At 63.9% G+C, this 113,149-nt stretch carries 103 protein-coding genes, 2 other RNA genes and 1 pseudogene (2 of these 106 cut by a window edge); 30 read left to right on the top strand and 76 right to left on the bottom strand.

What is annotated here, in order from left to right; all coding sequences use genetic code 11:
* Nucleotides 1–100, top strand: partial view of an STAS/SEC14 domain-containing protein gene (locus tag CK218_RS23200; protein WP_348628732.1) — the 3' end only. Its footprint begins 413 nt before the window's first position; the window shows 100 of its 513 coding nt (coding positions 414–513); its start codon lies off the left edge, out of view; it ends in the stop codon at nucleotides 98–100.
* A 104-nt stretch (nucleotides 101–204) separates the two neighbouring features.
* On the opposite strand, the gene CK218_RS23195 is transcribed toward CK218_RS23200, so the two are convergent.
* From CK218_RS23195 to CK218_RS23145, 11 genes are all read right to left on the bottom strand, one after another.
* Entirely contained in the window at nucleotides 205–1,332 is a 1,128-nt protein-coding gene (locus CK218_RS23195) for an ATP-dependent RecD-like DNA helicase (protein ID WP_095829021.1), read from the bottom strand.
* A 142-nt stretch (nucleotides 1,333–1,474) separates the two neighbouring features.
* Nucleotides 1,475–1,825, bottom strand: a complete 351-nt coding sequence (locus CK218_RS23190) for a nitrile hydratase accessory protein (protein ID WP_095829006.1) — start codon at nucleotides 1,823–1,825, stop codon at nucleotides 1,475–1,477.
* Nucleotides 1,812–2,471 carry a nitrile hydratase subunit beta gene (nthB, locus tag CK218_RS23185; RefSeq protein ID WP_095829005.1) on the bottom strand — a complete coding sequence of 220 codons (660 nt, stop codon included), beginning with the start codon at nucleotides 2,469–2,471 and terminating at the stop codon, nucleotides 1,812–1,814. The genes CK218_RS23190 and nthB overlap by 14 nt, the downstream gene beginning before the upstream one ends.
* Entirely contained in the window at nucleotides 2,468–3,073 is a 606-nt protein-coding gene (nthA, locus tag CK218_RS23180) for a nitrile hydratase subunit alpha (RefSeq protein WP_095829004.1), read from the bottom strand. The genes nthB and nthA overlap by 4 nt, the downstream gene beginning before the upstream one ends.
* Nucleotides 3,074–3,138: 65 nt before the next feature.
* Nucleotides 3,139–6,297, bottom strand: a complete 3,159-nt coding sequence (locus CK218_RS23175; RefSeq protein ID WP_095829003.1) for an efflux RND transporter permease subunit — start codon at nucleotides 6,295–6,297, stop codon at nucleotides 3,139–3,141.
* Nucleotides 6,294–7,565 (bottom strand): efflux RND transporter periplasmic adaptor subunit, encoded by a 1,272-nt coding sequence (locus tag CK218_RS23170; protein WP_095829002.1) that lies wholly within the window; start codon nucleotides 7,563–7,565, stop codon nucleotides 6,294–6,296. Before CK218_RS23170 ends, CK218_RS23175 begins: the two co-directional genes overlap by 4 nt.
* Before the next feature lie 192 nt (nucleotides 7,566–7,757).
* Complete coding sequence (locus CK218_RS23165; protein WP_095829020.1) at nucleotides 7,758–8,354, bottom strand: LysE family translocator; 597 nt, start codon at nucleotides 8,352–8,354, stop codon at nucleotides 7,758–7,760.
* A gap of 122 nt (nucleotides 8,355–8,476) precedes the next feature.
* A complete protein-coding gene (ilvN, locus tag CK218_RS23160) occupies nucleotides 8,477–9,049 on the bottom strand; it encodes an acetolactate synthase small subunit (RefSeq protein ID WP_059185300.1) in 573 nt (190 codons plus the stop codon).
* Between the two features lie 77 nt (nucleotides 9,050–9,126).
* A complete protein-coding gene (locus tag CK218_RS23155) occupies nucleotides 9,127–10,908 on the bottom strand; it encodes an acetolactate synthase 3 large subunit (protein ID WP_095829001.1) in 1,782 nt (593 codons plus the stop codon).
* Nucleotides 10,909–11,308: 400 nt separating this feature from the next.
* Nucleotides 11,309–11,899: an HD domain-containing protein gene (locus tag CK218_RS23150; protein ID WP_095783770.1), complete on the bottom strand. Its 591-nt coding sequence runs from the start codon at nucleotides 11,897–11,899 to the stop codon at nucleotides 11,309–11,311.
* Nucleotides 11,896–13,047, bottom strand: coding sequence for a gamma-butyrobetaine dioxygenase (locus CK218_RS23145; protein WP_095829000.1), 1,152 nt, complete (start codon nucleotides 13,045–13,047; stop codon nucleotides 11,896–11,898). Before CK218_RS23145 ends, CK218_RS23150 begins: the two co-directional genes overlap by 4 nt.
* Before the next feature lie 109 nt (nucleotides 13,048–13,156).
* Here CK218_RS23145 and CK218_RS23140 point away from each other — a divergent pair, with 109 nt between their 5' ends.
* Nucleotides 13,157–14,041: a LysR family transcriptional regulator gene (locus CK218_RS23140; RefSeq protein ID WP_245435155.1), complete on the top strand. Its 885-nt coding sequence runs from the start codon at nucleotides 13,157–13,159 to the stop codon at nucleotides 14,039–14,041.
* Here CK218_RS23140 and CK218_RS23135 read toward each other — a convergent pair.
* The 3 genes from CK218_RS23135 to CK218_RS23125 are packed head-to-tail and all read right to left on the bottom strand — an operon-like array spanning nucleotide 14,033 to nucleotide 15,489.
* Nucleotides 14,033–14,572, bottom strand: coding sequence for a GNAT family N-acetyltransferase (locus tag CK218_RS23135; RefSeq protein ID WP_066990933.1), 540 nt, complete (start codon nucleotides 14,570–14,572; stop codon nucleotides 14,033–14,035). The two genes, CK218_RS23140 and CK218_RS23135, sit on opposite strands and share 9 nt — an antisense overlap.
* Nucleotides 14,573–14,609: 37 nt before the next feature.
* Nucleotides 14,610–14,918 (bottom strand): hypothetical protein, encoded by a 309-nt coding sequence (locus CK218_RS23130; protein WP_066990929.1) that lies wholly within the window; start codon nucleotides 14,916–14,918, stop codon nucleotides 14,610–14,612.
* Between the two features lie 4 nt (nucleotides 14,919–14,922).
* On the bottom strand, nucleotides 14,923–15,489 hold the full coding sequence (locus tag CK218_RS23125) for an XRE family transcriptional regulator (RefSeq protein WP_095779001.1): 567 nt from the start codon (nucleotides 15,487–15,489) through the stop codon (nucleotides 14,923–14,925).
* A gap of 152 nt (nucleotides 15,490–15,641) precedes the next feature.
* Between CK218_RS23125 and CK218_RS23120 the strand changes: the two genes are divergently transcribed.
* Complete coding sequence (locus CK218_RS23120; protein WP_095828999.1) at nucleotides 15,642–17,471, top strand: ATP-binding protein; 1,830 nt, start codon at nucleotides 15,642–15,644, stop codon at nucleotides 17,469–17,471.
* A gap of 212 nt (nucleotides 17,472–17,683) precedes the next feature.
* On the opposite strand, the gene CK218_RS23115 is transcribed toward CK218_RS23120, so the two are convergent.
* Both CK218_RS23115 and miaA read right to left on the bottom strand, forming a co-directional pair.
* Nucleotides 17,684–18,475: a GGDEF domain-containing protein gene (locus tag CK218_RS23115; protein ID WP_066990920.1), complete on the bottom strand. Its 792-nt coding sequence runs from the start codon at nucleotides 18,473–18,475 to the stop codon at nucleotides 17,684–17,686.
* A gap of 123 nt (nucleotides 18,476–18,598) precedes the next feature.
* A complete protein-coding gene (gene miaA, locus CK218_RS23110; protein WP_095829018.1) occupies nucleotides 18,599–19,543 on the bottom strand; it encodes a tRNA (adenosine(37)-N6)-dimethylallyltransferase MiaA in 945 nt (314 codons plus the stop codon).
* On the opposite strand from miaA, the gene serB reads away from it, so the two are divergent.
* Together serB and CK218_RS23100 are read left to right on the top strand one after the other, a co-directional pair.
* Nucleotides 19,533–20,420 (top strand): phosphoserine phosphatase SerB, encoded by an 888-nt coding sequence (gene serB / locus CK218_RS23105; protein ID WP_095829017.1) that lies wholly within the window; start codon nucleotides 19,533–19,535, stop codon nucleotides 20,418–20,420. The genes miaA and serB overlap by 11 nt on opposite strands.
* On the top strand, nucleotides 20,417–20,989 hold the full coding sequence (locus CK218_RS23100; protein ID WP_095828998.1) for a GNAT family N-acetyltransferase: 573 nt from the start codon (nucleotides 20,417–20,419) through the stop codon (nucleotides 20,987–20,989). Before serB ends, CK218_RS23100 begins: the two co-directional genes overlap by 4 nt.
* 41 nt (nucleotides 20,990–21,030) lie before the next feature.
* Here CK218_RS23100 and CK218_RS23095 read toward each other — a convergent pair whose 3' ends face one another.
* From CK218_RS23095 to CK218_RS23070, 6 genes are all read right to left on the bottom strand, one after another.
* Entirely contained in the window at nucleotides 21,031–22,542 is a 1,512-nt protein-coding gene (locus CK218_RS23095) for a DegQ family serine endoprotease (protein ID WP_095783778.1), read from the bottom strand.
* A 145-nt stretch (nucleotides 22,543–22,687) separates the two neighbouring features.
* Nucleotides 22,688–22,873 carry a DUF2065 family protein gene (locus CK218_RS23090; RefSeq protein ID WP_095783779.1) on the bottom strand — a complete coding sequence of 62 codons (186 nt, stop codon included), beginning with the start codon at nucleotides 22,871–22,873 and terminating at the stop codon, nucleotides 22,688–22,690.
* 6 nt (nucleotides 22,874–22,879) lie between these two features.
* Nucleotides 22,880–23,842, bottom strand: coding sequence for a protease modulator HflC (locus CK218_RS23085; protein WP_095779003.1), 963 nt, complete (start codon nucleotides 23,840–23,842; stop codon nucleotides 22,880–22,882).
* On the bottom strand, nucleotides 23,842–24,939 hold the full coding sequence (hflK, locus tag CK218_RS23080) for an FtsH protease activity modulator HflK (RefSeq protein ID WP_066990906.1): 1,098 nt from the start codon (nucleotides 24,937–24,939) through the stop codon (nucleotides 23,842–23,844). Before hflK ends, CK218_RS23085 begins: the two co-directional genes overlap by 1 nt.
* Before the next feature lie 201 nt (nucleotides 24,940–25,140).
* Entirely contained in the window at nucleotides 25,141–25,704 is a 564-nt protein-coding gene (locus CK218_RS23075) for a dihydrofolate reductase (RefSeq protein ID WP_095828997.1), read from the bottom strand.
* Nucleotides 25,704–26,717 (bottom strand): DUF4424 domain-containing protein, encoded by a 1,014-nt coding sequence (locus CK218_RS23070; RefSeq protein ID WP_095829016.1) that lies wholly within the window; start codon nucleotides 26,715–26,717, stop codon nucleotides 25,704–25,706. Before CK218_RS23070 ends, CK218_RS23075 begins: the two co-directional genes overlap by 1 nt.
* 174 nt (nucleotides 26,718–26,891) lie before the next feature.
* Here CK218_RS23070 and cobF point away from each other — a divergent pair, with 174 nt between their 5' ends.
* Complete coding sequence (cobF, locus tag CK218_RS23065) at nucleotides 26,892–27,665, top strand: precorrin-6A synthase (deacetylating) (protein ID WP_095828996.1); 774 nt, start codon at nucleotides 26,892–26,894, stop codon at nucleotides 27,663–27,665.
* 17 nt (nucleotides 27,666–27,682) lie between these two features.
* Here the strand turns inward: cobF and CK218_RS23060 are convergent, their stop codons facing one another.
* The 4 genes from CK218_RS23060 to modA all read right to left on the bottom strand — a co-directional run bounded on the left by CK218_RS23060 (nucleotide 27,683) and on the right by modA (nucleotide 30,737).
* The gene (locus tag CK218_RS23060) at nucleotides 27,683–28,024 is read right to left on the bottom strand and encodes a winged helix-turn-helix domain-containing protein (RefSeq protein ID WP_066990897.1); all 342 of its coding nucleotides are present in this window, start codon (nucleotides 28,022–28,024) and stop codon (nucleotides 27,683–27,685) included.
* An 85-nt stretch (nucleotides 28,025–28,109) separates the two neighbouring features.
* Nucleotides 28,110–29,222: a molybdenum ABC transporter ATP-binding protein gene (gene modC / locus CK218_RS23055; RefSeq protein WP_066990894.1), complete on the bottom strand. Its 1,113-nt coding sequence runs from the start codon at nucleotides 29,220–29,222 to the stop codon at nucleotides 28,110–28,112.
* Nucleotides 29,219–29,923 carry a molybdate ABC transporter permease subunit gene (modB, locus tag CK218_RS23050; RefSeq protein WP_095828995.1) on the bottom strand — a complete coding sequence of 235 codons (705 nt, stop codon included), beginning with the start codon at nucleotides 29,921–29,923 and terminating at the stop codon, nucleotides 29,219–29,221. The genes modC and modB overlap by 4 nt, the downstream gene beginning before the upstream one ends.
* Nucleotides 29,924–29,942: 19 nt before the next feature.
* The gene (modA, locus tag CK218_RS23045; RefSeq protein ID WP_095828994.1) at nucleotides 29,943–30,737 is read right to left on the bottom strand and encodes a molybdate ABC transporter substrate-binding protein; all 795 of its coding nucleotides are present in this window, start codon (nucleotides 30,735–30,737) and stop codon (nucleotides 29,943–29,945) included.
* A gap of 155 nt (nucleotides 30,738–30,892) precedes the next feature.
* Here modA and CK218_RS23040 point away from each other — a divergent pair.
* Nucleotides 30,893–31,095, top strand: a pseudogene (locus CK218_RS23040) (TOBE domain-containing protein).
* A 29-nt stretch (nucleotides 31,096–31,124) separates the two neighbouring features.
* Here the strand turns inward: CK218_RS23040 and CK218_RS23035 are convergent.
* Nucleotides 31,125–31,919, bottom strand: coding sequence for a thymidylate synthase (locus tag CK218_RS23035; protein ID WP_095828993.1), 795 nt, complete (start codon nucleotides 31,917–31,919; stop codon nucleotides 31,125–31,127).
* Between the two features lie 140 nt (nucleotides 31,920–32,059).
* Nucleotides 32,060–32,371 (bottom strand): DUF2853 family protein, encoded by a 312-nt coding sequence (locus CK218_RS23030; protein WP_095828992.1) that lies wholly within the window; start codon nucleotides 32,369–32,371, stop codon nucleotides 32,060–32,062.
* Between the two features lie 169 nt (nucleotides 32,372–32,540).
* On the opposite strand from CK218_RS23030, the gene ssrA reads away from it, so the two are divergent.
* Nucleotides 32,541–32,901, top strand: a transfer-messenger RNA (tmRNA) gene (gene ssrA / locus CK218_RS23025).
* 138 nt (nucleotides 32,902–33,039) lie between these two features.
* On the opposite strand, the gene CK218_RS23020 is transcribed toward ssrA, so the two are convergent.
* Nucleotides 33,040–34,245, bottom strand: coding sequence for a multidrug effflux MFS transporter (locus CK218_RS23020; protein ID WP_095828991.1), 1,206 nt, complete (start codon nucleotides 34,243–34,245; stop codon nucleotides 33,040–33,042).
* Between the two features lie 208 nt (nucleotides 34,246–34,453).
* On the opposite strand from CK218_RS23020, the gene CK218_RS23015 reads away from it, so the two are divergent.
* From CK218_RS23015 to CK218_RS23000, 4 genes are all read left to right on the top strand, one after another.
* Entirely contained in the window at nucleotides 34,454–35,137 is a 684-nt protein-coding gene (locus CK218_RS23015; protein WP_095783789.1) for a TetR/AcrR family transcriptional regulator, read from the top strand.
* 116 nt (nucleotides 35,138–35,253) lie between these two features.
* Complete coding sequence (locus CK218_RS23010) at nucleotides 35,254–35,790, top strand: SspB family protein (RefSeq protein WP_066990875.1); 537 nt, start codon at nucleotides 35,254–35,256, stop codon at nucleotides 35,788–35,790.
* Between the two features lie 9 nt (nucleotides 35,791–35,799).
* Nucleotides 35,800–35,997 carry a DUF4169 family protein gene (locus CK218_RS23005; protein ID WP_095828990.1) on the top strand — a complete coding sequence of 66 codons (198 nt, stop codon included), beginning with the start codon at nucleotides 35,800–35,802 and terminating at the stop codon, nucleotides 35,995–35,997.
* An 8-nt stretch (nucleotides 35,998–36,005) separates the two neighbouring features.
* A complete protein-coding gene (locus CK218_RS23000; protein ID WP_095828989.1) occupies nucleotides 36,006–36,233 on the top strand; it encodes a ribbon-helix-helix domain-containing protein in 228 nt (75 codons plus the stop codon).
* A gap of 6 nt (nucleotides 36,234–36,239) precedes the next feature.
* Here the strand turns inward: CK218_RS23000 and CK218_RS22995 are convergent, their stop codons facing one another.
* The gene (locus CK218_RS22995; RefSeq protein WP_095828988.1) at nucleotides 36,240–38,042 is read right to left on the bottom strand and encodes a chloride channel protein; all 1,803 of its coding nucleotides are present in this window, start codon (nucleotides 38,040–38,042) and stop codon (nucleotides 36,240–36,242) included.
* Between the two features lie 177 nt (nucleotides 38,043–38,219).
* On the opposite strand from CK218_RS22995, the gene CK218_RS22990 reads away from it, so the two are divergent.
* Nucleotides 38,220–38,651 (top strand): helix-turn-helix domain-containing protein, encoded by a 432-nt coding sequence (locus CK218_RS22990; RefSeq protein WP_095828987.1) that lies wholly within the window; start codon nucleotides 38,220–38,222, stop codon nucleotides 38,649–38,651.
* A 98-nt stretch (nucleotides 38,652–38,749) separates the two neighbouring features.
* On the opposite strand, the gene CK218_RS22985 is transcribed toward CK218_RS22990, so the two are convergent.
* Entirely contained in the window at nucleotides 38,750–42,643 is a 3,894-nt protein-coding gene (locus CK218_RS22985) for an AsmA-like C-terminal region-containing protein (RefSeq protein ID WP_095828986.1), read from the bottom strand.
* Between the two features lie 88 nt (nucleotides 42,644–42,731).
* Entirely contained in the window at nucleotides 42,732–44,144 is a 1,413-nt protein-coding gene (locus CK218_RS22980) for an FAD-linked oxidase C-terminal domain-containing protein (RefSeq protein ID WP_095829015.1), read from the bottom strand.
* 154 nt (nucleotides 44,145–44,298) lie between these two features.
* On the opposite strand from CK218_RS22980, the gene CK218_RS22975 reads away from it, so the two are divergent.
* Together CK218_RS22975 and CK218_RS22970 are read left to right on the top strand one after the other, a co-directional pair.
* Nucleotides 44,299–44,784: a thioesterase family protein gene (locus CK218_RS22975; protein ID WP_095779017.1), complete on the top strand. Its 486-nt coding sequence runs from the start codon at nucleotides 44,299–44,301 to the stop codon at nucleotides 44,782–44,784.
* A gap of 145 nt (nucleotides 44,785–44,929) precedes the next feature.
* Nucleotides 44,930–45,145 (top strand): hypothetical protein, encoded by a 216-nt coding sequence (locus CK218_RS22970; RefSeq protein WP_095828985.1) that lies wholly within the window; start codon nucleotides 44,930–44,932, stop codon nucleotides 45,143–45,145.
* Here CK218_RS22970 and CK218_RS22965 read toward each other — a convergent pair.
* On the bottom strand, nucleotides 45,131–45,607 hold the full coding sequence (locus tag CK218_RS22965; RefSeq protein WP_095828984.1) for an Lrp/AsnC family transcriptional regulator: 477 nt from the start codon (nucleotides 45,605–45,607) through the stop codon (nucleotides 45,131–45,133). The two genes, CK218_RS22970 and CK218_RS22965, sit on opposite strands and share 15 nt — an antisense overlap.
* An 88-nt stretch (nucleotides 45,608–45,695) precedes the next feature.
* Here CK218_RS22965 and CK218_RS22960 point away from each other — a divergent pair, with 88 nt between their 5' ends.
* A complete protein-coding gene (locus CK218_RS22960) occupies nucleotides 45,696–46,610 on the top strand; it encodes a DMT family transporter (RefSeq protein ID WP_095828983.1) in 915 nt (304 codons plus the stop codon).
* 155 nt (nucleotides 46,611–46,765) lie between these two features.
* On the opposite strand, the gene CK218_RS22955 is transcribed toward CK218_RS22960, so the two are convergent.
* Together CK218_RS22955 and CK218_RS22950 are read right to left on the bottom strand one after the other, a co-directional pair.
* A complete protein-coding gene (locus CK218_RS22955) occupies nucleotides 46,766–47,668 on the bottom strand; it encodes a dienelactone hydrolase family protein (RefSeq protein ID WP_095828982.1) in 903 nt (300 codons plus the stop codon).
* A gap of 346 nt (nucleotides 47,669–48,014) precedes the next feature.
* The gene (locus CK218_RS22950) at nucleotides 48,015–50,327 is read right to left on the bottom strand and encodes a glucose/quinate/shikimate family membrane-bound PQQ-dependent dehydrogenase (protein WP_095828981.1); all 2,313 of its coding nucleotides are present in this window, start codon (nucleotides 50,325–50,327) and stop codon (nucleotides 48,015–48,017) included.
* A gap of 182 nt (nucleotides 50,328–50,509) precedes the next feature.
* Here CK218_RS22950 and CK218_RS22945 point away from each other — a divergent pair, with 182 nt between their 5' ends.
* Entirely contained in the window at nucleotides 50,510–53,206 is a 2,697-nt protein-coding gene (locus tag CK218_RS22945) for a UvrD-helicase domain-containing protein (RefSeq protein WP_095828980.1), read from the top strand.
* A 256-nt stretch (nucleotides 53,207–53,462) separates the two neighbouring features.
* On the opposite strand, the gene CK218_RS30310 is transcribed toward CK218_RS22945, so the two are convergent.
* From CK218_RS30310 to CK218_RS22915, 7 genes are all read right to left on the bottom strand, one after another.
* Complete coding sequence (locus tag CK218_RS30310; RefSeq protein ID WP_143749687.1) at nucleotides 53,463–53,870, bottom strand: hypothetical protein; 408 nt, start codon at nucleotides 53,868–53,870, stop codon at nucleotides 53,463–53,465.
* Nucleotides 53,863–54,453 carry an HNH endonuclease gene (locus CK218_RS22940; protein WP_179294575.1) on the bottom strand — a complete coding sequence of 197 codons (591 nt, stop codon included), beginning with the start codon at nucleotides 54,451–54,453 and terminating at the stop codon, nucleotides 53,863–53,865. The genes CK218_RS30310 and CK218_RS22940 overlap by 8 nt, the downstream gene beginning before the upstream one ends.
* A gap of 179 nt (nucleotides 54,454–54,632) precedes the next feature.
* Complete coding sequence (locus tag CK218_RS22935; protein WP_095828978.1) at nucleotides 54,633–55,685, bottom strand: ABC transporter permease; 1,053 nt, start codon at nucleotides 55,683–55,685, stop codon at nucleotides 54,633–54,635.
* A complete protein-coding gene (locus tag CK218_RS22930) occupies nucleotides 55,685–56,479 on the bottom strand; it encodes an ATP-binding cassette domain-containing protein (RefSeq protein WP_095828977.1) in 795 nt (264 codons plus the stop codon). Before CK218_RS22930 ends, CK218_RS22935 begins: the two co-directional genes overlap by 1 nt.
* A gap of 84 nt (nucleotides 56,480–56,563) precedes the next feature.
* Nucleotides 56,564–57,577, bottom strand: coding sequence for a substrate-binding domain-containing protein (locus CK218_RS22925; protein ID WP_095828976.1), 1,014 nt, complete (start codon nucleotides 57,575–57,577; stop codon nucleotides 56,564–56,566).
* Nucleotides 57,578–57,670: 93 nt separating this feature from the next.
* The gene (locus tag CK218_RS22920) at nucleotides 57,671–58,576 is read right to left on the bottom strand and encodes a sugar phosphate isomerase/epimerase (RefSeq protein WP_210201077.1); all 906 of its coding nucleotides are present in this window, start codon (nucleotides 58,574–58,576) and stop codon (nucleotides 57,671–57,673) included.
* On the bottom strand, nucleotides 58,576–59,607 hold the full coding sequence (locus CK218_RS22915) for a Gfo/Idh/MocA family oxidoreductase (protein ID WP_095828974.1): 1,032 nt from the start codon (nucleotides 59,605–59,607) through the stop codon (nucleotides 58,576–58,578). The genes CK218_RS22920 and CK218_RS22915 overlap by 1 nt, the downstream gene beginning before the upstream one ends.
* A 190-nt stretch (nucleotides 59,608–59,797) precedes the next feature.
* Between CK218_RS22915 and CK218_RS22910 the strand changes: the two genes are divergently transcribed.
* On the top strand, nucleotides 59,798–60,823 hold the full coding sequence (locus tag CK218_RS22910) for a LacI family DNA-binding transcriptional regulator (protein WP_095828973.1): 1,026 nt from the start codon (nucleotides 59,798–59,800) through the stop codon (nucleotides 60,821–60,823).
* Nucleotides 60,824–61,068: 245 nt separating this feature from the next.
* The gene (locus CK218_RS22905) at nucleotides 61,069–62,550 is read left to right on the top strand and encodes an esterase-like activity of phytase family protein (protein WP_095829014.1); all 1,482 of its coding nucleotides are present in this window, start codon (nucleotides 61,069–61,071) and stop codon (nucleotides 62,548–62,550) included.
* A gap of 238 nt (nucleotides 62,551–62,788) precedes the next feature.
* Here CK218_RS22905 and CK218_RS22900 read toward each other — a convergent pair whose 3' ends face one another.
* Nucleotides 62,789–63,997 (bottom strand): MFS transporter, encoded by a 1,209-nt coding sequence (locus tag CK218_RS22900; RefSeq protein WP_095828972.1) that lies wholly within the window; start codon nucleotides 63,995–63,997, stop codon nucleotides 62,789–62,791.
* A gap of 140 nt (nucleotides 63,998–64,137) precedes the next feature.
* Here CK218_RS22900 and CK218_RS22895 point away from each other — a divergent pair, with 140 nt between their 5' ends.
* A complete protein-coding gene (locus CK218_RS22895) occupies nucleotides 64,138–64,713 on the top strand; it encodes a TMEM175 family protein (protein ID WP_095828971.1) in 576 nt (191 codons plus the stop codon).
* 7 nt (nucleotides 64,714–64,720) lie between these two features.
* Here the strand turns inward: CK218_RS22895 and CK218_RS22890 are convergent, their stop codons facing one another.
* Nucleotides 64,721–65,002: a hypothetical protein gene (locus tag CK218_RS22890; RefSeq protein WP_095828970.1), complete on the bottom strand. Its 282-nt coding sequence runs from the start codon at nucleotides 65,000–65,002 to the stop codon at nucleotides 64,721–64,723.
* A gap of 149 nt (nucleotides 65,003–65,151) precedes the next feature.
* Here CK218_RS22890 and CK218_RS22885 point away from each other — a divergent pair, with 149 nt between their 5' ends.
* A complete protein-coding gene (locus tag CK218_RS22885) occupies nucleotides 65,152–66,018 on the top strand; it encodes an SDR family NAD(P)-dependent oxidoreductase (RefSeq protein WP_095779029.1) in 867 nt (288 codons plus the stop codon).
* Here CK218_RS22885 and CK218_RS22880 read toward each other — a convergent pair.
* The 3 genes from CK218_RS22880 to CK218_RS22870 form a co-directional block, all read right to left on the bottom strand.
* Nucleotides 66,005–66,520, bottom strand: a complete 516-nt coding sequence (locus CK218_RS22880) for a low affinity iron permease family protein (RefSeq protein WP_066990799.1) — start codon at nucleotides 66,518–66,520, stop codon at nucleotides 66,005–66,007. The two genes, CK218_RS22885 and CK218_RS22880, sit on opposite strands and share 14 nt — an antisense overlap.
* 250 nt (nucleotides 66,521–66,770) lie before the next feature.
* A complete protein-coding gene (locus CK218_RS22875) occupies nucleotides 66,771–67,412 on the bottom strand; it encodes a DapH/DapD/GlmU-related protein (RefSeq protein WP_095779030.1) in 642 nt (213 codons plus the stop codon).
* A 65-nt stretch (nucleotides 67,413–67,477) separates the two neighbouring features.
* Nucleotides 67,478–67,906 carry a CreA family protein gene (locus CK218_RS22870; RefSeq protein WP_095779095.1) on the bottom strand — a complete coding sequence of 143 codons (429 nt, stop codon included), beginning with the start codon at nucleotides 67,904–67,906 and terminating at the stop codon, nucleotides 67,478–67,480.
* A 351-nt stretch (nucleotides 67,907–68,257) separates the two neighbouring features.
* Between CK218_RS22870 and CK218_RS22865 the strand changes: the two genes are divergently transcribed.
* From CK218_RS22865 to CK218_RS22855, 3 genes are all read left to right on the top strand, one after another.
* On the top strand, nucleotides 68,258–68,842 hold the full coding sequence (locus tag CK218_RS22865) for an SCO family protein (protein ID WP_095829013.1): 585 nt from the start codon (nucleotides 68,258–68,260) through the stop codon (nucleotides 68,840–68,842).
* 77 nt (nucleotides 68,843–68,919) lie between these two features.
* Complete coding sequence (locus tag CK218_RS22860; protein WP_095828969.1) at nucleotides 68,920–69,792, top strand: 50S ribosomal protein L11 methyltransferase; 873 nt, start codon at nucleotides 68,920–68,922, stop codon at nucleotides 69,790–69,792.
* 96 nt (nucleotides 69,793–69,888) lie between these two features.
* Nucleotides 69,889–71,733: an aminopeptidase P family protein gene (locus CK218_RS22855; protein WP_095828968.1), complete on the top strand. Its 1,845-nt coding sequence runs from the start codon at nucleotides 69,889–69,891 to the stop codon at nucleotides 71,731–71,733.
* Between the two features lie 3 nt (nucleotides 71,734–71,736).
* Here the strand turns inward: CK218_RS22855 and CK218_RS22850 are convergent, their stop codons facing one another.
* From CK218_RS22850 to mraZ, 23 genes are all read right to left on the bottom strand, one after another.
* Entirely contained in the window at nucleotides 71,737–72,033 is a 297-nt protein-coding gene (locus CK218_RS22850; RefSeq protein WP_066990781.1) for an AzlD family protein, read from the bottom strand.
* A complete protein-coding gene (locus tag CK218_RS22845) occupies nucleotides 72,030–72,758 on the bottom strand; it encodes an AzlC family ABC transporter permease (protein WP_066990778.1) in 729 nt (242 codons plus the stop codon). The genes CK218_RS22850 and CK218_RS22845 overlap by 4 nt, the downstream gene beginning before the upstream one ends.
* A 104-nt stretch (nucleotides 72,759–72,862) precedes the next feature.
* Nucleotides 72,863–73,549, bottom strand: coding sequence for a TIGR02453 family protein (locus tag CK218_RS22840; RefSeq protein ID WP_095828967.1), 687 nt, complete (start codon nucleotides 73,547–73,549; stop codon nucleotides 72,863–72,865).
* Nucleotides 73,549–75,756 (bottom strand): NAD-dependent DNA ligase LigA, encoded by a 2,208-nt coding sequence (gene ligA, locus CK218_RS22835; RefSeq protein ID WP_095828966.1) that lies wholly within the window; start codon nucleotides 75,754–75,756, stop codon nucleotides 73,549–73,551. Before ligA ends, CK218_RS22840 begins: the two co-directional genes overlap by 1 nt.
* Nucleotides 75,757–75,895: 139 nt before the next feature.
* Entirely contained in the window at nucleotides 75,896–77,569 is a 1,674-nt protein-coding gene (gene recN / locus CK218_RS22830) for a DNA repair protein RecN (RefSeq protein ID WP_095828965.1), read from the bottom strand.
* Between the two features lie 8 nt (nucleotides 77,570–77,577).
* A complete protein-coding gene (locus tag CK218_RS22825) occupies nucleotides 77,578–78,447 on the bottom strand; it encodes an outer membrane protein assembly factor BamD (protein WP_066990991.1) in 870 nt (289 codons plus the stop codon).
* A gap of 201 nt (nucleotides 78,448–78,648) precedes the next feature.
* Nucleotides 78,649–79,596 carry a UDP-3-O-acyl-N-acetylglucosamine deacetylase gene (gene lpxC / locus CK218_RS22820; RefSeq protein ID WP_066990765.1) on the bottom strand — a complete coding sequence of 316 codons (948 nt, stop codon included), beginning with the start codon at nucleotides 79,594–79,596 and terminating at the stop codon, nucleotides 78,649–78,651.
* A gap of 423 nt (nucleotides 79,597–80,019) precedes the next feature.
* A complete protein-coding gene (gene ftsZ, locus CK218_RS22815) occupies nucleotides 80,020–81,675 on the bottom strand; it encodes a cell division protein FtsZ (RefSeq protein ID WP_095828964.1) in 1,656 nt (551 codons plus the stop codon).
* A gap of 67 nt (nucleotides 81,676–81,742) precedes the next feature.
* Nucleotides 81,743–83,050, bottom strand: coding sequence for a cell division protein FtsA (gene ftsA, locus CK218_RS22810; protein WP_066990759.1), 1,308 nt, complete (start codon nucleotides 83,048–83,050; stop codon nucleotides 81,743–81,745).
* Nucleotides 83,047–83,988, bottom strand: coding sequence for a cell division protein FtsQ/DivIB (locus tag CK218_RS22805; protein WP_095828963.1), 942 nt, complete (start codon nucleotides 83,986–83,988; stop codon nucleotides 83,047–83,049). The genes ftsA and CK218_RS22805 overlap by 4 nt, the downstream gene beginning before the upstream one ends.
* Complete coding sequence (locus tag CK218_RS22800) at nucleotides 83,976–84,902, bottom strand: D-alanine--D-alanine ligase (RefSeq protein ID WP_095828962.1); 927 nt, start codon at nucleotides 84,900–84,902, stop codon at nucleotides 83,976–83,978. The genes CK218_RS22805 and CK218_RS22800 overlap by 13 nt, the downstream gene beginning before the upstream one ends.
* A 311-nt stretch (nucleotides 84,903–85,213) precedes the next feature.
* Complete coding sequence (gene murB / locus CK218_RS22795; protein WP_095828961.1) at nucleotides 85,214–86,179, bottom strand: UDP-N-acetylmuramate dehydrogenase; 966 nt, start codon at nucleotides 86,177–86,179, stop codon at nucleotides 85,214–85,216.
* Nucleotides 86,176–87,582, bottom strand: a complete 1,407-nt coding sequence (gene murC, locus CK218_RS22790; RefSeq protein WP_095828960.1) for a UDP-N-acetylmuramate--L-alanine ligase — start codon at nucleotides 87,580–87,582, stop codon at nucleotides 86,176–86,178. The genes murB and murC overlap by 4 nt, the downstream gene beginning before the upstream one ends.
* The gene (gene murG, locus CK218_RS22785) at nucleotides 87,579–88,703 is read right to left on the bottom strand and encodes an undecaprenyldiphospho-muramoylpentapeptide beta-N-acetylglucosaminyltransferase (RefSeq protein ID WP_095828959.1); all 1,125 of its coding nucleotides are present in this window, start codon (nucleotides 88,701–88,703) and stop codon (nucleotides 87,579–87,581) included. The genes murC and murG overlap by 4 nt, the downstream gene beginning before the upstream one ends.
* A 6-nt stretch (nucleotides 88,704–88,709) precedes the next feature.
* A complete protein-coding gene (gene ftsW / locus CK218_RS22780) occupies nucleotides 88,710–89,861 on the bottom strand; it encodes a putative lipid II flippase FtsW (RefSeq protein WP_067329044.1) in 1,152 nt (383 codons plus the stop codon).
* Nucleotides 89,861–91,261 carry a UDP-N-acetylmuramoyl-L-alanine--D-glutamate ligase gene (gene murD, locus CK218_RS22775; protein ID WP_095783819.1) on the bottom strand — a complete coding sequence of 467 codons (1,401 nt, stop codon included), beginning with the start codon at nucleotides 91,259–91,261 and terminating at the stop codon, nucleotides 89,861–89,863. Before murD ends, ftsW begins: the two co-directional genes overlap by 1 nt.
* Nucleotides 91,262–91,270: 9 nt before the next feature.
* A complete protein-coding gene (gene mraY / locus CK218_RS22770; protein WP_066990736.1) occupies nucleotides 91,271–92,353 on the bottom strand; it encodes a phospho-N-acetylmuramoyl-pentapeptide-transferase in 1,083 nt (360 codons plus the stop codon).
* 20 nt (nucleotides 92,354–92,373) lie between these two features.
* The gene (locus tag CK218_RS22765) at nucleotides 92,374–93,807 is read right to left on the bottom strand and encodes a UDP-N-acetylmuramoylalanyl-D-glutamyl-2,6-diaminopimelate--D-alanyl-D-alanine ligase (RefSeq protein ID WP_095828958.1); all 1,434 of its coding nucleotides are present in this window, start codon (nucleotides 93,805–93,807) and stop codon (nucleotides 92,374–92,376) included.
* Nucleotides 93,804–95,258 carry a UDP-N-acetylmuramoyl-L-alanyl-D-glutamate--2,6-diaminopimelate ligase gene (locus tag CK218_RS22760; protein ID WP_095828957.1) on the bottom strand — a complete coding sequence of 485 codons (1,455 nt, stop codon included), beginning with the start codon at nucleotides 95,256–95,258 and terminating at the stop codon, nucleotides 93,804–93,806. The genes CK218_RS22765 and CK218_RS22760 overlap by 4 nt, the downstream gene beginning before the upstream one ends.
* A 54-nt stretch (nucleotides 95,259–95,312) precedes the next feature.
* Nucleotides 95,313–97,037, bottom strand: coding sequence for a penicillin-binding protein 2 (locus CK218_RS22755; RefSeq protein ID WP_066990727.1), 1,725 nt, complete (start codon nucleotides 97,035–97,037; stop codon nucleotides 95,313–95,315).
* Nucleotides 97,034–97,429, bottom strand: coding sequence for a hypothetical protein (locus CK218_RS22750; protein WP_066990723.1), 396 nt, complete (start codon nucleotides 97,427–97,429; stop codon nucleotides 97,034–97,036). Before CK218_RS22750 ends, CK218_RS22755 begins: the two co-directional genes overlap by 4 nt.
* A 4-nt stretch (nucleotides 97,430–97,433) precedes the next feature.
* Nucleotides 97,434–98,450 carry a 16S rRNA (cytosine(1402)-N(4))-methyltransferase RsmH gene (rsmH, locus tag CK218_RS22745; RefSeq protein ID WP_095779050.1) on the bottom strand — a complete coding sequence of 339 codons (1,017 nt, stop codon included), beginning with the start codon at nucleotides 98,448–98,450 and terminating at the stop codon, nucleotides 97,434–97,436.
* Nucleotides 98,447–98,905, bottom strand: a complete 459-nt coding sequence (mraZ, locus tag CK218_RS22740) for a division/cell wall cluster transcriptional repressor MraZ (protein ID WP_095783823.1) — start codon at nucleotides 98,903–98,905, stop codon at nucleotides 98,447–98,449. Before mraZ ends, rsmH begins: the two co-directional genes overlap by 4 nt.
* 397 nt (nucleotides 98,906–99,302) lie before the next feature.
* Here mraZ and CK218_RS22735 point away from each other — a divergent pair, with 397 nt between their 5' ends.
* Entirely contained in the window at nucleotides 99,303–100,418 is a 1,116-nt protein-coding gene (locus CK218_RS22735) for a cystathionine gamma-lyase (RefSeq protein ID WP_095828956.1), read from the top strand.
* A gap of 24 nt (nucleotides 100,419–100,442) precedes the next feature.
* Here CK218_RS22735 and rnpB read toward each other — a convergent pair.
* The 5 genes from rnpB to CK218_RS22710 all read right to left on the bottom strand — a co-directional run bounded on the left by rnpB (nucleotide 100,443) and on the right by CK218_RS22710 (nucleotide 103,614).
* Nucleotides 100,443–100,843: RNase P RNA component class A (gene rnpB, locus CK218_RS22730), an RNA gene on the bottom strand.
* A 58-nt stretch (nucleotides 100,844–100,901) separates the two neighbouring features.
* Nucleotides 100,902–101,612, bottom strand: a complete 711-nt coding sequence (locus CK218_RS22725) for a transglycosylase SLT domain-containing protein (RefSeq protein ID WP_095828955.1) — start codon at nucleotides 101,610–101,612, stop codon at nucleotides 100,902–100,904.
* 185 nt (nucleotides 101,613–101,797) lie between these two features.
* Nucleotides 101,798–102,565 (bottom strand): N-acetylmuramoyl-L-alanine amidase, encoded by a 768-nt coding sequence (locus CK218_RS22720; protein ID WP_095828954.1) that lies wholly within the window; start codon nucleotides 102,563–102,565, stop codon nucleotides 101,798–101,800.
* Entirely contained in the window at nucleotides 102,562–103,281 is a 720-nt protein-coding gene (locus CK218_RS22715) for a DnaJ family molecular chaperone (protein ID WP_067329023.1), read from the bottom strand. Before CK218_RS22715 ends, CK218_RS22720 begins: the two co-directional genes overlap by 4 nt.
* A 132-nt stretch (nucleotides 103,282–103,413) precedes the next feature.
* Nucleotides 103,414–103,614: a hypothetical protein gene (locus CK218_RS22710; protein WP_082954075.1), complete on the bottom strand. Its 201-nt coding sequence runs from the start codon at nucleotides 103,612–103,614 to the stop codon at nucleotides 103,414–103,416.
* A 173-nt stretch (nucleotides 103,615–103,787) separates the two neighbouring features.
* Between CK218_RS22710 and CK218_RS22705 the strand changes: the two genes are divergently transcribed.
* The 3 genes from CK218_RS22705 to CK218_RS22695 all read left to right on the top strand — a co-directional run bounded on the left by CK218_RS22705 (nucleotide 103,788) and on the right by CK218_RS22695 (nucleotide 109,403).
* Nucleotides 103,788–107,411: a hydantoinase B/oxoprolinase family protein gene (locus CK218_RS22705; protein ID WP_095828953.1), complete on the top strand. Its 3,624-nt coding sequence runs from the start codon at nucleotides 103,788–103,790 to the stop codon at nucleotides 107,409–107,411.
* 82 nt (nucleotides 107,412–107,493) lie between these two features.
* Nucleotides 107,494–108,741: a DUF3419 family protein gene (locus CK218_RS22700; RefSeq protein ID WP_095828952.1), complete on the top strand. Its 1,248-nt coding sequence runs from the start codon at nucleotides 107,494–107,496 to the stop codon at nucleotides 108,739–108,741.
* A complete protein-coding gene (locus CK218_RS22695; protein WP_095828951.1) occupies nucleotides 108,738–109,403 on the top strand; it encodes a class I SAM-dependent methyltransferase in 666 nt (221 codons plus the stop codon). Before CK218_RS22700 ends, CK218_RS22695 begins: the two co-directional genes overlap by 4 nt.
* Nucleotides 109,404–109,409: 6 nt before the next feature.
* Here the strand turns inward: CK218_RS22695 and CK218_RS22690 are convergent, their stop codons facing one another.
* Entirely contained in the window at nucleotides 109,410–110,795 is a 1,386-nt protein-coding gene (locus CK218_RS22690; RefSeq protein ID WP_095829012.1) for a serine hydrolase, read from the bottom strand.
* 229 nt (nucleotides 110,796–111,024) lie between these two features.
* On the opposite strand from CK218_RS22690, the gene CK218_RS22685 reads away from it, so the two are divergent.
* Both CK218_RS22685 and CK218_RS22680 read left to right on the top strand, forming a co-directional pair.
* Nucleotides 111,025–111,816, top strand: coding sequence for a GH25 family lysozyme (locus tag CK218_RS22685; protein ID WP_095828950.1), 792 nt, complete (start codon nucleotides 111,025–111,027; stop codon nucleotides 111,814–111,816).
* A gap of 170 nt (nucleotides 111,817–111,986) precedes the next feature.
* Nucleotides 111,987–113,149: the 5' portion of a lytic murein transglycosylase gene (locus CK218_RS22680; RefSeq protein WP_066990689.1), read on the top strand. Its footprint extends 16 nt past the window's final position; 1,163 of the gene's 1,179 nt are visible here — the first part of the coding sequence; the start codon lies at nucleotides 111,987–111,989; the stop codon falls past the right edge of the window.

The following is a 113,149-nucleotide window of genomic DNA, read 5'->3' as shown; positions in this document are numbered from 1 at the left end:
CGACTTCTTTCCGAAGGTTCTGCCGTTCGAATTCCGGCATTTCACCAGTCAGGACGAAGCCGCGGCCTGGCAATGGCTAGATGCGAGGCCGGCAGAATAAGCGGACTGGAGCAATTCCATGAAAGGTGTGACGGCTTTCCGTTCGGAATTGCGCCAAAAGAACGAGCTAGAGGGGTTTACCGTTTCCTGACCCGGTGAACCGCTCTATCGCACGATCGTCAGCCGCTCGGCCGCACGCGTGATGGCCGTGTAGAGCCAGCGCTGCCGGGTCTCCTTGAAGGCCCAGCTCTCGTCGAACAGCACGACGTCATTCCACTGCGAGCCCTGCGCCTTGTGCGCGGTCAGCGCATAGCCGTAGTCGAAATCGTCGAATCGCTTCTTCTGCTGCCATGGAATCTCGGCATCCGGATCCTCGAACGCCGCCTTCAGCAGCTTGATCTTGGCAACGCCGCGGTCGGGATCGTCCTCCTCCGGCGAGACCAGCAGGTTGATGCCAGGCTTCACCGTCTCGCGCGACGAGGTCATCACTTTCCACAGCGATCCGTTGAGCAGCCCCTTGGCCGGATCGTTGCGCAGGCAGACCAGCTTGTCGCCGGCCTGCGGATAATCGGCGGAAAAGCCCTTCAGCTCGCGCAGGCGCTGGTTGTAGCGCCGCCGCGTGCGGTTGGTGCCGACCAGTACCTGATCGGCTTTCATCACCAGATCCTGCGTGACCCCTTCCCTGCCGATCACCTGCGCCGTGCCGTAGTCGCCATGCATGAACTCGCGGCCTTCGCGCACGTCGAGCGCCAGCCGGATGATCGGGTTGTCGCGCGCCTGGCGATGGATCTCGGTGAGCAGCACATCCGGCTCATGCTCGGTGAAGAAGCCGCCGCCGGAGATCGGCGGCAGCTGGGCCGGATCGCCGAGCACCAGGATCGGCGTGCCGAAGCTCATCAGATCGCGGCCGAGTTGCTCGTCGACCATGGAGCACTCGTCGATGACGACCAGCTTGGCGCGCACGATCGGACTTTGCCGGTTGAGTGAAAAGGTCGGCGACATCGAGGTCTTGCCGGTCACCTGGTCCTCGACCGATTCCTCGCCCTGCGGACGATAGATCAGCGAATGGATGGTGCGGGCGTTGGTCGCTCCTTTGGAGCGCAGCACCTGGGCAGCCTTGCCGGTGAAGGCCGCGAATTGCACCTGCCCGTCGACATGCTCGGCGAAATAGCGCGCAAGCGTCGTCTTGCCGGTGCCGGCATAGCCGAACAGGCGGAAGATCTGCGGCCGCCCGTCCTTCAGCCAGCGGCCGACCGCCTTCAAAGCCTCGTCCTGTTGAGGAGAGAATTCCATCAGTTCGACAGACCGGATTCGCGAGCGAAACACAAGGTTGCGTGCCATCACCGGCGTCGTCGGCGACGGTCTCATTCATTATCAGCTCGGCACGCTATCAGGCGCAAACGAGAACGTAAAGGGAACGCAGCTTGAGTCCGGGCTACCGGCGGGCTCCGGGATCATTCTCCAGCAGGATCGGCTTGCCGTGCGGCGTGGCGTGGGCGGCACGCTCCCAGGCGGCCGCGAGCGTATCGATCTCGTGCTTGCCGGCGACGCCCTTGGTCGCCAGCAATTTTTCCAGCGCCGACAGCCAGTGCTCGTAATAGTCGTGGCCGTCCCTCGCGGCGTCCGGCTTCTTCACTTCGGCGGACAGGGCGTCCGCCCACTCGCCCCACGAAAACAGGCCCTTGTCGTGCAGCGCCACCGTGATGGCGAAAGCCTCCGCCGGCCACGGTTCGGCGAACACCGGATCGTCGAAGCCGCCTGGCAGTTCGGTCTCATGCCGGCTCAAGGTAACTCTCCCAGGCGTCGATGGAGACGGTCAATGTCGGATCGGCGCCCTCGCCCCAGATCTCGGCGCCGTCGAAAACCACGGTATAGACCCATTGCGGGTTCTCGCCCTTGCCATGCGCGTTGCTGTCCGGGAACACGAAGCCGTCGCGAACGGCCTCGATCCTTCCGTTCTTGCCGCGCGCGTACCGCGGCAGGCGCGTATGGCCGGTGGGGCTGAAATTCTTCGTCCGCACGCGGTCGCCCGCCTGGAAGCGCGCCGGCGCAGCCACGGGACGGTCGCATGGCCCACCTTTGGCGAGCACGGCAGGCACATCGGCAGCCGTCAGCACGCGTTTGGGTGTCGCCGCCGGATCGACAGCCCTGCCGGCGAAAAGGTCGCGTTCCGTCACGAAGCCATGGCGCTTCAGGAGTACCTCAAGCGCCTGGATCCAGATCTGGTAATAGCTCGACGAATAATAGTCGGCGGGATGCAGCGATTCTCGCGCATGCCGGCTCTCGTCGATGTTCCAGGCACCCATGGCGCCGGCAGTGAGCGTGACGCCAAGCGCCCGCCGCTCCCAGGCAGCATGGAAGTAAGGCTCGTCCGTCTCGGGCGCGACCGGCCCGAACCCCATCTGCCCGCCGAGATCTTGCGGCCCGTTCATGCCGGCTCCTTCGCCAGCGCCGTGCCGATCATCGCATCGCGGCTGACCAGGCCGGCGAGTTGCTCCTCGCTCCAGCCCTCGGTGCCTTTCGGCCGCATCGGCACCACCAGATAGCGAAGCTCGGCCGTCGAATCCCAGACGCGGATTTTCCTGCCCGCAGGCAAGGTTAGCCCGAATTCTTCCAGCACGCCGCGCGGATCGATAACAGCCCGCGAACGATAGGGCGGCGCCTTGTACCAGACCGGCGGCAGGCCGAGCACGGACCACGGATAGCAGGAGCAGAGCGTGCAGACGACGAGGTTGTGCGTCTCCTGCGTGTTGAACACCGCCTGCATGTGCTCGCCCTGGCGCCCGGTATAGCCGAGCGAGGCAATTGCTGCCGTCGCGTCGCGCTTCAGCCATTCGGCATAGGCCGGATCGTTCCAGGCCTTCGCCACCACCCTGGCGCCGTTGCGTGGGCCGATTTTCGTCTCGTATGTATCGACGATGACGTCGATGGCCGCCGGATCGATCAGGCCCTTCTCGGTAAGGATCGTTTCCAATGCGCGCACGCGCGCCGCAAACGGATCGAGCTCGTTGTCGTGGTCGTGATCATGGGACATGGCGCAAGGTTACGATCGTGCGCACGCCCCCGCAAGCTCGGCACCTTGGGCCAGAGCCGGGCCGCCTATTCGGCGGCCAATTTTTTCGGCTCGGCATTTTCTCCGGGGTCGAAGAGCGAGGGCTGCTCGACCGGCTCGACCGCATGCAACTCCGGCCGGCTCTTCTTCGAGGAGAAGCTGAGCAGCCAACCGGAGAAATGCTCGAAATAGACATAGATGACCGGCGTGACGAACAGGGTCAGCGCCTGGGATGCGAGCAGGCCGCCGACCACCGCAACGCCGAGCGGCTGGCGCAGCTCGGCGCTGGCGCCGGTGCCGAGCGCGATCGGGAACGTGCCCATCAAGGCCGCCAGCGTCGTCATCATGATCGGCCGGAAACGCATCAGGCAGGCCTTGTGGATAGAGTCCAGCGCCGACATGCCCTCGCGCCTCAACTCCAGCGCCACGTCGATCATCATGATGCCGTTTTTCTTGACGATGCCGATCAGCATCAGGATGCCGATCACGGCTATGACCGACAGGTCCATGCCGAAGAGCCGCAATGCAACCACCGCGCCCAGTACCGCCGATGGCAGGCCCGTCAGAATGGTCAGCGGATGGATGAAGCTCTCGTAGAGCATGCCGAGCACAATGTAGATCGTGAGAATCGCGCCCCCGATCAGCAGCCCTTGGTTGGCAAGCGAATCCTGGAACGTCTTGGCGGTGCCGGCGAAGGTGGTGCCGATCGCCTGCGGCATGCCGATCTGGTCCTTGAGCTGGTTGATGCGGGTCACCGTGTCGCCGAGCGAGACACCCTGCGGCAGGTTGTACGAGATCGTCACCGCCGGCAACTGGCCAAGCTGGTTGACCGTCAAGGCGCCGGCTGTGCGATCGACCCGGGCGAAGGCACCGAGAGGAACGAGGCTGCCGCTCGCGGTTCTCACCTGAATGGCCAGCATGCGCTCCGGCGACCACTCGATCTTCGGATCGAGCTCGGTGATGACCTCGTAACTGTCGGCCGAGCCGAAAATGGTTGAGACCTGATCGGTCCCGAAGCCACCATAGAGGGCGGAGCGCAGCGTGTCCGTGTCGATACCGAGCTGAGCGGCCTTGTCGCGATCGACGACCAGCGACGCCTGCAGCGCGTTGTTCTGCAGATCACTTGTGACGTCGGTGAAGAATTTATGATCGGCGGCCATGGCGTCGTTCAATTTCTGCGCCCAAGCGTCCGTCGCGCCGTTATCGAGGCCTTGGACGACCAACTGATAGGCGCTGGCCGAGGAGCGCGAACCGAGCCTGAGGTTCTGCACCGGTTGCATATAGGTTTCGATGCCGGCGACGCCGGACAGCTGCCGCCTCAAATCGGAAAGCACCTTCTCTATGTCGGGACGCTTGTCCTTGTCCTTCAGTTGCACGAACAACTGTCCCTGATTGAGCGCATTATTGCCGCTGCCCACCGACCAGGCGACGTGATCGACGTAAGGCGAATGCGAGAAGACGTCGGCGACCTGGCTCTGCAGCTTCGTCATCGCGTCGAAGGAGATGTCCTGGCGGGCGATGGTGGTTACCGAGATCTGGCCTATGTCTTCTTGCGGGAAGAAGCCCTTCGGCGAAACCTGGATCAGCCAGACGGAGGCCGCCGCGGTGCCGACGAAGACCAGGAACACCAGGAAGGTGTGGCGCAGGCAGAAGCTCAGGATCCAGTCATAGCCACGCGTGATGAGATCATATCTGTGACCGTCGGCATGCGCCTCGCGATCGGCCTTGGTCACCGACAAAAGCCGCGAGCACAGCATCGGGGTCAGGGTCAGCGACACGAACATCGACGCCAGGATGGCGACCGTCACCACGACGGCGAATTCGTTGAAGATGCGCCCGATGACGCCGCCCATTAGAAGCACGGGGATGAACACCGCCACCAGCGAAATCGAAATCGAAATGATGGTGAAGCCGATCTCGCGCGCGCCCTTGAGCGCGGCGTCGAAAGCCGACAGCCCATCCTCTTCCATGTGGCGGAAGATGTTCTCGAGCATGACGATCGCGTCGTCGACGACGAGGCCGACGGCCAGCGTCAGACCCATCAGTGAGATGTTGTCGATCGAGAAGCCGAACAGGAACATCGCGCCGAGCGTCGCGATCAGCGAAATCGGCACGGCCACCGCCGGGATGATCGTTGCCGTGACGCGGCGCAGGAACACGAAGATCACCATCACCACCAACGCGATGGTCAGGAGCAGCGTGAACTGCACGTCGTCGACGGCCTGGCGGATCGAGGTAGAACGGTCGTTGAGCAGCTTGATGCTCGCGGCAGCCGGCATCTGGTCCTGGAAGGACGGCAGCATCGCCTTGACCTTGTCGACGACGTCGACCGTATTGGCGTCGGGCTGACGCTGCACGGCCATGATAATGGCGCGCGTGCCGTCATACCAACTCGCCGTCGTCGTGGTTTCGACCGAGTCGATGACGCGCGTGACCTCGCCCAGCCGCACCGGATGGCCGTTCTTGGTGGCGATGATAATGTTTGAAAAATCGGCGGCGTTCATCAACTGAGTGTTGGCCGTGATCGTCAGCTGCTGCTTGTCGTTCTGCAGCACGCCGAGCGGGGTGTTGCTGTTGGCCGAGGCCACGGCCGTCTGCAACTGGTCGATCGAGATGCCGCGCGCGGCGAGCGCGGTCGGATCGATTTGGATGCGCACCGCATATTTTTGCTGTCCGTAGATCGAAACCTGCGCAACGCCATCGATGGTCGATAGCGAGGGCGAGATGACGTTTTCGGCGAAGGCGTCGAGGTCGGTGAGTGGAACGGTGTCGCTGACCAGCGACATCAGAAGAATCGGCGCATCGGCCGGATTGACCTTGCGATAGCTTGGCGGCGCCGTCATTTGCGGCGGCAGCGATTTTTGCGTGCGCGCAATGGCTGCCTGAACGTCCGCGGCAGCCGCGTCGATGTCGCGGTTGAGCACGAACTGGATGGCGATCGAGGTCTGGCCCAGCGAGTTGGTGGTCGAAATCGAATCGATGCCGGCAATGGTTGCGAACTGCTTGATCAGCGGCGTCGCGACCGAGGTCGCCATGGTCTCCGGCGAAGCGCCGGCCAGTTGGGCCGAGACATTCACCACCGGGAACTCCGCGCTGGGCAGCGCGGCAACCGGCAGGAACTTGTAAGCGAACAGTCCGCCCAGCACGAGGGCGAACGACATCAGCAGCGTGGCGACGGGCTTTCGTATGCAGAATTCGGAAATCATGGGCGGGCCTCGCCGGCCTTGTCGGCTTGTGCGACCTTAGGCGAATTTTGATCGCCACTGTTGCTCGCTGTCTTGCCTTCGTGCACCGTCGCGCCGTCCTTTAGCCTTGTCTGGCCTTCGACCACCACTTTCTCGCCGCCCTTGAGGCCTTGGCTGATGGCGCTGTTATCGCCCTCCGTCAGCGCCACCTGCACCGGCCGCATCTCGACCGTGTTGTCCGGCTTGACCACATAGACGAAGGGACCTTTCTGGCTCGGCTGCACCGCGACCGTCGGCACCGAGGTCATCTGCGGCATCGTGCCGGCATCAAGGATGACGTTCACATACTGCCCCGGCCAAAGCGAAAGATCGGAGTTCGGTATGCTCGCCCGCGTGGCGATGGTGCCGGAGGCGGTGTCGACGCTGGAATCGACGAAATCGAGCGTGCCCTTGCCGATCGGCGTCGGATCGCCGTCCTTGGTCAGCGTCACGTCGCCTTGCTGTGGGCTCGCCAACGCCTTGTGCAATAAAGCAAGGTTGCTTTCCGGCAGAGTGAAATTCACCTGCAGCGGGTCCATCTGTGTGATGGTCACAAGCGGCGTCGTGGTGCTTGAGCCGTTGCTGGTGGTGACGAGATCCCCGACCGAGACGTTGACCGCCCCCAGCCTGCCTGAGATGGGCGCGCTGATGGTCGCGTAGCTTAACTGGACCGTATCGGCGTCGATCGTCGCCTTGTCGGCATCGATGGTGGCGGCCGCGGCCTTCTGCGCCGCCAGTGCCTGGTCGTAAGTCTGCTGCGTGCCAGCCTGCTTGGCGACAAGGTCCTTGGCGCGCTGAAGATCCGCCGTAGCGCTCACCAGCAGGGCCTGGTCCTTGACCAGCGTCGCCTGGTCCTTGGCAAGCTGCGCCTTCAGCGCGCGGTCATCGAGCGAGAAGAGAAGGTCGCCGGCCTTGACCATTTGCCCGTCCTTCACCGCGATCGACACGATCTGGCTGGAGACACGGGCATTCACGCTGACCACCGACGGTGAGGAGACGAAGCCGATGGCGTAGCGACGGATCGGAAAATCGGCGGTCGTCGCAGCTGCCGAAACGATCGAGGCCGAACGCGCGCCGCCAGCGCCGCCCTTCTGGCTGCCCGATGCCTTGGTCGTGTCGGCGCCGGCTGCGTCGGCCTGCTGGCCGGAGATCAGCTGCTGCACCCTGCCCATCGTGGCGGGTGACAGATAAAGGCAGACACCTGCAAGGCAGGCCAGAGCAACGACTGTAAAGGCGATTTTTCCGCGCATCGACAACTGGCCCTCTATCCGACACGCCGAAACCGGTGGTCTATTCTCAGCTCATTTCACGGCCGTTGCCGCGAATTTCGCCGAATAGATAGGACAAGGCTTTGGCGGAAAAGGGCCAAAACGCGGGATTACGAAGATTTAATATGCACTGCACAATTGTTGTGCAGCCGGCTAACGTGCCGTGGCGATCCCTTAACGCAGCATCGGCCAGAGCGTCGCTGCGAGCAGCAGACCCATTCCTATGTTGAACCATTTCAGCCGCACGGGATCCGAAAGGAAGCCGCGCAGCGCGGTGCCGAACCCGGCCCACACCGAAACGCTGGGCAGGTTGACGATGGTGAAGGCGATCGAAATCAGCGCCACCGAGACGAACGGATGATCCGGATTGGTGTAGACGGCCATGGCAGTGATCGCCATCACCCACGCCTTCGGATTGACCCATTGGAACGCGGCGGCATCGATGAAGCGCATCGGCCGCGCCTCCGCCCCGCCCTTGCCATCCATCGAGCGCGACATGCCGATCCTCCAGGCAAGGTAGAGCAAATAGGCGGCGCCGGCGATTTTCAGCGCCGTATGCAGCACCGGAAACGCTGTCAGCACCGCGCCGAGTCCGAAGCCGACGGCGAGCAGCAGAACCAGAAAACCGATGCTGATGCCGAGCATATGCGGAACCGTTCTGAGGATGCCGAAATTGACGCCAGAGGCCAGCAGCATGAGATTGTTCGGCCCTGGCGTGATCGACGTCACGAAGGCATAGACCAGGAGTGCAAGGAACGCGTTGACGGACATCATATCCTCTCCGGATAGGTCAGCTATATTGTCCTTTTTCGGCAGGTGCGCAAAAGCCACGGACGGGTCGACCGCCGGGCCAGCGAGGAGAAGTTGAAGCAGTCGGAGCGGTGGTGGCGCGCCTACATCCCCTGCGGGCCGCGGTTCATGGCTGCGACACCGGTGCGGCAGATCTCGACCAGGCCGAGCGGCTTCATGATGGCAATGAACTGGTCGAGCTTGGAACCCTTGCCGGTGATTTCGAAGATGAAATGCTCGGTGTTGGCGTCGATGACCGACGCGCGGAAGGCATCGGCCAGCCGCAGCGCCTCGACGCGGGCGTCGCCGGTGCCGGCGACCTTGACGAGCGCAAGCTCGCGCTCCAGCGGCCGCTCCTGGCCGAGCTCGTGCGAGCGCACGGTGAGATCGACCACGCGGTGCACTGGCACGATCCGCTCGAGCTGGTGCTTGATCTGCTCCAGCACATGCGGCGTGCCGCGCGTCACGATGGTGATGCGCGACAAATGCTTCTCGTGCTCGGTCTCGGACACCGTAAGGCTTTCGATGTTGTAGCCGCGCCCCGAGAACAAGCCGATGACGCGGGCAAGCACGCCCGGCTCGTTGTCGACCAGCACGGAAAGCGTGTGCGTTTCCGGCTTTTCGGTTTCCTTGGCGATGAAGTAGGCGGAGCCGGTCGGCTGGAGCTGTGCGTTCATGACGTGAATCTCGATTTCAAACTTTGGCGCTAATTATCTGTTTCCACACGGCTTCCCGCCGCAGACGCTGCCTGCCGCTACACCAGTTCCCTGCCCTTGGCGTCGATGGCGTTGGCCACCGCCTCGTCGGTCGCCTCGTCAGGCAGGAGCATTTCGTTATGCGCCTTGCCGGACGGAATCATCGGGAAGCAGTTGGCGAGAGTCGCCACGCGGCAGTCGAATAGCACCGGCTTCTTCACCGAAATCATCTCGCGGATCGCGTCATCCAACTCGTCCGGCTTGTCGCAGCGTATGCCATGGCCGCCATAGGCGTCCGCCAGCTTGACGAAATCCGGCATCGCCTCGGTGTAGGAATGCGACAGCCGGTTGCCGTGCAGCAGTTGCTGCCACTGGCGCACCATGCCCATATACTGGTTGTTGAGGATGAAGATCTTGATCGGCGCGTCGTACTGCACGGCCGAGCTCATCTCCTGCATCGTCATCTGCACCGAAGCGTCGCCGGCGATGTCGATGACCAGCGCATTCGGATGTGCGATCTGCACGCCGAGCGCCGCCGGCAGGCCATATCCCATCGTGCCCAGGCCGCCCGAGGTCATCCAGCGGTTAGGCTTGTCGAAGTGATAGTGCTGCGCCGCCCACATCTGGTGCTGGCCGACTTCGGTGGTGATGTAGGTGTCCATATCCTTGGTCAGCGCATAGAGCCGCTGGATCGCATATTGCGGCATGATCACGTCGTTGTTCATCCTATAGGCGAGCGAATCCCGCGCGCGCCATTTCGCGATCTGCTCCCACCATGGATAGAGCGCCTTCTTGTCGGCCTTGGCAGTCGCCCGCCACAGCCGCACCAGATCCTCCAGCACGCGGCCGACATCGCCCAGGATCGGCACGTCGGCATGGACATTCTTGTTGATCGAGGACGGATCGATGTCGATATGGATCTTCTTCGAGTTCGGCGAGAACGCGGTCAGCCGGCCGGTGATGCGGTCGTCGAAGCGCGCGCCGATGCAGATCATCACGTCGCAATCATGCATGGCCATGTTGGCTTCGTAGGTGCCATGCATGCCGAGCATGCCGATCCAGTTCTTGCCCGAAGCCGGATAGGCACCGAGGCCCATCAGCGTCGAAGTGATCGGGAAGCCGGTGAGGTCGACCAGCTCGCGCAGCAGATGGCTGGCTTCCGGACCTGAATTGATGACGCCGCCGCCGCTGTAGATGATCGGCCTCTTCGCGCCGGCCATCAATTCGACGGCGGCCTTCACCTTCTCCAGATCGCCCTGGACCTTCGGCTGATAGCTGGTGCGCGGCGCCGTCTGCGGCGGCACGTAGATGCCCTTGGCGAACTGCACGTCCTTCGGAATGTCGACCACGACCGGGCCCGGGCGGCCGGTGGTCGCGACATGGAAGGCTTCATGGATGGTGGCAGCCAACTCGTTGACGTCCTTCACCAGCCAATTGTGCTTGGTGCAGGGGCGCGTGATGCCGACGGTGTCGCATTCCTGGAAGGCGTCGGAGCCGATCAGCGAGGTCGGCACCTGACCGGTGAGACAGACCAGCGGAATGGAATCCATCAGCGCGTCCTGCAGCGGCGTCACCGCATTGGTGGCCCCGGGGCCGGACGTGACCAGCAGCACGCCGGCCTTGCCGGTCGAACGCGCATAACCTTCGGCGGCATGGCCGGCACCCTGCTCGTGCCTGACCAGAATGTGCTCGACCTCATCCTGCTGGAAGATCTCGTCATAGATCGGAAGGACCGCGCCGCCCGGATAGCCGAAGACATGCTTGACGCCGTTGTCCTTCAGCGCCTGCACCACCATTTCGGCGCCCGTCATTTCGCGCCGCTCGTTATGTCCGTTGCTCATCGGTCTGGTCCCGTACTGTTCGCCATCTGGCGATTTGCTGGTCGTTTAGTTGGGCTTTGGGCAATAAAAAAGGCCCCCGAGGGAGCCTGTGGGATGCGCATGGGAGGTTTTCGCCCGGCGGTTACACCGCCTTGCCCACGCGCCAGCCTACGAGAATGAGTGCTGTTTTCATAGGCGCGGACAATAAGGTCGGTTCCGCGCCGCTGTCAACGGGCAATCTGTCGGTCCCATTGTTCAGCGGCGCGGATTGTTCAGGCCGCCAGCACCACACCCCTTGCCTGGTTGCCGCCAACGCATTTTGCCGGGTATGTCGAGACTCATGATGTTGCCGAGAAAACATCTCTAGTCTTCGGCGGCGCACTATTGTCGGCAAGTGTGCCGGGTGGGGCGGCGCCGGTGATCACGTCGCGCTTTGGGTCGCGAACTTTTTCACCACCCGCTCCAGCAGCGGCACGTAGTCGCGAAAGGCGCGCGTCTTCATGTTGGCGACCTTGCCACCCTCGTCCCAGATGCGCACACGCACGGCTTCCTGATGGAATGGATTGCTGCGGAACTCCGCCACCTCCTCCGCGCTCATCGGCCCGCCCTGCAGCGACAGCGTATGGACCGAGGCCGGCGACAGCTTGCCGAAATAGGAGGGATCGGTGGCGCAGAGATAACGCTTGGCCGCAACATGCAGCCTGACGCATTCGACGATGACCGGCGGAAAGAACGGCGCCAGCACCTCGCCACCCGCCTCGTCGTGGTGCTTGTCCTCGACGTCGTCGGGCGAATAGGTGCCGAACTCGCTGGTGTAGTGGCCGATGTCGTGCAGCAGCGCCGCAGCCACAAGCTCCTCCGGCGCGCCATCCTGCTCGGCTAGCCACGCGCCCTGCAGCATATGCTCGGACATGGTGACCGGCTCGCCGAGATAGGATTCCGCGCCGCGACGCTCGAAAATGTCGGCGATGAACTCGACGATGTTGCCGGTGTTCAGTTCATTCGATTTCATTCGGCCGCCTCTCTGACATCGTGTTCGATTGCCGCCAGCGTGGACAGCAGGCCGTCCTTGTCGGCGTAGCAGCCCTGCAGCCAGCGCGTGCCGCTGCCGGAAAAGGCCTTGCGCGCATGCATGACGCGCGTGTTGTCGACGATGAACGACTGGCCCGCCTCGAGCTTGAAGGTCACCTCGAAGGCCGGATCCTCGATCAGTTCGGCGAACCGGCGATAGGCAGCGTAATATGCGTCCATTTCGGCGAACGGCACGTCGATGGTCGGCGCCAGCGAACGGTTGTTGAAGCGCACGCAGATGAGCTCGCCATCCGGTCCGAGCTCGATCATCGGGCGCTTGGACTGCAGCCGCACGCCCGATGAGCCGGCATATTCGAAGCGTGCCGGATAGGAGGAAAGCAACCGGAAGCCGTCCGAATTCTCGGCCTGCAGCGCGGCCGCCACCGCGAATCCGTCGACGACGCTGGATTCGCCGCCTTCCACCGTATTCTCGATACAGGCCAGGATCTGCAGCGTCGGCACCGGGTCGCGGTAGGGATTGTCGGTATGCGCCTGCAGGCCGAGATTGGTGTAGGCGAGATTGCTCGGATTGACCTCGGCGCGCACCTCGAACCAGCGCCCGTAATTGGTCTCCCTGATATATCCGAAGAGATCGGCCACGTTGCATAATGCCCCGGATTCGGCCGGCAGACCGTCCATGACGGCAAAGCCAAAGCTCCGCATCGCCGTCAGCCATTGCCGCAGAACATTCCTGTCCTCCCTGGCCTCAAGATAGGCCGCGCGCGGCACCGAACTCTGCATCGTGGCCTTGGTCCACCGCCGAATGTCGCTGCCGGTCCAGCCGGGCTGCCGATTTTCTTCACGGTCGTAAGTATGGCCACGAAGCCAGCTCGCGGGAAAGCTGACGGTCTTGTCTTCAGGCACGAACGTGACCACCAGCGCCTCGCCCTTGATCGAGGCCTCTCCGATCCGTGTCTCGGCCGGAATGTCCAGGATGGTGATCAGCCGCTGGCCGTTGCCGGCGCTGCGCGTCCTGTCGTCCAATGCGTTGTCGCGCAGCCACATGGCATTGAATCGGCTGCGTGTTCCGTCGTCCCAGCCAAGCGCGATCGTTTGCCCTTCGTCGCCAAGGATTGCTCTCGTCAGCATGTTTCTGAAACTCCCCTCTTGGGCCGTCGCCGCGGTATCGATTGCATGCTGTCTTTGCCAAAGGCATAATTCAAATTATTGTTTTTCACCCAATGCCGCCAAAAATCTAATGACTGGAAAGGCTGCCGATCTCATGCCTCCGCTCGACTGGCTACGCAGTTTCGAAGCGGCTGCGCGCCTGTCGAATTTCACCGCCGCGGCCGCCGAGCTCGGGCTCACGCAAGCCGCCGTCAGCCAGCACATCCGCTTTCTGGAAGAGCGTCTCAAGACGCGACTGTTCGCGCGGCTGGCACGCGGCGTGGCGTTGTCGCCGGAGGGCGCCGCCTATCTTCCCCACATCCAGTCGGCATTCGCGATCATCGGCAGCAGCACGAGCGAGTTGTTCGAGCCACGCGTCTTGCAAACCGTCACCATTCGCGTTCCGATTTCTTTCGCGCTGCTCGTGCTGGTCCCGGCTCTTCCCGATCTCGCAAAGGCGCTGCCGTGGATCAGGCTCGATCTGGTGACCATCCATCGGCCGACGGACTACGACGAGGCGGGCTCGACGCTCGACATCCGCTTCGGCAACGGTTCGTTTTCCGGGCGCGACGCCGACCGGTTGACGGTCGAGCGGCTCGTTCCGGTCGCGGCGCCGACCTTGGCCGGAAATGCCGAATGGACATCGCTGCCGCTGCTTTTGGTGGCGGGCGCGCGCGAGATGTGGGCGGAATGGTTCGCAGCCTCCGGCCTGGCCGGACAGTCCCAACGCTCGCATCGCTTCGACAGTTTTGTCGCCGCGATGGAAGCGGCGAAGTCCGGCACCGGAGCGCTGCTCGGCTCGCGGCCGCTCATCGAGGCCGCGCTTAAGGCCAATCTCCTTGTCAGGCTTTCCGAGTTCGAGCTTTCGAGCCCATCGGGTCACTTCCTGACGCGGCCATCGTCATCGCGGCTGTCCGGCGCCGAACAGGATTTTCGCCGCTGGCTTTTGTCGCGTCTCGCCAGCATTTCAGGATAGCGCCCGGGCCGGCTCCCCTATCCGCTTCCAATAGATGAGCGTGCCGGTGAGGCCACCATGCGGTTTCAGCGCATAGTCCGGAATCTCGCCGGTCAGCGAAAAGCCGAGTCTTTCGTAAAGGCCGCCGGCCCCCTCTTCGCTTGCTGTGTCCAACACCAGCAGGGTGCGCCCTTTCTTGACCGCCAGTTCCTCGGCGGCCCGCATCAGGCCGGTGGCAATACCTTTGCCGCGATAGTCGAGGCGGGTCATCAGCTTGGCGATCTCGGCGCGGTGCGGTTGGTTGGGCGGGCAGTCGAGAAGCAGTGTGACAGTGCCGACAAGCATCTCGCCATCCCATGCGCCCAGCAGCGCCCGTTCCCCGCGCGCCGCGGCAGCGAGCGATTTGCGCCAGAACTCATGGGCCGCATCGGGAGACAAGGGATGCATGAAGCTCACCGATCCGCCGGCGGCGACTGTCTCGATCAGCAGGTCGGCGAGCATTCCGCTGGTCTTTGCGTCGTCGTTCAACGCCCTGATTTCAAGGGGGGCCATGTCGGTGGTCTCCAGGTGATGAGGTGTCGGGCCACGCTCATCCGAAATGACTGCTCCGTCTTCGGCGGCGCGCCCTTCGGATTTCCGCGATACGCTCGGCATCGTCCTCGCTGAGGTGCCGCCCGCGCTCCAGGATCTCGAGCGTGTATTCCTCATAAGTGAGCCCAAGCCGCTCGGCCTTTTCCAGCCGCATCAGCATGACGGCGTGGCTCGGCGCCTTCCAGGCTTTGTCGTGGGCGGTGCGCCAGGCAAGAAAGATGTAGGGGTCGCCCTTGCCCCAGGGCGGACCTTCGTAGTCGTCGAGAGGCGGCCCGCCATTGTGGGACCGTTCAGGCCGGCGTGCCATGCGATCAGCCCCGGACCAGCGCCACCAGATACTCGGCGGCTTCCGGTCCCGGAGCGTGGAAGGTGCAGTCCGACGGGGCTCCGAGCGCCAGGCAGTCACCCGGCTCCAGCCTGTGCTCGACATTGCCTTCGGTGAAGTCCAGGCGGCCGCCGATCAGCCAGATCTGCTGCTTGATGAAGGCATAGGACGCTGCCGGGAATTCGACCTTGGCGCCTGCCGGCAGGCTGACCCGGATCAGTTCGAGCGGCATTTGCGTTGCCGGCGACAGATGGCGTCGCACATAGCCGGTCGCCGGATCCTGCCAGACCGGCTGCTCGTCCTTGCGGGACACACTGCCGCCCTGCATTTCGGCGCGGGCAATCAGCGTCGAGAGCGTCATGCCGAAAGCCGACGCAATGCGCACGAGGAGCGCCGCGGTCGGACTTGTCATGCCGCGCTCCATGGCGCTCAGCATCGCCTTGGAAACGTCGGAACGCTCGGCCAACTCGGCCAGCGACCATCCCCGCAAATCACGCTCGGAGCGTATCCGCCTGCCGATCGTGGACGTGATGTCGTTCGATATATCAGTCATTCATCCAATATATCGAAATTTCGGGATGAAGGAAGAGGCTGGTCGATCGCATTTTCGCGAGTGGTTTAACGGGCCCTACACCATCCGACCTCACGCGGCTTTAACCCCGATTGGGATAGCTTTGACCCCGAGGGGAATGGGACAGGTAACCGATGTTTGTTGAACGCGAAGCCTCCGTTGGGGAGCCGACCTCGCAGGAGCGCCGCGACGCCCAGCAGAGCGACAAGCGCATCCTGGGCAACGTCGTGCAATGCGACGGTGCGCGCGCTACCATCAGCGCCTATGCCGAAGATGCCGAAGGCACGGTGACCGGCCTGTGGACCGTCGGCAAGATGATTTCCATCAACCTTGGCGCGACGCGAACCGTTGGCCTTGTCTATGCGATCGGCAAGTCTGACCGCGCCTGGAGCAATGAGGGCCAGAACGCAATCGAGGTCAGCATCGAACTGATCGGCGAGGTGCGCGACGGCGCCGAGCCCAGCACCAAACCGGTCTTCGACCGCGGCATCACCACCTATCCGCATATCGGCGCGGTTGCCCACCGTATCCGCAGCCGCGACCTGCAGGCCGTCTACGATCTCGCCGGCCGCCATTCGATCACCATCGGCACGCTGTCCCAGGACGAGGCGATCGACGCCAACATCGCTGTCGACGACACGTTGGCGCGCCATTTCGCCATTGTCGGCACGACCGGCGTCGGCAAATCCACGGCTGTCTCGCTGCTGTTGCGCAAATCGATCGAGGCGCGGCCCGATCTGCGCGTGCTGATCCTCGACCCGCACAACGAGTTTGCTGCCTCGCTTCCGGAATACTGCGTGAAGGTCGATTCCAAGACGCTCGACCTGCCGTTCTGGATGTTCAGGCTGGAAGAATTCGCCGAGGTTCTGTTTCGCGGTCGAGAGACCGTTCCGGAGGAAGTCGACGTCCTGCGCGACCTCATCCCGGCCGCCAAGAACCTCTATCGCAACCCGAGCTCCGGCTCGTATATCAGGCGCGGCAGCGATGCGCTGACGGCGGACACGCCGGTGCCTTACCGCATCGCCGATCTGCTCAAGCAGATCGACGAGCGCATGGGTCTGCTCGAAAGCAAGAACGATCGGCCGACACTGAAGTCGCTGAGGACGCGCATCGAATCGGCCGCTTCCGACCCGCGCTACCGTTTCATGTTCAATTCGCGGCTGATCGAGGACACCATCCACGAGACGATCGGCAACATATTCCGCGTGCCGAACCATGGACGTCCGGTGACCTGCTTCGAGATGGCGGGCATGCCGTCCGAAGTCGTCAATTCGGTCTGTTCGGTGCTGGCGCGCCTCGCCTTCGACCTTGCGCTCTGGAGCGAGGGCCGGCTGCGGCTGCTCCTGCTTTGCGAGGAAGCGCACCGCTACATGCCTGCCGATCCGCGCCTCGGCTTCGCGCCGACCAGGCACGCTTTGTCGCGCATCGCCAAGGAAGGCCGCAAATATGGCTGCTATCTCGGCGTTGTGACCCAGCGTCCAGGCGAGCTCGATCCGACCATCCTGTCGCAATGCTCGACCTTCTTCGCCATGCGGCTCGCCAACGAGCAGGACCAGGCGATCATCCGCTCGGCGATCGCCGATTCCTCGGCCTCGACGCTGGCGTTCCTGTCCTCCATGGGCCAGCGCGAAGCCATTGCCTTCGGCGAAGGCGTGGCGACGACCATGCGGCTCAAATTCGAGAAACTGTCCCAGGAATTCATTCCCGGCACTGCGAAGCGGGAGCAGGCCTTGCCCGCGGAAGCCGGCGACGATGTCGATCTCGCCGGAATTGTCGAGCGTCTGCGCAACGTGCCGAAACCGCAGCAGTCGATCGCGTTCGCCGAGGCCGTCGATACCGGGCGCCAGGCTGGCGACCCCGATTACCGCAAGCCATCGGCGCCGCGCGTGCAGCCGGACGACGATTTCGACATGCGTTACGGCCTGAGGCCCTCGACCTTCGGCATGCGCCAGCAGAACGATTGATCGTTCTGCATCTTCGCGCCGACTGAGTCCCGGGCTGAGTCGACTGGAGTCGCTATCGAGGACCCGAGCGGAGCGGACATATAGTCCGTGAGCACGCGCATGACCCCGAAAATCGAGAACGCTTTTCGGAAAGGATCATAAGACATGCGGGCACGGTAGAAGCGCAGAACACGGCTCTAGGCGGCCAGCGTCAAGAATTTGATCATGGAATTTCAGGCGCAGACGCGGTTGCGGCCCTGCTTCTTCGCCTCGTAGAGCTGTCGGTCGGCGCGACGATAGAAGTCCTCGGCACTTTCCTTGCGGTCCCAGACGGCGAGGCCGACGCTGGTGGTGACCTTCAGCCGCACATTGCCCGACATGATCGACAGGTTGGCGATCGCCTTGCGGATGCGCTCGGCGAACCGCGCGAGCAGTTCCGCATCCATGTTGGGCGTGACCACGGCGAACTCCTCGCCGCCCAGCCTCGCCACCACATCGTGATAGCGGGTCATGCCCCGTACGCACTGCGCGACGGACCGCAGAACCTCGTCGCCGACATCGTGGCCATGCGTGTCGTTGACCTGCTTGAAATGATCGAGATCGAGGATCATCAGGCCCACCGGCTTGTCGATGCGGCCGAACTCGTCGAGATATTCCCGCAACGCGTCATCGAAGTAGCGGCGGTTCTGCATTCCGGTCAGGCCGTCGGTGAGCGCTGCGTGCTCAAGCGTTTGCGAACGGGCGCTCAGCGACACCGTCATGGCGCGCAACTTGCCCTCTTCCCTCACCTGGCCGCGGATCAGCGGGTAGATGAAGAAGGTTCCGAAGAACAGGGCAGCAGCCAGTAGCGCACCGGTCACGAACAGCAATTTGTTGAGATAGGCGATTCTGTCGAGGCGCGATGCGGTGTCGAGAGCGGTCGCGATATCCTGCAATTGGCCATAGGCGTGAAAGGTCACCAGGCCGGCGGCCAGGATCACGAAGATAAAGACGAAAAACGCGGATTCCGCCTTGTGAAAACGCATAACGCCCCGCGGTACTGCGACCGTCGCCGTTATGGCATGCCCGGCCTTACGGACGGTTAACCCGGACAACCGTGACGGGAAGCTGCACTCACAATTCCAAGCCCCTGATCAAATCGCATTCTATCAGTCCAGGATTGACCATTTCTCGCCCGGGCGTAACCTTTGCCACTCCGGTCCCAGTTGGTGTTTGAACCAGGTCGTCTGCCGCTTGGCATATTGGCGCGTGGCGATCTTGGCTCGCTCAATCGCTTCGGGAAAGCCCATGTGTCCGGCCATCGCGGCCTGCAGCTCGCGCACGCCGATCGCCTTCATCGCCGGCAGGTTCGGATCGAGGTCGAGCGCCATCAGCTGCCTGACCTCGTCGAGCGCGCCCTTGTCGAGCATTTGATCGAAACGCGCCCCGATACGCGCCACCAGTTCGCCGCGATCCGGCTCGATCACGAGGAAGCCTGCGCTGTCGCGGTCGATGAGCGGCTGGCCGCGTGCCGCCTGCCATTCAAGGATCGACCGTCCCGACGCGTCGAGCACCTCCAGCGCCCGCACAATGCGCTGGCCGTCGGTCGGCCGGATCTGCATGGCGACAGCGGAGTCCTGATGCATCAATATGAGGTGCAGCCGTTCTGCCCCTTGTTCCTTGAGTTCGTAGCGCCAGCGCTCACGCACCGAAGGTGGAATGTCGGGCATGTCCGAGATGCCTTCGGCTAAAGCGCGGAAATAGAGCCCGGTGCCGCCGACGAAGACAGCCGGCCGGCCGGACAAAATACCTTCCGCGATCAGCCCGGTGACGTCGCGCAGCCAGGCGCCGGTCGAGTAGGCTGTCGAAGGATGCACGTGGCCGTAGAGATAATGCGGCACGCGCGCCGTTTCGGCCGCGCTCGGACGCGCCGTCAGGACGTCAAGAACCGAATAGCCCTGCATGGAATCGGTGTTGACGATGACGCCGCCCTTGCGCTCGGCGATGTCCAGCGCCAGCGCCGACTTGCCGCTGGCGGTCGGCCCCGCTATCAGGATGGCGTTTTTCACGCGGCCTTCGCTCGCCTGCCTGCCGGAATTTTCGATGCCTCTGATCGCCACGCTTGTGTCCAATCCCAAAGACCGTCGAGTGTCGGTCCCGCTTGCGAATATCGCTTCGCGAGCGGCAGGCGCAAGCGCCGTTCATTGGCTGGCCGAGCATGTCGCCTGCGATCTGGTTTTGCCGGAGACGCCCGACATCGGCGAATTGACGGCCAATCTGCGCGCGGCATTGGCCTCCGAGCCGGTCGACATCATCGTCCAGCCGGCTGAAGGCAGGAGGAAGAAGATCCTGCTTGCCGATATGGATTCGACCATGATCGATCAGGAATGCATCGACGAGCTCGCCGACGAGATCGGCGTCAAGGACCGTGTCGCCGCGATCACCGCGCGGTCGATGAATGGCGAGATCGCATTCGAGCCGGCCTTGCGCGAGCGCGTTGCCTTGCTGAAAGGCCTCGACACGGCGGTGGTCGACCGCATCATCGCCAACCGGCTGACGCTGGCCGCCGGCGGCCGCGCGCTGGTGCAGACCATGCGTGCCAACGGCGCCTGGACGGCGCTGGTCTCAGGCGGCTTCGACGTCTTCACCAGCCGTATCGCCGCAATGCTGGGCTTCCAGGAGAACCGTGCCAACCGGCTGATCGAGGACGGCGGCAGATTCACCGGCACGGTGGCCGCGCCTATCCTCGGCCGCGCCGCCAAGGCCGAGGCGCTGCTCGACATCGCGGCAAGGCTGGGCGTGACGACGCAGGATGCCGTTGCAGTGGGCGACGGCGCCAATGACCTCGATATGATCCGCCTTGCCGGCACCGGCGTCGCGCTGCACGCCAAGCCGGCGGTGGCTGAGCAGGCAAGGATCCGCATCGATCACGGCGATCTGACCGCGCTGCTTTACCTCCAGGGCTATCGCCAGGGCGAGTTCGTGCAATGAAGCCGATCCGCACCGAGCGCCTCATCCTGCGCAATTGGGAACAGCGCGACCGCGCGCTCTTCCATCGCATCAACTCGGACGAGCGCGTGATGGAATTTTTTCCGTTCCGACGCGACCGGGCCGCGGCGGACGCAAAGATGGACGAGCTCCGCGCCTGGATCGATGAGCATGGCTACGGTTTCGCCGCCGCCGAGATTGCCGCCACCGGCGAGTGCATCGGCTTCGTCGGCCTCCTCCAAACCGATCATGTGCCCTCGCTGCCGGCCGGCACGATCGAGATCGGCTGGCGGCTGGCACCGGAATACTGGCGCAAGGGCTATGTCACCGAGGCATCCGAAGCCTGGCTCGCCTTCGGTTTCGAAACGCTGGAGCTGGACGAAATCGTCTCCTTTGCCGTCGCGGAAAACCATCGCTCGATCGCCGTCATGAAGCGGCTCGGCATGCGCGCCGACCCGGGCGCCGACTTTGACCATCCCGCCGTGCCGGACAGCCACCCTCATCTTAAGCGGCATGCGCTGTACCGGCTGTCGCGCGACGACTGGCAGGCGCGAAAAGGGGCGGCCCGCTAGCCGCCCATTCTTGCAAATCAACCCGTTCGGGCTCTCCGGAATCAGTCCATCCGAATCGTCACGAAGCGCAACTCGCCGGATTTCGAGGCGAGCATCAGCAGCGCGTTCTTGCGGCCCTGCTCCTTCAGCGCGCCGATCCGGTCCATGACATCCTTTGGCGTGCCGACCGATTCCTGCGCGATCTCGGTGATCACCTCGCCGGGCTGGATGCCGCGTTCGGCGGCGGCCGAATCCTTGGCGACGTCGGTGATGACCACACCCGACACATCGGCCGCGATGCCGAATTTCTGTCTGGTCTGCTCGTTGAGTTCGCCAACGGTCATGCCGAGCACCGAAGCCGTCGACACAGGAGCCGCCTTGTCGCCCTTGTCCTCGCCGGTACTGCCGTTCTCGCCGCTGGCCAGCTTCTCGCCGTCCTCGAGCCGGCCGAGCGTCACCTTCACTGTCTGCTCGACGCCCTTGCGCACGATGACGACGTCAACCGCCTTGCCGACCGGGCTTTCGGCGACGACGCGCGGCAGGTCGCGCATTTCGTGGATGTCCTTGCCGTCGAATTTGATAATGACGTCGCCGGCTTGAACCGTGCCGTTGTCGACCGGTCCGCCCTTAATGACGCCGGCCACCAGCGCGCCCTTGGCCGTCGCCATGCCGAGGCTTTCGGCGATGTCGTCCGTTACCGGCTGGATGCGCACGCCAAGCCAGCCGCGCCGCGTTTCGCCGAACTGGCGAAGCTGATCGACGACGCCCGCGGCGAGCTGCGAGGGAATGGAAAAGCCGATGCCGATCGAGCCGCCCGAGGGCGAGATGATCGCCGTGTTGATGCCGATGACCTCGCCACTGCTGTTGAACAGCGGACCGCCGGAATTGCCGCGATTGATGGCGGCGTCGGTCTGGATGAAATCGTCATAAGGGCCGGAATTGATGTCGCGGTTGCGCGCCGAGACGATGCCGACCGTGACCGTGCCGCCAAGACCGAACGGATTGCCGATCGCCATCACCCAGTCGCCGACGCGCATCTTGGTGGAATCGCCGAACTTCACCGCCGTCAATTTGTGGCCCTTCGGATCGACCTTCAGCAACGCGACGTCGGTCTTTGTATCAGTGCCGACAAGCGTCGCCTTCAGCGTCACGCCGTCGGAGAAATTGACCTCGATGTCGTCGGCATCGGCGATGACGTGATTGTTGGTCACCACGATGCCCTGCTCGGCATCGATGACGAAGCCGGAGCCAAGCGACTGCACCTTCTGCCCGCCGCCCTTGTCGCCGCCGCGATTCTTGAAGAAGTCATCGAAAAAGTCCTGGAAGGGCGAGCCTTCCGGAAGCTGCGGCATCGGCACCGCACCGGGGCCTTCCGTGCCTTTGACGGTTTGCGAGGTCGAGATGTTGACCACCGCGCCGAGCAGGCGTTCGGCGAGGTCGGCGACGGAAGGCGGCGCGTCGGAGGCGATCGTGGGCGTGACGAAGGACGGGACGGCAATGATGCCGACGACGAATGCGGTGGCGCCGGCGAAAAACCTGCGCCGCGCCGCGCGCAACAGGGTGTCGGATATCATCGTGGCCTCCCGGCGTTTTTGAAAAAGAAAGGCGCTTCCGCAAAGGCGCCCGTCCAATTCATGTTGGCAAGAAATAAGGCACGTTTGCGGCTATAGCTATCGGCGGAAGATAAATCGTCAATCGCCTCGGCACCAAGGAATTTCATCAGCCGCGAACCAGCCAGACGATCGCGACGCCGAGGGCGATTGCAGCCAATCCGGCGATCCGCAGCACATTCTCCGGCAACGACAGCACCTCCGCCGCCAGTTTCCTGGCCAGAGCCGGAAACCCGCCATAGACCAGGCCCTCGATGACGAGGACCAGGCCGATGGCCGCGAGGAAATCCTGCACCGTCCGCTACTGGGCGCTGCCGGGTTGCGTGGCCGGGGCTGCCGGCGTCGCGGGCGCGGGCTGCGATGCCGCCGGCTGTCCGGGCTCGGGCTTGCTTTCCGGATCGCGGAAGAAGCGGAAGAACTCGGAGTCGGGCGACAGCACCATGGTGGTTCCGGTGCTGTCCAAGGCCGTGCCGTAAGCATTCATCGAGCGATAGAAATCGAAGAAGCCCGGGTCCCGCTTATAGGCTTCAGCAAAGGTGGCGCTGCGCTGCGCCTCGCCCTCGCCGCGCAGGATCTCCGATTCCTTCTGCGCCTCGGCGATGATCTCGACGACCTCGCGGTCGGCCCTGGCTTTGATACGCTGCGCCGCCTCGTTGCCGCGAGCTCTCAGCCGCTCGGCTTCCGCCAAGCGTTCGGCTTTCATGCGATCGTAGGTCTGCTGCGATACTTCGGCGGTCAGATCCGTCCGGCGGATGCGCACATCTTCGATGTCGAGGCCGAGCGACGTCGCGTCCGGACGCAGTTGGTCACGCACCTCGCGCATCATGACGCCGCGTTCTTCGGAAAGTGCCGCCTCGAAATCGCGCAGACCATAGACGCGGCGCAGCGCCGCATCGAGACGCGTCTTCAGCCGGGCTTCGGCGAGTTCCACCTGCCCCGATACCGCCGCGCGGAACGTGCGCGGATCCGAAATGCGGTAGGCGATGAAGGCATCGACCTCGTAGAACTTGCCGCCGGAGACCTGAACGCGGATATTGTCGAGGTCGAAGCGCATGACTTTTTTCTCGATCGTCTGAACGCTGTCGGCATCGAAGAAGGCGAATGGCGCCTTGAAATAGATGCCCGGCTCGGTCTTGACGTCGATGATCTCGCCGAACCTCAGCACGATTGCCTGCTCGCCCGCCTTGACGACGAACACCGACGAATAGAGCAGAAACAGAAGGACGGCCGCGATGACCGCGATGATGGGAAGACGGTTGGCCATCACTGGTTACCTCCCAGCGCAGGCGCGGGCGGCGCCTTGGGCTGTAGTGCCGGCAGCGGCAGATAAGGAAGCACACCCTGCCCGTTGCCCTGCTCGACGACGACCTTGTTCGAGTCCTTCAGGATCCTCTCCATTGTTTCCAGGTAAAGGCGCTTGCGCGTCACGTCGGGCGCCTTGGCGTATTCGTTGTAAACGGAGATGAAGCGCTGCGCCTCACCTTCGGCTTCCTGCACGACCCGGTTCTTGTAGGCGGCGGCATCTTCGCGGATCTGGGCCGCCTCGCCGCGCGCCTGGCCGAGCTTCTGGTTGGAATATTGATTGGCCTGCTCGACGAACTTGTCCTCGTCCTGCTCGGCGCGCTGCACCTCGTCGAAAGCATCGGCGACCTCGCGCGGCGGGGCGGCGTCCTCGATGGAGATTGCGTTGACTTGCAGACCCGTCTTGTAACCGTCGAGCGTGTTTTGGATGATCTCACGCACCGATGTGGCAATACCCTGGCGATCGTCGCGGAAAATATCCTGCGCGGGGCGCCGGCCGACGACCTCGCGCATGGCGCTTTCGGCCACCTGCGTCAGCATGCCGTCGGGATCGGAGACGTCGAACAGATAGGCCCTTGGATCGGAAACCTGGTAGGCGACCGAGAACTGCACATTGACGATGTTCTGGTCGCCGGAGAGCATCAGCCCGGAGCCGCTGCTCGCCCCGCCGCCGATGCTGACGAGCTGCTCGGAAATCTTTGCCGTTTCGACCGTTTCGATCGGCCACCAGTGGAAATGCAGGCCTGGCTGCGAGAGCTCGGCCTTCGGCTTGCCGAAGCGCAATTCGACCGCGACCTCGTCAGGCTGCACGGTATAGATGGCCTTGAAAGCCCAAAGCACGACAAGCGCGAGCGCGATCAGCCCGAGGACGGCCGGGCTGGCGCCGCCGCCTCCCGGAAGAGCGCGCCGCAGCCTGTCCTGGCCGCGGCGGATAATGTCCTCGAGATCGGGAGGCGACCCGGGCGGGCCGCTCGGGCCTTTCGGTCCCTGTCCCCAGGGCCCCTGATTGCCGCCGCCGCCCCATGGGCCGCCGCCACCGCTCTTGTCGTTCCAGGGCATGAATGTCCTTTCGCTTCGGTTCCCTCAGGCCTTGCGGCGCGATCCTAGCGCATGACCTCGAAAACCGATATCGGTTTTCCGAAAGGAATCATGCGCCAAATCAAGGTTTTACGGCGACCTTCTTGCGCGTCCAGTTGGAAGCGTGGCGCTGTACCCTCGTTCTTCTATAGGGACGCCGTGACGCGCTTTCAACGCGATCCGCTACGCGCGCCTGCGATTTGAGCCGTCAGCGACCCTTTGTCCTCGTCGGTGACCGTCGCCGCTGCGCTCGTAAACGGTATAGCGTGTCGCGTGGCTGTCCTTTTCGCCCGCCGGAAAATCCTCGGATCGGACGATCCGCCAGATCGCGGGGTCGATCGGCGGAAAATGAGCGTCGCCATCGACCGCGGCCAGCACATGCGTGACGTGGAGACGATCGGCCAACGGCAGGGCCTGGGCATAGATCTCGCCGCCGCCGACGACGCAGATCTCCCCGGCACCTGCCATGCAGCGGCCGCGCACCTTGGCCAGCGTGATCGCCTCGTCGAGCGAATGGGCGACTTCGGTGCCCTCGGATCGCCAGTCTCTGGCTCGCGTCACCACGATGTTGAGCCTGCCGGGCAGCGGCCGGCCGATGCCCTCATAGGTCTTGCGGCCCATGATGATCGGCTTGCCCATCGTATCGGCCTTGAAGCGTTTCAGGTCGCTGGAAAGCCGCCACGGCAGCCCGCCTTCGCGTCCGATCACGCCGTTCTCGGCAATGGCGACGTAGATCGCGATGTCCATCAGCCGCCGTTCCCGCTATTGTCCGACGGCTCGAGCAGCAAGATGCCGATATCGTGCTCCGGATAAAAATCCTTGGCCGTCATCTCGAACGTCGTCGGACCCACCTTGCGGACGTTGTCGCCGCAGAAGGAGACCAGATTCTTTGGGCTGCCCTTGTCGATGGTGAGCTTGAAATTGCCGACACTGCCGGACGCCCAGTTGCCACCGGTGGTGAGGATATATTCGATGCGGCTCTCGAAATATTTGGGATAGCCGTCGGGATTTTCGTTCGCTGCCTTGCGCACAGCGTTCTCGAACGCGCCGTCCATGCAGTAGCGGGTCTTGTATGTGTCGTACTGCCCCTGGAACTTGCCGTCGTAATAGAAGCTGACCGATGACGTGCCGCCGACGCTCGGCTTGTAGCGGTGCCAGACATGGACTTGCTTGTTGGCCGGGAAGGTGGAGCGCCACCAATAGGTCGAGCGCAACTGCCAGAACGGCGCGTAGGCGGTTTGCATGCCCGAACCGTTATCGGCGGTGTCTTCGACGATGATGCCGCGATCTTCCCAATCCTGGGCGACGTCCTTGGGCAGCTTTGCCAGCGCCGCCTTGGCGGCGTCACCGAACGGATAGAGCGGCACGTCGTGCGCCTTGAGTTCCGCGGTGATGTCGATGCCCAGCGCGAACGCCTTTTGTTCGAGCTGCGGATTGGCGTCGACGCCGTCGATCGTCACCTCGAAGCCGAGGAAATTGTCGCTCTGCGCTTCCGGGATCGCCGGCATCTCGTTCGGGTCGCCTTCGATATCCGGCATCGGGAAGGCGACGATCGCGCTGACGTCCTTGTCGGTATTGTTGCGGAAAACGTAGTCGACGGTCACCTTTTCCGGCGAGATGAAGAGATCTTCGCTTTCCATGGCAACCGCATCGCTGCGCGACAGGATCAGCCCGCCGGTGCCAAGCGCGGCAACGGAATCGTTGGCGAAGGCCGGTGCAACCGAGAATGCCAGCGCTGCGGTCAGGATAGTGCGTGTCATGGCTCCCCTCTCGACGGCATGACCGGGATCATGCGTATGCGCTTCCATCTAGAGCAATTCCAGGAGAAGTAGCTAGAGGCGTTCAGCGTTTCTGCCGACCGGCCGAGTTTTGCGCCCGCGTGCCTGCCTGCCCCCGTCTGGACACCGGCCGCCCGATCGGGCAGGAGGACGCCTATGCGCAAGCTTCTCGTCATCGGCATCGGCGCCGGCAATCCCGACCACATGACCGTACAGGCCATCAACGGCCTGAACCGGGCCGACGTGCTGTTCGTTCCCGACAAAGGCGCGAGAAAGAACGACCTTGCGGAGGTCCGTCGGCAGATCTGCGACCACTTCGTCACAAACCCGAAGTCGCGCCGCGTCGAATTCGACGTCCCGGTTCGGGCCGAGCCGACATCGTCCTATCGCGTGGCCGTCGACGACTGGCACGAGGCGATCGCCGAAATCTATGAAGGGCTGATCGGCAACGAGCTTGCCGAGGACGGCTGCGGCGCATTCCTGATCTGGGGCGACCCCTCGCTCTACGACAGCGCGCTGCGCATTCTGGAGCGCGTGCGCCTGAGGGGCAATGTCGGTTTCGAGCTCGAGGTCATTCCGGGCATCACCGCGATCCAGGCGCTTGCCGCCGCCCACGCGACCGCGCTCAACCGCATCGGCGATTCGATCCTGGTCACCACCGGCCGCCGGCTGACTGAGGAAGGCCTGCCCGCGAATGCCGGGAGCACAGTTGTCATGCTGGACGGCAAGTGCGCCTTCAACACGCTGGCCGACCAGGATGTTTTCATCCAGTGGGGTGCCTATCTCGGCACGCCGGACGAGATCATCCTTTCCGGCCGCCTCGGCGATGTCGGCGCCGCAATCGAGAAGGTCCGAGAGGAAGCCCGGCGCAAAAAGGGCTGGATCATGGACACCTATTTGCTCCGCAAGCCCGGGGAGCCGGAGGAATAGGCCCCTTACAGGCCCAATCAACCGGCGTCGATCTCGGCCTGCAACGCCTGCATATGGACGGCCGCCGCTGAAGCCGCCGCGCGCTCGATCGCTCTGAAACGGCTGACGACGGCGAGACCCACGGCGGTCAATTGCGCGCCGCCGCCTTTTCGGCCGCCGGTCTGCGCCGCCACCAGCGGCTTGCCGAACACCCGGTTCATGTCCTCGACCAGGTCCCAGGCATGCTTGTAGGACATCTCCATGCCGCGCGCCGCGGCCGAAATCGAGCCGAAAGCGGCGATCTGCTCCAACAATTCGATCTTGCCCGGACCAATTCGTCCGTCAGGGTCGAGATTTATCCGCAGGCTCAGCGATGGCATCCCTTGTCCTCTGCGATCATGTCGAGATTACCCTCTCCGCCGCCACATCGCTATTCCAAACCAACATAGCGATATTGCCCTTTCGTCAACCATCGGCCTCCACCGGCAGCCCAGCACCTGTCGTCGCGCTGTCAAAGCTCACCGTCTTGATCACCGCGAAGACCTCGCGGCCGAGCGCGAGCCGAAGGCTCTGCTTCGACTGTTCGGTGACGCGCGCCAGCACCGTTGCTCCGTTGCAGTCGATGGCGATCTCCACCGTAGGCCCGACGCCCGGCCTGACCGCGGCGATTTTGCCCGGCAATATGTTGAGCGCGCTAAGACCCGACGGCTGTTCGGTCGCGATCATGACATCGCGGGCGCGGATGCGGAGCCGCACCAGAGCTCCCGCCGGGCGTGAAACGCGCGGCACGCGGATCTCGCCGGCCGGCGAGCCGAGCACAGTCATGCCGAAAGCCTCGTCGTGACGCAAAACCCTGGTGTCGAGCACCGCGCCGCCCTCGCCGCGCTCCTCCGCCGGCAAGAGGTCGAGCCGCTGCATGATCGCCTCGGTCGGGCCGAAAGCCGCGATCTTGCCTTGGGACAGCACCGCCACGTCGGTCGCCAGCCGCGCCACCTCGGCGACGGAATGGCTGACATAGGCGATCGGGATCTTCGTCTCATCGCGCAGCCGCTCGATATAGGGCAGGATTTCGGCCTTTCGCGCCTCGTCGAGCGAGGCAAGCGGCTCGTCCATCAAAAGCAGTTTCGGGCTGGCAAGGAGCGCGCGGCCGATCGCCACGCGCTGCTTTTCACCACCCGACAATTTCGCCGGCCGCCGGTCGAGCATGGGACCGATGCCAAGGAGTTCGACCACCGCATCCATACTGGCGTAGCGCTCGGCAACCGGCGTGAACCAGCGGCCATAGCGCAGATTGCCGGCGACGCTCAAATGCGGGAAGAGCCGCGCATCCTGGAACACCATGCCGATCCGTCGCCTGTGCATCGGCACGAAGATGCCGGCGGCGGTGTCGACCAGCACGCGCCCGTCCACCGCGATCCGCCCTTTCCGCGGCCGGATCAGCCCGGCGATCACATTGATCAGCGTCGACTTGCCCGAGCCCGAAGGCCCGAACAGCGCCGTCAGCCGGCCGGCGCTTTCGAAACTCGCCTCGATGGCGAAATCGCCGAGACGATGACTGACGTCCACCGAGAGCGTCATTCGATGTCCATCCGCTGGCCGATCCGGCGCGCCAGAACCTCGGAGGCCACCAGCGCCACCATCGAGATGACGATCGAAATCAGCGTCAGGCGCAGCGCTCCGGGATCGCCGCCCGGCACCTGCGTGAAAGTGTAGATTGCCGAGGGCAGCGTCTGCGTCTCGTTGGGGATGTTGGAGACGAAAGTAATGGTCGCGCCGAACTCGCCCATCGCCTTGGCGAAGGACAGCATCGCGCCGGCGATCAGGCCGGGCAGGATCAGCGGCAGCGTGATTGTGGCAAACACCCAGATCGGGTTGGCGCCGAGCGTGCCGGCGGCCGCCTCCATCTTGCGGTCGACCGCCTCGATCGACAGCCGGATCGCCCGCACCATCAGCGGAAACCCCATCACCCCGCAGGCAAGTGCTGCCCCCGTCCAGCGGAAGGAAAAAACGATGCCGAAATGCTCGGCGAGGAAGGCGCCGGCGGGCCCGCGCCGGCCGAAGGTGAGCAGCAGCAGATAACCGGTCACCACCGGCGGCAGGATCAACGGCAAATGCACCAGCCCGTTGAGCAAGGTCTTGCCCCAGAACCGCCCCCGGGCCAGGACGAGCGCGATCAGGATGCCGGGCGGCAGGCTGGCGATCATAGCCACAGTCGCCACCTTGATCGACAGCCGGACCGCATTCCATTCGTCGGGAGTGAGGTCCAGCAGCCAGTTCATTTGCGGTGTTAGGTCTTTCTCAGTTGCTCGGCGCGAGCACCGTAAAACCCTGTTCCTTGAAGAGCGCGGCGGCCTTGGCTGACTCGACGCATTTCAGGAAGGCAGCCGTATCCTTGTCCTTCGAATCCGCGGTCTGGGCAATCGGGTAGATGATCGGCGGGTGCGAATCCTCGGGGAAGGTGCCGACGACCTTGACGCCCTTTTCGGCATGGGCGTCGGTGGCGTAGACGATGCCGAGCGCGGCCTCGCCCGTCGACACCAGCTTGAGCGCGGCGCGGACATTCTCGGCCTGCGCGACCTTGCCTTCGACGGAGGACCAGACGCCCAGCCATTCCAGCGCCGCCTTGCCGTATTTGCCGGCGGGCACCGCCTTGAAATCCCCCATGGCGAGCCGACCGTCGCGGATGAGCCCGGCGAGGTCGAAGCCCTTCTCGACCTTCGCCTCGACCTTGGAATCTTGCGGCGCCACGAGCACGATCTGGTTGCCGAGCAGCTTCACCTCGGTGTCGGGCCTGGTCAGCTTCTTGTCAGACAGATACTTCATCCAGTCGAGGTCGGCCGAGACGAAGACATCGGCTGGCGCGCCGCCCTCGATCTGCTTGGCCAGCGCCGAGCTTGCCGCATAGGAAATCGTGGCCGCTTCGCCGACCTCGGGCTCGCAGGCCTTGTTGACCGCATCGAGCGCGTCCTTGAGGCTGGCCGCGGCGAACACGATCACCTTGTCGTCGGCGTGGGCTGCCGGCACAGCCGCCATCAACGCTGCCGTCAGTCCGCCAATGGCCATCGCCTTCAATCCAAAACCCTTGCCCGTCATGAAACCTCGCCCTCTTCTGAAAATCCGTTCGGTTCGAGCCCTGATTCGATATATCCGGATGAACATAACAAGAAAAGGATTTTTAGGCTCCGCGCCGTTGTACGTCAGGATCCCACCAGCCCACGGTGAACTCCGTTCGATACAGCGAGGCGCAGATTAAGATCAGCGCCGGCAATATCCTGAAAGGCAAGGTCACGGAAATCGTCGAGGGAGCGACCACCTCGCATGTCCGGATAGCTATCGGCGGCGGCGCCCTCGACACGGCTTCGATCACCAACGAAGCGGCTGCCGATCTGCGACTGGGCAAGCAGACCTATAGGTGATCAAGGCCTCCGACGTCATGGTCGGGATTGACTGACGGCTTGAGCGCTGGCGGCGCTCCGGGCCTTATACCGCGATCGGCGCCTTGATATTGGCGTCCGCAAAATAGTTCTCGAGGCGGAAATCCTCGAAGCGGAAGGCAAAAAGATCCTTCACATCCGGGTTGATCCACATTGTCGGCAGCGGCTTCGGCGTACGCCGCATCTGCTCGCGCGCCTGCTCGAAATGGTTCGAGTAAAGATGCGCGTCGCCGAGCGTATGGACGAAATCGCCAGGCTTCAAGCCGGTGACCTGCGCCACCATCAGAGTCAGGAGGGCGTAGGATGCGATGTTGAACGGCACGCCCAGGAAAACGTCGGCCGAGCGCTGATACAGCTGGCAGGAGAGCCGGCCTTCCGAAACGTAGAACTGGAACAGGCAATGGCAGGGCGGCAGCGCCATCGCCTCCACTTGGGCCGGATTCCAGGCTGAGACGATCAGCCGGCGCGAATTGGGATTCTTGCGTATCTCCTTGAGAAGGGCGGCGATCTGGTCGATCTCGCCGCCGTGCCCATCCGGCCATGAGCGCCACTGCTTGCCGTAGACAGGGCCGAGATCGCCATTCTCGTCAGCCCATTCGTCCCAGATGGTGACGCCGTTGTCGTTGAGATATTTGATGTTGGTGTCGCCGGCCAGGAACCACAGCAACTCGTGGATGATCGACTTCAGATGCAGCTTCTTGGTGGTGGTGACCGGGAAGCCGCGCGAAAGGTCGAAGCGCATCTGGTAGCCGAACACCGAGCGCGTGCCGGTACCGGTGCGGTCGCCGCGATCGGAGCCGTTCTCCAGCACATGCTTCAACAGGTCGAGATATTGGCGCATCGGCTCGGCCTCGATTCGGATGACAAGCGATCATAGCCGACTGGGTGTCGGTCGAATACCCAAAGCCTAGAGATGTCGATCCGGCGCCGAAAAATCCACGGCGCCGGCACGTTGCCATGCCGGCTGCCGGTGGCCTTGCCTCACAGAGAACCCAGTTTGCCCAGGTCCTTCGCCACCAGATAATAGAAGGTCACGCGGCTCTTGGTGTTGTCGGCGGCCATCGCCTTGCACGCCTTCTCGATCGAGGCGTCGGCCTTCTTGGCTTCGGCAATCCCAAGCTTCTTGGTCACCCAGTTGTCCCGGACCCGCTCGAGCTCCTTCGGGTCCGCGCAGGAGACCAGGGAGGAATCGCGGTTCCTGAGCGCGATGCCAAGATGCTTGACGATCTTCTCGACCGCATCGGCGCTGGCGCCGGCATCGTATTTCTTCACATCCGCAAGATAGTCGGCCATGAAACTTCCCCTCGTCGGCGCCACGGATCCGATCGATGAGGCTTGTGGCGCGCCGCGCAACTTGTGCGCTAGGTCAGATATTCCTCATCGCCGGGGGAGCTTCGATTGAGTAGACGCGCAAGTCAACCCTCGGCTGTCGGGTTTGGCGCAGGGGACAAGCCTCGACTTGGCCCTTTCATTTTCCGTAACCGCTCCCTATATTCGCTTGGTCGGCTTGACCGACTATGGCGATAAACAGGCGATGAAATAAGCCGTTCGGACCCGGGGGCGGTACCCGGCGCCTCCACCAAAAACCGCTCTTCCAAAGGGAGCGGCTTTTGCTGGGGGCGAAATAGGATCGACGAAGGTGTAAAGATCGTACTTTTGCCCGGCATTGTACCACCGTCATCGGGCTAAACTTATAGTTGCCAACGACAACTATGCGGAAGCTCGTCTCGCTGCTTAATGCAGTGCGAACGCTTCAAATCAAGCCCTAGAGGTTCGCACTTCTAGGCGGGGTTCGGAGGTACCTGGCAACAGAAACCTCCACCTTCCCCCTCGCCTTCTTTCCAAGTCAAGTGAACGGCCAAGCATGCTTGGCGCGCATGCTGCGGTCCTGCCTAGGCTGAAAAAGGCCGGGCAATCCCGGCCTCGGGCAATCCCGGCCTCTTCCAATTTCTATCCGCGTCTTACTCGGCAGGCGCCTCGACCGCTTCGCGCGCACGGCCGAGCGTCAGCTTGGCCAGCATGAAGGAAATCACCGCGCAGAGCGTGATGCCGGCCACCATCGGCAGCGGCGTGCCGTCGAAGAAGAGGCCCGCCACGCCCATGGCCAGCGCGCCGATGGCGAAGTGCAGCGTGCCCATCAGCGCCGATGCCGTGCCGGCGATCTCGCCATGCTCTTCCATCGCCAGCACGGAGGTGGTCGGAATGACCAGGCCAAGGAAGCCGTAGCCGACAAAGAGCAGCGCCGCCATCACGTCGAGCCGGTCGACACCGGATGCCATTATCGCGAACAGCGCCACCATCACCGTGGCATAGCCGGTCACCGCGACCCACACGACCCGCTTCAAGCCGAAGCGATCCGCCAGCATCCCGGTCAGTTGCGACATGCCGATGAAGGCGACCGCGTTGATCGAGAAGAACACGCTGTAGACCGACGGCGACAGGCCGTAGTGGTCGATCAGGATGAAGGACGAACTCGACAGATAGACGAAGAAGCTCGCAATGCCGAAGCCGGCGATCGCCGTCAGGCCAAGGAAGTTGCGGTCGCTCATCAGGTAGCGGTAACCGGCAAGTGCCGTGCCGAAGGACGAGTTGGCGCGCTCCTCCGCCGAACGCGTCTCTTTCAGCGAGGTCGCGAGCAGGATGGTGGCTAAAGCGGCGGCGCCCGTCACAGTCCAGAACACGGCACGCCAGCCGAAGCTCTCGATGATCTGGCTGCCCGTGAGCGGCGCGAGGATAGGCGACACCGAGAACACCAGCATCAGCAACGACATCAGCTTGGCGGCCTCGTTGCCGGTGTGGAGGTCGCGCACGATGGCGCGCGGCACTGCCATGCCGGCGCTGGCGCCGAGCCCCTGCAGGAAGCGGAAGGCGATCAACCACTCGATATTGGGCGCCATAGCCGAGCCGACGCCGCCAACCATGAACAGCGCGAGTCCGACGTAAAGCGGCAGCTTGCGCCCGACCATGTCCGAGATCGGTCCGACGACGATCTGGCCGAAACCCATCGACAGGAAGAAGATCAAAAGGCTCATCTGCACGGCGGCGGTGCCAGCCTTCAAATCCGCACCGATCGAAGGCAGCGCGGGAAGATACATATCGATGGCGAACGGGCCGATTGCGGACAACAAGCCGAGCACGACCGCGATGCGGAGGAATTTGGGACTCATGATAAGGGCTTCTTTCGGATCTGGTTGCCGCCGTGGTACGGCGTCTACCCGAGGACGTTCCATCCCGTGGAACCCCGACATCCGGGATGTGAAATCATCGCCGCTTCAAAGCGCGATTCTGTCGTTCCCGGGAGCGGGCTTCGCTTTATTGTGTCTACAAATTTAGACAGGCTTGTCCAATTCGTCAATCATCGCTATATAGTTTTTTATGAAGGTCGGCGTTTCTCCTGACACTTTCCCGCCACGCAGCCACGAGGCCAAGCGCATATCGGTGGTTGATGCTGCCGCTTCGGTCTTCTGCCGCGAAGGCTATGCCGGCGCCAATATCGACCTGATCGCGGCCGAGGCCGGCGTTTCGCGCCAGACCGTCTACAATCACCATGGCGATAAGGAAAAGCTGTTCATGGCCATTGTGCGCGACCTGACGGAGCGCTGCAATGCCGGCATCTTCGCCACCATTGCCACCTTTCCCGACCAGCCCGCCGATCTCGAAGCCGATCTTGTCGCCTTCGCGGTGCGCATGAACCGCAACTGTATCTGCAACCGCGACGGCCGCTTCCTGCGCAAGCTGATCCAGGCCGAGGGCGAGCGCTATCCCGAGCTTTTTGCCGAGTGGCGCGAACAGGGGCCGGGCCGCACCTGGTCGGCGCTTGCCGCCCGCTTCGCGCGGCTGGCCTATGCCGGGCACCTCTCGATCGACGATCCGGACGTGGCGGCGCGGCAGTTCCTCGCACTCGTCAACGCCGAGTTGCAGACAACCTTCATGCTCGGCGGCATACCGACGGAGGAAGAGGTGTTGCGCTCAGCGACCAATGGCGTGCGCACCTTCCTGGCCGCCTTCGGCAGGAAGAAAGCGGCAGCCGCCCGGCAGGCCGCCCTCGCCCACGCCTGAGCGATCAAATCGCCGCCAGCCCTCTTTGCCTTAGCTTTCGGCGCCTATATGCGGTTTACGCCGCGCCCAAGCTTGATTACAGCTATGCGGACGATTCAACGGAACCCGACCGTCACATGGCCGACGACCACATCCGCTACGACATTCTGGCCCAGGAGGCATTGCGCGGCGTCATGCGCAAGGTCCTGGCCGAAGTCGCGCGCACGGGCCTTCCGGGCAACCATCATTTCTTCATCACCTTCCTGACCGGTGCGCCGGGCGTGCGCATCTCCTCGCGGCTGCGCGAGCGTTATCCGGAGCAGATGACCATCGTCATCCAGTTCCAGTACTGGGACCTGAAGGTGACCGACACCGGTTTCGAGGTGGGACTCTCCTTTTCCGACGTGCCCGAAAAGCTCGAAATCCCCTTCTCCGCCGTGCGCGGTTTCTATGACCCATCGGTGAATTTCGAACTCGAATTCGACGTCAAGGCGGACAATGCCGCGGAAGACGACGACGCCGCGCCGGCCCCGGAGCTACCGATCGCGGTCGTGACCGAAAAGAAACCGGAATCGAAGAAAAAGGCCACCGAGGCCGAGAAGAAGCCGGCTGCCGCCGATACCGGCGGCAAGGGTGCCGAAGTGGTTTCGCTCGACGCCTTTCGCAAAAAGTGAGCCGGGGAAATGGGCGAGGTCGTCAATCTCCGCCAGGCCCGCAAGCAGAAAGCGCGCATCGAGAAGGAACGCCTGGCCGGGAAAAACCGGGCATTGCACGGCCGTTCCAAAGCCGAGCGCCAGCGTGACCGGCTGACGTCCGACATGACGGAAAAATTCATGGACGGCCATCGCCGCGAAAAGCCCGGCGATCCGGACCGGCGCTGAGCGCCCGGATGGCCGCTGTCGAAAAACGCTCGGTGACGATCCGCGGCCACCGCACCAGTTTTTCCCTGGAGCAACCCTTCTACGACGATTTGGTGGCGATCGCGACGCAGCGCTCGCTGTCGCTCGCGGCCCTCGTTGCCGAGATCGACGAAACGCGGACCCGTGACGCCAACCTCTCCTCCGCGCTCAGACTCTACGTGCTCGCCTGGGCAAAGCGCGGCGGCAGGGCATCTTGACCGGCCTCAGACCGGATCGCCGAGGCTTTCCTGCGCCTTGCGCTTGGCGCCGAAGCTGAGCAGGGCCGAACGGTCGCGTTCCTCGGCCTGCTTTTTCGACCGCACCCGCATCAGGTCCTTCCAGCCGATATAGCCGACCATCCGTGCATCCTCGCGCGAAACGACCGGCAGATGCGAGACGTTGGCCAGGAGCAGCTTGTCTGACAGTCCTTCCAGATATTCGTCGGGATAGGCGAGCGTGACCTTGCTGCCGGCCAAAAGTTCGCCGAGCGTCGTCTTGCGGTGCTTGCCGGCGCGGCGCCAACGCAGGATCGCCGGCGGATCGATGAGGCCGAGCACATGGCCTTTCTCGTCGATCACAGGAAAGCTCGGATGGCGCGTGTCCGGCGCGGTCAGGAATGCCGCCGCGCCGTGCAGCGTCATCGTCGCCGGCACGCTTTCGACCTTGGTTGTCATCACCTCGCGCACCCTGGTCAGCGCGAAGGGATCGACGCGATATTCGCGAACGAGGTGGTGTCCGCGCCGCGCCACCTTTTCGGTCAGGATCGATCGCTTCATCAACAGCACGGTGACGGCATGGGCGGTGGCGCAGGCTGCGATCAGCGGCACCAGCATGTGGGTGTTGCCGGTGAGTTCGACCGCGAAGAAGGTCGCGGTCAGCGGCGCGCGCATGGTGCCGCCCATGGTCGCGGCCATCGCCAGCAGCGGCCAGAAGCCGGGCGTCGCCTCGGGCAGGATACCGGCAAGCACCGCGCCCATCGCACCGCCCATGATCAAGAGCGGCGCCAGCACGCCGCCCGACGTTCCCGAACCCAGCGCCACCGACCAGACAATGGCCTTGACAACCAAAAGCGTCAGCGCTGCCGCCGCCAGCACATGGCCATCCAACATGTTGGCGATGTTGTCGTAGCCGACACCGAGCGCCTGCGGCTCGATCAGTCCACCGATACCGACCACCAGGCCACCGATCATCGGCCACCACATCCAGTGTATCGGCAGCTTCTGGAAGGCGTCCTCGCAGGCATAGACCATTTGCGTCAGCAAGCCGGAGAGCAGGCCGGCGGCAATCCCGACCAGCACCCAGCCACCCAATCCGGCGATCGACGCTTCCATGCTGCCCGAGAACGGGAAGATCGGTCCGGGCAGGTGCAGCAAGGTGCGTTCGACCTCGGCGATGATGGCGGCGACGGCGACCGGGATGAAGCTGCGCGGCGTCCATTCGAACAGCAGCAGCTCGACGGCAAGCATGATTGCCGCGATCGGCGTGCCGAACACGGTCGTCATGCCGGCCGCCGCGCCCGCAACCAGCAACGTCTTGCGTTCATTGTCGCTGACCGGCAGCATCTGCGCGATCAGCGAGCCGATCGCCCCGCCGGTCATGATGATCGGCCCCTCGGCGCCGAACGGTCCGCCGGAGCCGATCGAGATCGCCGACGACAATGGCTTCAATACCGCCACTTTTGCGTCGAGCCGCGAGCGGCCGAGCAGGATTGCTTCGATGGCTTCCGGAATGCCGTGGCCGCGGATCTTTTCGCTGCCGAAGCGCGCCATCAGCCCGATGACCAGCGCGCCGATCACTGGAACCAGCACGGCGGCATAGCCGAGCGGCGTGTCCTCGAGCCTGAGCTCGGCCAGTGTGAACTGGCCGAAATAGGCGATGTTGGTGGCGAGCCTTATCAGCTTCAACAGCGCGATGCCGGCAAACAGCCCGGCGGTCGCCACAACGACTGCGATGGCGGCGATGATGAGCACCCGCGGATCGGTGGTGAAGTCGCGGAGATGGCCGTTTCCGGCATGAGCGGATTTCATTGGGGAGCCTGAGCTTTCTGGCGGCGCGGTACCGTCCGGTTGTCGGCCGGCTACATATCGTAACACGATATAATTCTACAAGGCCGTTTTTGGTGGTTGCTCCGCGTCATTTGGTCATGGATGCGCCAGGCTTTCATAAGAGTTGAGCTTTGGCCGGAAAGGGCGATAAGTCGTGGCATGACGCATCCGAAGAAACCACGTCCCCCCATCAGCCAGGCCGACTATCAGCGGCTTTCGGAGTTCCGCTACCTGATCCGCCGCTTCCTCGAATTCAGCCAGTTGCAGGCGAATGAGGCGGGCTTGACCCCGCGCCAGCACCAGGCGCTGCTGGCGATCAAGGGCTATCCCGGCGGCGGGCCGGTGGCAGTGGGCGATTTGGCGGAGCGGTTGCGCATCCGCCACCACAGCGCCGTCGAACTGGTGAATCGGCTGAGCGAGGCCGGATTGGTCGCGCGGGATCAAGACAAGGCCGACCACCGCCGCGTCCTGCTGCAACTCACCCCGCTCGCCGACGACCGTCTCGCCGAATTGTCGGCCGCCCATCTCGACGAGCTTGCCCGCATCGAGCCTATGCTCAAGCGCCTGCTTTCGCGGCAGGAGCCGGTTTGAGCGCTACATCCAGCGCTGTCCTTCGCGACGTCTTGGGTGTTTTGTTCGCCCGCGATTCCGGGCGGAACCGCTATGCAGTTTTCCTGGAATAATGGGTTTCAACCGCCGTCCAGCGACTTCAGGAGGTTGTCGATCGTGAACGGATTGGACTTAGGCTTCGGCGGCTCTGGAACGGAACCGTCGTTGACGCCGGGAAGCGACCGGTCGACTTTTGGCGCCTGCTCAGCCGCCCTGCGTTCAGCTTCCAGCCTCGCCTGCTCGGCACGCTTGCGATCCGCCTCGGCCTGGGCTTTCGCGGCTGCGGCCTGTTGCTCGGCCTGAGCCTTGGCGTCGGCTTCCGCTTTTGCCCTTGCCTCTTCTTCCGCTTTGGCTTGCGCCTCGGCTTCTGCCTTCGCTTGCGCCTCCGCCTCGGCTTTCGCCCTCGCTTCAGCCTCGGCTTTCTGCCGCGCCTCTTCCTCTTGCCGGCGCCGTTCCTCGGCCGCCCGGTCGCGCTCCGTCTGCAGCGCAGCGTAGTAGCGCACCTCGCGCCGCAGCCTCTGCTTCTCGAGCAGCGCCGCCTGCATCGCCTCGACGCGCTGCTGCTCCTTCTCCAGCGCGCGCTGGGTCAGGAACTGCGCCAGCGGCGCGCTGTCGAACTGGAGCGACGTCGCCCCGATCTGGCCTGCAAGGCTGAAGTTCACAGCCGGTTCGGAGCCGACAAGCGCCTCGTCGCCCGGTCGATAGGTGATCGCCCCCTTGGCGGCCACCGTACTCGCATCGAGGTCGGCGGTGACGTCCGCAGACAGCGTCGCCGCCGGATTGTCGAGGCTGATCGGCGGCGCCCGCAGCGTGCCATTGGCAACGGTGAAGGGGATATCGATATTGCCGGCCGCGAAACTTCCCTGTCCGGCGATTTCAGGCGCGAAGCCGGCGGTCTTGGCGGCATCGATGTCGCGTCCGATTGCATCGGCCTTGGCGATGACGGGGGCAAAAGCATCGGGATTGATGCCGGCGATGGTCAGTCCCTTCAGCGCCGCCGTGCCGGACCCTGACAGGGCGGCGATCATCGCATCGACAGACTTGCCGCTGGTCGACAGCGCGGCCGAAATGTCGCCGCTGCCGCTGATTCCGGCGCCAGGCAGCACTGCGGTAAGATCACTGCCCGCCAGCTTCAACTGACCCGATAACAGGCCGGTGCCCTCCGTGTTCTTGAGCTCGAACAGGCCGGTCAGCGTGCCCTCATAGAGCTTGGCTTTGAGGTCCGAGACACGGATGCCTTCCCGGTCGAGCTTCAGCGACAGCGTCGCGTCATGCGCAGTCGCGAACGGTCCGGCGGCAAGGGCCGCCGTGTTGAGGTCGAGATCGGCGCTGAACGGCAGGGTCGATTTCCGGCTGAACGGCGTCGTCGGCCAGCCACCGTCCTTCCCGGCGAGGAAGGACTGGTCGCCGAACAGCGACACCGCCAACGGATCGAGGTCGAGCTCATCAAGCGCCAGCGCGCCGGCAAGATGCGGCAGTCCGTCTTTCATGTCGGCGTTGACGTCGCCGGACACAGTCGCCTTGTTGATGGCGCCGCTGAGCCCGCTCAGCACCAGAAGCCCATTGCCGAAGTCGGCATCGCTGGCGAGCGAAGCCGACGTGCCGGTGCCCATGCCGGGCAGCCCGACACCTGTCGTCATCAGCCATGGCTCGATATCGGCGGCGTCGAGATTGACCTTGCCCTTGGCAGTGGCGCCTTGCCCTGTCTCGGCGATGGTCCCGTCAAAGCTCGCCCTGAAATCGTCGGCCGTCAGGTTGAAGCTGGTTGCCAGACCGCCGCCCAGCGAGCCTTTGGCCGTGATATCGGTGGTGGCCTGTCCAAGCATGCCGAGCGGCAGCGCCGGCAGGCCGTAGAGTGCAAGCAGCGTGGCGGCGTTCTGGTTCCTGGCATTGAAGGTGACCGATACCGGCGCATCGGGAAGCCGATCCCGCGTCCCCCTGCCCGAAAGCGAAGCCGAGAAGGCGGAACCGCCGGCCTTGCCTTGCGCGGAGAGCGCGAGTCCGGTGGTGCCGTCGCCATTGTCGGCGGCACTTGTCACCAGGTCGATCCGGGCGTCCTGGAACAGCTCCGGATAGGCAGCAACACGGGCAGCCAGGCCTTTCAGAACCTGATTGTCCGGATAATGCTGGGCTGCGACATCTATGAGCGGTTTGAGATCGACGGCCACCACGGATGCGTCGAGGTTGCCGGTCGGGCTTTCCGGAAAATCCTTGATGCGCCCGGTGGCGCTGATCGAAGCGCCGGCGAGCCCTCCGACCGAGAGCCGGTCGATCTCGAGCAGGCCCTTGCGCAGCCTCAACGCCGTATCCACTCTGTCGGCGGTCAGCCCGGCGGCGCTGACCGGGCCCGCCTTGATCTGGAAATCGAGGTCGCGGTCGGAGAAGCGGTTGGCGCCCTTGTCGCTGACGAAGATCGAGGCGAAGGCCGCCAGCCCATCGACGTCGAGCTCGCCGCCCTCCAGCTGCATCAGCACCGAGGGCCTGGCGCCATCGGGCTGGCTGGAATCGATGCGGCCGGAAAATTTCGCCTTGCCGAGGATCAGCTCGAGGTCGCTGAACGACTGCCGGTTCTCGCTGAGATCGACCTTGGCCTTGAAGCCCGCCGCCGGCAGACGGCGGATCGCGTCGTCGACATCCTTCGACAGCCAGGCGGCGAAACCGGACGGCTGTCCGACGGCAAGCAGCAGGGATCCGGTGAAGCCGAAATGGTCCTCGACGTTCAGCATGCCGTCGGCTTCAAGCGTCGCCCGCCCGGGCAGTGTCGCGGCGAGCGACTTCACCGACCACCCGCCTTCGGCCGGCTCCGCCGAGAGCCGCACGTCGCGAACCGTGGTATCGCCCGCCACCACGGCCGGCAGCCTGACCTCGACCGTGCCCGGTATCGTCGGCTTCGGCATGTGCTGAAGCGTCTGCTCGAACGCCGCGATACGCTGGTCGAGCGTCAATCCGGCACCTGCGGATGCGCCCACCGCCTCGTCGAACTGCACCTGCGCGCCGTTCGCTTCGATCGAAAAATGCGGTTTCAGGCCGAGATCGACCGAGGCCTTGCCGTCGGCGGTATAGGGGTTGTCGAGCGGTCCGGTCTCGAAGCGGAATTCATCGACACCGAGCTTCTGATGGTCGAGCGCGAATTTGCCGTTCAGCCGGAAGCCGGGATCGGGCTTGCCGGCGCTGACCTTCACGGGCTCGCCGTCAGTGCCGCGCAATTCGGCCGAGCTCCTGTCGGCCCCATTCTTGTCAGAGGCCGAAACCTTGAACTGACCGGAATAGACCGCCGCGCCTTTGACGATGCCGGCGTTGCCGTCTGTCTCGATGATGAGCGGATAGGCATCCGGGTCGGCTTTGAGTCTGACCCGCATCTGGCCGTCGGCTTCCGCTCTGCCGGTTGAGGCCGAGACTTCCGCGCGCAGGCCGTCGAAGCGCAGCGAGCCGTCCATCCGCCATGGACCGGCGAGCGACTTTGCCGAAACGGTCGAGTTGATCTCGGAGATAAAATGGCTGCGCCCGCCGGCGGCATGGCGCAATTCGATCTGCCCTTCGGTCACCGTCAGCTTCTCGATCGCGATCTGTCCGGGATCGAAGGGCGTCGACGGCCGAATCGCCCAGTCGACCGTGCCGTCGCCGGCAACATCGATGGTCGCCTTCGGATGCACCAGCCGCATGTCGAAGATCAGCAGTTCGCCGCGCAGGAACGGCGCCAGCTCCGCGTCCATGGAGAAGGTCTCCATCGTCATCGCCGGCTGTCCCCCAGGGCCGCCTGCGACCTCGACATTGGAGAAGGTCACCGAAGGGAATGGCAAGAGCCGCGCGGTCGCGTCGCCTTTCACGGTCACCTTGCGGCCGAGGATGGTGCTCGCCTCGCGCTCGAAATCGGCGCGGTAGCCGGTCCAGTCGATGAAATACGGCACCACCAGCGCCGCGCACAGCACCAGCACGAACAAGCCACCGAAGATCACGAACAGGCGAGCGAGCATCGGCCCCAAAGCCTAGGATTAAAGTCAGCCGCACTCTACCCGCATCCGCGCGGCGATAAAGAGGCAATTCGGCTGCAACCCTCGGCTTCTAGGCTCTCGGCAAGATCTTGCCGGGGTTCATGATGTTCAGCGGGTCGAGCGCCTGCTTGATGGTGCGCATGACGTCAACGCCATGGCCGAGTTCATGGCGCAGGAAGCTTACCTTGCCTTGCCCGATGCCGTGTTCGCCGGTGCAGGTGCCTTCCATGGCGATCGCCCGCATGTTGAGCCGCGCGACGAATTTTTCAGCGAGTGCGATCTCCTGCGGGCTGTCGACATCCATCAGCACCAGCACATGGAAATTGCCGTCGCCGGCGTGGCCGACGATCGGCGCGATCAGGCCCATTTCGGCAATGTCGGCTTCGGTCTCGGTGACGCATTCGGCAAGCCGGGAGATCGGCACGCAGACATCGGTCGAAAGCCCCTTGGCGCCGGGGCGCAGCGTCAGCGACGACCAGTAGGCGTCGTGCCGCGCCTTCCAGAGCTTCGTCCGCTCCTCGGCGACGCTGGTCCACAGGAACGGTCCGCCGCCATTCTCCTCGGCGATCATGCCGAAAGTCTCGGCCTGTTCGGCAACGCCAGCGTCGCTGCCGTGGAATTCGACGAAAAGGCACGGGCCCTCGGGGTAGTCGAGCTTCGAATAATTCTTCATCGCCCGCATCTGCAGCGCGTTGACCAGTTCGATGCGCGCCACCGGGATGCCCATCTGGATGGTCGCTATCACTGCGTTGCATGCGGCCTCCAAGGTCGGGAACGGGCAGACGCCACCGGAGATCGCCTGCGGAATGCCCTGCAGCCTGAGCGTCAGTGATGTGATGATGCCGAGCGTGCCTTCCGAGCCGACCAAGAGCCGCGTCAAGTCGTAGCCGGCCGAGCTTTTCTTCGCCCGTTTGCCGGTCGTCACTGCCTCGCCGTCGGCCATCACCGCCGTCAGCGACAGCACGTTCTCGCGCATCGTGCCGTAGCGCACGGCATTGGTGCCCGACGCCCGTGTTGCCGCCATGCCGCCCAGCGAGGCATTGGCGCCGGGGTCGATCGGGAAGAACAGGCCGGTGTCGCGCAAATGGCGGTTGAGATCCTCGCGTGTCACTCCGGGCTCGACCGTGCAGTCGAGATCCTGCGGATTGACCGAGAGGATGCGGTTCATGCGAGAGGTGTCGATGGAGATGCCGCCGCCCGGCGCATTGGTGTGGCCCTCGAGCGAGGAGCCGACGCCGAAGGCGATGACCGGGACGCGGTGCGCGGCGCAGGTGCGCACGATCTCCTGCACCTCCGGCGTGGTTTCGGCGAAGACGACGCCGTCCGGCGCCTGGGTCGGGATGTAGGTGGTGGTGTGCGCATGCTGGTCGCGGATCGCCTCGCCGGTCTGAAAACGCTCGCCGAACCGCTGCTTGAGGATGCCGAGCACGGCGGCGATGCCTTCCTCGTTGCGCTCGACGGGGTTGAGGTCGCTCAAAGCCATGAATTCCTCCGCGAATGGACCAGCGGCCACTCTTGTAATGCAGCTATGGATGATGCCTAAAGCAATTCCAGGAAAAGAGTGAAGCACCGGAATTGCGCCAGAACAAAGTGAACCTCACCAGCCAGGCCCTGTCCAGACGATCAAGGAAAGCCAGATGACGATGCCCGCGCCGATCATTTCCAGCCCGATGGCGATCGAGAAGGACTGGATCGACTATAACGGCCATCTCAACATGGCCTATTACAACGTGCTGTTCGACCGCTGCTCGGACGAAGCGTTCGAGCTGATGGGCATGGGACCGAACTATGCCAAGGACCGCCGTCTCACCATCTACACCGCGGAAGTCCATGTCTGCTACGTGCAGGAGCTTCACCTCGACCACAAGGTGAAGGTCTCGTTCCAGCTCATCGACCACGACGAGAAGCGGCTGAGGGCCTATCAGGAGATTCGCCACGTCGATGGCTGGCTGGCCGCGACGTCCGAGCAGCTTGCGCTGCATGTCGACATGGCCGGGCCGAGGGTCGCGCCCTTCCCGGCCGATGTGATGGCACAGGTTGAAGCCATGCGCGCTGCCCACGCCGCGTTGCCGATGCCGGAGCGTGCCGGCCGTTCGATCGGCATCAAACGCAAGAGCGCTTGAAAAGCCGCACACCCGCGTTAACCTTACCAAGGTTTTAACGTGAACAAGCCGATTGAGTCTGTTGAACGACTCAGTGGCGCGTTCGAAAACCGCCGCACCGGGTTTACGCGCGGGCGGCAGGCGGAATGCGGTGCGAGGACAGTGCATGAAAACCGACATCAAGGTCGAAGTGGAGCGGTTGGCGGCCGATCCGCGCATCACCGACTATGATTTCTGGCGATCGTTGAAGAACGTCAACAACGAGATCTTCCACATCGCCAACAACAACGAGCCCATCCCCTTCGACATGATCCGCTGGCGCGCGATTCTCAAGCAGGCGCGTATGAGACGCGGTCACACTGAGCCTTCAGTGCTCCCTTAAACTGCCAAGCGGCGAGCGCGCCTCGACCGGCGACGACTGTATGATGGCGGTGTTGGTCATCGCATAGGGAATAATTTTGTCGATCACCCGCTCCAACTCGGCCACCGAGCCGACATGCGCGAGCGCGATGAAGCAATCCTCGCCGGTCACTCGGTCGCATTGGGCGATTTCCGGCAGGTCGCGGATGATCCCGGCCACCACGGCAAGCTGCCCCGGGACCGGCCTGATTCGCAGCCATGCCGACAGCTTCATGCCGAGCGCCGCCGGATTGATCTTCACCGTATAGGCTTCGATCACGCCATTCTCCTGCAGCTTGCGAATGCGTTCGGCCACGCTCGGCGCCGAGAGCCCGACGGCGCGCGCCAGCTCCGCCGTGCTGGTGCGCGCATCCTTTTCCAGGAGTCGCAGGATTTTCAGGTCCGCCGCATCCAGCTCGCCATTTTCATTTCGAAGGCGTTTCAAATAATTCTCTTTTCTTCAGAAGGTGAACGGCGATCGGAGCCGTGCATCATCCATATAAGTCGCGAAGTTCGCCTGCGATAATGACCCTATGAATTCTGAAGCGCAAGTTCGTCCGACAAACCGGGCCGGCAGCGACACCGACGCTGCACGCCCTGCCCTCGCCGGACTGGCCGATGCGGTGCCGCCGCATGTCTGGTTCTGCGTCAGCGCGATCTTCCACTATCTTGGGCCGGCCTTCGCCGCGCTGCTGTTCGCTCAGGTCGGCGTGCTCGGCATGGCCTGGCTGCGCATCGCCACGGCCGCGCTCGTCTTCGCGCCGCTTACCAGGCCATGGACGGTTTTCACGCGCGCCGACCGCTCGGCCCGCCTGCTGCTGTTGGCCTTCGGCGCCTGCCTGGCGGTGATGAACTGCGCCTTCTATCTGGCTCTAGACCGCCTGCCGATCTCGCTGGTCGCCGCGATCGAATTTGTCGGCACCATAGGCGTCGCGATGGTCGGCCTCAGAACCCCGCGCAATTTCGCGGCGCTCGCCATCGCTGTCGCCGGCACGTTGCTGCTCATCGATGTCAAATGGTCGAGCGATCCCGTCGGCCTGTTCTGGGCTTTTCTCAACGGCGCGCTGTTCATCGGCTATATCGTTTTGGGCCACCGCATCGCCCGAACTGGCCTCGGCATCGCCGGCCTCGGCACCGCCATGGCGATCGCCTTGCTCGTCGTGCTGCCGGTCGGCTTCAGCGAGGCGCTGCCAGCCTTCTCGGCGCCGCAACTGCTGATCGCCGGTATCGGCGTCGGCCTCTGCTCCTCCGTCATCCCCTACATTTGCGATCAGCTCGCCATGGCGCGGCTGCCGCGCGCGAGCTTCGCGCTCATGCTATCGCTCTTGCCGCTCACCGCGACCCTGATCGGCGTGGTCGTGCTCAGGCAGGTTCCGAGCCTCACCGATTGCCTCGGCATCGCGCTGGTTGTGGCGGGCGTCGCCATGCACAAGCCAGCGCCGGAGTGATCCGCCGCCGTCGAGGTGTGTTGAGATTCAGGTCAGGCCGAGCCGAGAATGGTGGATTCCGAGAACCGGAGCGGAGCGTACTTTGAAGTACGTGAGCACCGGAAGCGCAGGAAGCCGCCATTCGCAGGCCGGGCTCACCTGAATATCAACACACCTCAGGCCAGTTTCTCCTTAAGGAAGGCGACCGTCCTCCCCCAGGCCAGATCGGCCGCCTTCTTATCGTAGCGCGCGGCCGAGGTGTCGTTGTTGAAGGCGTGGTTGGCGCCGTCATAGACATAGACGGTGTATTCGATATGCGCGGCGTCGAGCGCCTTCTTGTAGGCGTCGATGCCGGCATTGATGCGCTCGTCCAGCCCAGCATAATGCAGCAGCAGCGCCGCCTTGATCTTCGGCACATCGTCGGCCTTCGGCTGCATGCCGTAATAGGCGACGCCGGCGCTGAGGTCCGGCGCATTGACGGCCAGCGTGTTCACCGTGCCGCCGCCCCAGCAGAAGCCGACCGCCCCGACCTTGCCGTTGCTGTCTTGGTAAGCCTTGAGATAGGCGACCGTGGCTACGCCGTCGGCCGCGACTTGGGCAGCATCGAGCTTGCTGAACATGTCGCGCGCCTTGTCCTCGTCGGCTGGCGTGCCGCCGAGCGGCGACAGGAAGTCCGGCGCCAGCGCGACGAAGCCTTCCAGCGCCACGCGCCGGGCGACGTCGCGGATATGCGGATTGAGCCCCCGGTTCTCATGGACGACGATCACCGTGCCGAGTTTGCCGGAGTGATTCGCCGGCTTGACCAGATAGCCCTTCATCTCGCCGCGGCTGCCGGGATAGGTGATGTCCTCGCCCTTCACCCTCGGATCGTTCTCGGCGACGATCGCCGCCTTGGCCGAATTCGCAGCCAGCATCGGCGCGATCGCGGCGGCCGCGGCGCCCGATCCAGCGAGCCGGGTCAATTGCTCCATGAAGCGCCGCCGGTCCAGCGTCAGATGCGTATATTCGTCATAGGCATCGATCATTGCCTGAGTGATGATGGGCTGTGTGACGACAGGCTTGGCGACAGGTTCGGTCATGGCTCTCCTCGACGACTGTTTGACGCGCAAGATAGGGTTAGAACGCGCATGGTCCAGTCATCCGCCGGCGGCGGCGGTCCTCGGACCCAACTTCGACCAATGACGATTGCCGGTGGCTTCTGCATCCATCACATTTTGGTCATTTCCGAAAGCCTTGGTGGTGCTGTCACAATGGACGGGAAACTGCGGACACGGCCCCGCCCGGTCCGAACGGCAAAAAGGGGAATGCCGTGAACGTGATGGCCGCCGGCGCAGCGCCTGGCTGAGGCGGCGGCTTGCTGTCGTCCCGCAGGGAGCGCTTGGCGGCGTGCTCGGCGAAAAGGCCGGCGCGATTGGATGTCCTCGTCTACTTGGGCAGCGTGTAAGCCATCACATAATCGCCCGGCCTGGTACCGACCGAGCCGTGGCCGCCGGCGACGATGACCACGAACTGGCGGCCGTCGGCAACCGTGTAGGTCATCGGTGTCGACTGCCCGCCGGCCGGCAGCCTCGCGCGCCAGAGCTGCTTGCCCGTCGTAAGGTCATATGCGCGCAGATAGTCGTCGACCGCGGCCCCGAGGAAGGCGACGCCGCCGGCCGTGATCATCGGCCCGCCGATGCCTGGAACGCCGACCTTGAGCGGCAGGGGCAGCGGCGTCATGTCGTAGACGGTGCCGTTGCGATGCTTGTAGGCGATCTGGCCGGTTCTCAGGTCGACGCCGGCGACATAGCCCCAGGGCGGCGCCTGACAGGGAATGCCGAGCGGCGACAGGAATGGCCCCATCACCACCGCGTAAGGCGCGCCCTCATTGCGGTTGAGCCCCTGCTCGCTGCCCTTGGTGTCGCCGGGCGGCGGCACGTCCGCGCGCGGAATGAGCTTCGACGTGAAAGCGAGATAAGTCGGCATGCCGAACATCACCTGCCGCACCGGGTCGACCGCGACCCCGCCCCAGTTGAACACGCCGAAATTGCCGGGATAGACCAGCGTGCCCTGCAGCGAGGGCGGCGTGTAGCGTCCCTCGTAACGCAGTGTCTTCAGTTCGATCCGGCACGCCAGCTGATCGAACATGGTGATGCCCCACATGTCGGCGCCGGTCAGCGGCTTCGGGTTGAACGACAGGTCGGACGACGGCTGCGTCGGCGAGGTATGGTCGCCTTCGATCGCTCCGCCCGGTGCCGGCACTTCCTTCACCGGAATGATCGGTTCGCCATTGCGCCGATCGAGCACATAAAGATCGCCCTGCTTGGTCGGCCCTACCAGTGCCGGCACCACGCCGCTCCCCGTCGTGATGTCGACCAGCGTCGGCTGCGCCGGCACGTCCATGTCCCACAGGTCGTGATGCACCGTCTGGCGCACCCAGCGCAACTGTCCGGTGTTGAGGTCGAGCGCAGTGATCGAGGAGGAGAATTTTTCGACATCGGCGCTGCGGCCCATGCCGAGCTGGTCGGGCGTCTGGTTGCCGAGCGGCAGGTAGAGCAGGCCAAGCTTCTCGTCGGCGCTCGCCGTTGACCACATGTTGGGCGAGTTGTTGGTGTAGTTCTGCCCCGCCGGCAGCGGCGTCGTCTGATCCGGTTTGCCGGAATCCCAATTCCACAACAGCGCGCCGGTGCCCGCGTCATAGGCGCGGATGACGCCCGACGGCTCCTCGGTCGAATAATTGTCGTTGACCGCGCCCCCAACGATGATCTTGCCGGCGAGGATGAGCGGCGCCGAGGTCGAATAGTAATAGCCCGACTTCGGAAAGGGCATGTTGGCCATCAGGTTCAGCGTGCCACCTTCGGCGAAGGACGGACAAACTTGCCCGTTCGCGGCATCGAGAGCGATCAGCCGGGCGTCCGAAGTCGGCAGGTAGATGCGTGCCGCGCAGGGCTGGCCCGCCGCGATCTTCGCATCGGCGTAATAGGAAACTCCGCGGCAGGTCTGGTGCTGGCGGTTGGGATCGAGCTTGATCTTCGGGTCGTAGCGCCATTTCTCCTTGCCGGTCGCGGCATCGATGGCGATGGCGAAATTGTGGGGCGTGCAGATGTAGAGCGCATCACCGACCTTGAGTGGCGTTACCTGATAGGTCGTCTCGCCGATGTCGTCCGGACCCTTCATGTCGCCGGTGCGGTAGGTCCAGGCCGGCTGCAGCTTGGCGACATTATCCGGCGTGATCTGAGCGAGCGGCGAGTAACGCTGGCCGAACGGCGTGCGGCCGTAGAAATGCCATTCGCCCGCCGGCATGTCGCCGCCGAGATTGGCCGTCGGCGTCACCTTATCGGTGTTGAGCGTGCCGCCGATGTCCTTCGGATCGGCGGTCATCGAATAGCCGGCCACTGCAAGCGATGCGAGCACCGCCAGGATGAGCGGAGCGCGTCCGTCCGGACCGGTGAATCCCCGCCTGGCCCATGGCGTCAGCAGCCAGAGCGCGATGAGAACGATGATGCCGCCGCGCGGGCCGAGCTGCCACCAATCAAAGCCGGTTTCCCACACCGCCCAGCACAGCGAGGCGAGCACGATCGCGGCATAGAGCCAGAGCCCTGTCGATCTGCGGCGGAAAACGAGCCAGGCGGTGATCAGGAAGGCCAGTCCGGCAATCAGGTAGTACCAGCTGCCACCCAACGTCACCAGCCAGATGCCGCCGCCGCCGAGGACCAGGCCGATAAGCAAAAGGACGAGGGAGGTGATGGTGACAGCCAAGACGATACTCCTTCGACTGTTGCGCGCTTGCGGCGCCTCTGAGGCAACGGCTTGCCGTCCCTGCCCTGTTGGCAGCTTTCTCTCGCAAGTTGCGCCTGTCAAGGCGGCCCCGAACAGGAACAACTAGAACAAAACGGAGACACTTCTGGCCTTTCGCTGCCGAATCACTACATTCGGGGGCGATGTCCGGCTTTTCGGAAGACATGCCCTTTTTTGACGAACCGAATGCGCGGCCCGCCGCCCCATCCGGTCTTGCCGCGCGCGCCATGGCCGCACGCAACGCGCAGAACCGTGCGCCCGATTATCTGAACGGCCTCAATCCCGAACAGCGGCTCGCTGTTGAAACGACCGAAGGCCCGGTTCTGGTGCTGGCCGGCGCCGGCACCGGCAAGACGCGGGTGCTCACCACGCGAATCGCCCACATCCTTGCCACCGGCAGGGCCTTCCCCTCGCAGATTCTCGCCGTCACCTTCACCAACAAGGCCGCGCGCGAGATGAAGCAGCGCATCGGCTTGCTGATCGGCGAGCAGAATGTCGAGGGCATGCCCTGGCTCGGCACCTTCCACTCGATCGGGGTCAAGCTGCTGCGCCGCCATGCCGAGCTTGCCGGATTGAAATCCGATTTCACCATCCTCGATACCGATGACGTGGTCCGGCTGATCAAGCAGCTGATCCAAGCCGAAAGTCTGGACGACAAGCGCTGGCCGGCCAAGACCTTCGCGCAGATGATCGACAACTGGAAGAACAAGGGCCTTGGCCCCGACGAGATTCCGGAAGGCGACGCGCGCAGCTTCGGCAACGGCAAGGGGCGCCAGCTCTACAAGGCCTATCAGGAACGGCTGCAGACGCTGAATTCCTGCGACTTCGGCGATCTCCTCTATCACCCGATCCGCATCTTCCGCGCCTATCCGGACGTGCTGAAGGACTATCACCACAAGTTCAAATACATCCTGGTCGACGAGTACCAGGACACCAACACCGCTCAATACATGTGGCTGCGCTTGTTGGCGCAGAGGCCGCAATCCTCCCCCCTTGAGGGGGAGGTGTCCGCGAAGCGGACGGAGGGGGTCGCCGCGGAAGGCGCCGCCCAGTCATCAGGCGCCGGAGCGTCGAGCACTGCCGCGAGGACCCCTCCCGACCGGGCTTCACCCGGCCACCCTCCCCTCAAGGGGGAGGGAAACCGGCGTCAATCCACTGTCAACATTTGCTGCGTCGGCGACGACGACCAGTCGATCTATGGCTGGCGCGGCGCCGAGGTCGACAATATCCTGCGCTTCGACAAGGATTTTCCGGGCGCCACCATCATCAGGCTGGAGCGCAACTACCGCTCCACCGCGCATATACTGGGTGCGGCTTCGCATCTTATCGCCCACAATGAGGGCCGCTTCGGCAAGACGCTGTTCACCGACCGCAACGACCCCGAGGACGATAAGGTGCATGTCCATGCCGCCTGGGATTCGGAGGAAGAGGCGCGCGCCATCGGCGAGGCGATCGAGGCCTACCAGCGGCAAAAGCACAACCTCAACGATATGGCGATCCTGGTGCGCGCGTCCTTCCAGATGCGCGCCTTCGAAGACCGCTTCATCACGCTCGGCTTGAGCTACCGCGTCATCGGCGGCCCGCGTTTCTACGAACGGTTGGAAATCCGCGACGCGCTGGCCTTCTTCCGCGTCGTCGCCAACAGCGGCGACGACCTTGCCTTCGAGCGCATTGTCAACGTGCCGAAGCGCGGGCTCGGCGAAGCCACCATCCGCCAGATCCACGACACCGCGCGCGCCATGCAAATCCCGATGCTTGAGGCCGCGGCGACGCTCGCCGAAAGCGACGAGTTGAAGCCGAAGCCGCGCGCCGCGCTGCGCGAGGTCGCGGCCAATTTCGAGCGCTGGCAGAAGGCGCTGGAGACCACGCCGCACACCGAGCTCGCCGAGACCATCCTTGAGGAGAGCGGCTACACCGACATGTGGAAAAACGACCGTTCGGCGGAAGCGCCCGGGCGGCTGGAGAACCTCAAGGAACTGATCCGCTCCATGGAGGAGTATGAATCCCTGCGTTCCTTCCTCGAGCATGTCGCGCTGGTCATGGAGGCCGAGCAGGGCGAATCGCTCGATGCGGTCTCGATCATGACGCTGCATTCGGCGAAAGGGCTTGAATTCGAGACCGTATTCTTGCCCGGCTGGGAGGAAGGTCTGTTCCCGCATCAGCGCGCGCTGGACGAAGGCGGCCGCTCCGGCCTCGAGGAAGAACGCCGCCTCGCCTATGTCGGCCTGACTCGCGCGAAAAAGAACCTGCACGTCTGGTTCGTCTCAAACCGCCAGATCCACGGCCTGTGGCAATCGACCATTCCGTCGCGTTTCGTCAATGAATTGCCGGAAGCCCATGTCGATGTCGCCGACGGCGGCAATTCCTATGGCGGCTACGGCAATCCCTATGGCGGCGGCTCCTTCGCCTCGGGCCGCGGCGGCGGCCGGCAGAATCCCTACGGCGCTTCGCGCTTCGACAATATCGGTGCGGAAAAATCCGGCAGCTTCTCCAACACCTATGCGACGCCCGGCTGGCAGCGCGCGCAGGCGAACCGCACCGAAGCGACCGACCGCAACTGGGGCACACGCTCCGGCCACCAGGTCGAACGCATCGGCTATGGCGAGACTGACAGTGGCTATGGCGCCGGCCGCACCTCGGTGAAAGGCCGCACCATCGAAGGCGAGCTGGTCGCCAAATCGGTCGCCGACACACCTTCGCCATTCAAGCTCGGCGACCGCGTCTTCCACCAGAAATTCGGCAACGGCAACATTGCCGCCATCGATGGCAACAAGCTGACCATCGACTTCGACAAGGCCGGCCAGAAACGCGTGCTGGACGGGTTTGTCACCAGCGTTTGAGCGCTCTCTGGTGATCTAGGTCAGCTTCACCAGCTCGGCATGGTCCCTAAGCGGTTCGGTAGAAAACTCGTCAAGAGTTAGAAGCGTAAAATCAACGCGACAGTTGATCGAAAGAGAAAGATCGCTCATTTTTGAACATATTGCCCGATGCAGATCGGGAAGTGTTTCAATTGAAATATCCGTTGTGAAAACGATATCTATGTCGTTAAAAAATTCCCCTCGAAAAAAAGATCCAAATCCATAGGCTGAGCATACATCAAGATTTGATACTATAGCTTCGATTTCCGTCTTTATCTTTTTTCGCATAGTCCCAATATTTTGTCGCCCACAATCCGCCAGAAAGTTCTGAGGAATTGTAGAGACCGATACGATTCTGCTGGCAGTAATCTTTGGCTTGTGCCGAATAGCCATTCCACAATCCTCCCACGCAGATATACTGAAGCGGTCCAAAATCCTGCAGGGCGCGCATTACCAACGCTAGGCTAAATGCATACTCGTCACCGCCGAGCATTCGCATTTGGTCACCTTGTTGTTTTCGCTCGAACAGAAAAAGTATATCCTGCTCTCTGCGCAAGTTCTTCACATTTTCATGATTAGAAAGGACCCTTATTAGAAACGACGTTCTTGAGAAAGGTATATTCCAAGGGTTACTCGGATCACTCATATCCGAACCTTTCAGAGAAGATGGCAGGGAACTTTGGATAGAATTCCGTACGACCAAATTGCTGCTGCTCGTAGGCCAATGCATGCCCCTTGAAGGCGAGGAAGGCAATTCTGTCTTCCCTTGACAGCAGGGACATATTTCTCTCGATCGAATTTATAATCCTTTTGTTATTCGGCAATATGGTATCCAACTTTCGGGCCGTCCAAATTTCTACAGCATCGGAACCAGGATCCTCGTTCGCTATCGAAGAGTGCGGACCAACATTCAAAAAAATTCCGTGATTCTCTGCGAGCAGTAGGCCGATATGTTTCTTTAAATCCTCAATATGTTCAAACGCAATATCAGAGCTAGCTCGTTCAACCTCCTCTTCTCGGCCAGCTTTCCATTTTCGTAGCAGCTCTTCAGAATATGCTTCTGGAGCCTTGTCGATTGCAGTGTGGCAATTCGGGCACAACAAAATCAGGTTTTCATATGTATCAAGTCCTCCTCCTGCCTGACCACGAGGGCCATCCGCGCTGTGCGCAATGACGTGAGCCATTTCCCCGATATGAAAGGCTGGCGTGCCACCAACTACTTTGGTCAAGTCAGCGCGACATTTTGGATTTGAGCACTTTCCGCCCGCTCTTCCCCAGAGAATTTTTGTATCTGACAACGCAATCGGCATAAGCCTAGAATGTCGCATACAGCGATCTTCTACCAGCCCGTGTAAGTGCCCTTATTATTTCTTTTGTGGAAACCGCATGGTGGCGTGTGAGCAGTTCCCTACCGATACCTTGCCTGGTTCCACTTATGGCCGAGCAGCGACAGAATGATGATCAGCCCGTTGAAGAACTGCACGTAGAAGCCGCTCAGGCCCGCCGCCACCACGCCGGTCTGGATGAACGACACCGTGACCGCGCCGATCGCGCCGCCGACCACAGTACCGATCCCGCCCCAGGTCGGAGTGCCGCCGACGAACACCGATGCCAGCACCGGCAGCAGATAGCCGTCACCCGCCGTCGGCCACCAGGTGAAGTTGATCATCACCGAGAAGGTTCCGGCGATCGCCGCCCCGATGCCGGTGAAGACGAACACCTTGACCCGGACGCGCTGGACGTCGATGCCCATCTGCTTGGCACTGTCCGGGTTATCGCCGACCACCTTCACCTGGGCGCCGAAGCGATGGCGGTTGTAGAGCAGCGCCGAAAACACGACGAAGGCGATCGCCCAGAAGATCTGCACCGGGATGCCCCAGAGCTGGCTGGAGAAGATCGCGTAAGCTGAGCTGTCGGCCAGATTGGTCAGCGCCGTCGACTTGCCCTCGTTGATGATCTGGATCAGCCCGCGTAGCAGGAAGTTCATGCCGAGCGTGGCAATCAGCGACGACAGGCCGCCATAGACCACCAGCGATCCGACCAGGAAGCCAAGCAGCGTGCCGGTGAGAAGCGCCGCGGCGATGCCGAGGAACGGATCGTAGCCGGCCTGCACGACGATCGCGAAGGCCCATGAGGCGAAACCCATCGTCGCCGGGAACGATAGGTCGATCTCGCCGCAGGTGACTACGAAGACCAGCGGCACGACAACGAACAGCGCGACGGGAAGCGTCGTCAACACCGAGCTGTAAAGATACCAGGTGGTGAAGACGGTCGGGTTGGCGATCATGAAGATCGCCATCATGACGATGAACACGGCGAGCGTGCCTAGCGCCGCGCGATTGTCGAGGACGAAGCCGCGCAGCCAGTGATCGGAAGGATGACTCCACTGCTTGCCTGATTCTGTCGGGCCGCTTGCCCTTCCCAGAGGTGTTTGCAGATCGGGTTCCATGGCCTTGCTCATCACGCTCTCTGCTCCGCTCCGCGCGCCTCGTGTAGCCCTGGCAGGCCACCCGGATGCGCGATCTCTTCCATGAAGTTGATGAGGTCGTCGGCTGACTTGACCTCGCCGCGGTCCGCCGTCAGCGCCACCTTGCCGCGGTCGAGCACCACGAAGCGGTCGGCGATGTCGAAGACGTGGTGGATGTTGTGGCCGATGAACAGGATCGAGCGGCCACTCGCCCGCACTTGGCGCACGAAATGGAAGACCTTGGCGGTCTCGGTCAGCGACAGCGCCGTCGTCGGCTCGTCGAGGATGATCAGCTCCGCCTGCTTGTAGATGGCGCGCGCGATCGCCACGCCCTGACGCTCGCCGCCCGAAAGCTGGCCGACGATGGAATGCGGCGTGAACACTTTCGAGGTGAAGCCGATCTCGCGCATCAGCCGGCTTGCCTCCTTGATCTCCTTGTTGACCTTCAGCCAGCCCATGAAGCCGGTCAGCTCGCGGCCCATGAAGATGTTGCGCACGATCGTTTGCTGCACGGCCAAAGCGCGGTCCTGGAAGACCGTCTCGATGCCGGCATCGCGCGAGCGGGCGGCACTCCATCCGGTCACCGGCTTGCCGCGTACGAGGATGTCGCCGCTTGTCGGCTTGACCACGCCGGATAGGATCTTGATCAGCGTCGATTTGCCGGCGCCGTTGTCGCCGATCAAGCCGACCACCTCGCCGCGATCGACGCTGAGGTTGACGCCGCCCAGCGCATAGACCTGGCCGTAGGATTTCTTGATATCGCGCAGTTCGATGATGCGTTCGCCCATGCGATCCTCGCTTCCAATTGTGTTATCGGCCGCTTGCCGGCGATCCGGTCGGCCGGGCCCAACCCCGACCGACCGCCTGGGAGGTCAACGCAGCGCCTGCTTGGCCAGCTCGGCGACGATCTCGTAATTCTGCGGCGTGACGAAGCCGGCCCCGGTATCGACATTCATCGGCGCCAGACCCAGCACCACCTGCTGGCAAAGGCTCAAAATCGGCAGATAGCCCTGCAGGAAAGGCTGCTGGTCGGCCGTCAGCTGCACCCAGCCGCCCTTGAAGCCTTCGACGATCTGCGGGCTGGTATCGAAGCCGAAGTTGAAGATGTCGCCGGGCTTGCGTCCCGCCGCCTGCATATAGGTGGCGACGTTGCCGAGCATCTGTCCGCCGGGATAGCCGACCGCCTTGACGTCGGGGTGGTTGAGCAGAGCCGCCGTGATCACCGGAATGGCAAGGTTCGGGTCGGACGCCCATTCGCCGCTCGGCGGCGAGGACAGCTGGATCACCTCGACGCCCGCCTCCTTCAGCGCCGCGACCGTGCCGCGCTCGCGCGCGCCGCGATTTTCGTTCTCGAACGGGCCGATCATGATCGCCTTGTCGCCGGCCTTGAGCTTGCCGAGCTTGAACGCCTCGGCGCCGAGCGCGCGGCCCTGCTGCTCCTGCTGCGCGCCGACATAGCCGCCGCCGAACGCTTCCACCACCTTCGGCACCGGCACGTTCTGGTACATCATCTTGATGCCGTCCTTATGCGCCTGTTCGGCCAGCGGCATGATCGCGGCATCGCCCGGATGGCCCATCATGGCGATGCCTTGCGGCTTGACCGCGACCGCCTCGCGCAATTGCTGCACCATCTTCTCGACATCCCACTGGGAGAAGATGTAGTCGACCTTCGGCCCAAGATCGGCCGCCGCCTGCTTGGCGCCATTGTAGACGATGGTGCCGAAGGCGTCGCCCTCGGCGCCGCCGACGAAGAAGCGGATATGGACATCCTTGCACCATTGGGCGTCAAGCGCCTTTGCCGGCAAGGTGGAGATCGAGGCGCAGAGCGCCGCGGCAGCCGCCACGACGGTCGAGCGCAGAACAGTCCTTCTGGTCGTGATGCTCATGCACGTTCCTCCCTTTTGGTCCCTCGCAACAGAGGGTTTCGACGATTGCTTCGGCCGTAGTCTTGGTGGCCGGCTCCTCCCGCCGGCCGGTCCTCACACCGGATTGGGCAGGTAGCTGGCTCCTCCCCTGCACTGCTTCAGATAGCCCAGCGCCTGCGCCTGACCGGTCATCTCGAGGTCGCCGCGATAGACCGGGTCGTGCCAGCCTTCGATGTCGATGGCGCCCTTGTAGCCGGCCAGCCGCAAATCGCTGATCACCCGGGTCCAGTCGCTGTCGCCGAAGCCGGGGCTGCGCATCTGCACGAAAGGCAGGCGTCCGAACACGCCGTGCTCGCGGATCACGTCCCAGCGCACGGTCGCGTCCTTGCCGTGGACGTGGAAGATGCGCGGCGCCCATTTGCGGATCTGCGGAATCGGGTCGATCAGATAGACGAGCTGGTGGCAGGGTTCCCATTCGAGCCCGAGATTGTCGTCGGGCAATTCGTTGAACATCAGCTCCCAGGCGTCCGGGTTGTGGGCGATGTTCCAGTCGCCGCTCGCCCAGTTGCCGTCCATCGCACAGTTCTCGAAGGCGATGCGCACGCCCTTGTCGGCGGCGCGCCTGGCCAGCGGCCCCCAGACCTCGCGGAAACGGGGCAGGCTGTCGGTCAGCGGTTTGCCGCGCAGCCGGCCGGTGAAGCCGCAGACCATCGTGGTGCCGAACAGATGTGCGTTGTCGATGACGGTCTCCCACGCCGCGAGCACGCCGCGGTCGACCTCGCCGTTCTCCAGCGGATTGCCGAACACGCCGATCGATGAGACGGCGACGTCCGCATCGCCGATCGCTTCGCGGATTTCGCCCGCCAGGCGCTTTAGGTCCTTGCCGCCCAGCGTCTGCCAGAAAAAGGGCTGGATGCTCTCGAAGCCGAGCGGCAGGATCTGTTTCACATAGGCGGCCGGGTCGTCTAGATTGGCTCGCACCATGGTGCCGATCCTGATGTCGAGAAGCGGGTTCGGCATCACGGCGTTTCCTTTGCGATTGCGACGCGGCGTCCGGTCTCTGCGCTTTCGATGGCGCCAAAGACCATGGCTAGGCTTTTGATGTTGTCGGTGCCGCGCGTCTCCGGTTCGGTGCCGGTCTCGATCGCGCGCATGAAATCCTGGATGATGCCGAGATGGCCGTCGACTCTGTCGGCCGCGTCGAGCGCCGGCACCTCGATCGACTGGGTCTTGTCGATGATACCGTCGCGGCCGGACGCAACCACCTCGGCCTTCAACCCGTCATGCCCGTCCCACAACAGGCTGCCGCGCTCGGCGACGATGCGCCAGCTGCCTTCCCAACTCGTGCGGAAACCGTCCGCGCACCAGGAGCCGGCATAGGTGAAGACCTTGCCGCCGCCGAAATCGAACACCGCGCTGGCCGACGAGCCCTGACGGTACCAGGAATTGGCAGGCTCCCACTCCTGGCAATAGACGCCGGCCGGTTCGCCGGCGACCATGTAGCGGGCGGCGTCGAACGTGTGGATCGCCATGTCGAGCAAAAGCACGTGGCGCATCTCCTCGCGAAAGCCGCCGAAGTGCGGCGCGACGAAGAAGTCGGCATGGATGCTGGTCGGCTTGCCGATGGCGCCGGAGGCCAGGAACCGCCGGATCCGCCTGACATTGGCGACATAGCGCCGGTTCTGAACCACGGCATGGACCCGCCCCGCGCGGCGCGCCGCTTCGATGATGGCGCGCGCATTTTCTGGGCTGTCGGCAAGCGGCTTTTCGGTGAGCAGATGGCAGTTATGGGCAAAGGCCGAAAGCGCGACCTCGCGCCGCGCAGCAGGAACCACGACATCGAACACGGCATCGGGCCGGGTCTGATCGAGAACGGCATCGAGGCTGGTGCCGATGACGGCACTGGGGAGCTCGTACTCGCGCGCCCTCGCCTGCGCCCGCTCGGCATCGAGATCGACAAGGCCGGCAATGGCAAGCCCGTCGATCTGCCTCGCGGCATCGAGCCAGTGCCTGCTCATGGCTCCGCACCCGACCAGGACGACCTTCATCATCCAGCGCTCCTCCTCCGCTCGGCCCCTCCAGGCCGAGTATCACGGCATTTGCGGCTTCACCGATTTCCGTAAACGTTTACGAGAACACACCCGATGGCGTAGAATGTCAATCACCTGCTCGCGAAAATCGACATGCACTGCTTGGCCTGAAGGACGGCCGGTGCTAGCGAAGTCAGGGGGAGAACCTGCCTTGGCGTCCAGCATCCACGATCTCGCGCGTCACCTGAACATTTCGATCGGCACCGTGTCGCGCGCGCTGAACGGCCGCGCCGACGTCAATGCGGAGACGCGCCAGCGCGTGCTGGAGGCTGCCAGGAAGCTGAACTATTCGCCCAACCAGTCGGGCCGCAGCCTGCGCCAGGGCGCCACCCGCTCGATCGCCTTCATGCTGCAACCGCATCCCGGCGACCAGCAATATGGCGAGCCGTTCTTCATTCCATTCCTGACCGGCCTGCAGGCGCGGCTCGCCGAGCATGACCTGGATCTGATGGTCGTCATGGGCGAGCCCGGCCAATATCAGCAGGAGAGGCTGCGCCGCGTGGTTGAGACGCGCCGGGCCGACGCGGTCGTGTTGGCCAATACACGGCGGGAAGACGATCGGATCGACTATCTGAGCAAGGCCGGCTTTCCCTTCGCCACGCTTGGCCGAAGTCAATCCGGCGGCGACACCTATCCTTCGCTCGATATCGATTTCGAGAGGGCGGGTGATGAAGCCGTCGACCGGCTGGTCGCGCGCGGCCACCGCCGCATAGCTGCCATCCGCCCTTCGCTTGATCTCAACTTCGGCTACCTGTTCCTCGACGGCTACCGCAAGGCTCTGAAGCGGCACGGCATCGAAGTCGACCCCGGCCTGATCGCCGACGGCTTCATCAACGAGACCGGCGGCTACCAGGTGACGCCGCGTATCATGCTCTCCAAGGACCGGCCGACAGCCATCATCTTCAACAATGACGCGATGGCGCTCGGCGGCTGCAAGGCACTGGCCGAGATGGGCATCAGGCCCGGCCACGATATCGCGGTGATCGTCATCGTCGACACGCCGCTCTGCCGCTATTTCTCGCCGACGCTGACCGCCTTCCGTCCGGCGCTGGAGCCGATGGGCCGGCGGCTGGCCGAGATGCTGCTGGCGTCACTCCCGGCCCATGCCGGTCCGGAGGGGCCACGCACAATCCGCGAAGTCTGGCCGCTGGAGCTCGTCGCGCGCGAGAGCGATTGAGCACCCTCTCCTTCTCCCCTTGCGGGAGAAGGTGTCGCCGAAGGCGACGGATGAGGGGTGCTCCAGGGAAAGCCAACGTCTCGCTCCGCTGGAACACCCCTCATCCGTCTCGGCGCTGCGCGCCGATCCACCTTCTCCCACATGGGGAGAAGGAAGGAGCCCCACTCCTGTCACGCAAGTATCATGTTCGCGTCCTAGACCCGATGTCTTGCCATTCCGGCTCTGCTCGTCACATGGGGGACATCATGAAGCACCTCAACCGAACCGTCGCGCTTGGCGCGGCACTCGCCCTGTTCACCGTCCTCAGCCCTGCGCTCGCCGAGGGTGTTGGCTATGTCAACAAAGGGCTAGTCGGCGTTGGCCGCATCCCCGCCAGCCAGAAGGACAAGCTCGGCGAGACCTTTGGTTCGGGCTCCGGCATGGCGATCGACGCCGAGAGCTGGGCGCGTGACGGCGCCGGCTACAAAGGCTCGCTCTGGCTGCTGCCGGACCGCGGCTACAACGTCGCCGGCACCACCGACTACCGGCCCCGCTTGAACACCATTGCAATCGAGCTGACCCCGACCGCTCCGGGCGCGGCGCCCGCCGCCGGCCAGGAACAGTCGGGCGTCAAGACAACGCTCGCCGACACCATGCTTCTGACCGACGACAAGGGCGCCGACGCCACCGGCCTCGACCCGCTCAACGGCGTGCGCCCCGCTGCCGGCGACATGCCGATCCTGCCGCAGGCCGACAACGGCAAGCTTTCGCTCGACGACGAGGCGATCGTGCGCCTGCCCGACGGCACCATGTTCATTTCCGACGAATATGGCCCCAACATCTATCGCTTTTCGGCCGACGGCCGCCTGATCTCGGCGACGCAGCCGCCGGCGGCCCTGGTGCCGATGCGCCATGGCAAGCCGAACTTCGCTTCCGACAATCCTGGCCCGGGTGCCGCCGAGCCGGATCCCAAGGATCCCGAGACCGGCCGCCAGAACAATCAGGGCCTCGAAGGCATGTCGATGACGCCGGACGGCAAGTTCCTGATCGTCGTGCTGCAGTCGGCGCCGCGCCAGGATGGCGGCGATTCCGGCTCGACCCGCCGGCATGCCCGCGCGCTGGTCTATGACGGCTCCGACCTTGCCCACCTCAAGCTGGCGCACGAATATGTCGTGCCGCTGCCGGTGTTCAAGGACGCCAAGGGCAAGACCAAGGTGGCCGCGCAGAGCGAGATCGTGGCGCTGTCCGACAAGAGCTTTTTGATGCTGGCACGCGACAGCGGCAACGGCCAGGGGCTGAAGGACGCCGAGTCGGTCTACCGCAAGATCGAGATCGTCGACCTGTCCGCGGCCACCGATATCGCCAACGGCCCATTCGACGCCGCCGACAAGCCGGTTGCGCCGAAAGGCGTGCTCGATCCGTCGGTGACGCCGGCCAAGCTCACCTCGTTCATCGACATCAACGACAAGGGCGAACTCGGCCGTTTCGGCCTGCACAACGGCGCGCCGAACGACAGGAACAACCTCTCGGAGAAGTGGGAGGCGATGTCGCTGGTGAGCGTGCTGGACCCGAAGCTGCCCGACGACTATTTCCTGTTCGTCGCGAACGACAACGACTTTCTGACCCAGGACGGCTTCCAGGTCGGCGCCCCGTACAAGGCCGAGGATGGCGCCGATGTCGACACCACCTTCCTGGTCTATCAGGTTACCCTGCCCGGCCTGTCGGGGAACAGTCTCGCCGCAAACTAGTTGCGAAGGCATCTGGCCCAGCCCCAACGGATGCAGAAGCATCAGGCTGCGATACCATCGCGGGCCTGATGCATCTTCGGTGCCCGCCATGGACGACAACAAGCCCGCTCGCCGGGGACCGGCGACCTGACAAGCGGCCCCATCTCCGAAGACCCTCCGGCCGCAGGCGAGCCGCTGGACACCGGGTTCGGCGTGCCGCGCCGGCGCGCCAATCTCGTCGAGACACCGAAAGGGTGAACTATCGCGCGTATCTGGCGCCGAACCCGAGCGCCACCAGCGAGAAGATGGTGATCATGCCGGCGAAGGCCAGGCTTGCCACCGTCGCGCTCGTCCAACCCGACAGCACGCCGATGCCGATGACCGGCAGCGCATTGCCGCAGAAGCAGCAGATGAAGAAGGCCGAGACCACTTCGGCGCGTCGGTCGCCCGGCGCGATCTGGTTCACCACCTGCAGGCCACCGCGATAGCCGAGTGCCGCCGCCACGCCGCAAAAGCCTGTGGCAACGATCATCATCGTCATGGAGGCGAAGGCCTGCGCCGCGACGATCAGCGCCACGGTCGGGACCATCAGAACTAGCGCGGCGAGCATCGTGAAGCGACTGGACAGGCGCGCTGTCGCCAGGATCGCCGCCGCTGCCACGATCGACAGTTCGAAGAACAGCCCGCCGGCCTCGGCGTGGTTGGTCGCATGGAGCTGCTGTGCCAGAATGCTTGGCGCGAGCGCGGCGTAGAAACCGACCAGCGCCATGGCGCCGAAGCCGGTCACCGCCGGCGCCACGAATTGCGCGCGGATTTTGTCGGGGACCGAAAGCCGCGGCTGCATTGAGACGTCGGAGAGTCGTCCGGGCCTGGAGACTGTTTCCTGAGTGCGCCAGATCAGCAGCGTGATCAGCGCAAGCAGGACCAGATAAACGGCAAATGTCAGCCTGAGCGGCCAAGGCGCGTATTGGGCGAGCAATCCCGACATCAGTGCGCCGGCCCCGAGACCGACGAAATTGGTGCTGGTAGCGATGACAGCCGCGCGTGACTTGTCCTCCCCTTCGATCAGCTCAGCGAGCCAAGCGGTGCCGGTTCCCGCGCCGATCCCGATGCCGAGCCCGCTGAGGATACGGGCGATGTCGAGCCACATCAGGTTTTCAGCCAAGAGGAAAAACAGCGCGCTGACCACGGCCACGCCCATCGCCGCCATGGCTGCCGGACGGCGACCGATGACATCCGACAATCGGCCGAAAAACAGAAGTGCGGCCAAATTGCCGACCACATAGACGGCATAGACCAATGTCAGGGTGATCTGCGAGAACCCGAAGGCTTGTTTATAGATGACATAGAGTGGCGTCAGAGCCGTGCTGCCGGCAAACAGTGCAGCTATCATAGCGGCAACCGCGGCTCTTGCGACACCGCCGCCAAGTTCGTTGTCGCGCTTCATGGTTTGAGTGTAGCCGGCCATCGCGACCTCCGCTTGGTTGCAAGCCCAACGTCCGCGCAATTGCGGCTGTTCCGAATGCCGAACGCTCTCCTGACAGTTATGGCAGTATGGTCTCGCGCGAAATCCTCCCGTAACGTTCGTTAAACGAGGAGGGAAGAACCATGGGCAAGGGCCGGGTCGAAGCCTTCACCGATGGCGTTGTCGCTATCATCATCACGATCATGGTGCTGGAGCTTAAAGTGCCGCATGGCGAGGACCTTGCCGCGCTGGCGCCGCTTTGGCCGATCTTCTTCTGCTACGTCTTGTCCTTCATCAATGTCGGCATTTACTGGAACAATCTGCACAACATGTTCCATACCGTGCAGCGTGTCGACGGCCGGGTGCTGTGGGCCAACCTCAACCTCCTGTTCTGGCTGTCGCTGATGCCGGTGACGACCGCCTTCATGGGCGAGAACCACTTCGCCCCGGTGCCGGTCGCCGTCTACGGCATCGACCTCGCGCTTTGCGCCGTTGCCTATACCATCCTGGTCTTCAAGCTTCGCCACCTGCACGGTGCCGACACTACCTTCGCCAGAGCCGTGGGCCATGACCGCAAGGGTAACATTTCGCTGGCGTTCTACATTGCCGCCATTCTGCTGACCTCGTTCAGCCAGTGGATCAGCGTGGCGATCTACGTCCTGGTGGCAATTATCTGGTTCACTCCGGACAGGCGGTTCGAGCGTCTCGTGGAAAGATAGCGGGTTCTTACTGCCGCATCGCTTTCAGTTTTTCTGCCGCCGAGGCGGCAAGGTCGGCATAGCGCTCTTCCAGCCGCTCTGCGGCCTTGATGACGGGAAAGTCATGGCCGAACTTCTCCAGCGCCAGGCGCAGCTTTTCCGCGAAGTCCGCCTGTTGCTCCAGTGCCGAAAACAGGGTCTTGACCTGCGCCTCGCTGATATCGGGGTTGGCGAGCATCTTCGGCACATCCCGGCCCATCTCTTCGCCGGTGGCGGTCTGCTCCTTCAGGATTCTGATCCAATCGGTCAATGCCGAACTCCTTTTCCGGCAGCATGCGCGGGGCAAGCTGCTGCGGTCAACCCATTGGCGGTACCGCCGTCGATCATTGCAGCGATCAAGGCTTGCCTCGCCCCTGACCGGCGTTAAGTTCGGCTCGACCCGGAATAAGGACATCAACCATGACCAGCGACGCCGAAATCCAGACCGCCCTGCCCGCTTTCGCCTCCGGCAATGTCGCCGTCATCACCGGCGGCGCCAGCGGCATAGGCCTGGCCGCCGCGAAGCGCTTCGCGGCCATGGGCATGAAGACCGTGCTTGCCGACATAGGCGGCGTGCGCCTCGACCAGGCCCGGCAGGCGGTCGCCGTCATTGCCGGGGACGATGCCGTTCTCCCTATCCCCACCGACGTCTCCAAGGCCGAGGAAGTCGACCGGCTCGCGGACCTCGCCTACGGTGCATTCGGTGCGATTTCGGTAATGATGAACAATGCCGGCGTCGGCAACAATCCCGGCAAGCCGTGGGAAAATCGTGAAGCCTGGAAACGGCTGCTGGACATCAATTTCTGGGGCGTCGTGCATGGTGTCGAGGCCTTTGCGCCGCGCATGCTGGCTGCGGGCGAGCCCGGCCTGATCATCAACACCGGATCCAAGCAAGGCATCACCACGCCGCCCGGCAATCTCGCCTACAACGTCTCCAAGGCGGGCGTGAAGACCTTCACCGAGGGCCTGGCCCATGCGTTGCGCAACGAGCCTGGAGCGAAGCTTTCCGCGCATTTGCTGATCCCCGGCTTCACCTATACCGGCCTGACCGAGGGCGCGACGGAAAAGCCGGCCGGCGCCTGGACGGGCGAGCAGGTGATCGATTTCATGCTGGCATCGCTCAAGCAGGACGACTTCTACATCCTTTGCCCGGACAACGAGGTCGCTCGGCCCATGGATGAAAAGCGCATGGCCTGGGCGATCGGCGACATCATCGAAAACCGCCCCGCTTTGTCGCGCTGGCATCCGGATCACAAGGACGCTTTCGCCGCCTTTATGAACCGCTGACGGGCCGTTCAGGCGGCGCCTTCCTCTTAGAGCTTGCCTTCCGTGGCACGGTCTTGTTGGCGGCCGCCTCAGCGATCTTGCGGTCGCGCCCGGAACCGTTTTTTATCGTCATAGCCTGCTTGGCCGCTGTTTCGGCGATTTTGCGGTCGTGCCGTTTTGCCGCCGCTTCGCATTTGGCGCGGATCTCCTCGACCTCCGATTCCGTCAGGTGCTCGATGCCGATGAAATGGTTGTGGGCCTCGCTGACGCGAATCAACTCGTCGAGCTTGGTCTGGATTGCGGCGCCATCGCGGTTCTGCGTGTTCTGGATCAGGAACACCATCAGGAAGGTGATGATGGTTGTCCCGGTGTTGATCACCAGTTGCCAGGTATCCGAGAAGCCGAAGACCGGGCCAGTCGCGGCCCAGATCACTACGATCAGAACGCAGACGGCAAAAGTCAAAGGCATACCGGCCAGGTGAGCCACCCAATTGGCAACCTTGGTGAAAAGCTTTTCGATCATCCAGTCCTCACAAAACGCAAGAGCGCGGCATTTCGAGAGAAACAAGGGCCGGCCTCTCCGGTTCCCGCCGACCCGATTTTCCGCCTGCAATCGCATACACGCGAGAGGCGCATGCCGACGAAAAAACACCTTATGCGTTGTTGCCATGGTGCCGGTGCAGGTCGAAAAGCCTGCTCGTTCCGCTTCACGGCGGCTTACCTCCGGCCCCTTCAGCTGCTCCCCCCGCATGGCGGAGGGGCGCTTCACGGGTTCAGGTCGCGGCGTTTTCCCAACGATCGAGGAAGGCCTCGATCGGCAACGACTGCATGTCCGGGATCGCCCTGGCGAGTTTTTCCGGCGTCCAGTCCCACCAGGCGAGGTCTTCAATGCGCGCCGCCACGTCGGCGCTAAAGCGCTGGCGCAAGGGTTTGGCCGGAACGCCGGCGACGACAGCGTAAGGCGGCACATCCTGCGTCACCACCGCGTTGGCACCGATGACGGCACCATTGCCGATCGTGATGCCTGGCATGATGACGGCGCCATGGCCGATCCAGACATCGTGCCCGATGCTGACCGGCTTTGCCTGCCGCCGCTCTCGAAATGCCGCGTCGACGCCAAGCCAGCGGAAATATTCGTTGGGCCGGTAGCTCACCTTGTGCTGGGTCAGCCGCTCGATCGGATGCTCGAGCGCGTTGATACGGCTGTTGGCGGCGATGGAGCAGAACTTGCCGATCGTCGTGTAGATCGCTTCCGAATGACGCTCGAAATAGGAAAAATCGCCGACCGTCACGTCGCGCAGGATCACCCGCTCGCCGACCGATGCATAACGGCCAAGCTTGCACCCCTTCAGCTCCGCGGTCGGATGGATGCGCGGCTCGGGATCTTTCGCGACGAGATGTTCAGGACGATCCATGGCGCGGCTTTACGCCCGAGCGATTGGCCCCGCAAGCGTGACCAATCATCCGGGCGGATCGGAGCCTATTGCGGCTTGCCCTTGGTCCACACGACGTTCTGGCCATAGAGCGGCACGGTCGTGACCGACATCTTCGCCGAGCCGTTCTGCACCTGGCGCGAGTGCGAGAGATAGATCAGCGTCTCGTTCTTCTTGTCGTAGATGCGGTTCACCACCTGTTTCTTCCAGATCAGGCTGAGGCCCTGCTTGAACACCTCTTCGCCGCGCTCGCTCATGTCGATGTCGCCGATGGTGATCGGTCCGGTCTGGCGGCAGGAGATCGACGAGTCCGACGGATCCTCGAACCAGTTGCCCTTGTGCAACCGATCGATGATGCTGCGGTCGAAATAGGCGACGTGGCAGGTGACGCCGTCGACCTTTGGATCCTTGATCGCGTCGATCATGATGTCGTTGCCGACCCAGTCGACGCCGACCTTGCCGACCTCGTCCGCCATCGCTGCGCCGGCGCCGAGGGCAATGCAGGCGGCAATCAAGCCGATCAGTTTTCGCAAGGCAGCCTCCTCGGGTTTGCGTTTAGCCGATGTCAGGTGGGATAAGACTGCCCAGTTTGCAACCACGTTCCCGTGTCATTGGAGCAGCGTTCGACATTTGTATTGCGACGCGCCTCATGCTTGATACAAGCGCCGGTATCCTTGCGGCATCGCGACACCTTTGAGTCATTCTTTCAAATAACTATGGTGATACGAGCATGAACCGCGGTTTCAATAAACCATCGACAAGCCGCTGTTCCGAACACTCCTCTAGCTCGCCTTCGGCAGACAGACATGGCTAACCAACCCTCGCCCATAATGCGATTCATCCTCGTAGGCATCTTGGTGCTGATGGTTGCGATCACTGGCGTTATGACATTCCAGTGGTACAGGAAATTGTACAGTAGCGAGCCCTACGGCGCACCGTTCACACTGATCGACCAGAAGAACGCGCCGATCACCGAGGCCGCGTTCCGGGGCCACCCAAGCGTGGTCTTCTTCGGCTTCACGCATTGTCCGGAAGTCTGCCCGACAACGCTGTTCGAAATGGCCGGCTGGCTGAAGACGATGGGCGACAGCGGCAAGAACCTCAACGCCTACTTCGTCACGGTCGACCCGGAGCGGGACACGCCGCAGATCATCAATTCCTACGTCGGCAACTTCTCCGACCGCATCACCGGCATCACCGGCGATCCGGACAAGGTGCATGCAATGGCCAAGGCCTTCGGCATCTATTGGAAGAAGGTCGACACCGGCGACGGCGATTACACGATGGACCACACGGCCTCCGTGCTGCTCCTCAACGCCAAGGGCGAGTTCGCCGGCACCATCGCCTATGGCGAAAGCGCCGACACGGCTATTGCGAAGCTGAAGCGGCTCGCAGCAGGCGGCCAGGCGTGATCCCGAACCGAAGGTTTGCGTAGTAACAAGTGGAACCGGTTCTCGGAAATGATCACGCTCAAACATGATTCGCCCTGATGGGGCAGACCAGGTTCCATTTCACCGCGGGCAAGGCCGAGGCTGACCGCATCTTCGCGGCGCTTGATGCAGCCTTCGAGGACGAAGGCCTGCCGCTTGCCCTGCTGGAGGTCGACGAGGCCAATGACATCCACGAAGTGTCGCTCTATGCCGATGGCAATGTCGATGCCGTCGCAGTCCGGATCAACCGCATACTCGCGGACCTCGCCCTGCCGAAGCCGGTCGAGCGCGAGGCGCTCCCCGACATCGACTGGGTTGCACGCTCGCTCGAAGGACTGAAGCCGGTCCGCGCCGGGCGTTTCTTTGTCCACGGCGCGCATGATCGCGACAAGCGCCGCAGCGGTGACCTCGCCATTGAGATCGAGGCGGGTCTTGCCTTCGGCACCGGCCATCACGGCACCACGGCCGGCTGCCTCGAACTGCTGGAACAGGTGGTGCTGCGCGAACGCCCCGGCAACGCGCTCGACCTCGGCACCGGCAGTGCCGTGCTGGCGATAGCGCTGGCCAAGCTCGCGCACATTCCGGTGCTGGCGACCGACATCGATCCGGTCGCCGTTCGCGTCGCTGCGACCAATGCGCGACTCAATCACGTGAAGGCGCTTGTCGAGACGGTGACGGCGCCCGGCTTCCACCATCCGATCTTCGCCAGGCGCGCGCCCTTCGACCTCATCGTCGCCAATATCCTGGCGCGCCCGCTGATGCGGTTGGCGCCCGAGATGGCCAGGCACATCAGGCTCGGCGGCTCGCTGGTGCTCTCCGGCATTCTCGACCGTCAGCGCGATGCGGTGATCTCGGCCTATGTCGGCCAGAGCTTCCGCCACGTCCGCACCTTGCACCGCGAGGGCTGGGTGACCATCCACCTCAAGCGCTGAAAACCGGACTGTTCAAAACTGGCCCTGTCGAAATCGATTCCGGTTTCGAAGACCTTGAGCTACGGTCGCACGAGCCATTCCAGGAGATGCGGCAAAATGTTCCAGACCTTTGATTCCGCCGGCGATCCGGCTGTCGGCAAGCCGCGCGTGGCGACGCTGCGCCAATGGCTGGCCGAGAACAAGCTGGACGGCTTCATGGTGCCGCGCGCCGACGAGCATCAGGGCGAATATGTCGCCGACCGCTCGGCCCGGCTGAAATGGCTGACCGGCTTTTCCGGCTCAGCGGGCGTCGCCATCATACTGCGCGACCGCGCCTTCATCTTCGTTGACGGCCGCTACACGCTGCAGGTGCGCAATGAGGTCGATCTTTCGATCTTCACCGTCGAGAGCCTCGTCGACAATCCGCCGGCCTCCTGGATCAAGGACAAACTCGGCAAAGGGGCTAGGCTCGGCTTCGACCCTTGGCTGCACACGATCGGCGAGATCAAGGCATTGAAAGCCTCGGCCGAGCAGTCCGGCGCGACACTGGTGCCGCTCGACAAGAATCCGATCGACATCATCTGGGAAGATCAGCCCGAGCCGCCGCGCGCACCCGTGGAACTCCATCCGATCGCCTTCGCCGGCGAACTCGCCAAGGACAAGCTGGCGCGGCTGGCGGGCGCGATCGAAAAGGAGGGCGCGACGCACGCCGTGCTCACCGACCCTTCTTCCATCGCCTGGGCCTTCAACATCCGCGGCGGCGACGTGGCGCATACGCCGCTGGCGCTCGGCTTCGCCATTCTTGCCGCCGACGGCAAGCATCAACTCTTCATGGACCAGCGCAAATTTTCGCGCCAGGTCGCGGCCTATCTCACCCAGCTCGCCGATCCGTACGATCCCGGCGCGTTCGAGGCAGCCGTCGCTGAGCTTGCCAAGGACGGCGCAAAAATCGCGCTCGATCCCGTGCTGGCGGCGGAAAAGCTCAAGATGCTGGTCGAGGGCAATGGCGGCACCGTTGTCCCTGCGCCAGACCCCGCCCGCATTCCGCGCGCCACCAAGAACCAGGCCGAGGTCGCCGGCAGCCGCGCCGCGCATCGTCGCGACGGCGCCGCAGTCGCCAAGCTGCTCTGCTGGCTCGACCGGCAGAAGCCGGATACGCTCGACGAGATCGACGTCGTGACCAAACTCGAGGAGGTGCGGCGGCAGACCGGCGAGGAAACGCAGATGCCGCTGCGCGACGTCTCCTTCGACACGATTTCCGGCGCCGGCCCGAACGGCGCCATCATGCACTACCGCGTCTCCCGCGCCACTAGCCGCAAGCTCCAAAGCGGCGAGCTGTTCCTGCTCGATTCCGGCGGACAATACCAGGACGGCACCACCGACATCACCCGCACCGTGCCGATCGGCCTGCCGACTGAGGAGATGCGCGAGCGCTTCACGCTGGTGCTGAAGGGCATGATCGGCATCTCGACGCTGCGCTTTCCGGCTGGCACGCGCGGTTCGGAAATCGATGCCGTTGCCCGCGTGGCGCTGTGGAAGCACGGCTGCGACTTCGCCCACGGCACCGGCCATGGCGTCGGCTCATACCTGGCCGTGCATGAGGGCCCGCAGCGCATTGCCCGCACCGGCACCGAGAAACTGCTTGCCGGCATGATGCTGTCCAACGAGCCGGGCTATTACAAGGAAGGCTCCTACGGCATTCGCATCGAGAACCTGATCCTGGTCACGCCTGCCGAGCAGATCGAGGGCGGCGACATCGCCATGCACGGCTTCGAGACGCTGACGCTGGCGCCGATCGACAAGCGCCTCATCCGCAGCGACTTGCTGACCCGCGACGAGTTGCACTGGCTCGACCAGTATCACGCGCGGGTTCTGGCCGAGATCGGTCCGATGGTGGACGGCGAGACGCTGGCCTGGCTGGAGAAAGCCACGGCGCCGCTGCCGCACGACGCCAAGATCTGACTTCTAGCCGACGAACTGCCTGGCGACGATCAGCACCGCCGCGCCGCCCAGAAACATCGCCATCAGGCCGCCGCGCAGCGACACCAGCGCGGTGACGATCAGCGCTGCCCATTCGGCCGGTCCGGCGCCGAGCGCGGCAGGCGCCACAAGTGTCGTCAGCACAGCGGCCGGCACGGCGTTGAGGCCGGCCTCGACGCGCGGGTGGACGGTCTCGAAGCGCGAGATGACGAGATGGCCGCCAACACGGGTGAGATAGGTGGCGACGGCGCCGGCGAGGATGATCCAGAAGGTCGTGCTCATGTGCGCTTCCCCACGCCGCTATGATGCGGCGGCAGAATGACCGCCAGAAGGACGCCGGCAATGGCGCCGATCGAGACATGCCACGGCGAGCCGACCGTCTTGTAGGCGACGATCGAGGCGGCCGCGCTGGCGACGACCACCGGCAGCCACAGCGGCCGTTTGCGGAAGCCGAGAACCAGGCCGAGGAAATAGATCGGCAGCAGGAAATCGATGCCCAGCGCATGGGTATCCGGGATCATCTTGCCGAAGACCGCGCCGAGCGCGCTTTCGGCCACCCAGAACACATAGACCGGCAGGCCGAGCCCGAGATACCAGACGAACCCGACCGATCGGCCGGAGGCCGCGCGCGCCTCGGCCACGGCATATTGCGGATCGGTCAGGATGAAATAGCCTAGCGCCTGCTGCAGCAGCGGCCAATGCGCCATGCGCCGGCCGATGCCGGCGGAATAGAGCACGTGACGGAAATTCACCGCGAAGATCGAGAGCACGATCAGCCAGGGCGCGACATGCTGGCCGAACAATTCGATGCCGACCATCTGGCTGGCGCCGCCGAAGATCAGCGCGCTCATGAGGAATGCTTCCAGGACCGAAAACCCGTTGTCCACGGCAATCGCGCCGAACAGGATCGCGAACGGCGCTGAGGCGACCACGACCGGCATCGACAACCGCACGCCGTCCCAGAAATCGCTCCTCGCACGGCTTTCGGAGATTGCTTCCGCCGTCATCCAACTGCTCCCTTGAACGGCTTGATTTAGGGAGCGTCGCCCCGCTTGTCACACCAATTCGCTTGAGCCGACGATCAGCGGAACTGATTGCCGGGCTTGAGCGCTCAGGCAGCCTTGCCCTGGATCGCCCTGCCCCAATCGAGCAGCGGATTGGCGCACAAGGTGAAGCCGACGAGATCGTCAACCAGCGCCGCCATGTAGATGGTTTCGGGATCAATATCATGCCGCACGACGAAATGGCGGTTGCGGACGGCTTGCGCGAGATCGGCTTCGCTGACGTCCTCGAAACCGCGCGGCGCCCGCTTCAGGCAATCTTCCCTATCCAGCTCCAGCCCAGCCTTTTTCAGCGCTGAAACCATGGCGCGGAAGGCGGCCGGCTTCGTCACGATCGCCTTGCGCATCGCCTGCAGCAACTCCGGTCCGGGCTGCCACCAGGCGACGCCGGCAAAGCAGCGCTCAAGCCCGATATGCACATAGAATACGCCCTGCTCCATCTTGGTGCCGTCGGGCGACAGGATTGCCGACAAATGCCGATTGTAGGGGCGCTTGTCCTTGGAGAAGCGAACGTCGCGATTAATGCGGAACAGCGACTTCTTGCGGTCGCCGCGCAGGCCAAGCCTCGCCGCGGCGAAACGCTCGCTGAGTGCCTCGATGAGATCGCAGAACGGTTCGTGCAGCTCACTCTCGTACAGGCCGCGGTTTTCCTGGAACCATTCGCGGCTCTGGTGGAAGTCGAGCGCCTTGAGGAACGGAATGGCCTTCTCGCCAAAACCCTTGAACGCTCCGGCCATCAGCCGCCCCTGCCGATGCGCTGCAGCCAGGTGTCCTCGTCGATCACCTCGATGCCGAGATCGCTCGCAACCTTGAGCTTGGACCCGGCGCCCGGACCCGCCACCACCAGATCGGTCTTGGCCGAAACCGAGCCGGCGACCTTCGCCCCCAGGCGCTCCGCCATCGCCTTGGCCTCGGAGCGCGTCATCTTTTCCAGCGTGCCGGTAAACACCACCGTCTTGCCGGAAACTTCGCTGCCGGTCGAGATCTCGACCACATAGGGCTTAGGATGGACTTGCGCCAGCAGCGCATCGAGCACGTCGTCATTGCGCTCATTGCCGAAGAAATCGCGCAAGGCGTTGATGACGGTGTCGCCGATGCCGTTGATCGACGGGAACACGTCATGCGGATCCTGCGCCTTCGCCGTCTCTTTGCCGACGCGGATCAGTTCCTCGATGGTCGAGAACTGGCGGGCAAGCACCGCCGCCGTGGTCTCGCCGATATGGCGGATGCCGAGCGCGAAGATGAAGCGGTCGAGCTCCGGCTCGCGGCGCGCGTCGATGGCTGCGAACAGCTTGTCGAGGCCTTCGTAGTTGCGATCTTCGACGCTGCGCACATTCTTGCGCGTCTTGCCCGATGCGGCCTCGCGCAGTCTCGCCTGCTCCTCACGCCGCTCCGCCAGCGCCTTGGTGACGGCCGGCCGGCGGTCCTTCAGCGTGAAGATGTCGGCGGCGGTCTTGACCAACCCGGCATTGAAGAACAGGTCGATGTTTTCGGCGCCGAGGCCCTCGATATCGAGCGCGCCGCGCGACACGAAGTGGCGCAGCCCCTCCACGGCCTGCGCTGCGCAGATCAGCTCGCCGGTGCAGCGGCGCCGCGAATCCTCCTTGCCGGTCTTCTCGTTGATCTCGCGCGTCGCCGGAGAGCCGCAGACCGGGCAGGTGTGCGGGAACTCATACGGCACCGCATCGGCCGGCCGCTTGTCGACGACGACCCTGACGATCTGCGGGATGACGTCCCCTGCCCGCTGGATCACCACCGTGTCGCCGATGCGAACGTCAGTGCCATCGCGGATCGGCTGCCCATTGCTGTCAAAACCCTTGATGTAATCTTCATTGTGCAGCGTGACGTTTTCCACCACCACGCCGCCGACCGTCACCGGCGCCAGCCGCGCCACCGGCGCCAGCGTGCCGGTGCGGCCCACCTGGATGTCGATCTTCTCGACCGTCGTCATCGCCTGTTCGGCCGGGAATTTGTGGGCAACTGCCCAGCGCGGCTCGCCGGTCACAAAACCCCAGCGGCGCTGCAGCTCGAGCTGGTCGACCTTGTAGACGACGCCGTCGATGTCGTAGCCCAGCGAAGAACGCTGCTCCTCGATCCGATGATAGTGCGCGATGAGGTCGTCGATCGACTTCGCCCGCACCATCAGCGGACTGACCTGGAATCCCCATTCCTTGAATTTCTGCACGGAATCGTACTGGGTCGGAGCGGGATCCGCCGTCGTGTAGCCCCAGGCATAGGCGAAGAATTTCAGATTGCGGCTGGCGGTGACGGCTGGATCCTTCTGGCGCAGCGACCCGGCCGCCGTGTTGCGGGGATTGACATAGTCCTGGCCGCCAATAGCTGCCGAGCGCTGCTTCAAAGCCTCGAACTCCGCGTAGGTCATGTAGACCTCGCCGCGGATTTCGATGACCTCCGGCCAGCCCGAGCCCTGCAACTTCTTCGGGATGTCGGCGATGGTCTTGAGATTAGCGGTGATGTCCTCGCCGACCGCGCCGTCGCCGCGCGTCGCGCCTTGCACGAAGATGCCGTTTTCATAGCGCAGCGATGCCGACAGCCCGTCGATCTTCGGCTCCGCCGTGAAGGCGATATCGAGGTCCTTGTCGCGGTCGAAGAAGCGCCGGCCACGCTCGATGAAATCGGCCACGTCCTGGTCGGTATAGGCCTTGGCGAGGCTCAGCATCGGCACGGCATGCCGCACCTTGGTGAAGCCTTCCGCCGGCGGCGCGCCGACCCGACGCGACGGCGAATCCTCGCGAACGAGATCGGGAAAGCGCCCCTCGATGGCAAGGTTGCGCCGCGCCAGTGCGTCGTATTCGGCGTCCGAAATCGTGGGCGCATCCTCCATATGGTAGCGCCGGTCGTGCTCGGCGATCTCCGCCGCCAGCCGCTTCAGCTCCTCCGCGGCCTCGCTTTCGCTCAGCGAATCGACTGGTTTTTCAGACATGAAGCGCGGTCCTCGAATTGTGGCGGGCCACTATAAATCAGGATTCGGTATGGAGGAGTCCGCTTGCGCAAAAATCATTGCCGAACAGCAGGATGCAGCCACCTGCTGACTCGGCATTCCAGCCGGGGAATCAAGAAGCCTAGGCTGCCGCCGTGTTCTCGCGCAGCAACCGCTCGGCGGCGGCGCGCGCTTCATCGGTGATGGTGGCGCCGGCCAGCATGCGCGCGATCTCTTCCTGGCGCGCCGCGCGATCCATTTCGGCAACGCCGGTTGCGACACGGTCCTTGCCGCCGGACTTCGAGATTAGAAAATGCGTCGCGGCGCGCGCCGCCACTTGCGGCGCATGCGTGACCGAAAGCACCTGCACCCGCTTCGACAGCCTCGCCAGCCGCTGGCCGATGGCGTCGGCCACGGCGCCGCCGACGCCGGTGTCGATCTCGTCGAAGACCAGGGTTGGCGCCGAGCCGCGGTCGGCAAGCGCCACCTTCAGCGCCAGAAGGAAGCGCGACAGCTCGCCGCCGGACGCAACCTTCATCATCGGCCCGGGCCGTGTGCCCGGATTGGTGCGCACCCAGAACTCGACCTGGTCGATGCCTTCTTCCATGCGGCTTTCGGCATCGCTCACCATCTCGACGATGAACTCCGCCCGCTCGAGCTTGAGGGCCGGCAGCTCGGCCATCACCGCCTTGGTGAGGCCCGCCGCCGCCGCATGGCGTAGCGAAGAGAGCTGCGCCGCGGCTATTTCGTAAGCTTCGCGCGCGGCGGCGGCTTGTTTTTCAAGCCCGTGCAGGCGTTCCTCGCCCGCATCGAGATCGGCAAGGTCGGCCGCCATCGTGTCGCGCAGCTGCGCCAGATCGTCGACGGCGACATTGTGCTTGCGTGAGGCCGCGCGCAGCGAGAACAGCCGCTCTTCCGCCTTTTCCAGTCGCTGCGGATCGTATTCGGTGGCGCGTAGTGCTATCTGGACGCCGGACTGCGCCGCGTCGAGCGAGATCATTGCCTCGTCCAGCGACTTCACCACATCGTCGAGCAGGCCCGGCACCTCACCCGATTTGCGCTGCAGCCGCCTGAGCAGGCTGGCGAGCTGCGGCAGGGGCGAAGACGGCCCCGACAGCACATCCTGCGCATCGTGGATCTCGGACGCGATCTTTTCGGCGCGCATCATCTGCGCGCGCAATTCGGCAAGCTCGGTCTCTTCGCCCGGCTGCGGATCGAGCTTCGCCAACTCGGCGACCGAGGCCCTGAGATAATCGGCCTCGCGCGCCGCCGCCTCGACCTTGGCGCGGTGCCGCGTAAGTTCCTGCTCGCAGTTCCGCCAATAGCGCCAGGCTTCGCCCGCGCCGCGCACGGCGCCGAGATGGCCGCCGAAACTGTCCAGCAATTCGCGGTGGGCCCCGGGATCGACGAGCGCCCGCTCGTCATGCTGGCCGTGTATCTCGACCAGCGCGCGGCCGACGTCGCGCATCAGGGTCACGCTGGACGGCTGATCATTGACGAAGACGCGGGTACGTCCGTCGGCGGTCTGCACGCGGCGCAGGATGATGTCGCCATCATCCTCGATGTCGTTGTCGGCAAGCAGCGCGCGCGCCGGGTGGTTGCGCGGCACGTCGAACACGGCGATGACCTGGCCCTGCGCCGCGCCATGGCGGACGAGCGAAGCGTCGCCGCGCGCGCCAAGCGCCAGCGACAGCGCATCGAGCAGGATGGATTTGCCGGCGCCGGTCTCGCCGGTCAGCACCGAAAGCCCCGGCAAGAAGTCGATGTCCAGCTTCTCGATCAGGACGATATCGCGGATCGACAGTCTGGACAGCATCAGAAGTGTCAGGCGCCGGTGATCAGCTTCCCGGCCTTGGAGATCCACGACCCGGCATTCTCGCGCGGTTCAAGCCCGTTGCTCTGCAGGAGCTTGTAGGAATCCTTGTACCACTGGCTGTCCGGATAGTTGTGGCCGAGCACCGCTGCGGCTGTCTGCGCTTCCGAAGTCAGGCCCATCGCGTAGTAGGCTTCGGTCAGTCGCGCGAGCGCCTCCTCGACGTGGCGCGTGTTGGAGTAGTTCTCGACCACGGTGCGGAAGCGCTTGACGGCGGCGATATATTCGCGGCGTTCCAGATAGTAGCGGCCGATCTGCATCTCCTTGCCGGCGAGCTGGTCGGTGGCGAAGCGGATCTTGTCCTTGGCGTCGTCGACATATTCGGAATTCGGCCAGCGGGTCACCAGGTCCTGCATGGTCTGCACCGTCTGGCGCGCTTCCTTCTGGTCCTGGGTGACGTCCTTGATCTGCCGGTAGTAGCTCAAGCCGATGATGTACTGCGCATAGGCGGCATCGTCGGTTGACGGATAGAGCGTCAGGTAACGTTTGGCGGAACCGATCGCCTCGTCATAGTTGCCGGCGCGATAATCGGCGAAGGCGCCCATCACCATCGATTTGCGGGCGAATTCCGAGTAGGGATGCTGGCGGTCGACGGCGTCGAACTTCTTGCTCGCCTCATCGAGGCGGCCGGCATTCAGATTCGCGAGGCCCTGGTTGTAGAGAACGTCTGCGGGTTCGGTGTGGTCGACATAGGTCGCCAGATTGACGTCCTTCTCGGACGACATGCAGGCCGACAGCATGAGCGACGGGGCGACCAACGAAAACGCCAGGAAAACAGCCCGATACGGCGCCTTCGATTGACCAACTCGCGAAAAAAACATGTTTGGATTCCGCCCTTTCGGCGTCGTTTCGGTCCCGGCCGCAGCCATAAACCATTATCCCCTTGCCCGGCAACGCTATGTCCGGCTAATCGCACATTTTTGTGGCGGTTTGGGACCGTGCCCAAAGCCGCTCGATTTCACGGGTTTGTGATGCATTTGCGCAACACCGGCTTCGCTACAAAGCCAGAAAATCGTTAAAAATCAGATGACCCAGGGCGCGTAGACCGGTCCGCTGACGGCGATCATTTCGGCGACCCGGCCGCGCTCGCGGCGCCGCGTCTCGACGATCTCGAAGGCCGTACGGTCCGAAAGCAGGCGGCGCAGCGCCGCCGCGTTCATCCGATGGCCGCCACGATAGGAGCGGAAGCAGCCGATGAAGCGCGCGCCGGCAAGCGCCAGGTCGCCCATGGCGTCGAGCGTCTTGTGGCGGGCGAATTCGTTCGGATAGCGCAGTCCGCCGACATTGATGACGCGGTTGTCGTCGCCGATGACCAGCGAGTTCTCCAGCGACGACCCGAGCGCGTAGCCGGCGGCCCACAGCCGCTCGACATCCTTCATGAAGCCGAAGGTGCGGGCCCGCGCGATGTCGCGGCGGAAGATGTCGGGGTTGATGTCGGAGGCGAAGAGCTGGCGGCCGATGGCCGGGCTCTCGAAGTCGATCTCGACCTCGAATCGCGTGCCGTCATAGGGGCGGAACTCGGCCCAGGATGCACCGGCTTCGACGCGGATCGGCTTGACCACGCGGATATAGCGGCGCTTGACCGAAAGCGTGTCGATCCCCGCCTGGTCGAAGGCTTCGACAAAGGCCACCGCGCTGCCGTCGAGAATGGGGACTTCCGGACCGTCGATCTCGATGATGAGATTGTCGATGCCAAGTCCGAACACCGTCGCCATGAGATGTTCGACGGTTCCGATATGCTCGCCGACCGGATCGCCGAGCATGGTGCAGAGGTCGGTGGCACCGACCTCGGAGACCAGGGCGCGGAACTCGCGGAACTCGCCGCCATTCGCGAGGTGGAACACGATGCCGGTATCGGCGTCGGCGGGCAGGAAATGAACGGTGACGGGCTTGCCGCTGTGGACGCCGGTGCCGGTCAGCGTCACGCGCGCCTTAACTGTCGTCTGATAGTCGTGCAAGACAAACCCCATAAGCCCAAACCGCCTGTGTCCGCTTGTCAGCCTTAGGCATTATCGGCCCGACGGATCATCTGGCCTGCGCGCAAAAGCGGCGAATGAGCAAGGCAGCGGCTCTGATAATATCGGCAGGCAGGGCCAACTCCCCGAATCCCGGCAAACCGACTTTAGTCCGACGCGAAGATAGTGGCCCGTCCAGGAGACTCCAAATCACGGTTTCTTACCCCGTGTAACCGCTGCCCCGAACGAAGAAACACTCGTAATCCGTTGTTTCTCCACAACTTTTGAAGGCAACAGGCAGACGATCTCTCGCCCGCCTGTTAACAGCTGTTATATATCGTTAGTGCATGTTCTGCCCGAAAGTGCGCAGCGGTTTTGGGAGAACGACATTATCAAACATTGCTTAAAGCGCGGCGCGTAGACGGCGCGCTTTAACGATTAGTTCGCCTGGCGACGCAGGAACGCTGGGATCTCCAGCTGGTCGTCTTCCTGCACCGTGCGGCTTTGAGGCGTGAGGCGCCCCTGGTCGTCGAGTTGGCCGCGGCGCGGCGCATAGACCTGCGGGTCCTGGCTGGCGAGGCGGCGCATTTCCGGTGCCGCCTGGCGCAGTTTCGGCTCGCGCGGCTGCGCCGGCTGCAGCCGGGCCGGCTCTTCCTCGCGGCGGGTCAGGCCGTTGGTCAGCCGCTTGATCAGCCCCATCGGTCCGCTGTTCTCATGATCCGCAGGGCGGCTCTTGGCCTCCACCTCGGCCCTCACGACCGGTGGAAAGTCCTCGACGCGCGGCATGCGCTGCGGCGCCGCCGCCATCGGCTGCGGCATCTCGCGCTGCGGCGCGGGCTGCATGACCGGCTGCTGGGCGATCGGGTGCGGCTGAGGCTGGGCCGGCGGAGCCTGGAAGATCTTGCTCTGCGGGCGGAAGTCGTCGACCGGCGCGGGGCGCGGCTGTGCCATCGCGGCGGCGTTCGCCTCTGCAAGCTGGATCGCCTCGGCAACCGGATCGACGGCCCGCGGCTCGTAGGCCTGCTGCTGAACCGGTGCGGGACGGCTTTCCTGAACAGGTGCCGCGGGACGGGCGACCGGCTTCTGCGGCGCGCGGATGGAGATTGGCGCCGCGGCGATTTCGGCTGCCGACTTGTCGATGCCGGTAGCGACCACCGAGACGCGGATCACGCCTTCCAGTTCCTCGTCGAAGGTGGCGCCGAGGATGATGTTGGCGTCCTGGTCGACCTCCTCGCGGATCCGGGTCGCGGCTTCGTCGACCTCGAACAGGGTGAGGTCACGGCCGCCGGTGATCGAGATCAGCAGGCCCTTGGCGCCCTTCATCGAGGTCTCGTCGAGCAGCGGGTTGGCGATCGCGGCCTCGGCGGCGGCCATGGCGCGGCCCTCGCCCGAAGCCTCGCCGGTGCCCATCATCGCCTTGCCCATCTCGCGCATCACCGAACGGACGTCGGCGAAGTCGAGATTGATCAGGCCTTCCTTGACCATCAGGTCGGTGATGCAGGCAACGCCGGAGTAGAGCACCTGGTCGGCCATGGCGAAGGCATCGGCGAAGGTGGTCTTGTCGTTGGCCAGCCGGAACAGGTTCTGGTTGGGGATGACGATGAGCGTATCGACGCATTTCTGCAGTTCCTCGATGCCCATGTCGGCCGTCTTCATGCGGCGCTGGCCCTCGAAATGGAACGGCTTGGTGACGACGCCGACGGTGAGGATGCCCTTCTCGCGCGCCGCGCGGGCAACGACAGGTGCAGCGCCCGTGCCGGTGCCGCCGCCCATGCCGGCGGTGACGAAGCACATATGCGTGTTGGACAGATGATCGATGATCTCGTCGATGCATTCTTCCGCCGCCGCGCGGCCGACTTCCGGCTGCGAGCCGGCGCCGAGGCCTTCCGTGACATGCGCGCCAAGCTGGATCAGCCGCTCAGCCTTCGACATCGTCAGCGCCTGCGCGTCGGTGTTGGCCACCACGAACTCGACGCCGCGCAAGCCGGCTGTGATCATGTTGTTGACCGCGTTGCCGCCGCCGCCGCCGACACCGAACACGGTGATGCGTGGCTTAAGCTCGGTGATGTCCGGCTTCTTGAGATTGATGGTCATAGTCTCCGTCCTTTGCCTTTCCCGCCGCCTCGCCGCTGCGGCCGCCTTTGGGGCTGTCCCCGTCAAATTAAAAACTGTCTCTCAACCACTGACTCATGCGATGCAGTTTTCCGCCCGTTCCGGTCATCCTGAAACCGGAAAGTCCTTTCGCCGAATGGCTCTCGAAGCTCGCCATTTGAGGATAGATCAGAAGCCCGACCGGGGTCGAAAACGCCGGCCCCTTGGCCGCTTCCGGCAGGCCTGCCACGCCGAGCGGCCGGCCGATGCGCACGTTGCGCCCAAGAATGCGGCGCGCCGCCTCCGGCAGGCCCGCCAGTTGGCTGGCGCCGCCGGTGAGGACGACCCGTTTGCCAACGGCGTTGCCGTAGCCCGATTTGTTCAGCCGGTCGCGCAAAAGCTCGAGCGTCTCGTCGATGCGCGCCCGGATGATCCGCGTCATCACCGAGCGCGGGATCTGTAGCGGCAGCTCGCCCTCCTCGCCGATCGGCTGGATGGAAACCAGGTCGCGGTCGTCCGCGCTGCCCGGCAGCGCAGAGCCATGCATTACCTTCAATCGCTCGGCGGCGTCGAGCGAAGTCGACAGCCCCTTGGCCATGTCGAGCGTCACATGATTGCCGCCGATAGCGATGGCGTCGCCATGCACGAACTTGCCTTCCGAGAACACCGAAATCGTGGTCGTGCCGCCGCCCATATCGATGCAGGCCGCGCCCATTTCGAGCTCGTCGTCGACCAAAGCCGCGAGACCGCTGGCATAGGGCGTCGCCACCATGCGCTCGACCGACAGATGCGAGCGGTTGATGCAAAGCTCGAGATTGCGCATCGGCGCAGCATCGCCGGTCAGCACATGCATATCGACGCCCAGCGTCTCCCCGACCATACCGCGGGGATCCCGCACGCCGCGCTCGGCATCGAGCGAGAAGCCGACGGGAAGCGAATGAACCACCTCTCGCTCGGCCCGCAGCGCCTGCTTGGCGCCGGCAGCGAGCACGCGCTTGATGTCGGCTTCCTCGACCTGATGGCCGCCGAGATTGATGGTTGCCGAAAAGGCCTCGCTCTTCAGCCGGCCGGCCGTCATGTTGACGATAAGGGAATCGACGGTGAGCCCCGCCATGCGCTCGGCGGCGTCGACGGCGAGACGGATGGCATGCTCGGCGCGGTCGAGATCGACCACGACGCCCGACTTAACTCCCTGCGACTTCTGATGGCCGATGCCGATCACCTGGATGCGATGCGAGCGTCCGCGCAACAGCTTGCCGTCCTCACGCGGCTTCAGCTTCGCCACCACGCAGCAGACCTTGCTCGAGCCGACATCGAGCACCGTCAGCGTGCCCGACCGGCGCGAAGAGGCATCACCGCCGCCGCCAAGCCAGCTCATATCTTCGTCTCCGGCTTGCGTTTCGTCAGGGTCTTCGGCTTGTCGCTGAGCGCGGCTTCGCGCTGCGTCGCCGCTTCCGGCGAGAGCTCGACGACCAGGCGATCGGACAACCGCATGTCGACGGCAGCGATGTCGCGCGTCAACAGTCCGTTATCATGGTCAAGCTTGACGAGCTCAGCGATCGCCTGATCCTCGCCGTCTTCCGGCAGCTTCACGGTGATGCCGTTCTCCAGCTTGAGATCCCAGCGCCGCTCGCCGACACGGATATAGCCTTTGACCCGCGCCGCCAGCTCGGGATAGCGCTTGATCCTCTCCAGGAAATCCGGCGCCTTGGCCGGCGCGCCCGTGCCGATGATCAGCGGCAGCAAAGCCTGCTTGCCGCCCGAGAACGGAGCGATCACCTCGCCCGACCGCTCGATGACCGAAAGCGAATTGCCCTGCTGCCAGAGCGCGAAGGGCTCACGCTCCTCGACACGGACCTCCAGCGTGTGAGGATAGATCTTGCGCACCGCCGCAACCTCGACCCAGGGCAACGTCGCGATGCGCTCGCGCGCAGCCTCGGCATCAAAGCCGATCAGCGACGTCCAGCCATCGAGGCCGAGGCGGTCCAGGATATCGATCTCGGAAGTCTGGCGATTGCCGACGACCTTGATCTGGTCGACGGCAAAACCGGTTCGGGCCGTCACGCCCTGCACGATGCTGTCGGCGTAGCCGCCGAGATAGGCCCCATAGGCTCCGGCGGAAGCCAACAAGGCAGCCGAGAGGATCGCAGCCGAGAAGCGCGGCGCCTCGTACTCGCCATCGCAGAGACGGGCAAGCAAACGCACCGGCCGCCGCAGCTGGCGCGGCAACACGAAATTGTCGAACGATAGCGGCACGCCGAACAGCGCGGGCCCAGTCCCGCGGCCCTTGCCCTGGCCCCACCTCAACGCAGACACGAAGCGTCCTCCACCATCCAACTCAACAATTCGCCGAACGAATGCCCCGCTTGCGCGGCGATTTCAGGCACCAGAGACGTCGGCGTCATGCCCGGCTGGGTGTTGATCTCGAGCCAGACAACCTCGCCGTTTTCGGAGTGACGGTCGTCGTAACGGAAGTCCGACCGGGAAACGCCCCGGCAACCGATAGCAAGATGAGCCTTGAGGGCCAGTGTCTGTATTTTTTGGTAAATATTCGGTGAAATTTTTGCAGGGGTTTCGTGTTTTGATCCACCCGGGACGTACTTTGAATCGTAGTCGTAGAAGGAATGACCGGTCGGGATGATTTCACAGACCCCAAGCGCCACGTCACCCATCACCGCGCAGGTCAACTCGCGCCCGCGGATGTAGCGCTCGACCATGACGATCTCGCCATACTTCCATTCGGACGAGCCGATGACTTGCGGCGGATGCGACTGCCCCTCATGCACGATGACGACGCCGAAGCTCGAGCCTTCATTGACCGGCTTCACCACGTAAGGCGGCTTCATCGGATGCTTGTTCTGGACGGAGAAGCGGTTGACCACCTTCGATTCCGCGACGGGAATGCCGGACGCCTTGGCGACCTTCTTGGCCTGCTCCTTGTTCATGGCCAGCGCCGAAGCGAGCACACCCGAATGGGTGTAGGGAATTCCGAGATATTCGAGAATTCCCTGGATGGTGCCGTCCTCGCCGAACGGGCCATGCAGGGCGTTGAAGGCGACATCGGGCTTGAGATCGGCAAGCACAGACCCGACATCGCGCGAAACATCGACGCGGGTGACCTGATAGCCTTCATTCTCGAGCGCATCCGCACATGCCTTCCCCGACGACAGAGACACGGGCCGCTCCGAGGAAAATCCCCCCAGGAGAACAGCCACATGCTTCTTCTTCATCCCGCCTTCCCCTTTCACGCCGGGCCTGCAACCAATATTTCCGCACGCAACATTTTCGCACATTGAGTCCGAGTCTTCCGGCAGGTTGCCCCCCCAGACGGAAAACGCGGGTAACGCGTCAAACGACTCAAATCAGGAAACGCTTTAGAGCAGAGAATCAGAGAGTTGATTCCCTGGCAAGTACCTATGATTCCGAGAGATTCACTTTCCGCGAAAACGGGCGAGAAAAGTGTGTTGTTGAGTCTTTGCGGTAACGCTTGACGGCGTCGCCGACGACGCAAGTTCAAGCACTACTTGAACATCGCAGCGAGCTAAAGAAGCTGGCCCAGGAACTCCTGCACCGCGTGACCCGGCCGGAAGTTGCCCAGCCGCTTGATCTCCCAATGCAGGCGGATGCCCGAATTTTCCAGCACCCGCGCGCGCACCGTCTCGCCGAGATATTCGAGATCGTAGCCGGTCGCCGTGCCGGTGTTGATCATGAAGTTGCAGTGCATGGGAGACATCTGCGCGCCGCCGATCATCAGCCCGCGGCAGCCGGCCTTGTCGATCTCTCTCCACGCCGACGAGCCTTCCGGGTTCTTGAAGGTCGAACCGCCGGTCTTCTCGCGGATCGGCTGCACCGTCTCGCGATGGTTCTGCACGGCATCCATCGCCGCCTTAATCGCAACCTTGTCTTGCAGGATGCCCTCGAAGATGGCGGAGGTAAAGATCAACCCGCCAGGCGCCGACGAATGGCGGTAGGCATAGCCCATATCCGCATTGCTCAGCGTATGGACATTGCCTGCGCGATCGAGCGCCTGCACCTCGACCACGCGCTCGCGCGTCTCGACGCCATTGGCGCCAGCGTTCATCCTCAGCGCCCCGCCGACAGCGCCCGGAATGCCGTGATAGAAATGGAACCCGCCGATGCCGGCTTCATAAGCCACGGCGGCCAGACGCTTGTCCGGCGTTGCCGCGCCAGCCTTAATGGTGGTCGATCCGGTGACTTCGGCCTCGCCGAAGCCCTTGGCGGAGAGCCTCACCACAAAACCGGGGATGCCGCCGTCGCGCACCAGAAGGTTTGAGCCGACGCCGACGACCGTAATCGGGATTTCCTCCGGCACCGCGCGCAGGAAGGCCGCGAGGTCCTCCTCGTCGGCCGGCTGGAACAGCGCTTCCGCCAGCCCACCGGCACGGAACCAGGTGATCTTGTCCATCTCGGCATTGGGCGTGACGCGGCCGCGCAGGCCGGCAAGCTTGTCGCCGAGCTTGTCGATCAGGTCCTGGCCGCGCATCATGAGGTGCCCCCACCGAGTTCCTTGGGCAGCGCATAGGCCCATTGCGTGATGTTGCCGGCGCCAAGGAAGATGACGAAGTCGCCGGGCTTGGCAAGTTCGCGGACGGCCGGCGCGACCGCCGTCGGGCCTTCGATATAGCGCGCGTCGCGATGGCCGCCGGCACGGATGCGCGACACCAGCGCGTCCGAGGTCACGCCCTCGATCGGTTCCTCGCCGGCCGCGTAAACGGGCGCCACCATGACCGTGTCGGCATCGTTGAAGCAGACGGAAAACTCATTGAACAGGTCGTGCAGCCGGGTGAAGCGGTGCGGTTGCGCGATCGCGATGACGCGGCCCTTTGTGGCCCCGCGCGCGGCCTTGAGCACCGCCGCGATCTCCACCGGGTGGTGGCCGTAATCGTCGAAGACCTCGACGCCGTTCCAGGAACCGGTGTGCGTGAAACGCCGCTTGACGCCGGCGAAGGATGACAGGCCTTTCTTGATGGCTTCGGCGGACAGACCGAGCTCGTGCGCGACCGCGATCGCCGCCGTCGCGTTGGAGACATTATGGCGGCCGGGCATGGGCAGTCGCAGACCTGTGATCGTCGTCGTGCCCCGTCCCTTGCGGTCGCGGATCACCACGTCGAACTCGGATGTAGCTCCGTCCATGCGATGATTGGCGAAGCGCACGTCGGCCTGGGCATTCTCGCCATAGGTGATGACGCGCCGATCCTCGATGCTGCCGACCAGCGCCTGCACCTCCGGATGGTCGGTGCACATCACGCCGAAACCGTAGAACGGAACGTTCTCGACGAACTGGCGGAAGGCCTCGCGCACCTTGTCGAAGCTGCCATAGTGGTCGAGATGCTCGGGGTCGATGTTGGTGACGACGGCGATGTCGGCCGGCAGCTTGAGGAAGGTACCGTCGCTCTCGTCGGCCTCGACCACCATCCACTCGCCGTCACCCATGCGGGCATTGGTACCATACGCGTTGATGATCCCGCCATTGATGACGGTCGGATCGAGCCCGCCGGCTTCGAGCAGCGTCGCGACCATGGAGGTGGTCGTCGTCTTGCCATGCGTGCCGCCGATGGCGACCGCCTGGCGGAAGCGCATCAGCTCGGCCAGCATCTCGGCGCGGCGCACGACCGGCAGCAGTTTCTCGCGCGCCGCCTTGAGCTCGGGGTTGGATTTCTTGATGGCGGTCGACACCACGACCACCTCGGCCTCGCCGATGTTCTCGGCCTTGTGGCCGACGAAGCATTCGATGCCCCTGTCGCGCAGCCGCTGCACATTGGCGCCGTCCGCCTGGTCGGAGCCCTGCACCTTGTAGCCGAGATTGTGCAGCACCTCCGCAATGCCGCTCATGCCGATTCCGCCGATGCCGATGAAATGCACGAGGCCGATCGTCTGCGGCATCTTCATGCGCGCGTCCTCCTGTAGTCGGAAACCGTTTTGCCGGACGCAATAGCCTCTGTGAGATCGCCGAGCAACCGCGCCGCGTCGGGTTTTCCGGCCGAGCGGGCAGCCGCGGCCATTGCGGTCAGCCGGCCGGGATCCTCCATCAGCCCGCCGACCAACGCGGCGATCCGCTCGGCCGAGAGCGTCGATTGCTGATGGACCTCGGCCCCACCGGCGGAGGCAAGTGCCGCGGCATTCGCCGCCTGGTCGTGATCGAGCGCATGCGGGTAAGGCACCAGCAGCGCCGGGCGTCCGATGACCGCGATCTCCGATAAGGTCGAGGCACCGGACCGCGACATCACCAGATGTGCGGCCGCCATGCGCGCCGCCATATCGGTGAAGAAGGGCGAGACCTGCGCGTCGACGCCGAGATCGGCATAGGCGGTCTTCACTCGCGCCACGTCTTCCGCGCGCGCCTGCTGGGTGATCGCCAGCCGCTTGCGCTGCGCTTCGGGCAAAAGCGCTATCGCCGCCGGCACAGCATCGGAAAAGAACTGCGCACCCTGGCTGCCGCCGAAGACCAGGAAGCGGAACGGCTCGCTGGCATCCGACGCGACATAAGGCGATTTCGCCGCTTCAAGTATCTGCGGCCTCACAGGATTGCCCGTGGTCACCGTCTTAGCGCCGGCCGCGCTTTCCCCCTCCGGCAGGAAACCGCCGGCAATCGCATCGACCCGGCTCGACAGCGCCTTGTTGGCACGGCCCATGACGGCGTTCTGCTCATGGATCAGCGTCGGCACCTTGCGCCGTGTCGCCGCATAGAGCGGCGGCAATGTCGGATAGCCGCCGAAGCCGACGACGACGTCGGGCTTGATCCTGGCGATGACACGCCCCGCTTGCCGCACGCCTTGCCAGATCGCCCAGAAGGCGGCGAGCACGGCGAAGGGATTCTTCGAGCCCAAAGTCGCCGAGCGGATGGAGTGGATCGCGGCGGCGGGAAAGTGGCCGGAGTAGCGCTCCGCGCGGCGGTCGGTGGCAAGATGCACCTCCCAGCCCCGCTCGATCAGCTCATGCGCAAGCGCCTCGGCTGGGAACAGATGTCCGCCCGTTCCGCCGGCCGCCAGCAGGATGACACCCCTCGACATCCCGCCTCATTCCGCCGGCATGGCGCGCTGCGAGAAGGCGTAGCCAATCTGCTTGCGCTTTTCGGGATGCCTGCGCGTCAGCGCCAGCACCATGCCCATCGAGACGGCAATCGCGATCTGCGAGGAGCCGCCATAGGAAATGAAGGGCAGCGTCATGCCCTTGGCCGGCATCAACTGTAGGTTCACGCACATGTTGATGGCCGACTGCAGGCCGAAAATGGTGACGAGCCCGCCGACGGCGTAACGGGTGAAGTCGTCATGCTCCTTGAGCGCGATGCTCAATCCTCGCAGCACGATGAAGGCGAAAATCGACATGATGAAGAAGCACATGATCAGCCCGAACTCCTCGCCCGCGACCGAAAACACGAAGTCGGCGTGGCTGTCGGGGATGACCCGCTTCACCGTGCCCTCGCCTGGGCCGACGCCGAACCAGCCGCCATTGATCAGCGCCTCGCGGCCCATGTCGACCTGGAAAGTGTCGCCTTCGCCGGTGAGGAACTTGTCGATGCGGGCGGCCACATGCGGAAACACCGTATAGGCCGCGAACACGCCGCCGACGCCGGCAGCCCCAAGCGCGACGATCCAGAACCACGGCAGGCCGGCCATGAAGAACATCACGCCCCAGGTGCCCAGCACCAGCATGGTCTGGCCGAGATCCGGCTGCGCGATCAGCAGCGAGATCACCAAGGCCAGCAGCAGCATGGCGAACAGATTGCCGGGAATGTCGGGCTGGCGCTTGTGCTCGGCAAACAGCCAGGCGCAAATGATGACAAAGGCCGGCTTCAGGAACTCGGACGGCTGGATCGAGAGCCCGGCCAGCGATACCCAGCGCCGCGCGCCCTTCACCTCGACGCCGATATAGAGAACCGCCACCATCAGCACCAGCATGATGCAGATCATCGCCAGCGACATGCGCCTTATTTGTCGCGCTTCCAGGAAGGAAACCGCGAGCATCACGACGAGCGCCGGGATGGTGAAGATGATCTGTCTTGTGGCGAAGTGGAAGCTGTCGAGACCGATGCGCTCGGCGACCGCCGGGCTTGCGGCGAAGGACAAGACGATGCCGAGCCCCATCAGCGACAGAAATGCCGCCAGGAACCAGCGATCGATCGTCCACCACCAGGTTGCGACCGGACTTTTGTCGAGACGGCTTTGCATCAACGTGGCCCTCCGATGGGTTTCACCCCATCAATAGCAGTCGCAGCTTGCCTGAAGGCTTCGCCGCGAACCTCGAAATTCTTGAACTGGTCGAAACTGGCGCAGGCCGGCGAAAGCAGGACGACGGCCTCGCCGCCGGTGTCGCCCGCGGCGTCATGGGCGGCGTGCTCGACCGCGGCCGCCAGCGTTCCGGAAATTTCGTAAGGCACCGCCTCGCCGAGCGTGGCGGCGAAAGCGGGAGCGGCCTCGCCGATCAGATAGGCCTTGGCGATGCGTGGGAAGAAACCGCGCAGCGGCTCTATCCCGCCTTCCTTGGGCAGGCCGCCTGCGATCCAATAGATGCGGTTGAAGCTCGACAGCGCGGGAGCCGCCGCATCGGCATTGGTCGCCTTGGAATCGTTGACGAACAGCACATGATCCTTGCGGCCCACCTGCTCCATGCGGTGCGCCAGCCCCGGGAAGCTTTCCAGCCCCGCCTGGATCTCGCCGAGTTCCAGCCCGACCCTGAGGCAGGCGGCCACGGCGGCGAGCGCGTTCTGCGCATTATGCTGGCCGCGCAGCGAGCCGATGCCTTCCAGGAATGCGATGCGGCTGTAGCGACCGTGCACGGCTTCCATCAGATTCGTGCCGTCAGCGAAATAGCCGTCGGTCAGCGGCAGGCGCTTGGAAATGCGGATCACTTGCCGGCCTGCCCGCTCCAGCCGGTCGGCGATCTGGGCGCACCAGGAATCGTCGACGCCGATGATCGCGGTGTCGCTGCCGGCGACCAGCCTTTCCTTGATCGAGGCGTAATGGGCCATGGTGCCGTGGCGGTCGAGATGGTCGGGCGTCAGATTGAGCAGGATGCCGGCGGTCGGATTGATCGAGGGCGCGAGATCGATCTGGTAGGAAGAGCACTCCACCACATAGTGCCGTTCGGCCTCGGGCGGATCGAGCGTCATGATGGCGCGGCCGATATTGCCGCCCATCTGGGTGTCGCGTCCGGCCGACTTCAAGATATGCGCCGTCAGCGCCGTGGTCGTCGACTTGCCGTTGGTGCCGGTGATCGCGACGAAGGGTGCGGCCGGCGCGCGCTGGATGCGCTCGCGGCAGAACAGCTCGATGTCGCCGATCACCTCGACGCCGGCGCCGCGCGCCAGTTCCACCGTCCAGTGCGGCTTCGGATGCGTGAGCGGCACCCCGGGCGACAGGACGAAGGCCGCAAAGCGCGACCAGTCGGCGCCGCGCAGGTCGCCGGTCGCGATCCCGGCGGCTGCCGCCTTGGCGACGCTGTCCGGATTGTCGTCCCAGGCGAGGATCTCGGCGCCGCCGGCGATCAGCGCATGCGCGGTCGCAATCCCCGATCCGCCGAGCCCGAAGAGCGAAACGCGTTTGCCTGCAAAGGAAGCGGCGGCGATCAAGCGGGCATCCTATCTGAGCTTGAGGGTGGAGAGGCCGACCAGCGCCAGGATGACGGCGATGATCCAGAAGCGGATCACCACCTGGCTCTCGGTCCAGCCGAGCTTTTCGAAATGGTGATGGATCGGTGCCATCAGGAAGACGCGCTTGCCGGTCATCTTGAAGTAGCCGACCTGAATGATGACCGACAGGATCTCCACCACGAACAGGCCGCCGACAATGACCAGCACGATCTCGTGCTTGGTGGCGACAGCGATGGTGCCGATCAGGCCGCCCATGGCAAGCGAGCCGGTGTCGCCCATGAAGATCGCGGCCGGCGGCGCGTTGAACCACAGGAAGCCGAGGCCGGCGCCGATGACGGCGCCCAGCACGACCGCCAGTTCGCCGGTGCCCGGAACGAAATGGATCTGCAGATACTCGGCGAACACCGCGTTGCCGGAAAGATAGGCGATGACGCCGAACGATGCCGCAGCGATCATGATCGGCACGATCGCCAGCCCGTCCAGACCGTCGGTCAGGTTCACCGCATTGCCGGCGCCGACGATCACGAAGCAGGAGAACGGCACGAAGAACCAGCCGAGATTGATCAGGAATTCCTTGGCGAACGGGAAGGTCAGCGACGACGAGAACGGCGCCTGGCCATTGTGCATGATCACCCAGGCCGCGATGCCGGCGACAACGAATTCGATCGCCAGCCGCGCCTTGCCGGAGAAGCCCAGATGCGACTGTTTCGTCACCTTGAGATAGTCGTCGTAGAAACCGATCGAGCCGAAGCCGACGGTGACCAAAAGCACCACCCAGACATAGATGCTGGAGAGGTTTGCCCACAGAAGCGAGGAGCCGATGATGCCGGACAGGATCATCAGCCCGCCCATCGTCGGCGTTCCGGCCTTCTTGAAATGTGTCTGCGGTCCGTCGGCGCGGATCGGCTGCCCCTTGCCCTGGCGAAGCCGCAGCGAATTGATGATGGTCGGTCCGAATATGAAGACGATCAGCGCCGAAGTGATCAGCGCACCGCCGGTGCGAAAGGTGATGTAGCGGAAGACATTAAAGGCCGAGATCTTGTCCGCGAAATCAACGAGTAAAGTGAGCATCGGTCCCCCGGATCCCGACCTCAGGTCGGTTCAATGGTTGCGGCTTCCGCCGGAAATTTGCCGAGCAATGCCTCGACCAGCTTTGAAAAGCCGATGCCTTTCGACGACTTGACCATCACCACGTCGCCCGGCCTGATCGCCGACATGACGACGGGCTTCAGCTCTTCGGCTCCTGGCCGGTACTCGGTTTCGACATCCGAAGGCAAAACCTCGGCCAGTGCCCGCATCTCCGGGCCGCCGAGAAAGACGTTGCGCGTTTCTGTGCCGACAATAAGTTCGGCAAGGGCCGCGTGGAGCTTCGCCGAATGGCTGCCGAGTTCCAGCATGTCGCCAAGCACGGCGATGCGCCTGCCCTCGCCCGATACCGGCGTGGCGTTGAGCAGCGCCATGGCTGCCGCCATCGACGCCGGATTGGCATTGTAGCTCTCGTCGATCAGCGTGATCGGACCGTTCGGATGGCGCAAAATGTGGCGCCGGCCGCGCCCGCGCTCGGCCGAAAGATCGGCGAGCGCCGCCGCGACCTTGTCGAGATCGGCGTCGACCAGCTGCGCGGCGCCAAGCACCGCCAGCACATTCTGCACGATGTGGCGGCCGGGCGCCCCCACACGGGCCGTCACGTCCCTCTTGCCGATCTTGACCGCGATATCGGAGTGATCGGCATAAAGGTCGCAGCCAATAAGACGAAAGGCCGAGCGGGCGTTCTCGCCGAAGCCGAAGACATGCTCGACACCTGCATCCTTGGCCACTTTCCCGAGCAGCTTCCAACGCGGATCGTCGCGATTGAGCAGCGCGGCGCCGCCGGCCTCTATGCCCTCGAAAATCTCGGCCTTGGCCATGGCGATCTCGTCGAGATTCTTGAAGAAGCCGAGATGGGCGGCCGCGATCAGCGTGACGATCGCGACATGCGGCCTCACCATCTTGACCAGCGGCCTTATCTCGCCCGGATGATTCATGCCGATCTCGAAGATCGCGTAGTCGCAGTCTGCGGGCATGCGCGCCAAGGTAAGTGGCACGCCCCAGTGATTGTTAAACGACTGCGCCGAGGCGTGCACCTTGCCCACCGCCGACAGCACATGGCGCAGCGCTTCCTTTGTGGTCGTCTTGCCCGCAGAGCCGGTCACCGCGATGATCTTGGCCCGTGAGCGAGCGCGCGCCGCAATGCCGAGCTTTTCCAGCGCCGCAAGCACATCCTGCACGACGATCATCGGCGCCGTCAGCCGGCCGAGCGACGGCAGCTTGCCCTCGGCGACGACCAGCACGGCAGCGCCCGCCTTCACTGCGGCGGTCGCGAAATCGTGGCCGTCCATCGTCTCGCCCTTGATGGCGAAGAAGGCGTTGCCCGGTTCGAGGCTGCGGCTGTCGATCGAAATGCCGGTGATGCCTTCCGGCAGCGAGCCGATCGGCCTGCCGCCCATGGCCTCGACAAGCGCTTGCGACGTCCACAGCAAGCTCATGCGGCGCGCTCCTGGAGCGCCTCGCGCACTTCCTCGTGATCGGAAAAGTGGAAGGTTTCGGTGCCGATCGTCTGGCCTTCCTCATGCCCCTTGCCGGCAACGATCAGCGTATCGCCGGCATGGAGCATGGCGACGGCCTCGTGGATCGCTTTGCGGCGGTCGCCGATCTCGATGGCGCCGGGCGCCGCGGCAAGGATTGCCGCGCGGATGGTTTCGGGGATTTCCGTGCGCGGATTATCGTCGGTGACGATGACGACATCGGCGAGCCGGGTCGCGATCTCGCCCATGATCGGCCGCTTGCCGCGATCGCGGTCGCCGCCGCAGCCGAAGACGACAACGACCCGGCCCGTGGTGAACGGACGAACCGAGGTCAGGACATTTTCCAACGCGTCGGGCTTGTGCGCGTAGTCGACATAGACCGGAGCGCCGGCGGCCGTCGTGCCCACAAGGTCGAGGCGGCCCGGCGCACCTTTGAGTTTCTCCAGTGCGGCCAATGCCTTATCAACGGATGTTCCAGTCGAGATGGCGAGGCCGGCCGAAACCAGGGCGTTGGCGATCTGGAAATCACCTGCCAACGGCAGGTCGATCTCGTGAAGCACACCATCGGCCTCCACCTCGGCACGCTGGCGCCGCCGCTCATGCTCGACGCGCTTCAGCGTCAGGAATTCGCCGTGGCGGCCGACGGTCAGAACATTGAGGCCCGCTGCCCGCGCGGCATGAACCGTCGGCTGCGACCAGGGATCGTCGGCGAAGATCACGGCCGGCGCCCCCTTCGGCAGCAGCGTGTCGAACAGACGCAGCTTGGCACGATGATAATCCTCGACCGTCGGATGGTAATCCATGTGGTCGCGGCCGAGATTGGTAAAGCCGCCGGCGGCCAGTTTGACGCCGTCGAGCCGACGCTGGTCGAGACCATGGCTGGAAGCCTCCATCGAGGCGTGCGTCACCCCTGCCTCCGCCAGTTCCTTGAGCAACTCGTGCAGCGCGACCGGATCGGGCGTAGTCAATGAGCCATATTCGTTGCGGCCCGGCGCCACCACGCCGGTCGTGCCGATCGAAGCGGCGGCAGAACCTGCCTGCTCCCAGATCTGGCGGGTGAACGCGGCAACCGATGTCTTGCCGCTGGTCCCGGTTACGGCGACCATCGTCCGAGGCTGCTTGCCGAAGAAGCGCGCCGCGCTCAGCGCCAATGCCAGACGGGGATCATCGACGGCAAGAACCGGGATCGACAGACCGGAGATTGTATTGCCTTTGGCCGCCACGATTGCGGCAGCGCCGCGGCCGGCGGCATCGGCGGCATAGGTCGAGCCATCAGCCTTGCTGCCGGCGAGCGCGAAAAAAACGACGCCCGGTCTTACCTGGCGGGAATCGGAGGAGAGACCGGTAACCTCCAGATCGGGGGAAGCTGTTCCCTCGACAGGCAGGATACCGGCTAGATTTTTCAGATACATTGAGTCCCGTTCACCGCAACAAAATAGCGCGCAGTTGCCGGCGCGCCCCAAGAATCACTGATAGGAAACCAGCGTTGCACCATTTTCATGGCTGAAATCTGGCTTCACGCCAAGCATCGAAGCCGCACGCCTGATGATGTTGCCTGCCATGATGCCGGCATTCGAGGCGGCGGTGGCGCCCATGCCGGGCTTTTCCGGCTTCGGCTCATCGGCGATGGTCAGCACGATATATTGCGGATCGTCCATCGGAAAGGCGGCGACGAAGGCGTTGAAATTCTTCTCTTTCGAATAACGGCCGTTGACGACCTTTTCCGCCGTGCCCGTCTTGCCGCCGACGCGGTAACCCGGAACCCTGGCGCTCTTGCCCGAGCCTTTCTCGGCGTTGAGTGCGTAGAGATAGCGCATCCCTTCCACGGTCGTGTCCTTGACCACCCTTTTGGCCACCTCCATCGCCTGCTCGGCCGTGCGCGGCAGAAAAGTCGGCTCGATCAAATAGCCACTCATCAATGCGGCGCAGCCGACGGCAGTCTGCAGGGGCGTTGTCGAGACGCCATGGCCGAAGGCGATGGTGATCGAATTGACCTGCTTCCATACTTTCGGTTCGGTCGGGCGCGCCACTTCCGGCAACTCCGTCTGCATCTTTTCGAGCACGCCTAGCCGATGCAGGAACTCGCGATGCCCTTCGATGCCGACAGCCTCGGCTTCTTTGGCCGAGCCGATGTTGGACGAATAGATGAACACTTCGGGCACCGAAAGCACACGGCCTTTGCTGTGGAAGTCATGGATGGTCTGGCGGCCGATCCTGATCGGGCGCGACGCATCGAAGCGACTCTCCAGCGTCACCTTGCCGGAATCGAGCGCCATGCCGGTGGTGAAGCTCTTGAAGGTCGAGCCCATCTCGTAGAGCCCTGCCGACATACGGTTCAGCCGGTCCTTTTCCTGAGCATTGTAGGGATTGTTGGGGTCAAAATCCGGCACCGAGGCCATGGCCAGGACTTCGCCGGTCTTGATATTGAGGACCACCGCGCCGGCCGCGATCGCGTGGAACCGCTCCATGCCGGTCGCCACCTCGTCGCGCACCACATGCTGGACGCGCAGGTCTATCGACAGCTTCACCGGCTTCAGATCCCTGGCCACCGCCAGTCCTGACGCCTGCAGATCGGTCAGGCCCTGGTCATCGATGTACTTCTCCATACCGGAGATGCCCTGATTGTCGATGTTGGTGAGCCCGACAATGTAGGATGACGTTTCGCCGCTCGGATAGAAGCGGCGCTTTTCGGTGCGGAAACCGAGACCCGGGATGCCAAGCGCCATGATGTCGGCCTGCTGCTTCGGCGTCAGCTGCCGCTGCAGCCAGACGAAGCCGGCGCCGCTCTTCAGCTTGTGATAAGTCTGCTCGTAGTCAATCTCGGGAAGCACGGTCGAGAGCTTCTCGATCGCCTCGTCGGCGTCGACGATACGGCGCGGCTCGGCGAACAGCGACGCCGTCTTGATGTCGGTCGCCAGCACCTCGCCGTTGCGGTCGACGATGTCCGGCCGCGATGCAGTGACGCGGCTCTGCGGACCACCCGAATTGTCCGGATTCTGCAGGCCGAGATAGACCAGTCGGCCGGCAATCGTCGAATAGATGGTGAAGAACACCGCCATCGTCATGACGATGCGGGTCTTGGCCTTGCCGCCGGTTGCCTTGCGGGCGGCGTCGACGACGATCGAGCCGTCCTCAGCTGCCTTGCTTCGGCGCTTCAGCAGGTTGCCGATCCCTGGAAGCCTGCTGATCATTGCACGGTGCTCCCGGTCACCACCGGATCCTTGCCGTCCGACGGCCCTTTGCCCGAATTGTCGGCCATGCCGCCAAGCGGCTGCGACGACAGGTCCTCGATATTGAGCGGCTTCATCGGCACGTCGTCGAGCCCGCCGATTTGGTGGGCGTTGAGCGGCTCGAGCCCGAGCTGCGACTTGTAGATTTCGGCAAGCTTCTGCAGCCGCGCCGGCTGGGTGAGCAGGCTCCAGTCCGCCTTGAGAAGATCGATTGTGTCTTCCTCGTAGCGGATCTGCGCCTGCAGCTTCTGCACCGCCGCCAGCTGGTCCTCGGCCTCGCGCTTGGTCTTGTAGGTCAATGCCGCCGCCGAGACCATGACGGCGATCAGGACTATATCGCTGGTGCGAAACACGTGCTTACCTCTCCCCCGGCCGCTCGACGGCGGGAAGCTTTGGAAGGCCGAAAATCGAAAAGTCGCCGGCGCGCGCAGGCGCGCCGGTGCGGATTGCCGCGCGCAGCCTCGCCGAGCGCGCCCGCGGATTGCCGGCGATCTCGGCCTCTCCCGGCGTCACCCCGCCGCCGGATTTGCGGAAGGTCGCCAGCCGCGCCGGCGCGTCCGGCATATGACGCGATCCGCTGGCCGCATCGGCGCGATCGGCGATGAAGCGCTTGACGATGCGATCCTCCAGCGAATGAAAGGTCACGACGGCGAGCCTGCCGCCCGGCTTCAGCACCCGCTCGGCGGCGAACAGCGCGCTCGCCAACTCGCCGAGCTCGTCATTGACGAAGATGCGCAGCGCCTGAAAGACGCGGGTGGCGGGATGGATCTTGTCCTTCGGCGCGCGGCCGACATGGGTGGCGATGGCGTCGGCAAGATCGAGCGTGCGCTCGAAGGGCCGCTTCTCGCGCCGGGCCTCGATCATGCGGGCGATGCGGCCGGCATGCCGCTCTTCGCCGAGAAAGCCGAAGATGCGGGCAAGGTCGCCCGCCTTGAAGGTGTTCACGACGTCGGCGGCGCTCAGGCCAGCCTGCGCCATGCGCATGTCGAGCGGTCCGTCGGCGCGAAAGGAAAAGCCGCGCCCGGCCTGGTCGAGCTGCATCGACGAGACGCCGATGTCGAGCACGACGCCGTCGGCGCTTTCGACATGCTTGTCCAGGGTCGAGAACGGCTCCTGAACGAGCTTCAGCCTGCCGCCGGCCTGCTGTTCCAGAGCCTTGCCCGCGGCGATCGCATCCGGATCACGGTCGATGGCCACGACCGAGGCGCCGCGCTCGAGGATGGCGGTGGTGTATCCGCCGGCGCCGAACGTGCCGTCGACGATCGTCTCGCCCGCCTTGGGTTCAAGCGCCTCCAGCACTTCGGCAAGGAGGACCGGAATGTGACGGACCAGTCCGCCAACGGCGTGAGGATCATCGCCGTGGCCAGTCATCATTCCGGTCGCTCCCCGGGCTTCGTCCCCTGCCGAAGCTGCAAAAGCCTGGCTCGAGCCTGCGCCCCATAGGCGGCAAGCCGGCCCGGCTCCCAGATCTGGAAGAAATTGCCGCGGCCGACAAAGGCCACCTCGTTCGAGATGCCCGTGTGCTCGCGGATGAAATCGGTCATCGTAATGCGGCCGTCCTGGTCGAGTTTCAGGAACGTCCCGTCGCCATGGCAGAAGAAGGACATATCGTCCGCCGTCTGCAGGAAGGGATCTTCCAGCGCGATCCGCTGCTCGTAGCGGTCGAGCAGATCGAGCCCGCCGACGTCCATCGCCGGAAGGTCGAGGCAGCGTAGCGCATAGAGTTCCGCATAGCCACGTTTCTGCACGACCGAACGGAAATGCGCCGGAACGGATACCCGCCCCTTCGCATCGATCCTGTTCACTGCGTTTGACAGAAATCGGTCCACTACGCCTTACAGCCGCTGTCGCCGCCGCACCCCTGCCCATGTTTTTCTCCGCGCCGCCGCCGCGCATCGCCTCGCGACAAATCGCTTCATTCACCAAGGCGAAAACCGGCAAACGCGCAGCCGCCGCGACTGCCCGATTGGCGTACGCTTCACCCTGACGCGGAACGAAAGCTTGATGAGAATGGGATATCATGGGGTAATATGGGCGTCAACGGGAAGAGGCATCACAAACACGCATGCCACAACCTGAAAGCGCAGGCTTGCGGCACGTCTCGTCTTTATCGTCCATTAAGCCTAACGAAGCGTTTAGAAGGCTCTGGCCCAAAAGGACGCGGCTTGCCGCGAAGGCCCGGCACGCCTAGCGTTCGGACGTCAGTTCAGTGAAGGAATGCGCCCAATGTCCGAAACCGCGAAGTCACGCGCCGCGACACTTGCCCATCTGCGCAGCGGCGATTTCGCCAAGGGCGATCCCATCCCTTTGCCACTGACCATGGCCTCGATCTTTCATTCGCCGGGGGACGCGACGGGCTTCGATCAATACGGCCGCTTCAGCAATCCGACATGGCACGCGGTCGAGCATGCGCTTGGTCATCTCGAAGATGCGCAGTGCATCGCCTTTCCGTCGGGCATGGCGGCGATTTCGGCAACGTTCTTTGCGCTGGTCAAATCTGGCGACCGCATCCTCTTGCCCTCGGACGGCTACCACACGACGCGAGCTCTGGCGGAGCGTTTCCTGAAACCGCTCGGCATCGCCTATGACGTGAGGCCGACATCGAGCATGCTCGACGGCGGCTTCGCCGGCTACCGGCTGGTCTTCGTCGAAACCCCCTCGAACCCAAGGCTGGATATCTGCGACATCGCCGCCGTCGCCAAGACCGCCCACGAACAAGGTGCGCTCCTCATCGTCGACAACACGACGATGACGCCCTTCGGCCAGCGCCCGCTCGACCTTGGCGCCGACATCGTGGTCTCGGCCGACACCAAGGCGATCAACGGTCACTCGGATGTGCTGTTCGGCCATGTCGCCAGCCGCGATCCGGATATTATCGCCAAGGTCAGGGACTGGCGAGAAACCGCCGGCGGCATTCCCGGGCCGTTCGAGGCCTGGCTCGTGCATCGCGGCTTTGAAACACTTGAGGTGCGGTACGATCGCATGTGCTCCTCGGCGGAAACGATCGCCCGCCGGCTCAAGGGGCATCGCGCCGTGAGCGGCTTGCGCTTTCCAGGCCTTGAGGGCGACCCCTCGCACAATCTGGCGCGTGCCCAGATGGAGCGCTTCGGCTTTCTCATCTCGTTCGAACTGGCTTCGGAAGAGAAGGCCGAGGATTTCATCAACAACTGCGCGCTGATTGAATCGGCGACCTCGTTTGGTGGCGTCCATACATCGGCCGAGCGGCGATCGAAGCGCGGCGATGCCGTGCCGCCCGGCTTCGTGCGGCTGGCCGTCGGCTGCGAGCCGGTGGAAGAGCTCTGGCAGGCGATCGAGGCGTCTTTGGACCGGCTTGGCGGCTGAGCGGCTCGGAGCGCTGTGGAGGAAAATGCCAGCTGGCCTGTAAGCCGGGTTCTGTATGGCCCCCACGCCTTGCGGCGCGGGAACGTGGCGGCCATTCATCTTGGGCGCATGTCGCCATGCGCCTCACGCAACCTACCCGGGCGGTGGGCCGGAAACAGCCCTCGAAGGTTTCCCTTCGCACCGCCCCTATTCGGTCTTGCTCCCGGTGGGGTTTGCCGTGCCGCTTCTGTTGCCAGTCGCGCGGTGGGCTCTTACCCCACCCTTTCACCCTTGCCGCGGCAAATGCCGCGGCGGTTTGCTTTCTGTGGCACTTTCCCTGGGGTCTCCCCCGCCGGCCGTTAGCCGGCACCGTGTCTCCATGGAGCCCGGACTTTCCTCACCCGCAGCCTTTCGGCTCTTGCGGGCGCGGCCGCCCGGCCAGCTGGCAAGGGCGTATAAAGGGATTCGCGCCTGAAAACGCAACAAAAAAGACAACTGTCCCGCTTAGACAGGCGAACCGAGCGCCGCCATCTGCACCTTCACCTTGCTGCAATAGGCGGCCGAAATCGGATTCATCCGCGTCGCCCCATGGCCGGCATTGTATTTGAGGATTGTGCCGCAGGTGGTGCCGCCGCCTAGCCCCTGCGCCATGGCGAGGTACTTCATGCCGTATTTGATGTTGGTGTCGGGATCGAACAGTCCCTTGACCGAACCGGTATAGCCCATCATCCGGGCCGTCGCCGGCTTGATCTGCATCAGGCCGATCTCGCCGGCGCCGCCGACCATGTTGGGCCGGAAGTTGCTCTCGATCGTGATGACGGCCTTGGCCAGCGACACCGGCACGCCGTAGCTTGCCGCATAGCGGGCGATGATCGCCGAATATTGGCCGTCGCCAGTTGCCGAAGAAGACAAGGCGGGCTTTTCAGGACGGATGGAAGCTGTCGCGGTCAGGTCGATGGTTTGCCTGCTGCGCTTTGCGTAGCGTTTGACTCTTGATTTCGCGGACCGCGCTGCGGCGGCTTTCTGCACCTTCGCCGGGGTAGCTCTCTTGGCCGTCGAAGTCTTGGCGCTTGGCGCAGCCTTGGGCTTTGAAGGGGTCGCAGCAAACCCATTGTCCGCCGCCCGGAGGCTCAGGGGGGCGCTGTTCGCTGGGCTGAAGGCAAAAGTCATCACTCCGGCAGCAACGGCTGCCGCTACAACGGTCAATCTTTGCATGTATTCCTGTTCTGTTAGAACCGCGCGAAGAATTTCACGCGGCGGGGCCAATCCAACACCGGAGCATCTTGGAGGGATAGATGCCCGACAACTTGCGGGAGATGCGTTTGGAGACCGAATTGGCGCCAATAAAGGCGAGGCAATTCACTTTGTATGACAAATTGTAATTTAGACAGCTTGGCCGGCTATTTGGAAGAGGCTGCCTTTACCGCAGCCAACAGCCTTTGGAGCGTGCTGATCGTCGAACCGTCCGCCACGCCGTCGACGAGCCGCCGTCGAAAATGCCGCTGAAATGCCGCCACCACGATTTCCGTCTGGCGGTCGAAGACACCCGATATCTCGGCGCTGTAGCCGTAAAGCGCCAGCATCGATTGCAGGGCTTCCACGTCAGCACCTGCGTCGCCCGCCCTCAGCGCCGCGCCCGTCCTGATCGGAGCCGCGGGAACCAGATGGCCGACACCGGCGGCAAAGAGCGCCTTCCAGGGAAACTTCTCGCCCGGGTCGACCTTACGTCCCGGCGCCACATCGGAATGCGCAAGCACCCTTTGCGGTGGAATGGAATGCCGGCCCGCGATCCCCGCGCATAAATCGATCACGGCCTTGACCTGCCGCTTCGGGAAGGTTTTGTAGCCCAGCGAATGCCCGGGGTTGACGATCTCGATGCCGACCGAGCAGGAGTTGATGTCGGTGCACCCGAACCATGAACTCTTGCCGGCATGCCAGGCGCGGTCGCTTTCGCGCACCATTTGCACGATGCGGCCGTCCTCATGCACAAGATAGTGCGAGGATACCTCGCTTGCCGGATCGCACAGCCAGGCCTCGGCCCCGGGCCCCGTCGGCATGCCGGTATAGTGCAGCACGATCATGTCGGGCCTGACCGTCTCGCGTCGCGGACCGAAATTCGGCGATAGCCTGACCTCGGCACCCGGCTGGTCGGGCAAGAAACCGCTCATACGTGCCTGAGGCCCCGTTCGATCATCTCATAGGCGGCATTGATCGCGGCGACCCTTGTCGTGGCGATCTTGATGAATTCCTGCGGCAGGCCGCGCGCGATCAGCCGGTCGGGATGGTTGTCGGAGATCAGCTTGCGATAACGCTTCCTGACCTCCTCGAATGGCTTCCCGCGTTCGACGCCCAGAACCACATAGGGATCGGCGGCGCCGAGATTGACGTGGCGCGCCAGGATCGCCTGGTAATGCGCCTCATCGATCTGAAAAATCTCGGCGATGCGATGCAGGAATTGCCCTTCCCTCTCGTGAACCAGGCCATCCGCCTTGGCGATGTGGAACAGCCCGTCGAGTATGTCTTCCAGCATCTTGCAATTCGCATGACCGGAACCGCAAAGCTGCGACATGCGCTGGGCGTAGATTTCAAACCCGGCAACATCGCGCTTGGCGAGGTCATAGAGGCGCGCCACATTGCGCGTTTCGCTCGGCGGCACCTCAAAGATTTCCTGGAAGGCGCGCACCTCGTCCTGGGTGACGATGCCGTCGGCCTTCGCCATCTTGGCCGAAAGCGCGATCATCGCCACCGAGAAGGCCACGCGCCGGCGTAGATCCGGGTCGCCCGAGTACATGGTCCGCACGGCCTCGACGACATCGCCGACGCCCGAGGACGCCGACGACGAAACACGAGCGATGAAGTCGCCGAGGCGGTCCCAAATCGACATGCGGCTTCTTAGTGCGAACCGGGCACCGCTATCAAGCCGGGACGATGCCGCAGGGCGAACGACTTTGGGGACAGTCCCGCCAAAAGGAAGGCCGGCACAGGGCCGGCCTTCCTGATTTCAGTGGATGAACTTCTACTGCGCGGGCGCAGCAGGAGGTGTTGCCGGAGCCGGTTCAGCAGGCTTCGAAGGGTCAGGGGTGGCCGGCTTCATTGGCTGTTCGTTGGCCGGCGGGTTGGTGCTCTGCGTGGTGGTGTTGTCGGTGCTGCTGTCGCTGCAAGCCGCGACCCCCAGCAGGGCGAGCGCCGAAACAGACGCCAGAATAAGCTTCTTCATGGTATCTCTCCTTCAGCAAACGCTCACGTTTCGGTGAACGTCGCAGAAGAAATGCAGAAATCAGACCTGGGTTTCGTAACGTTGCGTTTCCATGTGTAACACCAGGCGCATGGTTGCCGGGGCCAAAACGGCGAACTAACAGAACGGGTTGTCGCAGATAACGGATAAGCAGCATGCAGGACGCCGCAGCCAACAAATGGGATTTCTGGATCGACCGGGGCGGGACCTTCACCGACATCATCGGCCGCGATCCGCAAGGCCGACTGCATCCCCGCAAGCTTTTGTCGGAGAACCCTGAGGCCTATGCCGATGCCGCTATCCAGGGCATCCGCGAACTGCTTGGACTGAAAACCGGCGCCGCCATTCCCGCGGAGCGGATCGGCGATATAAAAATGGGCACCACTGTCGCTACCAACGCGCTGCTGGAGCGCAAGGGCGACCGCGTGCTGCTGCTCATCACCAGGGGTTTTCGCGACGCGCTGCGCATCGCCTATCAGGCGCGGCCGGATATTTTCGCCAAGGAGATCATCCTACCCGAACAGCTCTATGAGCGGGTGGTAGAGATCGACGAGCGCGTGCGCGCGGACGGGTCCGTCGAGCGCCTGCTCGACATCGCCGCCTGCCGCCCGGCGATCGAGCAGGCCAAGGCCGACGGCATCGACGCGGTAGCCATTGTCTTCATGCACGCCTGGAAATATCCCGACCATGAAAAGGCAGTCGCGAAAGTCTGCCGCAAGATCGGCTTCAGCCAGATATCGGTCAGCCACGAGGTCTCGCCGCTGATCAAGCTGGTCGGTCGTGGCGACACCACGGTGGTCGACGCCTATCTGTCGCCGATCCTGTCACGCTACGTGCAAAGGGTAGCGGGAGAATTGGGCGCCGGCCCGCGGCTGATGTTCATGATGTCATCGGGCGGGTTGACCGCCGCCGACATGTTCCAGGGCAAGGATGCGCTGCTTTCCGGCCCGGCCGGCGGCGTCGTCGGCATGGTCGAGACGGCGAAGCTCGCCGGCTTCGACAAGGTCGTCGGCTTCGACATGGGCGGCACCTCGACCGACGTCGCCCATTATGACGGCGAATACGAGCGCGCCTTCGACACTGAAGTCGCCGGCGTTCGCATCCGCGCGCCGATGATGCGTATTCATACGGTCGCGGCCGGCGGTGGCTCGATCCTGCATTACGAGGCCGGTCGCTTCCGCGTCGGCCCGGACTCCGCCGGCGCCAATCCCGGCCCGGCCGCTTATCGACGCGGCGGCCCGCTCGCCGTCACCGACGCCAATGTCATGCTCGGCAAGCTGCAGCCCGACGTCTTCCCGGCGATCTTCGGCCCCGGTCAAGACCAGCCGCTCGACGTCGCCGCCGTGCGCGAAAAATTCGCGGCTTTAGCCGCCGAGATCGGCGATGGACGCTCGCCCGAAGCGGTGGCCGAGGGTTTCGTCACCATCGCCGTCGAGAACATGGCCAACGCCATCAAGAAGATTTCGGTGCAGCGCGGTTACGATGTCACCGAATATCTCCTGAACTGTTTCGGTGGCGCCGGCGGCCAGCATGCCTGCCTTGTCGCCGATGCGCTCGGCATGGAAGCGGTGCTCATCCACCACTTCTCCGGCTTGCTTTCGGCTTACGGCATCGGGCTGTCGACGGTTTTCGCCTCGCGCCAGCAGGCGTTACTGAAGCCGCTCGCCGAAGAATCCCGCTCCTCGATCGAGGACCTGATTGCGACCTTGCACCAGGGCGTCATCGCCGAGCTTGCAGTGCAAGGCATTGCGCAAGACGCCATCGCCTCAAAGCCGGTCCTGCAGATCCGTTATGACGGCACCGACACGGCTTTGCCGGTCAACTTCGAGCACGGCTCGATTTTTCGCGCCAGGAGCGATTTCGAGGCCGCGCACAAGGCGCAATTCGGCTTCGTCTACGAAGACAAGCCGATGATCGTCGAGGCAGTCGGCGTCGAAGGCAGCGATGTCGGGACCGCCGGCCGCGACGAAAGTGAATCAGGGCTCGAAGACCAGGTGGCAAGCCCCTGGCAGTCCCGGCAATTCTTCGCCGACGGAGCCTGGCGCGATGCCGGCATCTTCCGGCGCGAGGATTTGAAGCCCGGTCACAAGGTGGCAGGCCCCGCGCTCGTCATCGAGCCGAACCAGACCATCGTCGTCGAGCCGGGCTGGCAGGCCGAGATCACGGCCAGGAACCACGTGCTGCTGCGGCGTATAGAGAAAAAGGCGCGGCAGGCGGCGCTCGGCACCGAAGCCGATCCGGTGATGCTCGAGATCTTCAACAACCTTTTCATGTCGATCGCCGAGCAGATGGGCGTCACGCTGCAGAACACCGCCTATTCCGTCAACATCAAGGAGCGGCTCGATTTTTCCTGCGCCGTGTTCGACCGCCATGGCGCGCTGGTCGCCAACGCGCCGCACATGCCGGTGCATCTGGGGTCCATGGACCGCTCGGTCGAAACCGTCATCCGCCTGAATTCGGGCGATATCCATCCCGGCGACGTTTTTGCTCTCAACGCGCCCTACAATGGCGGCACGCATCTGCCCGACATCACCGTGGTGACGCCGGTGTTCGACGACGCACGCAAGGAAATCCTCTTCTGGGCGGCCTCGCGCGGCCACCATGCCGATGTCGGCGGCACGGCGCCCGGCTCGATGACGCCTTTGGCCACCACCGTCGACGAGGAAGGCGTGCTGTTCGACAATTTCCGCATCGTCGATCGCGGCTGCTTCCGCGAGGAGGAGCTCGAGGCGCTCCTCACCGACCATCCCTATCCTGCCCGCAATCCCGCCCAAAACATCGCCGACCTCAAGGCGCAGATCGCCGCCAACGAAAAGGGCGTGGCGGAGTTGCGCAAGATGGTCGCGCATTTTGGCCTCGCTGTCGTCGAGGCCTATATGGGCCATGTTCAGGACAATGCCGCCGAGAGCGTGCGCCGCGTGCTGGAAAGGCTGCCCGACAGTTCCGACTACGAGTATGCCACCGACACCGGCCAGGTGATCAAAGTGAAGATCACCGTCGATCGGCAAAGGCGCGACGCGACGGTCGATTTCACCGGCACCTCGAAGGTCATGAAGAACAATTTCAATGCGCCGGAGCCGGTGGCGCGGGCCGCCGTGCTCTATGCCTTCCGCGTCATGGTCGAGGACATGATCCCGATGAACGCCGGATGTCTCAGGCCGATCAACATCGTCATCCCCGACGGCTGCATGCTGAAGCCGTCCTACCCTGCCGCCGTCGTCGCCGGCAATGTCGAGACCTCGCAGCATGTCACCAACGCGCTGTTCGGCGCCATGGGCGCGATGGCCAACGCGCAAGGCACAATGAACAATCTCACCTTCGGCAACCGGCAATACCAGTATTATGAGACGATCTGCTCCGGCTCGCCGGCCGGCCAAATGAATTCGGGCCGCGGCTTTGCCGGTACCTCCGGCGTCCACACGCATATGACCAATTCGCGGCTTACCGATCCCGAAGTCCTGGAACTGCGCTTCCCGGTCGTGCTGGAAGACTTCCACATCCGGGATGGTTCCGGCGGCAAAGGCAAATGGAACGCCGGCAGCGGCACCAAACGCACGATCCGCTTCCTCGAAAAAATGGAATGCGCCATCCTCTCCTCGCACCGCAATCGCCCGCCGCAGGGTCTGAACGGCGGCGGCGACGGGGAGGCCGGCTCGACCAAGGTCAGACGCAACGACGGCTCGATCGAGGTGCTGAAGGCCTGCGACCAGACCACGCTCGACGCCGGCGAGGCCGTCATCGTCGTCACGCCGAGGCCCGGCGGATTCGGCAAGGCCTAAGCTTAACGTCGGCAGCCTGTCACCCGCCTGTCACAACGCTGCGCTACCCGCTTGCGCCAATGCAAACGGGAATCAGCTTGCCATGTCGGATGTATCGGGAGAACTCGTTTTTCGACGCGGCAAGGAGGTTGGAAAAGCCGTCTACCAGAACCGCGCCCTGTCGAAGGACGGCATTTCCGAGCGGCTTTTCGCCTTCCTGTTTTCCGGCCTCGTCTATCCCCAGATCTGGGAAGACCCGGAGGTCGACATGGACGCCATGCAGCTTGGCGCCGGCCATCGCGTCGTCACAATCGCATCGGGCGGCTGCAACATTCTGGCTTACCTCACCCGTTCGCCGGCCCGGATCGACGCCGTCGACCTCAACGCCGCGCACATCGCGTTGAACCGCATGAAGCTGGAGGCGGTGCGCCATCTGCCCTCGCAGGGCGATCTGTTCCGTTTCTTCGGCGCAGCCGACACCAGCCACAACTCGGAAGCTTACGACCGCTTCATCGCGCCGCATCTCGACCCGGTCAGCCGTCACTACTGGGAGCGCAGGAACTGGCGCGGCCGCCGCCGCATCGCGGTTTTCGACCGCAACTTCTACCAGACCGGCCTGCTTGGCCTCTTCATCGCCATGGGCCATCGTGTGGCAAAACTGTTCGGTGTCGATCCGGCCGGCATCATGAAGGCCGAGAACATCGGCGAGCAGCGCCGTTTCTTTAACGAGGAGCTGGCGCCGGTCTTCGACAAGAAGCTGCTGCGCTGGGCGACATCGCGCAAGGCCTCGCTTTTCGGTCTGGGTATCCCGCCGGCACAGTACGACTCGCTGATCACGTCCGGCGACGGCTCGATGGCGAGCGTCTTGAAGACGCGGCTGGAGAAGCTCGCCTGCGATTTCCCGCTGAAGAACAACTATTTCGCCTGGCAGGCCTTTGCCCGCCGCTATCCGCAGCCCGGCGAGGCAGCCCTGCCTGCCTATCTGGAACAGCGCAACTACAAGACGATCCGCGCCAACACCGATCGTGTCTCCATCCACCATGCCAACTTGATCAAATTCCTCGCCGGCAAGGATGCGGGCTCGGTCGATCGCTTCGTCCTGCTCGATGCCCAGGACTGGATGACCGACGACCTGCTCAACGATCTGTGGACCGAGATCACCCGCACGGCCTCGGTTGGCGCGCGCGTGATCTTCCGCACCGCGGCCGAGCCCAGCCTGCTGCCGGGCCGCGTCTCGGGTTCCCTGCTCGGCCAGTGGCGCTACGAAGCCGAGGCCTCGCGCGAATTCTCGGCCAGGGACCGCTCGGCGATCTATGGCGGCTTCCATCTCTATGTGAAGCGCGCCGCATGAGCACGACGGAGCTGCCGGTCCGCCATGCCGAACTGATGGATGGCGTCTATCGCTGGCAGCGCCATATCTACGACATCACCCGCAAATACTACCTGCTCGGCCGCGACCGGCTGATAGCGGGGCTCGACGTGCCGCAAGGCGGTACCGTGCTCGAGCTCGGCTGCGGTACCGGCCGCAACATCGTACTTGCCGCCCGGAGCTATCCGGACGCCCGCTTCTTCGGTTTGGACATCTCGGCCGAGATGCTGGACACGGCAAACGCGGCCATCGCTCGCGAAGGTCTCTCCGACAAGGTCAAACTGGCGCGCGGCGACGCCACGGATTTCGATCCCGCGGCGCTCTTCGGCGCACGGCATTTCGACCGTGTCTTCATATCCTATTCGTTGTCGATGATCCCCGGCTGGGAGAAGACCGTGTCGGCCGCGCTTGCCGCGCTCGCGCCCGGCGGCTCGCTGCATGTCGTCGATTTCGGCCAGCAGGAAGATCTGCCAAACTGGTTCCGGGCCTTGCTGCGCGGCTGGCTGCGGAAATTCCATGTCACGCCGCGCGCCTCGCTGCGCGACGTCCTTGACTCGGAGTCGGAACGGACCGGCGCAACCTTCCGTTTCAGAACGCTTTATCGCGGCTATGCCTGGCTCGGCGTCATCGGAGTTCGAATGTAGAGAGCCCTACTGATGTAAAGCTTTCACCAGCGCGGCCACCATCGCCTGCGGCCGATAGCCGAGCTTGGCAGGTGTCAGCCCGAGCCGCACCACCACCAATTGCTCCGACGGAACGATGGCCACCGTCTGGCCGTCATGGCCTTCCATCCAGTAGGTGTCCTTGGGCAGGCCGGCGGCAGCGCCCGCGCCCGGATTCTCCTCATCGCCCGGACCCTCGATCCACACCTGGCCGTTGCCGTAGACCTTCGAGGCCGGCGCCGGCTGCCGCATCCAGTCGACGAATCCGGCGGGCAGGATCTGCGCGCCGTTCCAGACACCGCCCTGCAGCAAAAACTGGCCGAAGCGGGCCCAGTCGTGCGCCGTGGCGTAGAGATAGGACGAGCCGACGAAAGTGCCTCGCTCGTCGGTTTCGAGCACCGCGCTGCGCATGCCGAGCGGCTCGAACAGCGCCGTGCGCGGCCAGCTCAGCGCCTTCGCCTTGTCGCCGATTGCCTCCTGCCACAGCCGCGACAGCATGACAGCCGTACCGCTCGAATAGGAAAATGCCTTGCCCACCTCGCCGCCGAGCGGCTTGGCCTCGGCAAAGCCCGCCATGTCCGGCTCGAGATAGAGCATGCGCGTCACGTCGGCGACGTCGCCATAATCCTCGTTGAACTCCAGCCCGCTCGACATCGCCATCATGTCGGCAAGGCTGATCGCCGTCCGACCGTCGGCCTTCCACGGCGAGAACAGGCCCTTATTGTCGAGCGCCATCTTGCCGTCCTTGACCAGCGTGCCGACGATCGCGGCGTTCACCGTCTTGGTCATCGACCAGCCGAGCAGCGGCGTCTTGGCCGAAAAACCCTCGCCATAGCGTTCCGCGACGATTCGGCCGTTCTTCACCACCACGACCGCGCGCATGCCGGTCCCGACCATCGCGGCATCGTCGACGATCTTCGTGACGGCGGGGTTTTGCAGGGCGTCCACCCTTTCGCCCTCCGGCCAGAGCGCGTCCTGCGAGGTCACCGCCAAAGGCTCGATATGGACGGAGGTCTGCCGCGCCCTGCCGGTGTCGCCATCCGGAACCGACGCGCAGCCGACCCCGTCGCGCTCTACGGCGACGCTCTTGCCAAGCATCCAAAGCAGGCCCGCCGAAACAAGGCCCCTTTCCTTGTCGACGGATACCTTCATCAGCTTGAGCAGCGGATGGCCCGGCGCCTGCACATCGACGGCCAGCACTTCATTCGGGTCGCGGCCGGCGATGAACACGTTGGAGCAGACGATCTTGGCCGCATAGCCCGAGCCGACACGGATCAGTTCGGGCGGCGCAAGATAGAGCCAGGCGAAGAGCGCGACCGCCGCCAGCACAATGAGGCCGAGCAGCCATTTGATGAACTTCACAACAGCCCGCATCTTTCCGCCCTTGGATTTTCCGGTTCGCTTTATGTCATCGATTTGCCGCCATTGCTTCTCCAAAATCATGGTCGATGTCGAGCGCCGTCAATGGATTATCAACCATGTTCGGCGATGAACGGAGAGACTGGGCGGTCCTGTGGGGCGATCGTCCGGAGGGGCGCGCGGAAGCGACCACCATCAGTGAAGGACCCATCAGCGGCCGGCTGATCCCGGCTCGGGGGATACCATGCGCCGTCTTGCGGCCATCCTGATGCTTACGCTGTTGAGCGCCTGCTCGACCGTGGACGATCTATCGCCGCTGGCGCCGTCATCGCAGACGGTCGCCCTGCGCGCGCCCCGTTTCGAAGATTCCAAGCCGCATGAATGGGACAGCGGCGCGCCGTGGAATTATGCGGTCCACGGCACCGACGTCTCAAAATACCAGACCTCTGTCGACTGGCCGACGGCCAAGGCCAGCGGCATCTCCTTCGCCTTCATCAAGGCGACCGAGGGCGGCGATCGCTTCGACGATTATTTCAACGAGCACTGGGCACGCACCAAGGCCGTCGGAATCCCGCGCGCGGCCTATCATTTCTTCTATTTCTGCACCCCGGCCGCCACCCAGGCGCGCTGGTTCATCGCCAATGTTCCGAAAGATCCGTCGGCGATGCCGCCGGTGCTCGACATGGAATGGAACCCGAAGTCGCCGACCTGCCGACTGCGCCCTGATCCCGCGACGGTGCGCAGCGAGATGACCACCTTTCTCGAGATCGTCGAGCGCCATTATGGCAAGAAGCCGATCATCTATACGTCGCTCGACTTCTTCGATGACAATAACCTGGCGACGTTCCGCCGCTATCCTTACTGGCTGCGTTCGGTCGCCGGCCATCCGCGCCAGAAGTATGGCAGCCATCCTTTCACCTTTTGGCAGTACACCGGAACCGGCATCGTGCCCGGCATGACCGGCAAGTCCGACATCAATGTTTTCAACGGCTCGGAAGCCGCCTGGAACAAGTGGCTGCGGCAGAACACCCGTTGACATCGGCCCCCTTGCCTGCTTTCGACATGGCGGGCGGTGATAGTTGCAACCGCTGGCGATGCGGAGCGGCGCACCCCACCGGGGTGCCGCACGGCGCTCCTGAATTTTGAAATCTACGCATGATGCGTCCGACCCGGCCGTGATCATGCCCCGGTCTCGTAAGGGAAGCGATGCGATTGCGCGTTGAAATCCTGGCGGCGCTGCTGGTCGGCGCTTTCGCTTGGCCTGCGGCGGCGCAGGAATGCGGCGGCGATTTCGAAGCGTGGAAACAGGGCGTGGCCGCGGAAGCCAAGGCAGCCGGCGTCGGCGCCGTTGGCCTGGAGGCGCTGGAAAATGCCGCGATCGACGAGAAGGTGCTGTCGCGCGACCGCGCTCAAGGGGTGTTCGCCCAGACCTTCACCCAATTCTCGAACCGCATGATCTCGGCCTATCGCCTGAAGCAGGGCGCGGCCAACCTCAAAAAATATGCCGACGTCTTCGCGCGCGCCGACAAGGAATTCGGCGTGCAGCCGGCCGTCATCACAGCGTTCTGGGGACTGGAGACGGATTTCGGCGCCGTACAGGGCGATTTCCACACGCTGGACGCGCTGGTCACCCTCGCGCACGACTGCCGCCGCCCTCAGTTGTTCCGACCGCAATTGGTGCCGTTGCTGACCTTGATCGACCGCGGCGTGCTGCCGGCCGATGTCAAGGGCGCCTGGGCCGGCGAGATCGGCCAGACGCAGATTCTGCCGACCGACTATCTCGCCCGCGGCGTTGACGGCGACGGCGACGGCAAGGTCGATCTCCGGAACAGCGTGGCGGACGTGATCATGACCACGGCCGACAAAATCCTGTCGCGCGGCTGGAAGCGCGACCAGCCCTGGGTCGAGGAGGTGCGTGTTCCCGACGACATGCCCTGGGACCAGACCGGCCGCACCAACAAGCTGCCGCTGTCGCAATGGGCCCAATGGGGCGTGACCAATCCGGACGGCACGCCGCTCGTCGACAACGGCCTGAAGGCCGGGCTCGCCTTGCCCATGGGTCGCAAGGGTCCAGCCTTCCTGACCTACGACAATTTCGACGTTTATCTGGAATGGAACCAGTCCTTCACTTACGCGCTCACCGCTGCGGTGCTGGCGACCCGTCTGGCCGGGGCGCCGCAATTCGACCCGCGCACGCCCGAGCCCGGCCTCAACGGTGACCAGATGAAGGCCCTGCAGACCAAGCTTGAGGCCAAGGGCTACGATGTCGGCACGGTCGACGGTATCCTCGGCACGAATACCCGCGAAGCGATCCGCAAGGAGCAGATGCGCCTGGGCATGGCCGTGGACGGTTGGCCGACGCCGGAATT

It is taken from the genome of Mesorhizobium sp. WSM3879, from assembly GCF_002294915.1.
In the GTDB taxonomy this organism is placed as follows: Bacteria; Pseudomonadota; Alphaproteobacteria; order Rhizobiales; family Rhizobiaceae; genus Mesorhizobium.
Note: the sequence above shows the minus strand (reverse complement) of the source record. Positions and strands in the feature narration are given on the sequence as shown.

What these genes read in the sequence shown, in the direction of transcription:
- CK218_RS23195 (WP_095829021.1), bottom strand. Translation starts at nt 1,332, where the DNA reads ATGGAATTCTCTCCTCAACAGGACGAGGCTTTGAAGGCGGTCGGCCGC.
- nthB (WP_095829005.1), bottom strand. Translation starts at nt 2,471, where the DNA reads ATGAACGGGCCGCAAGATCTCGGCGGGCAGATGGGGTTCGGGCCGGTC.
- nthA (WP_095829004.1), bottom strand. Translation starts at nt 3,073, where the DNA reads ATGTCCCATGATCACGACCACGACAACGAGCTCGATCCGTTTGCGGCG.
- CK218_RS23175 (WP_095829003.1), bottom strand. Translation starts at nt 6,297, where the DNA reads ATGATTTCCGAATTCTGCATACGAAAGCCCGTCGCCACGCTGCTGATG.
- CK218_RS23170 (WP_095829002.1), bottom strand. Translation starts at nt 7,565, where the DNA reads ATGCGCGGAAAAATCGCCTTTACAGTCGTTGCTCTGGCCTGCCTTGCA.
- CK218_RS23165 (WP_095829020.1), bottom strand. Translation starts at nt 8,354, where the DNA reads ATGTCCGTCAACGCGTTCCTTGCACTCCTGGTCTATGCCTTCGTGACG.
- ilvN (WP_059185300.1), bottom strand. Translation starts at nt 9,049, where the DNA reads ATGAACGCACAGCTCCAGCCGACCGGCTCCGCCTACTTCATCGCCAAG.
- CK218_RS23155 (WP_095829001.1), bottom strand. Translation starts at nt 10,908, where the DNA reads ATGAGCAACGGACATAACGAGCGGCGCGAAATGACGGGCGCCGAAATG.
- CK218_RS23150 (WP_095783770.1), bottom strand. Translation starts at nt 11,899, where the DNA reads ATGAAATCGAATGAACTGAACACCGGCAACATCGTCGAGTTCATCGCC.
- CK218_RS23145 (WP_095829000.1), bottom strand. Translation starts at nt 13,047, where the DNA reads ATGCTGACGAGAGCAATCCTTGGCGACGAAGGGCAAACGATCGCGCTT.
- CK218_RS23140 (WP_245435155.1), top strand. Translation starts at nt 13,157, where the DNA reads ATGACTGGAAAGGCTGCCGATCTCATGCCTCCGCTCGACTGGCTACGC.
- CK218_RS23135 (WP_066990933.1), bottom strand. Translation starts at nt 14,572, where the DNA reads ATGGCCCCCCTTGAAATCAGGGCGTTGAACGACGACGCAAAGACCAGC.
- CK218_RS23130 (WP_066990929.1), bottom strand. Translation starts at nt 14,918, where the DNA reads ATGGCACGCCGGCCTGAACGGTCCCACAATGGCGGGCCGCCTCTCGAC.
- CK218_RS23125 (WP_095779001.1), bottom strand. Translation starts at nt 15,489, where the DNA reads ATGACTGATATATCGAACGACATCACGTCCACGATCGGCAGGCGGATA.
- CK218_RS23120 (WP_095828999.1), top strand. Translation starts at nt 15,642, where the DNA reads ATGTTTGTTGAACGCGAAGCCTCCGTTGGGGAGCCGACCTCGCAGGAG.
- CK218_RS23115 (WP_066990920.1), bottom strand. Translation starts at nt 18,475, where the DNA reads ATGCGTTTTCACAAGGCGGAATCCGCGTTTTTCGTCTTTATCTTCGTG.
- serB (WP_095829017.1), top strand. Translation starts at nt 19,533, where the DNA reads ATGCCTCTGATCGCCACGCTTGTGTCCAATCCCAAAGACCGTCGAGTG.
- CK218_RS23100 (WP_095828998.1), top strand. Translation starts at nt 20,417, where the DNA reads ATGAAGCCGATCCGCACCGAGCGCCTCATCCTGCGCAATTGGGAACAG.
- CK218_RS23095 (WP_095783778.1), bottom strand. Translation starts at nt 22,542, where the DNA reads ATGATATCCGACACCCTGTTGCGCGCGGCGCGGCGCAGGTTTTTCGCC.
- CK218_RS23085 (WP_095779003.1), bottom strand. Translation starts at nt 23,842, where the DNA reads ATGGCCAACCGTCTTCCCATCATCGCGGTCATCGCGGCCGTCCTTCTG.
- hflK (WP_066990906.1), bottom strand. Translation starts at nt 24,939, where the DNA reads ATGCCCTGGAACGACAAGAGCGGTGGCGGCGGCCCATGGGGCGGCGGC.
- CK218_RS23075 (WP_095828997.1), bottom strand. Translation starts at nt 25,704, where the DNA reads ATGGACATCGCGATCTACGTCGCCATTGCCGAGAACGGCGTGATCGGA.
- CK218_RS23070 (WP_095829016.1), bottom strand. Translation starts at nt 26,717, where the DNA reads ATGACACGCACTATCCTGACCGCAGCGCTGGCATTCTCGGTTGCACCG.
- cobF (WP_095828996.1), top strand. Translation starts at nt 26,892, where the DNA reads ATGCGCAAGCTTCTCGTCATCGGCATCGGCGCCGGCAATCCCGACCAC.
- CK218_RS23060 (WP_066990897.1), bottom strand. Translation starts at nt 28,024, where the DNA reads ATGCCATCGCTGAGCCTGCGGATAAATCTCGACCCTGACGGACGAATT.
- modC (WP_066990894.1), bottom strand. Translation starts at nt 29,222, where the DNA reads ATGACGCTCTCGGTGGACGTCAGTCATCGTCTCGGCGATTTCGCCATC.
- modB (WP_095828995.1), bottom strand. Translation starts at nt 29,923, where the DNA reads ATGAACTGGCTGCTGGACCTCACTCCCGACGAATGGAATGCGGTCCGG.
- modA (WP_095828994.1), bottom strand. Translation starts at nt 30,737, where the DNA reads ATGACGGGCAAGGGTTTTGGATTGAAGGCGATGGCCATTGGCGGACTG.
- CK218_RS23035 (WP_095828993.1), bottom strand. Translation starts at nt 31,919, where the DNA reads ATGCGCCAATATCTCGACCTGTTGAAGCATGTGCTGGAGAACGGCTCC.
- CK218_RS23030 (WP_095828992.1), bottom strand. Translation starts at nt 32,371, where the DNA reads ATGGCCGACTATCTTGCGGATGTGAAGAAATACGATGCCGGCGCCAGC.
- CK218_RS23020 (WP_095828991.1), bottom strand. Translation starts at nt 34,245, where the DNA reads ATGAGTCCCAAATTCCTCCGCATCGCGGTCGTGCTCGGCTTGTTGTCC.
- CK218_RS23015 (WP_095783789.1), top strand. Translation starts at nt 34,454, where the DNA reads ATGAAGGTCGGCGTTTCTCCTGACACTTTCCCGCCACGCAGCCACGAG.
- CK218_RS23010 (WP_066990875.1), top strand. Translation starts at nt 35,254, where the DNA reads ATGGCCGACGACCACATCCGCTACGACATTCTGGCCCAGGAGGCATTG.
- CK218_RS23005 (WP_095828990.1), top strand. Translation starts at nt 35,800, where the DNA reads ATGGGCGAGGTCGTCAATCTCCGCCAGGCCCGCAAGCAGAAAGCGCGC.
- CK218_RS23000 (WP_095828989.1), top strand. Translation starts at nt 36,006, where the DNA reads ATGGCCGCTGTCGAAAAACGCTCGGTGACGATCCGCGGCCACCGCACC.
- CK218_RS22995 (WP_095828988.1), bottom strand. Translation starts at nt 38,042, where the DNA reads ATGAAATCCGCTCATGCCGGAAACGGCCATCTCCGCGACTTCACCACC.
- CK218_RS22990 (WP_095828987.1), top strand. Translation starts at nt 38,220, where the DNA reads ATGACGCATCCGAAGAAACCACGTCCCCCCATCAGCCAGGCCGACTAT.
- CK218_RS22985 (WP_095828986.1), bottom strand. Translation starts at nt 42,643, where the DNA reads ATGCTCGCTCGCCTGTTCGTGATCTTCGGTGGCTTGTTCGTGCTGGTG.
- CK218_RS22980 (WP_095829015.1), bottom strand. Translation starts at nt 44,144, where the DNA reads ATGGCTTTGAGCGACCTCAACCCCGTCGAGCGCAACGAGGAAGGCATC.
- CK218_RS22975 (WP_095779017.1), top strand. Translation starts at nt 44,299, where the DNA reads ATGACGATGCCCGCGCCGATCATTTCCAGCCCGATGGCGATCGAGAAG.
- CK218_RS22970 (WP_095828985.1), top strand. Translation starts at nt 44,930, where the DNA reads ATGAAAACCGACATCAAGGTCGAAGTGGAGCGGTTGGCGGCCGATCCG.
- CK218_RS22960 (WP_095828983.1), top strand. Translation starts at nt 45,696, where the DNA reads ATGAATTCTGAAGCGCAAGTTCGTCCGACAAACCGGGCCGGCAGCGAC.
- CK218_RS22955 (WP_095828982.1), bottom strand. Translation starts at nt 47,668, where the DNA reads ATGACCGAACCTGTCGCCAAGCCTGTCGTCACACAGCCCATCATCACT.
- CK218_RS22945 (WP_095828980.1), top strand. Translation starts at nt 50,510, where the DNA reads ATGTCCGGCTTTTCGGAAGACATGCCCTTTTTTGACGAACCGAATGCG.
- CK218_RS30310 (WP_143749687.1), bottom strand. Translation starts at nt 53,870, where the DNA reads ATGAGTGATCCGAGTAACCCTTGGAATATACCTTTCTCAAGAACGTCG.
- CK218_RS22935 (WP_095828978.1), bottom strand. Translation starts at nt 55,685, where the DNA reads ATGAGCAAGGCCATGGAACCCGATCTGCAAACACCTCTGGGAAGGGCA.
- CK218_RS22930 (WP_095828977.1), bottom strand. Translation starts at nt 56,479, where the DNA reads ATGGGCGAACGCATCATCGAACTGCGCGATATCAAGAAATCCTACGGC.
- CK218_RS22925 (WP_095828976.1), bottom strand. Translation starts at nt 57,577, where the DNA reads ATGAGCATCACGACCAGAAGGACTGTTCTGCGCTCGACCGTCGTGGCG.
- CK218_RS22920 (WP_210201077.1), bottom strand. Translation starts at nt 58,576, where the DNA reads ATGCCGAACCCGCTTCTCGACATCAGGATCGGCACCATGGTGCGAGCC.
- CK218_RS22915 (WP_095828974.1), bottom strand. Translation starts at nt 59,607, where the DNA reads ATGATGAAGGTCGTCCTGGTCGGGTGCGGAGCCATGAGCAGGCACTGG.
- CK218_RS22905 (WP_095829014.1), top strand. Translation starts at nt 61,069, where the DNA reads ATGAAGCACCTCAACCGAACCGTCGCGCTTGGCGCGGCACTCGCCCTG.
- CK218_RS22900 (WP_095828972.1), bottom strand. Translation starts at nt 63,997, where the DNA reads ATGGCCGGCTACACTCAAACCATGAAGCGCGACAACGAACTTGGCGGC.
- CK218_RS22895 (WP_095828971.1), top strand. Translation starts at nt 64,138, where the DNA reads ATGGGCAAGGGCCGGGTCGAAGCCTTCACCGATGGCGTTGTCGCTATC.
- CK218_RS22885 (WP_095779029.1), top strand. Translation starts at nt 65,152, where the DNA reads ATGACCAGCGACGCCGAAATCCAGACCGCCCTGCCCGCTTTCGCCTCC.
- CK218_RS22880 (WP_066990799.1), bottom strand. Translation starts at nt 66,520, where the DNA reads ATGATCGAAAAGCTTTTCACCAAGGTTGCCAATTGGGTGGCTCACCTG.
- CK218_RS22875 (WP_095779030.1), bottom strand. Translation starts at nt 67,412, where the DNA reads ATGGATCGTCCTGAACATCTCGTCGCGAAAGATCCCGAGCCGCGCATC.
- CK218_RS22870 (WP_095779095.1), bottom strand. Translation starts at nt 67,906, where the DNA reads ATGGCGGACGAGGTCGGCAAGGTCGGCGTCGACTGGGTCGGCAACGAC.
- CK218_RS22860 (WP_095828969.1), top strand. Translation starts at nt 68,920, where the DNA reads ATGGGGCAGACCAGGTTCCATTTCACCGCGGGCAAGGCCGAGGCTGAC.
- CK218_RS22855 (WP_095828968.1), top strand. Translation starts at nt 69,889, where the DNA reads ATGTTCCAGACCTTTGATTCCGCCGGCGATCCGGCTGTCGGCAAGCCG.
- CK218_RS22850 (WP_066990781.1), bottom strand. Translation starts at nt 72,033, where the DNA reads ATGAGCACGACCTTCTGGATCATCCTCGCCGGCGCCGTCGCCACCTAT.
- CK218_RS22845 (WP_066990778.1), bottom strand. Translation starts at nt 72,758, where the DNA reads ATGACGGCGGAAGCAATCTCCGAAAGCCGTGCGAGGAGCGATTTCTGG.
- CK218_RS22840 (WP_095828967.1), bottom strand. Translation starts at nt 73,549, where the DNA reads ATGGCCGGAGCGTTCAAGGGTTTTGGCGAGAAGGCCATTCCGTTCCTC.
- ligA (WP_095828966.1), bottom strand. Translation starts at nt 75,756, where the DNA reads ATGTCTGAAAAACCAGTCGATTCGCTGAGCGAAAGCGAGGCCGCGGAG.
- recN (WP_095828965.1), bottom strand. Translation starts at nt 77,569, where the DNA reads ATGCTGTCCAGACTGTCGATCCGCGATATCGTCCTGATCGAGAAGCTG.
- CK218_RS22825 (WP_066990991.1), bottom strand. Translation starts at nt 78,447, where the DNA reads ATGTTTTTTTCGCGAGTTGGTCAATCGAAGGCGCCGTATCGGGCTGTT.
- lpxC (WP_066990765.1), bottom strand. Translation starts at nt 79,596, where the DNA reads ATGGGGTTTGTCTTGCACGACTATCAGACGACAGTTAAGGCGCGCGTG.
- ftsZ (WP_095828964.1), bottom strand. Translation starts at nt 81,675, where the DNA reads ATGACCATCAATCTCAAGAAGCCGGACATCACCGAGCTTAAGCCACGC.
- ftsA (WP_066990759.1), bottom strand. Translation starts at nt 83,050, where the DNA reads ATGAGCTGGCTTGGCGGCGGCGGTGATGCCTCTTCGCGCCGGTCGGGC.
- CK218_RS22800 (WP_095828962.1), bottom strand. Translation starts at nt 84,902, where the DNA reads ATGAAGAAGAAGCATGTGGCTGTTCTCCTGGGGGGATTTTCCTCGGAG.
- murB (WP_095828961.1), bottom strand. Translation starts at nt 86,179, where the DNA reads ATGATGCGCGGCCAGGACCTGATCGACAAGCTCGGCGACAAGCTTGCC.
- murC (WP_095828960.1), bottom strand. Translation starts at nt 87,582, where the DNA reads ATGAAGATGCCGCAGACGATCGGCCTCGTGCATTTCATCGGCATCGGC.
- murG (WP_095828959.1), bottom strand. Translation starts at nt 88,703, where the DNA reads ATGTCGAGGGGTGTCATCCTGCTGGCGGCCGGCGGAACGGGCGGACAT.
- ftsW (WP_067329044.1), bottom strand. Translation starts at nt 89,861, where the DNA reads ATGCAAAGCCGTCTCGACAAAAGTCCGGTCGCAACCTGGTGGTGGACG.
- mraY (WP_066990736.1), bottom strand. Translation starts at nt 92,353, where the DNA reads ATGCTCACTTTACTCGTTGATTTCGCGGACAAGATCTCGGCCTTTAAT.
- CK218_RS22765 (WP_095828958.1), bottom strand. Translation starts at nt 93,807, where the DNA reads ATGAGCTTGCTGTGGACGTCGCAAGCGCTTGTCGAGGCCATGGGCGGC.
- CK218_RS22760 (WP_095828957.1), bottom strand. Translation starts at nt 95,258, where the DNA reads ATGTATCTGAAAAATCTAGCCGGTATCCTGCCTGTCGAGGGAACAGCT.
- CK218_RS22755 (WP_066990727.1), bottom strand. Translation starts at nt 97,037, where the DNA reads ATGATCAGCAGGCTTCCAGGGATCGGCAACCTGCTGAAGCGCCGAAGC.
- rsmH (WP_095779050.1), bottom strand. Translation starts at nt 98,450, where the DNA reads ATGATGACTGGCCACGGCGATGATCCTCACGCCGTTGGCGGACTGGTC.
- CK218_RS22735 (WP_095828956.1), top strand. Translation starts at nt 99,303, where the DNA reads ATGTCCGAAACCGCGAAGTCACGCGCCGCGACACTTGCCCATCTGCGC.
- CK218_RS22725 (WP_095828955.1), bottom strand. Translation starts at nt 101,612, where the DNA reads ATGCAAAGATTGACCGTTGTAGCGGCAGCCGTTGCTGCCGGAGTGATG.
- CK218_RS22720 (WP_095828954.1), bottom strand. Translation starts at nt 102,565, where the DNA reads ATGAGCGGTTTCTTGCCCGACCAGCCGGGTGCCGAGGTCAGGCTATCG.
- CK218_RS22715 (WP_067329023.1), bottom strand. Translation starts at nt 103,281, where the DNA reads ATGTCGATTTGGGACCGCCTCGGCGACTTCATCGCTCGTGTTTCGTCG.
- CK218_RS22710 (WP_082954075.1), bottom strand. Translation starts at nt 103,614, where the DNA reads ATGAAGAAGCTTATTCTGGCGTCTGTTTCGGCGCTCGCCCTGCTGGGG.
- CK218_RS22705 (WP_095828953.1), top strand. Translation starts at nt 103,788, where the DNA reads ATGCAGGACGCCGCAGCCAACAAATGGGATTTCTGGATCGACCGGGGC.
- CK218_RS22700 (WP_095828952.1), top strand. Translation starts at nt 107,494, where the DNA reads ATGTCGGATGTATCGGGAGAACTCGTTTTTCGACGCGGCAAGGAGGTT.
- CK218_RS22695 (WP_095828951.1), top strand. Translation starts at nt 108,738, where the DNA reads ATGAGCACGACGGAGCTGCCGGTCCGCCATGCCGAACTGATGGATGGC.
- CK218_RS22690 (WP_095829012.1), bottom strand. Translation starts at nt 110,795, where the DNA reads ATGCGGGCTGTTGTGAAGTTCATCAAATGGCTGCTCGGCCTCATTGTG.
- CK218_RS22685 (WP_095828950.1), top strand. Translation starts at nt 111,025, where the DNA reads ATGCGCCGTCTTGCGGCCATCCTGATGCTTACGCTGTTGAGCGCCTGC.